Source organism: Brevundimonas aurantiaca, from assembly GCF_014199955.1.
Classification (GTDB): Bacteria; Pseudomonadota; Alphaproteobacteria; order Caulobacterales; family Caulobacteraceae; genus Brevundimonas; species Brevundimonas aurantiaca.
This window is the reverse complement of the sequence record NZ_JACHOQ010000002.1, coordinates 499,089-608,981: the sequence shown is the minus strand read 5'-3', so window position 1 is coordinate 608,981 and position 109,893 is coordinate 499,089. Positions and strand designations below refer to the sequence as shown.

Genomic DNA, 109,893 nt, shown 5'->3' with positions numbered 1-109,893 from the left:
TGGACGCGGCTGCGGACGAAGGCGCGCAGACGCACGGCGTTCTTGGCCAGCAGTCGTCCCGCACCCAAATCCTGAACTGACATCCCATCCCCGTGGGCCCACCCGTTGGGCCGCGCTTTTACGGCTCAACGATGACGTTCCGAAAACAGTCCGGCGAATAATCGCGGCGACGGCCTTCGCCGACCAAGACGGTCAGGCGCTCATTGACGGGGAGGGCCGACGACGACGGATGACGTCTTCTGACGCATCGCCCCAATTGCCGAGATCGCCGCTCTTGCCGAGTCGCGTCGCTTGCTGCCAAGTTTCCCGAAAAACGAGGAAATGTGAGCGTGCGCCAGTTGAAGAAGATCCTGATCGTCGGGGGCGGTTCGGCCGGCTGGATGGCGGCGGCCTTGTTCTCCCGCCTGTTTCGGGGGCTTTACGACATCACCCTGATCGAATCGGAAGCGATCGGCACGGTCGGCGTGGGCGAAGCGACCATTCCAGCCATCAAGACCTTCAACGCGCTGATCGGTTTGGACGAGGCCGACTTCATGCGGCGGACCCAGGCCAGTTTCAAACTGGGCATCCAGTTCATCGACTGGGACCGGATCGGCTCCAGCTACATCCACGGCTTCGGCGTCATCGGGCGCGATCTGGAATGGCTGCGCTGCCACCAATACTGGCTGAAGATGCGCGCTGCGGGTCGCGCGTCGGACTTCGCCGCCTATTCGATCAATACGGCGGCGGCCTTGCAGAACCGTTTCATGCGGGCCGATCCCCAGAGAAATGGTTCGCCGCTGGGCCATATCGCCCACGCCTTCCATTTTGACGCCGGTCTTTACGCTAAATATCTGCGCGGCCTGTCGGAGGCGGCGGGGGTGCGACGGCGCGAGGGCAAGATCGCCTCGGTTCAGTTGCGGCCCGACGACGGCTTCGTCCAGTCAGTGACGATGGAGGACGGGGCGGTGGAGGCGGCCGATCTCTTCATCGACTGCTCGGGCTTTCGCGGCCTGATCATCGAAGAGGCGATGAAGACCGGCTATGAGGACTGGACCCATTGGCTGCCCTGCGACAGGGCCTTGGCCGTGCCCTGCGCCCGCACCGAACCCTTCACCCCCTACACGCGCGCCACCGCCCGGCCGGCCGGATGGCAGTGGCGCATTCCGTTGCAGCACCGCACCGGCAACGGCCACGTCTATTCCAGCCGCTATATGGACGAGGCGGAGGCCGAACGGATTCTGCTGTCCAATCTGGATGGGGAACAGCTGGCCGAACCCAATCGCATCCGTTTCGTCGCGGGCAAGCGACGCCAGGTCTGGAACAAGAACTGCGTCGCGGCCGGTCTGGCCTCCGGCTTTCTGGAGCCTTTGGAATCCACCAGCCTGCACCTGATCCAGTCGGTCCTGACCCGTCTGGTGCGACTGATGCCGGACGGCGGTTTCGACCCGACCACCATCGCCGAGTTCAATCGTCAGATGGACTTTGAATATGAGCGGATCCGCGACTTCGTCATCCTGCATTACAAGGCGACCTATCGGGACGACACGCCCTTCTGGCGGGATTGCCGCGACATGGCCGTTCCCGACACCCTCCAGCGCAAGATGGACCTGTTCCGCGCCAACGGCCGGGTCTTCCGGGAGGACGACGAGCTGTTCACCGAGGAAAGCTGGATCCAGGTCTTCCTGGGCCAGGGTGTGATCCCCGCCGGCTATGATCCGCTGGTCGACGTCACGCCCGAAGCGGAGATCGAGCGGTTCCTGAACGATGTGGAGACGGTGATCGGCAAATGCGTGGCGGTCATGCCGTCCCACGCCGACTATGTGGCCCGGGTCTGTTCCGCGGTCGCCGCCTGACTCGTCCGGCGGATTGCAGGCCTTAGAACCGTCCAGGCCAGGAGGGCGGCGATGGCGGCCAGGGCGCCGTTCATGGCCCAGGCGGCGGAGTCTTCGTAATGGGCGCCGTGGCGAACCAGGTGTGTCAGCACGACCAGCCCCAGGGCGACGGCGGAGACGAGCCGCAGGATGCGCGACAAGCGCGCCGGTTCGACCCAGACTGACAGTCCCAGGGTCGTCCCCGTGACCAGACCCCAGACCAGTAGGGGCGTCGAGGCGGCGGTGGAGGACAAGCCCAGGACAATAAGGGCCGAGGCGGCGAAGGCGAGGGGTTGGCTCCAGACCGCGCCGATCCAGATCCGTTCCCACCGCGGCGCGGGGCGGCCCTTGTCGCGTCGCCGCGCCAGCCAGATGGCGACGCCGCTGGCCGTCACCGCCGTCAAGGCCAGACCCAGCAGTCCATAGGCGATCTTGACGACGATGCCGCCGAACCAGCCGAAATGCAGCGGCCCCAGGGAGGCCAGAATCTTCTGCCCCAGGTTCGGCTCAGCCGTGCGGCTGATGTTGAGCAGGCGACCCTGTCCGTCGAAATAGAGGTTGGAGCCCGCCATCACCCGATTGGGTTTGGCGACGTTGACCACGACCGTCTGCCCCTGTTCCGCAGGGTGTTCGATGCTGATGAAGGTCGGCCGCGCATCGGGCGCCAGCCGCTGGGCCGTCTCGATTGCGGCGGCCAGGTTGGGCGGGGCGACCGCCGGGCGCGGGTCGTCGGGGATGACCGGAACGAAAAGCGCGTAGGCCTTGGAGGTGTCGCCCTGGAACATGGCCAAGGCCAGAATTCCGACGATGAGGGTGCTGAGGCCCAACAAGGCGCCCGTCAGCGAGACGATGACGTGAAAGGGCAGGGCCCACACACCCGCCCGATTGTGCAGATCGGCTTCCTGCAGCCGCTTGGCGCCGCCCCAGCGTAGATGAAAGGCGTCCTTGAACACGCGCGGATGGGCTAGGACGCCAGAGATCAGCGAGGACAGAAGGGCGACCCCCGTCAGGCCCACGACGAAGCCGCCCCAGGCGCGGGGCAGATGCAGGGCGGTGTGCAGCAGGACCATGAACTCAGTCCAGACGGCCTCGCCTTCATCCCCCAGTCGCCCGGCCGCATCCGCGGCGTAGGTATGCTCCACGCCGTCGGCGTCCGTGCTCACCGTCAAGCGAGGCAGGTCCGGGGTGGGGGGCAGGATGCGGACATGCTCCACCGTCGTCGAGGAACGAGCGATGGCCTGTTCCATGGCGGTCTGCAGGGCGGCCGGCGTCACTGCGGCGATGGGCGTCGCATTCGGCTGTTCCCAACGCTGGAACTCCCGCGCGAAGACGGCGACCGATCCTGAGAAGCAGACCAGATAGATCAAGGCTGCGAAGGCCAAGCCGAGGGCGGAGTGGCCTGCCAGGACGGACCGGACGAATCCAGCCGGGACCTTGGGCCAGATCGGCCTGCCGGCCTTTTTGGGCGCGGGATCGAGGCGGTTGTCCTTCATCGTCAGAACCCCTTGAGCATGGCGGCGGCGAAGGTCGCCAGGCTGACGCCGACCAGGACGGCGGTGGCGCGCAGGATCTTGTCGTCGGCCAGGGTCCAGGCCATGGCGGCGCCCCACAGCAAGGGCGCCAGAAGTCCGCCCAGCACCAGCCGGGTCTCGGCCGCGCCGGGACAGAAGGCGACGAAGGCGATGGCGGTGCCCATGGCGGCGATCATGCCGATCGGTCCGGCCAAAAGGGCGCGAAGCCAGCCGCGCCAGGCCTTGGCGCCCCGGTTGGACGGTTCGGGCGCCAGGCTGCGTTCGGCCCGTCCGCGCGCGGTGCGCCGTTCCATGCCCCAGGACACCACCAGAAGGACACAGACCGAGATCAGCGTCACGGCGATGAAGGGACCACGCGCCGGCCCCAGCCAGAAGGCGGAAGCGAAGACGAGTGCGGCCAGGACCGCCCAGCCGCCGATGATCCACAACGGACGTCGCGCGGTGCGATCCCCCCAGGCGCGGCGCAGCAACCGCGCCCCGCCGACCCCGCCGGCGATCAGCGGGATCGACGCGAGAACGGTGATCGTCTCCGGGCTCACCAGCGCGCCTGAAGCATCAGGCCCACGACCCGCGGATCGCCCAGGACGGCCTGGTTCGTCTGGGCGCGGTCGTAGCTCATATAGTGTTCGTCGAAGAGGTTCTTGGCGTAGACATAGGCGCCCCAGGGGCCGGTCTCATAGCCGATCTTTCCATTGACCAGGGTGCGGCCGCTGACGCGGCTGTCGCCCTGGCTGAATCCCGTGCTGGTGAACACCTCGGATCGATAGTTGGCGTTCAGATTGGCGACGAAGCCGTCGCCCCAGCGGTAGTTGCCGCCCAGGGCCAGGGTCCAACGGGGGGCGAAGGAAAATTCCGAGCCGGTCAGATCGCTGGTCTGGCCGTTCACCGTCGTCGTGAACTCGTCGAAATGGGTGCGGGTGTAGCCGGCAGAGGCGTACCAGTCGAAGGTGGACGAGAGCCGGTGCGCCGTCTCGATCTCGAACCCGTACAGATGCGACCGACCGGCGTTGACCGTGTGGCTGTCGTACAGGTTGATGCCGAAGTTCACATAGACCTGCTGGTCGGTCCAATCGACATAATAGGCGTTGGCGTTGACGGTCAGGGCGCCGTCCAGCCAGGCGGAGCGCAGGGACGCCTCATAATTCCAAGTGTATTCGGGGTCATAGGCGAACAGCTGGGATCGGGCCGTATTGCTGCTGGATCCGCCGGAACGATAGCCGCGCTGGACGACGAAACCTGCGGTCACGTCCGGCGTCAGGTCGTAGAGTACGCCCAGCTTGGGCAGAAAGGCCTCGAACTCTCGCGTGGCGGGGGGCGTGGCCGATCCCGCCTGGGCCACCATGGCGGCCACCCCGGCATTGATTCCGGTCACAGCCAGATACAGGGGCGAACCCGCCGCGCCGAAGGCCGCCGGATCGGGATAGACGCCGGCGAACCGGGCCGATTGCGTGACCTGGGTGGTGTTTTCCTCATGATCCCAGCGGAAGCCGCCCACGATCGACAGGCGGTCGGTCAGGTTCCACTCGCCGTCGCCGAACAGGGCGTAGGTCGTGACCTGGGCCGGAAAATCGCCCGTATAGTCCACGGGAATGACGGGCAGGACGGCGGCGTATTGGGCGGCGATGGCGGCTGCGGCGGAGGTCGGGAAGCCGCCGGCGCTCAGGAGGCCCGCAATGGTGTTGACCGGCGTCGGCACGTCGGTGCGGCTGGCCGAAATGCGCCTCTGATCGCGATCATAATAGAAGGCGCCGATCAGGCCGTGCAGACGGTCGCCTTGATAGTTGAGGCGCAACTCCTGGGTCAGGGTCTCGAAGTCGTCGCCGTTCTTGCCGTAGCTGACGGCCTGGGCCGTCCCGTCGCCGTCGTACTGAACACGCTGGGCCACATCGCTCCAGGAGGTCACGGCCGAGATCGACAGCCGGTCGGACAGCCTTTGGGTTAGCTCAAGGGTCGCCAGATCGGCCTCGACATGGCTCAGGTTGGCCGTGTCCGAGAAAGCCCGCCGGTTCTCGTAGAAGTCCGGCGCATTGGTGTTGGTGTAGACGAACAGGTAGCCGCCGTCGCTTTCGAACCGGGTGTAGCCCAGGCGCGCCTCGAATCCCGGCAGAGCCTTGGGCGTCCACAGCAGCCGTCCCCGCACCGTCAGACTGTCGACCGGGTCTTCAGGCTGGTCCAGGGTCACATTGTGCGTGAAGCCGTCGCCGTCCCGCTTTTCAGCCGACAGGCGGAACGCCAGCTCGTCCGCGATAAGAGGCCCGCCTCCGGCGACCGCCAATGTGGTTTCGTCAGGCGAGGCGATGGTGGCGCGGGTGCGAAGGTCCCAGTCGAAGGTCGGGTCCACGGTCCGCATCACCACGGCGCCGGCCAGGGCGTTCAGACCTTGCAGCGTCGATTGCGGTCCGCGGAAGACCTCCACCTGACGCATGTCCCAGACGTCGGTCGGACCGTTGAACGTGATGGCGGCGGGCAGGGGCGCGCCATCGACATAGATGGTCGCCAGGGAAGAGTCGCCGCCGCCCGACACGCCGTTGTTGTTGATGCCCCGAATCGTGAAGCCGTTGTGGCCGTAGGTCTCGGACATGTTGGCGGTGCGCTGGAAGATTTCGGCCAGCGACTGGATGGCTTCTTGGTTGATCCGGCGCGCGGTGACGACGCCGACGCTGGTCGGGGTGTCCTGCAACGAGCGATCCGTCTTTTCGCCGGTGACGACGATCTCATCCAGCGTCGTCGTCTGATCGCCCGTTTGCGCCCTGGCCCCAAGCGGGCTCAGAGCCAGAACGGCGATGGCCGTAGAGGCCAGAAGGTGAAGTCGCGACATGGCATCCCCCGCTCGCTGAGTTCGTGCGGAGCGCCGTAAAAGGGTCAGTAATGCGAGTCAATCGCATTCTCAAAATAATCTGAGCCGTTCCGATGTTTCGGCGGATCGGGTCTCAGTCGGCGGTGAGGATGGCCTTAACCCGCCGGGCCAGTTCGTCCATGGCGAAGGGCTTGGTCAGTATGTGCATTCCCGGGTCGAGGTGGCCGTGGCTGAGGACGGCGTTCTCGGCATAGCCGGTGACGAACAACACCTTCAGATCGGGTCGGACCGCGCGCGCGGCGTCGGCCACCTGGCGGCCGTTCATCCCGCCAGGCAAGCCGACGTCGGTGATCAGGAGATCGATGGGGCGGTCGGTGTTCAGGGTCGCGAGGCCGGCCTTTCCGTCCTCGGCCTCCATGGTCGCGTAACCCAACTGACCCAGGACTTCCGAGGCCAGCATCCGCACCGTCGGTTCGTCGTCCACGATCAGGATCGTCTGGCCCGCCGTCGCCTGGGGCGTGTCGGCCGCGCTCGGCGTCGGCTCGGGCGCTTCGGCCGCGCCCAGGTGGCGGGGCAGGTACAGGCAGACCATCGTCCCTTGGCCCGGTTCCGAATAGATTCGGACCTGTCCGCCTGACTGGCGGGCGAATCCATAGATCATCGACAGGCCCAGACCCGTGCCCTGGCCGATCGGCTTGGTGGTGAAGAAGGGTTCGAAGGCCCTAGCCACGACGTCCGGCGCCATGCCTGCGCCCGTATCGGACACGCACAGCGACACATATTGGCCCGGCGGCAGTTCGCATTCCGCCGCCACCCGCTCGTCCAGCCAGCGATTGCCGCTTTCGATGGTCAGTTTGCCGCCCTCGGGCATGGCGTCTCGGGCGTTGATGCACAGGTTCAGCAAGGCGTTTTCCAACTGACCCGGATCCACCAGCACGGGCCACAGACCGCCCCCGTGCACGGCTTCGACGGTGATGCCCGGCCCCATGGTGCGCTGGATCAGCTCCTCCATCCCCCTCGCCAGCCGGGCCAGATCGGTGGGGCGAGGGGCCAGGGTCTGGCGACGCGAGAAGGCCAGCAGGCGGTGAGTCAGGGACGAGGCGCGGCGCGCGGCGCCCTGGGCGGCGGTGATGAAGCGATCCGCCTCATTGATCCGCCCTTCGGCCAGCCGCTTGGCCAACAGATCCAGGCTTCCGGTTATGCCCGTCAGCAGATTGTTGAAGTCATGGGCGATGCCGCCGGTGAGCTGTCCGACCGCCTCCATCTTCTGGGATTGGCGCAGAGCCTCCTCGCTCTTCATCAAGGCGGCGGTCCGCTCTTCGACTTGACGTTCCAGAGAAGCCGCCAGGTCCGCGAGGTTGCGCTCGACCCGTCGGCGTTCCGTCGCGGCGCGAGTCCGCTCGGCCACGTCGCGGATGAAGGCCATTTCGTCTTCAGGCCATGCACGGGTCGTGGCGTGGTTCAGATAGAGCAGGGCCACCAGACCGCCCTGTTCGGTCAAGGGCATGTTGACGAAGGCGCGCGCACTGATGGCCTCCAGCGCCTGGGCCGTCTGGGACGTGCGGGGGTCCAGCCGCGCGTCGGCGATCACGGCGGTCTCGCCGCGCTTCAGCTCCTCGATGTAGGAGCCGTAGTCGCGGAAGTGCAGCACGCCGGCCAGCGTCTTTATTCCAGGCGCGTTCCAGTCGCGGTCGATGGTGATCGTCTCGGCCTGTCGATCGACCAGGCCGTAACCGGCGCGGCTGACCTCCAGGGTGCGGCCCAGAACCTGGGCCGCTGCGTAGGAGATGTCGGCGGGGTCGTCCAGATCGCGCAGGGCGTCCGACAGCTCCACCAGGGCGGTCCGCATCTTCTGGGACCGCACTTCGCGGGTGATGTCCTGGGTCACGCCCGCGATACGAAGCGGCGCGCCGTCCGCATCGCTGATCAGCACGCCGCGCGCCTTCATCCAGCGGGTTTCGCCCTGGGGCGTCACGATGCGGTGGGTGATGTCGTAGTCCGCGCCGTCGTTAATCGTGGCGTCGCTCTGGGCGCGAACGGCGTCGCGATCCTCAGGGTGGATCAGCGACTGACGATCCTCATAGGTCATCGGCCGATCGCTCGGCCATCCCAGCAAGGCCTTGTAGGCCTCCGAGGCCGCCAAGGATCGGCTGGCGACATCCACGCTCCAGGCGCCCAGCCCCCCGGCGGCCATCGCCAGCTCAAGTTCGCGCTCGCGTTCCTGCGCAAGGGTCAGGCGGTTCGTCAGCTCCGCCGACAGGGCGGCGTTGCGGGATTTCAGCCCCTCGACCTTTTCCCGGTCGCGTGTGACGTCCAACTGACTGGCGAAGAAATAGGCCAGGTCGCCGTAGCCGTCATAGACCGGCGCCAGCAACAGGCGGTTCCAGAAGGCGGACCCGTCCTTGCGATAGTTGCGGATGTCGATCTCGATCGGCGCGGCGTCTTTCACAGCCCTGTGGATGCGCTTGACCGTCTCCGGCTCGGTCTCCGGCCCTTGCAGGAACCGGCAGTTTCGACCGAGAATTTCGGACCGCTCATAGCCGGTCAACCGGCAGAAGGCGTCATTGGCGAAGACGACCGGATTATCCGGCAGACGAGGGTTTGTCACAATCATCGGCATGCGGGTCGCCCGCACGGCGGCGACGAAGGGATCGGTCCCGCGGTCGATGCCAGCGACCTCATCGGCGATTCGCTCGGCGTCCAGGGCCTCCACCTGACCGTCGTTGGCGTTCCGCCTGTCCTTGTCCAAATCTCGCATCCTCAAGTGATCCGCCGAAAGGGCGACGCTTAAAACACCCCCGAGGGCAGTTCGGTTCTAAACAGATTCACAGGTTTAGGTTTGATCCTTTCCCCTCGCGTCGCGCGGAAAGGATCGAAAGCGGCCAGCCGCCGTCGGCGCGCCTCAATGCTGGACGAACGGGGCTGGGGTTTCTATGATCGCGCCAGACCGTCGGGGTTTCGCCCGCGGCGTCTTTTCGCGTGGGTTTGACGACGTGCTGAACAAAATTTTCGCCTGGTGGAATGGGGCCACGATCGGCACCCTGTTTACGATCGCCAAGCGCGGCCGCTTCGTCGGGACCGATGAGTTCGGCAACAAATATTACGAGGCCAAGGACCACTCCAGCTATGACGGCCGCAAGCGTCGCTGGGTCGTCTATGAAGGCTATGCAGACGCCACGAAGGTGTCGCCGGACTGGCACGGCTGGCTGCGTTACACCTTTGACCTGCCGCCGACCGAGGCGCCCCTGTTGCGCCGCCCGTGGGAAAAGGACCATCTGCCCAATCTGACGGGCACGCCCATGGCTTGGCGTCCGCAGGGCTCGCTGGCCGCAGAGGCCAAGCGCCCGGCGGCCACGGGCGATTATCAGGCCTGGACGCCCGAGTGAGACGGAATCGGCTGCTGACGGCTGGGGCGAGCCTCGTGCTGGCGCTCAGCGCCGGGGCGGTCACCGCCAGCGTCCTTCAGGATGCGCCCCGCGACGCGCGTCCGGTTCAACAGGATCCGATCGGCGAAATCCTGAGAAACACGCCGGCGACGCCGGCCGTCCCGACCGAGACGGCCCCCTCTGGCACGCCTGCGCCTCGCGCGCCGATCGCCGTCTCTCCTCCACCGTCGGTTCAAATCGCCGAGGACGCGGCCGTGGCCGAAAAAGCCGAGGAAGAGGTCGAGGCGGAAGCGCCGGTGGCCGAAAAGCCGATCGAACAGCCCGAGACTCCAGCCCGCCGTCAGCGGCGCAAGTTCGCCGTCATCCAGGCCCTGGACAAGACCACGGCCGAGACGATGAAGTTCGAGGTCGAGGTCGGCGGTCGGCCGGTCCGGTTCAACAAGAATCTGATCTTCACCGCCCGCGCCTGCGAAGTCTCCACGCCCGACGAACTGACCGAAGACGCCATCGCCTATCTTCAGGTCGCGGTTCAGAGCCGAGGCGCCGCCTCGGCCGAGCCGCGCCAAGTCTTCCGCGGTTGGATGTTCGCCTCGTCTCCGGCCGTCAGCGGGCTTCAGCACCCGAACTACGACGCCTGGGTCGTAGGCTGTAAGAACTGAGCGGGGCGGGCGGCGACATGGCGCCTCGGCCGCTGAAGAAGACGGAGACCATCGAAATCCGTCTGCCGCACGACACCAAGACGGCCTTCATGGCGCGTTGCCGCGCCGAGGGCCGCACCGCCAGCGACGTGCTTCGCCGTTTCATCGACGCCGAACTGGCCGCGCGTCCACGCCGGTTCGACGGCCGCCTGCTCCTGGCGGCGGTTCTGGCCGCCCTGGCCCTGGGGGGCGTCGCCGCGCCGTCCCTGGCTGAGAGCGTGACGCCGACCCGAACCGCCTTTGATCGCCTGGACCGCGACCATGACGGCCGTCTTAGCTTCGAAGAGTTCCGCGCCCGCTAGAGCATGATCGTTTCGGACGGAACCGCTTCGCGGTTCCTCCTCAACGGATCAGGCTCTAACGGATCGGGACGAAGAACCGGCCTCCGCGCAACTGGGTCCAGGTCCAGGGCTTGACCAGGGCCGCGCCCGGCTTCCAGGACCAGGCGATGAACTCCGCTCTTCCTATGATGTTCTGGGCGGGCAACAGACCGACCCCGACCGAGGCGGGCCAGCGCCCGTCCAGCGAGTTGTCGCGATTGTCGCCCATCATCAGATAACGGCCGGCCGGCACCCGATAGATTTCGGTGTCGTCGCCGGGCAGGTCGGGACCGCCGTCATAGGTGACATAGTGTTTGCCGTTGGGCAGGGTCTCGGCCACCAACCGCACCGTGCGGGCCGGATCGTCATGGTCTTGGGTGATGCCCAGCCGGGTCTGGGGGATAGGCCGGTCATTGACGAAGACGGTTCCGCCCCGCACCTGAACCGCGTCGCCCGGCAGGCCGATCACCCGTTTGATCCAGACCTGTTTCGGATCGCGCGGCAGGCGGAAGACGACGACGTCGCCCCGCCGGGGCTGACGCTGACCCAGCCGACCCTCGCCCTCTGGACGGCCTGCGGGCAGGGAGGCCCTGCTCCAGCCATAGGCGAATTTGGAGACGACGATGTAGTCGCCGACCACCAGTCCCGGCTCCATCGAGGAGCTGGGAATGGTGAAGGGCTGGTAGGCGATGGTGCGAAAGGCCGTGGCCAACACGAGGGCGACGATCACTGTCACAGCAATCTCGAACGCGTCACGCCAGAGGGCGCGTGCGGGGAGGGGCGGGGTGTTTGAAGCGGCTTGGGTCATGCGCCTGAAGAGGCCGCATCCCTTACGCCGTCGCCAGCGCGAACCTGTCCGGACGCCGGAATAGCGTGTCCGGACAGCCGGAAATCAGCCGCCCGCCGTCGCCAGCGCGACGGCCTCGGCGCCGCTCATCGGCCCCCACAGGGCGGTCTCGTCGACGACAGTCCTGAGCGCCGGCTTCAGGCGACGCAGATAGGCCGCCTGGGGCGTCTCGACCGCCCCGAACTGGCTGAGGTGTTCGGTCAGGAACTGGGCGTCCAGCAGGCTCCAGCCACCCTTTCTCAACCGTGCGACCAGATGGACCAGGGCGACTTTTGAGGCGTCCCGCTCGCGGCTGAACATGCTTTCGCCGAAGAAGGCGCCGCCCAGGGAGACGCCGTACAGGCCCCCCACCAGCCGTTCGTCCTTCCAGCATTCGATCGAATGGACATGGCCGTGGGCGAACAGGGCGGCGTACAGGCGGCGGATCGGCGCGTTGATCCAGGTGTCCTGACGCTCGGGCCCTTGCGCCGCAGCACAGCCGTCCAGCACAGCTTCGAAGGCCGTATCCACCCGTACCTCGAAAGGCTCGCCCCGGACGGTTCGGCGCAGGCGGGTGGGGATGTGGAAGCCGTCCAGCGGGATGACGCCTCGCTGCTCGGGCTCGATGATGAAGACACGCGGATCGTCGCGCGACTCGGCCATCGGGAAGACGCCCCGGGCGTAACAGGCCAGCAGGTCCTCGGAGCCGAAGCCGCCGAACGGCCCGCTGGCGCTGTAGTCGGGGTCGGTCAGGCGTCGCCCTTCTGACGGGCGGCCCACTTCTCCAGCCAGTGGATGTCATAGTCGCCGGACAGGATGTCGGGCTCGGCCAACAGGCGCTGGAACAGGGGGATGGTGGTGTCCACGCCGCCGACCACGACCTCATTCAGCGACCGCTTCAGGCGGGCGATGGCCTCCTCGCGGTCGCGGCCGTGGACGATCAGCTTGCCGATCAGGCTGTCGTAATAGGGCGGGATCGAATAGCCGGCGTAGATGGCGCTATCCAGCCGCACGCCCAGGCCGCCCGGCGCGTGGAAGTCGGTGACCTTGCCCGGCGAGGGCGTGAAGGTCTCCGGGTTTTCAGCGTTGATCCGCACCTCGATGGCGTGGCCCTGGAACTTGATGTCCTCCTGGGTGAAGGACAGCGGCAGACCGGCCGCGATCCGCACCTGTTCGCGGACCAGATCGACGCCGGTGATCATTTCCGTAACCGGATGCTCGACTTGCAGGCGGGTGTTCATCTCGATGAAGAAGAACTCGCCGTCCTCCCACAGGAATTCGATCGTGCCGACGCCCAGATAGCCGATGGCGGCTATGGCCTTGTTGACCGTCTCGCCGATCTTCTTTCTGCCTTCAGCAGAGAGTGCGGGCGAGGGGGCCTCTTCCAGCACCTTTTGGTGACGGCGCTGCAGCGAGCAGTCGCGTTCGCCCAGGTGGACGACATTGCCGTGGCTGTCGGCGATGACCTGGATCTCGATGTGGCGCGGCTTCTGGAGGTAGCGCTCCATATAGACGGCGCCGTTGCCGAAGGCGGCCTTGGCCTCGGACTGGGCGGTCTGGACGGCCTCGATCAGGTCGTCAGGCGTCAGGGCCACCTTCATGCCGCGTCCGCCGCCGCCCGCCGCCGCCTTGACGATCAGGGGGAAGCCGATGGACTTGGACGCCTCGATGGCGGCCTCGACCGTCTCCACCTCGCCGTCCGAGCCGGGGACCACGGGAATGCCGGCGTCCTTGACCGTCTGTTTGGCGGTGATCTTGTCGCCCATGACCCGGATATGTTCGGGCTTGGGGCCGATGAAGGTCAGGCCGTGGGCGCCGACGATCTCGGCGAACCGCGCGTTCTCCGACAGAAAGCCGTAGCCGGGGTGGATCGCCTGGGCCCCGGTGATCTCGGCCGCCGCGATGATCGACGGGATGTTCAGATAGGATTTGGCCGCCGAGGCGGGACCGATGCAGACGCTCTCATCGGCCAGCCGCACCCACATGGCGCCGCGGTCGGCTTCGGAGTGCACGGCGACGGTGGAGATGCCCATCTCCTTGCACGCCCGATGAATGCGAAGCGCGATCTCGCCGCGATTGGCGATCAGGACTTTGGTGAACATCAGGGCGCCTTAGGCTTCCAGCAGGACGAGGGCTTCGCCGTACTCGACCGGCTGGGCGTCGCCGACCAGAATCTCAGCCACCACGCCGTCGCGCGGCGCCTGGATCGGGTTCATGGTCTTCATGGCTTCGACGATCAGCAGGGTCTGACCCTTCTTCACCTTGTCGCCCGGCTGGACGAAGGGCGCGGCTTCCGGCGAAGGCTGCAGGTAGGCGGTGCCGACCATCGGCGACTTCACCTCTTCGCCGGCGCGGGCGACGATGGTGGCGGGGTCGGACGGCATAGCGGCCGGCGCGGCGACGGCGGCCGCAGGCGCAGCGGCCGGAGCCGGGGCGGCGGCGTACTGGACGGGGGCTGCGTTGACGGTGACCTCGCGCGCCACGCGGATGCGCAGCTCGCCGCGCTCGACCTCGACCTCGGTCAGGTCGGTCTCGTTCAGGATCTCGGCCAGCTGGCGAACCAGGGACGCGTCGATCTCGGCGTGTTTCTTGTCATCGGCCATTGGATTGCGCCTTTGTCTTTCGTCTTGGATTGCGAACGGGTCGGCCCTCAGGCGCGTTCCCGGATCTGGGTCAGGGCCGCCTGCACGGCCAGTTCATAGCCTGCCGCGCCGAAGCCGGCGATGACGCCGGTCGCCGCGGACGACACATAGGAGTGATGGCGGAACGCCTCGCGCGCCGCCGGATTGGACAGATGAAGCTCAATGACCGGTATGGTCAGGGTCTTCAGCGCGTCGTGCAGGGCGACCGAGGTGTGGCCATAGGCCGCTGGGTTGAGGATCAGGGCCTGCGCCTTCTCACGCGCCTCCTGGATCCAGTCCACCAGCACGCCTTCATGGTTGGTCTGGCGGAACACGATCTGCGCCTCGCCCGCCGCCGTCACGCAGCGCCGCTCGATGTCCGCGAGGGTGTCGCGGCCATAGATCTCCGGCTCCCGCACCCCCAGGAGGTTCAGGTTAGGGCCGTTCAGCACATGGATGACGGACGTGTCGGACATCGGTTCTCGAAACGAGGCTCCGGAATCGGGCGACCTCTGACGGTTCAGGGCCGGCCTTGTAGCTCAGGCGCGGCGCGGGTCAAAGCGCAGCGTGGAAACGGCTTGACCTAACGTCATCCGCGCGGGCGTCAACGGATTTCCCGTCGGAGGGGCGAGAAGGCGGGGAAAAGGGGGAGAACGGATGGGTTTGGTGGGCGCTAGCCTTCCGTCTCCCCATCACCCACCGCCGTCGTCCTCGGGTCAAGCCCGAGGACGACGAATAGGGGTAGGCGACGAATAGGGGTAGGCCATGTGAATGCGGCGGCGCCTCATGCCCTCCGCGCCGAAACGCGCTATGACACGCCGACACACGGGCATCGAGGCAGACGGTTTGCGTATTCAAGTCAACGGCGATCCACGCGAGGTCTATGCGACGACCGTGACGGAGCTGGTCGAGGAACTGGCGCTGGACCCCCGCAAGGTGGCGGTGGAGCGTAATCTGGAGATCGTGCCCCGGTCGCTGCACGCCGTCACCGCCCTGGCCGAGGGGGACCGGATCGAACTGGTCCAGTTCGTCGGCGGCGGTTGATCAGACCTTGAGGATGGGGCCGGGGTAGAAGGCGACCTGCCGGTCGGCCGTCAGCAGTCGCATTCCCTCGGCCATGGCCTGGGCGATAAGCAGCCGGTCGAACGGGTCGCGGTGGATCAGCGGTAATCCTGCCAGTTCCAGCGCGTGCAGGCTGGTCACCGGAATTTCCTCATAACCCGCGTCCAGCAACTGGCGGCGGAACACCAGGGCGTCCAAGTCGAAGTCAGGTCGCTTCAGGCCGTGCTTGACGACGACCTCCCAGATATTGACCGCGCTGAACACCAGTTGATTGTCGGGATCGGCCATCAAGGCTTGCGCCTTGGCGGGAAGCCGTGCGCGATCCTCCGACGCCCAGAGCAGCAGGTGAGTGTCGATCAACAGCCTCATTGGCCCTCGTCGCCCTCGTGAACGCCTTCACCATAGATCATCGCCTCGATTTCGGCCTGACCCATGGTGTCGAAGTCGTCAGGAACTTTAATCTGACCACGCATGAAGCCGAACCGACGCGAGGTGTCGATCGGCGTCTCCTCGATGGGAACCAGTTTGGCGATCGGCTTGCCTGCCTTGGCGATGGTGATGGTTTCACCCTTGGCGGCCCGGTCCAGCAGGCGCGACAGGTGGGTCTTGGCCTCGTGGACGTTAACCGTTTCCATGCGTCGCTCCCGGTGAACTTAGTCCACTTAGTCTAGTTCATCTGGCCCGGTCTCGCAACGCGGCGTGATCGATCCGCCCTTTCGCATCGTCCTCGACAGGACTAGGTCACCACCATGACCGATACAGCTCCCGAAACCTGGTCCGTCGCCGGCCGCACCTTTAACTCGCGCCTGATCGTGGGCACCGGCAAATACGCCGACTACGCTCAGAACGCCGCCGCCGCCGAGGCGGCGGGGGCCGAGATCGTGACCGTGGCCGTGCGCCGGGTGAATCTGACCGATCCGAACCAGCCGATGCTGGTCGACTATGTGAAGCCTGACCGGTTCACCTTCCTGCCCAACACCGCCGGCTGTTTCACCGGCGAGGACGCGGTGCGCACCCTGCGCCTGGCGCGCGAGGCGGGGGGGTGGAGTCTGGTCAAGCTGGAGGTCCTGTCCAACACCGCCCACCTCTATCCCGACATGGTCGAGACCCTGCGGGCCCTGGACATGCTGATCAAGGACGGGTTCGACGTCATGGTCTATTGCACCGACGACGTGGTCATGGCCAAGCGGCTGGAAGACGCCGGCGCCGCCGCCATCATGCCGGCCGCCGCCCCGATCGGCTCTGGGCTCGGCATCCAGAACGAGGTCAATGTCCGGCTGATCGTCGAACAGGCCAAGGTGCCGGTTCTGGTGGACGCCGGAGTGGGCACGGCCTCGGACGCCACCAGGGCGATGGAACTGGGCTGCGACGCCGTCTTGATGAACACCGCCATTGCCGGGGCCAAGGATCCGATCCGCATGGCGCGCGCGATGAAGCACGCCGTGATCGCCGGTCGCGACGCCTATCTGGCGGGGCGGATGCCCAAGCGGATGTACGCCGACCCGTCGTCGCCCCTGGCCGGCCTGATCTGAGGCGCGCCATGACCCACTACACCGACAACCTCAGCCAGCTGGGCGCCCAGACCGCCGCCCCGACCAGTCCCGAGACGGCCGTGCTGGAACGGGTGCCGAACCCGCATGCGGATACGCTGTATCTGGCCCGGTTCACAGCGCCCGAATTCACCAGCCTGTGCCCGGTGACGGGCCAGCCGGACTTCGCCCATATCGTCATCGACTATGCGCCGGGCGACTGGCTGGTCGAGTCCAAGAGCCTGAAACTGTACCTGACCAGTTTCCGCAACCACGGCGCCTTCCACGAGGACTGCACCGTCGCCATCGGCCGGCGGCTGGCGGATCTGCTGGAGCCGAAATGGCTGAGGATCGGGGGGTATTGGTATCCGCGCGGGGGGATACCGATCGACGTCTTCTGGCAGACGGGCCCGGCGCCCGAGGGCCTGTGGCTGCCGGACCAGGGCGTGCCGACCTATCGCGGGCGGGGGTGAGATCGCACCCCGCCCGCGACGTCTGGATCAACCGCCGAAACGGATACGGACCCCGGCGTTGGCGACGAACCCCTCCAACGGGGCCCAGGCGTCGGTTGTCCAGCGGCCGTCCGCCGTGCGGGTCGGCCTGAGCAAGGAATCGCTCCGGGTCTGGCGTTCGTCCAGAAGGTTTTCCAGGTTCAGGAACAGGCGGTAGCGACCCAGAACCACCTCGCCCAACAGCCCCAGCTCCCAGTAGGCCTCGCCGCGATCGCGGTAGGGATCGTCGTCCAGCGGCTGGGCGCCTGTGTAATAGGCCTCGAAGCCGAGGCGGCCGCGATCGTGTTCCTCCCACATGGCCACGAAGCCGGCCGAATGACGCGGCGTCATCGGCGTGTCGCGCCGCGCAGATCCTGCTTCCTCCGGCTCGTCGGCGTCCAGATACATGTAGTTGGCGGTGAGCACGAAAGGCGCCCGGCGCCAGCGGCCCAGCAGCTCGACCCCACGGGTGCGGGTGACGCCGTCCACGTTGATCAGCCGCGCTCGGTCGGCGGAGACAGGCTGAAGCCGCACTGCGTCGTCTATGTCCGACCCGAACAGCGTCAGGCTGGTCTCCCAAGATCCTCTGGCCCAGCCCAGGTCCAGCGAGGCGGTCGAGGCCGTTTCCACCTCCAGATTGGCGATGGGCTCCAGCCGCGACAGGCCCGCAGCCTCGGTCTCCTCCACGAAGGGCGTAGGGGCGAAAAAGCCGCGTCCCCACGAACCCCGCACGGTCCACGGACCCGGTCGCCAAAGCAGGGACAATCGCGGGCTGAACTGACCGCCGTAGCGGCTGTGGTCGTCATAGCGGGCGCTGGCCGAAACCGTCAGATCCTCGGTCCAGTCGCGTTCGACCTGGGCGAAAACGGCCGGGGCCGTGTAGCGATAGTCGAAGGCCGGGAAGGCGTCCGAGGCGTAGTCATCCGCCTGCCATACCAGGCCGCCCATCCAGTCGGCGCCCATAGCCTCGGCCGAGACGGAGGACTCCACCAGGAAGGTCTGGTGGCGGTCTTCTTCGATCAGATCGCCGTACCGGTGGCGGTGGCTCTGTTCGACGGCGGACGCGCGGGCCTGGAGCCAGGCGCTGTCGCCCAGAGGCCGTTCATAGACGGCGCCGGCGTCCAGGCGGTCAGTCTCCTGATCCAGTCGGAAGGGCTGACCGTCGGGGGCCAGGGCGCCGTCGCGCGTGCCGCCCCGCCGCCGCTCGGTCATGCCGCCTGCCGTCAGGAACAGGGTCGCGCCGTCGTCGCCGTTCCAAAACAGCCGCGGCCGGGCCGACCAGCGCGTGTAGCCGGCCATGTCGATCCAGCCGTCGTCGTCCAGGTCCTGGATCGCCTGATGATTGTAGGTCGCCAGGACGGAGCCGCTCCAGTCTGAAGACAGGGGAGCAGCGGCGTAGGCCGAGACGTCCTGACCGTCGCGCGAAGTGGCGTTCAGGATCAACTCGCCTTCGCGGGTTTCGTCCGGTCGGCGGGAGATCAGATTGACCACGCCGCCCAAAGCCTGTCCGCCGTATAGAGCCGAGGCGGCGCCCTTGATCACCTCGACCTGCCCCAGATCGCTGGGCGGGATCTGCAGCAGGCCCAGGGACGAGGATTGGCCGCCGTAAAGGGGCAGGCCATCGGCCAGCAACTGAGTGTAGCGACCCCTCATGCCTTGAACGCGGACGTTGGCGGATCCCAGTCCGGGGGAGGTGACCTGGACGCGCACCCCGCCGGTTTCGGCCAGGATCATCGAGATGTTGCCTGGACGCATGATGAGCTTTTCGGCGATCTCCTCTTCGTTCAGCACCTCGATCCGGACGGGCTCGTCCTGAACGCGGCGGCGGGAGCGGGTCGAGACGACGAAGATCTCCTCCAGCTCCGCGACTTCTTCGGCGGGCGGTGTTTGGGGCGGGTATGGCGAGGTCTGGCTCTGGTCTTGGGTGAGGGCGGCGGCGGCGGGCAGCAGAGTCGCGAAGGCGACTCCGGCCAGGAGATGATAGGCGATGGTCATGATCTGATCCTCGGCCGGCGCACGGGCCGGCCCTGACGACGATAGGCGCGCTCCACCCAGCAGCGGAACGACGCGGACGAGGCGAAGTGGGCCTGTGCGGCCCTGGCGGGATCAGACGCGCGGGGGGCGGTCGGGGCCGGCGGTATCGACCGGCGTAGGTTCCGGCGACTGACGCCAGGCGTGACGCGCGGCTGTGTGAGCCAGCGTCTGGATCAGGATCGGGTCTGATCTATATGCGGGGTGAGGCGCGTGGCAGCAGCCGTTGGCGCAGGCAGGCCCGCAATCGATGCAGCCCTGGTCCTGATCCGAAACGGCTTCGCCGACGACAGCGACTGCCGCGCAGTTCGCTTCGGCGCAGGCGTGGGCCGACGCCGCCGGCGCAAAGGCGACAAGCGCCAGCACCAGCTGCAAAACCAGCTTCAGACCGGCTGACAGGGAGGGCCCAGGGCGTCGCATCGCGGGCCGAGGCTTAAGTTGATCGACAGCGGATGGCAAGTCCGCCGGCTTGGGCTAAGCCTTGGGCATGTCGCGAAGTTCCTCCTTGCCTCTGGAAGCCTGGGGGCGCCGTCTCCTCACGCGCGCCCAGACCTGGGCCGACCGGTCTCGTCCGCGTCGCTACGCCTACGAGTTCCTTTGGTTCGGGCTGAAACAGGGGTGGGCGTGTCTGTTCGGGGGGCTGATGCTGGGGCTGATCGTCGGCACCTTCCTGTGGTGGCCGGATCAGTCGCCGATCTCGCGGTATGATTTTCTGGCGGTCGGGGCGGTGATGATCCAGGCGGCTATGCTGGCCTTCCGGCTGGAGAGCTGGGAGGAGGCGCGGGTGATCTTCCTGTTCCATGTGGCGGGGACGATCATGGAGCTGTTCAAGACGGCGCACGGGTCGTGGGTCTATCCGGAGGACAGTCTGCTGCGCATCGGCGCCGTGCCCCTGTTCTCGGGCTTCATGTATGCGGCGGTGGGCAGCTATATCGCGCGGGTGCAGCGGATATTCCATATCCGGGTGCGCGGCTATCCGCCGCTGTGGACGACCTGGGTGTTGGCGGCAGCCGTCTATGTGAATTTCTTCGCCCATCACTGGCTGCCGGACGTGCGGATCGTTCTGTTTCTGGCGACAGTCCTGCTGTTCGGGCGGGGCTGGTTCTATTTCACGGCGGACCGGCGTCGGCGGTCGATGCCGCTGCTGCTGGGCTATGGGCTGGTGGCCCTGTTCATCTGGGTCGCCGAGAACCTGGGCACCTTCGCGCGGGCCTGGACCTATCCGGGGCAGGACGGGGGCTGGGAGCCGGTGTCCCTGCACAAGCTGGGGGCCTGGTTCCTGCTGATGATCATCTCGGTGGTGCTGGTGTCTCTGGTGCACCGGCCGGAGAAAGAACCGTCAGGCGGTGCGGGCCAGTGACGCGGCGCGGGGCCAGGCGACCAGCCCCAGGGCCTCAAGCGCCGGTCTTGCCAACAGATAGCCCTGCATCAGATCGACGCCCAAGTCGCGCAGGACGTCCTGTTCGGCCGGGGTCTCTATACCTTCGCAGACCGGTTCAACGCCCAGATCGCGCAGCATGTTCAGGGTGTTGCGCACGATGGTGCGCTTAACCGGATCGGTGTCGATGTCGCGGATCAGGGCCATGTCCAGCTTGACGATGTCCGGCTGGAACAGGGTCAGCAGACCCAGGCCCGCGTAACCGGCGCCGAAGTCGTCGATGGCCGTCTTGAACCCCATGGCGCGATAGGAGCGCAGGATGTTCAGGATGTGGTCGGCGTCCATCGCCTCGCTCTCGGTGAACTCAAAGATGATCTTGTTCACGGGGAAGCCTGTTCGCATCGCCGCCGCCAGGGTGGCGCGGATGCAGGCGCGCGGCTCATAGACCGCATTGGGCAGAAAATTGATCGACAGGTTGGCGCCCGTCGCCGCCATGTCGAGCCCGGCCGCCAGTTCGATCGCGGTGGTGCGACAGACCTGATCGAAGGCGTAGCGGTTGTGGTCAGCTATCTGAGCCAGCACCTGACCGGCGCCGGCGCCGTCCTTGCCCCGCACAAGCGCCTCGTAGGCGAAGACTGTCTGTGTTGAGACGTTGACGATGGGCTGGAAAGCCATGGTGATGGGCAGGTCGAACCCCGCCCCATCTTTGCAACCCACACAGGACATCGGACCACTCGCTACAGCTAAGGGTCTGACGCTTAGAGGGAAAAGATTAACGACAAGGCCTGTCCAGATCTAGGGCAGGCGGGTGACCTTGGCCGCCATGTCGGGGCGGGGGCGTTCCAGGGCCGGTTCGTTCAGGGTTCCGATATGGATGAAGCCGGCGACCGCCTCGCCGTCGGTCAGGCCGAACAGGGCTGTGGCCTGGGCGTCATAGCTGTACCAGTCCGTGATCCAGCTGGAAGCATAGCCGAAGGCGCCGGCCGCATGCTCCAGATTCATACAGACCGCGCCGGCCGACATCTGCTGCTCCCAGAGCGGCTTGGCGTCGGGCACGGGCGCCGAGATGACCAGGACGGTGACGGGGGCGGCGGTCAGCTTGGCCAGGACCGCCTGCTCCTTGGCGGGACGGCCCTGGGTCTGCGCAAGGCCGGACAGTTTTTCGGCGATTTCCCCGCGGCTCTGCGGCCCCAGGACCACGAACCGCCAGGGAAACAGCTTGCCGTGATCGGGCGTGCGGGCGCCCAGGGTCAGGATCTGATCCAGTTCGGCCTCGGTCGGGCCGGGGCTGGTCAGGGCCTGGGCCGGGGCGGAGCGGCGTGAGGCCAGCCGATCGCGCAACTCCTGCGACGGGACCGGGGCGGGCAGGGGGGCGTTCAACGGAAAGAGAGGCGAAGGGGTCATGCGGTCTAGCTAGGCTTTCCCCCCGCCGTCCGCCATAGCTGAGGTATGAGCGATTTCGACGAACCGAAATGGGCCGCCGGCCTGGCCAAGCCGCCGGCCTGGCGCAGCAAGACCGAGGAGACGGTGTTCGAAAATCCGTGGATGCGGTTGACGCGGCACCGGGTGATCGCCCCGACGGGCCAGTTGGCGGACTATGCGGTGATGCGGCCCAAGAATGTCGCGACCGGGGTGCTGCCGGTGCATGACGACGGCACGGTGGTTCTGGTCGGGCAGCAGAGGTTCGCCTTCGCCAACTATTCCTGGGAGATGCCCGAGGGCGGGGCGTCCCTCGACGAGGATCCGTTCGACGGCGTCCGGCGGGAGCTGGCCGAGGAGGCGGGGCTGGAGGCCGCCCACTGGACGCCGGCCCTGACGATGGAGCTGTCGAACTCTGTCACGACCGAGATGGCGCACACCTGGATCGCCTGGGGCCTGAGGCCTGTGCCGGTGGCGCCGGACCCGACCGAGGTGATCGCCGTCGTGCGCGTGCCGTTCCTGGATCTGCTCGACGAAGTCGGGCGCGGGACGGTGCGGGACAGCCTGACGGTGGCGACGGCGTATAAGGCCTATCATATGGGCTTGAATGGAGCCCTGCCTCCGGCGCTGGCTAAGGCCATGCTGGGGCGGGTATGATGTCGCCGAAGGAGTCCGGCATGCCCAAGCTTGAAGTCGTCGCGGAAACTGACAGCGTGTGGCGCCAGCTGCGCGCCTCCGCCGAGGCCGCCTCGCGCGAGGAGCCCCAGCTGGGTTCGCAGATGAACGCCGTCATCCTGTCGCACGATGATCTGGCCGGCGCCCTCAGCTTCCAGATCGCGCGTAAACTGGCCGATCCGGAAATGAGCGCCATGTCGGTGCGCGAGGTCTGCCTGTCGGCCTTCGCCGCCGATCCGGCCATGGTCGCGGCGGCCGAGGCGGATCTGCGCGCAGTGGCCGAGCGCGATCCGGCCATCCGCAATCTGTTGCAGCCCTTCCTCTATTTCAAAGGCTTCCAGGCCTTGCAGGGCTGGCGCGTGGCCCATTGGCTGTGGGGCCAGGGCCGTGAGACCCTGGCCTTCCACTTCCAGAGCCGGATTTCCGAGCTGTTCCAGCTGGACATCCATCCGGCGGCGCGGCTGGGCCAGGGGCTGTTCCTCGACCACGGCACCGGCATCGTCATCGGCGAGACGGCGGTGGTCGGCGACGACGTCTCCATGCTGCACAGCGTCACCTTGGGCGGCACGGGGGCCGAGCGCGGCGACCGCCACCCCAAGATCGGCAAGGGCGTCCTGCTGGGCGCCGGCGCCAAGGTGCTGGGCAATATCCATATCGGCGACTACGCCAAGGTGGCCTCGGGCTCGGTGGTGCTGAAGCCTGTGCCGTCCGGCTGCACCGTGGCCGGGGTGCCGGCGCGCCTGGTCAACTGCCCCACCGGCGCCGAACCGGCCCGGACCATGGACCATACGTTGGCCGAGGTCGTGTACGACTTCGTGATCTGAGGAGGAGCCGAGCGGACCTTCACGCTCCTGATCCCTGACGTCAGCGGCGAACCATTCGGACATCGCCGATGCGGCCGCCGACCGGCAAGAGGCGCACCCGCATCGCTGCCGAGCCTCTGAAGCCGTCACGCGCTCGGTCCGTCAGCGTATAGATCAGCCTTACGCCGCCGCCGGAATAACCGACGATCAGGTCCCCGTTTCGAATCCGACAATCTGCGGATTCGCCGTCCAGCACGCAGGCGAGACGGCCTCTGGGCTGGGCTGTGATCCTGAGTGGAAAGTTCAGCCGTTCGTTTCCATCCTTGCCCTTGAATGTGATCCTGTTTTCGCTGTCGGGAGCGGGCGTGACCAACAGCGACCATTCGCCGACCACGTCTGCGGCGCCTATGGGGCCGGACGCCTGAGCAATAGCCGCGTCGCCCAGGGCAAGGCTTGCGAGGACGGACGAGAGAACCAATAGTCGGTTCATACTGGAATTCCTGAATTCAGCCTCTGATCAATATTGGCGGAAACTCGGGATGGTCACGTGAATCTTTGGACATCTCGTCGAAAGGGCCGGCGCTCGCGCACGTGCGGAGCGAAAGGCGAGGGCCGGATGTGATGGACCTGCGGCGGATTGGGGAAAATGCGCGTCGCCGGTTCCCCTGAAGCCCCGATGTCTCTAGGGTCCGCGGCCAACCCAAGACCATGAGGCCCCCGTGAAAGACACTGACCTGAAGCGCATCGAGGCCCACCTCAAGCGCACCTTCAACACCGGCGGCATCATCGTGAAGGCCCGTCCCAAGCAGAATGACTCGGCCGAGGTCTATGTCGGAGACGAGTTCATCGGCGTCGTCTTCGAGGACGAGGATGAGGAAGGCTCCTTCATGTTCGAAATGGCCATCCTGGCCGAAGACCTGCCGGCCTAAGTCGCGCGCGCCGACCGCCCTGCGACATCGCGCGCAGGGCGGTTGTGAGAACGTTCTCAAAAATGGCTTGACGGGTTGCGCCGGCCCGGCCCTAATCGCGCCGAAGGGCGGCGGATCGATCGCTCGGGAGCAGACGCGCTGAGGGGCAAGGATCGGGACGTCGCCGTTCCGTCGCGCCCATCCGCCTGTTTTCCGATCCGTCAGACGCACGTCCTCCTGGTTCATCCCGAGAGGAAATCCAATGCGCGCGACTGTGTCCCTGATGGTGCTGGCCCTGGCCGTGAGCGGGGGCGCGCCGGCCCTGGCGCAGACGGCGACGGTTCCCGAAGCGTCGCGAGCTCATCCCGAGCGCTGGCCCCATGCCGCGACCCCGGCGGCCATCAGCGACGCCCGCACCGAGGCATTCGTCTCCGAACTGATGGCCAGGATGACGCTGGAGGAGAAGGTGGGCCAGCTGATCCAGGCCGACATCTCCTCAATCACCCCCGACGATCTGAAGACCTATCCGCTGGGCTCGATCCTGGCTGGCGGCAGCTCCGGTCCCTGGGGCGACGACAAGGCGCCCCCGCAGAAATGGCTGGACCTGGCCCGCGCCTTCCGCGCCGCCAACGAGAGCCGGGGCGGGACGGTGATCCCGCTGATCTACGGCATCGACGCCGTGCACGGGCACAACAACGTCCCCGGCGCGACCATCTTTCCCCACAACATCGGCCTGGGCGCCGCGCGCGATCCGGACCTGATCCGGCGCATCGGCGAGGCGACGGCCCTGGAGGTGGCGGTGACGGGGGCGGAGTGGACCTTCGGCCCAACCCTGGCCGTGCCGCGCGACGATCGTTGGGGCCGGTCCTATGAGGGCTATGCCGAGGATCCGGAGGTTCAGCGGTCCTACGCCGGGCCGATGACCCTGGGCCTTCAGGGCGAGCTGCAGCCGGGGCGGCCGCTGGCGCCCGGCCATATCGCCGGATCGGCCAAACATTTCCTGGCCGACGGGGGCACCTTCGAGGGCGAGGATCAGGGCGATTTCCGGGGCACGGAGCAGGAGCTGATCGACGTCCACCTGGGCGGATACGTCCAGGCCATCGACGCGGGCGTGCTGTCGATCATGGCCAGTTTCTCGGGCTGGAACGGTTACAAGCACTCAGGCAATCCGACCCTGCTGACCGATGTCCTGCGCGGGCCGCTGGGGTTCAAGGGATTCGTCGTCTCCGACTGGAACGCGCACGGCCAACTGCCGGGCTGCACCAATGAGAGCTGCGCCCTGGCGGTCAACGCGGGCATCGACATGCTGATGGCGCCCGACAGCTGGAAGCCGCTGTACGCCTCGACCCTGGCCCAGGCCCGGTCGGGCGAGATCCCTATGGCGCGGGTGGACGAGGCGGTGCGTCGCATTCTGGTGGCCAAGGTCAAGACCGGCCTGTTCGAACCGGCGCGGCCGATGGAAGGCCGGTTCGAGGAGCTGGCTTCACCCGCGCACCGCGCCCTGGCGCGCGAAGCGGTGCGCAAGTCGCTGGTGCTGTTGAAGAATGACGGCGTCCTGCCGGTTCGGGCCAATGCGCGGGTGCTTGTGGCGGGGACGGCGGCTGACGACATCGGCCAGGCCTCGGGCGGCTGGACCCTGAGCTGGCAGGGGACGGGCAATACGAATGCCGACTTCCCCCAGGGCCAGTCGATCTGGAGCGGGATCGAAGAGGCGGTGAAGGCCGGCGGCGGGACCGCAACCTTGAGCGCGGACGGGTCCTTCACCCAAAAACCGGATGTGGCGATCGTCGTCTTCGGCGAGACCCCCTATGCCGAGTTCCAAGGCGACGTGGACAATCTAGACTATGTCCCGACCGCGCCGCTGGAGACGCTGAAGCGGCTGAAGGCGGCGGGGATTCCGACCGTGTCGGTCTTCCTGTCCGGGCGGCCGATGTGGACCAATCCGGAGATCAACGCCTCGGACGCCTTTGTGGCCGCCTGGCTGCCGGGGACCGAAGGCGGGGGGATCGCCGACGTCCTGGTGGGCCGAGCCGACGGCAAACCGCGCCACGACTTCCACGGCAAACTGTCCTTCAGCTGGCCCAAGGATGCGACGGGAACGCCGCTGAACCACGGCCAGCCCGGCTATGATCCGCAGTTCGCCTATGGCTACGGCCTGACCTACGCCGCGCCGGCGCGAGTCGGAATGCTGTCGGAGGAGAGCGGGGTCTCGGCCCAGGCGACCAATCTGGATCGCTATTTCGTCGACGGCCGGTTCGTCTCGCCCTGGAGCTTGTTGCTGAACGACGCAGGAGGTCAGACCCGACCCGGCACGGCCAAGACGACGACCAGCCCGCGCGCCGGCGTCGCCTCACGCCCGGTCGACGACCTGGCCCAGGAGAGCGGTCAGCAGTTCGCCTTTGCGGGAACCGGGCCGGCCAGCGTCGAGATCTGGGGCACGCCCGTTGATCTGACGCGCCAAGCCAACGGCGCCGTCGCCCTGGGCTTCCGCTATCGTGTTGACGTCGCGCCGTCCGCCCCGGTGGCGTTCAAACTGGGCGGCGGAGCGGTGGACCTGACCGGCCTGTTGCGCTCTGCCCCCGTCGGCCAGTGGCGCGAAGCCCGCATTCCCCTGACCTGTTTCCGCACCGACGGCGGGGACCTGTCGCGCGTCGAGGTTCCGTTCCACATGGCGACCAGCGGTGCGATGACCGTCTCGGTCTCCGAGATCAAGCTGGACGCCAGCCAGACCGAAACGCGCTGCCCGGCCTAAAGGGCGCGACATGGACGGTCCCCTCCGCCTTCACCCCGCGTCGGCGGTGAAGGTCAGGGTGTGGGTGTAGCTGCGGTAGGGGGTGGGGCTGCCTGCCGGGGCGGCAGTGCGGTAGCGGACCTGGGTCATATAGGCGCCGGGCGCCGAGACCCGCAGGGTCAGGACGCCGGAGGCGTCGGTGGCGGTTTCGGTCTCGATCGTCTTGCCGTCGTACTGGCCGGCTTCGCGAAAGACGGTGACAGGCGCGTCGGCCAGGGGCTGGCCGTCGAACAGCAGGCGGAAGGTCGCGTCCTCGCCGGCGACGATCTGGTTCGGCTGGATCAGAGGCTGAAGCTCCAGCCCTTGGCCGGTGGGCTTCAGCGCCGCCTCGTCGGGGACGCCCCGCATAACATAGGCCTCGGCGACGGTGATGCTCTGGACATCGACCAGTTCGGCGCCGGGCGGGGGCGGCGCATCCTCTTCGCCGACCATCTTCCAGCCGGAGGGGGTGTGGTACATCTTGGCCGTGCGGCCGGCGCGTGGGCCGGATGACAGACGATAGAGGCCGTCCACCGGCGTCGGCGCCTCGAACACCGCCAGATCGCGCAGATTAGGTGACGGCGCTGATCGGCGTGTCGCCGTTTGGCCCGACCACATGGAAGCCGTCGGACCGCATGGCGACCTCGGCGTTGAACACCTCCTCGGTAAAGGCCGCCTCGACGGTCACATGATCGCGCCGCCCCGCGTCGAACAGATTGGGCCGAAGATAGGGGGAGTGGGCCTGGGCCACGCCCGCGCCCCAGACGGACAGAAGGGAGGCCAAAAGGCCGGCGTGGAGGGGATGTCGGGTCATGGTCGTCCTCATAGGCCGAGGCAGAGTATGCAAGTGAGAACGAATTGCAACAAAGGGTTCGGGATAGGGGCGTCTGGGACCGGACGCCGACGACGGGATGGGCTAGAGTCGCGCCGAATCTGATCTGGAGTTCGATCATGAGTTTTTCCGCCACCGACGCCGCATTCGAGGGGTTTCGCGTGACGCGCCAGAACCCGGCGGCGGTTCTCCTCTGGTCGATGGTCTGGCTGATCGGGCTCATATTGAGCAGTCTGCTCGCGGCGCCCGCAATCATGCCCCATATGGCCGAGTTGCAGGCCGCCAACGGCGATATCAACGCCTTGTCGCCAGAAGCGCTACAAGCCTTCGGCTTGGCCATGGCTGGATTCATGCCGCCGTTGCTGTTGGCCCAGGCCCTCGTCGCGCCGGCCGTCTACCGCGCAGTGCTTGAGCCTGAGAAACGACGGTTCGGCTTCCTGCGACTGGGCAAGACCGAGGCTCGGATGTTGGGGGTTCTGATTATTCTGGTCGTCGTTCAGCTCGTATTGAACGTTGGAGCGGACCTCGCCACTCGGGGCGCCGGCGCGGCGATCGGTCTGGCGGGAGGCGTCATCGTGAATCTCATCGCCTTTGCATTGGGTCTCTGGGTAGCGGCTCGACTCAGCTTGGTCGCGCCTCTCACGGTACTGCGGAGCGGCCTTCCTCTCGTGGAAGGATGGAAGCGCAGCGGACCCATCGTCTGGCCTCTGATCGGCGTGAATGTGCTCGCCGTCGCCATGGCCTTGTTGGTGGGTCTGCTGCTGGCCCTCGTCGCCTGGCCTATGACGGCGGCCATGTCCGGCTCCGGCGCAGGCGCGGGTTTGGCGGCCCTGCTGCTGATGACGCTGATGGCGCTCGGTTTCGCACTGATCACCGTCCTGCTTTGGAGTCCGTTCGCGGCGATCTTGAAGCAGCTGGAGGGCTGACGGAGACGTTTCAGCGTCTGGAGTAAAACCTCAGGCCGAGGCCTTGACCCGCTTCCGCTTCGCCGGCGGGGGCGTCGCCGCCTGCCCCAGGGCCGCGACCCGCGCCTTGCGCCGGGTCTCGTGACGATCCAGCACCTCCTTGAGGTATTTTCCGGTCCAGCTGGCCTTGTTCTCCGCCACCTGTTCCGGTGTGCCGACCGCGACGATCTCGCCGCCGCCGTCGCCGCCTTCCGGCCCGAAGTCGAGCAGATAGTCCGCCACTTTGATGACGTCGAGATTGTGCTCGATCACCACGATGGTGTTGCCAGCCTCGACCAGTTCCTGAAGCACTTCCAGAAGTTTGCGCGTATCTTCGAAATGCAGGCCGGTGGTCGGCTCGTCGAGGATGTAGAGGGTCCGGCCGGTCGCGCGTTTCGACAGTTCCTTGGACAGCTTGACCCGCTGGGCCTCGCCGCCGGACAGGGTGGTCGCGGGCTGGCCGACCTTGACGTAGCCGAGGCCCACCCGCTCCAGCGTCAGCATCTTGTCGCGGATCGGCGGCACGGCCTTGAAGAACTGGGCGGCCTCCTCGACCGTCATGTCCAGGACGTCCGAGATCGACTTGCCCTTGAACACAATCTCCAGCGTCTCGCGGTTGTAGCGCTTGCCCTTGCAGACGTCGCAGGTGACGTAGACGTCGGGCAGGAAGTGCATCTCGATCTTGATGACGCCGTCGCCCTGGCAGGCCTCGCAGCGGCCGCCCTTGACGTTGAAGCTGAACCGGCCGGGGCCGTAGCCGCGCGCCTTGGATTCCGGCAGGCCGGCGTACCAGTCGCGGATGGGGCCGAAGGCGCCGGTGTAGGTGGCGGGATTGGAGCGCGGGGTGCGGCCGATCGGCGACTGGTCGATGTCGATGACCTTGTCGAAATGCTCCAGCCCCTCGATGCGGTCGAAGGGGGCGGGGGCGTCCGACGCATTGTTCAGACGGCGCGCGGCGGCCTTATACAGGGTCTCGATGGTGAAGGTGGACTTGCCGCCGCCGGACACGCCGGTGATGCAGGTGAAGACGCCGACGGGGATTTCGCCGGTGACGCTCTTCAGATTGTTGCCGCTGGCGCCGCTGATCTTCAGCATCCGCTTGCGGTCGATGGGGCGGCGGCCGTCGGCGGGGATTTCGATCTCCCGCTCGCCGGTCAGATATTTGCCGGTCAGGGAGTTCGGGTTGGCCATGACCTGTTGCGGCGTACCCTCGGCGCAGACCGTGCCGCCATGCACCCCCGCAGCGGGCCCCATGTCGATGACATAGTCGGCGGTCAGGATGGCTTCCTCGTCGTGCTCGACCACAAGGACCGAATTGCCGAGGTCGCGCAGCCCTTTCAGGCTTTCCAGCAGGCGGGTGTTGTCGCGCTGGTGCAGGCCGATGGAGGGCTCGTCCAGCACATAGAGGACGCCGGTCAGGCCCGAACCGATCTGCGAAGCCAGACGGATGCGCTGGCTCTCCCCGCCCGACAAGGTGCCGGATGAGCGGGACAGGTTCAGATAGTCCAGGCCGACGTTGTTCAGGAACCGCAGCCGGTCGCAGATCTCCTTCAGGATGCGCCGGGCGATCTCCATCTGCTTCTCTGTCAGGCTCTCCTCCAGGGTCGAGAACCAGAGGTAGGCCTTGGAGATCGACAGCATGGAGATGTCGGCGATGTCCTCGCCGCCGACCTTGACGGCCAGGGCCTCGGGCTTCAGCCGCTTGCCGCCGCAGGCCTCACAGGGGGTCTCGGACTGATAGCGTGCCAGCTCCTCGCGAACCCAGGCGCTGTCGGTCTCGCGCCAGCGCCGCTCCAGGTTCGGCAGGACGCCCTCGAACGGCTTAGAGACCTCGTATTTGCGGGCGTTGTCGTCATAGGTGAATTTGATCTTCTCAGCGCCCGTGCCGTGCAGGATCGCCTTATGCGCCTGGGCCGGCAGATCGCGCCAAGCCACATCCATCGAGAAGCCGTAGTGGCGGCTGAGCGACTGAAGCGTCTGGGTATAGAGAGGTGAGGGGCCGCGCGCCCACGGCGCTACCGCCCCCTTGTGCAGGCTCTTGTCGCGATCGGGGATCACCAGGTCGGCGTCGAAGGCGAGCTTGACCCCTAGGCCGTCGCACACCGGACAGGCGCCGAAGGGATTGTTGAACGAGAACAGCCGCGGCTCGATCTCCGAGATGGTGAAGCCGGACACCGGGCAGGCGAATCGTTCGGAGAAGACGAGGGTGCGCGGCGCTGTCTCGCCCTCGGCGACGCTGGCCCATTCCGCCGTGGCGATACCGTCGGCGAGGCTCAGCGCCGTCTGCAGGCTGTCGGCGTAGCGACCTTCCTGATCCGGCTTGGTCACGATCCGGTCCACGACGATGTCGATGTCGTGCTTGAACTTCTTGTCCAGGGTCGGGGCTTCGTCGATCGGATAGAATTGCCCGTCGATCTTCAGCCGCTGGAAGCCCTGACGCTGCCACTCGGCGATTTCCTTGCGGTACTCGCCCTTGCGGCCGCGAACGACCGGAGCCAGCAGCAGGATGCGTTCGCCGTCGGGCAGGGCCGTCAGCTTATCGACCATCTGGCTGATGGTCTGGCTCTCGATCGGCAGGCCGGTGGCCGGCGAATAGGGCACCCCCACCCGCGCCCACAGCAGGCGCATATAGTCGTGGATCTCCGTCACCGTGCCGACGGTAGAGCGAGGGTTTTTGGACGTCGTCTTCTGTTCGATCGAAATGGCCGGCGACAGACCCTCGATCAGGTCCACGTCCGGCTTGCCCATCAGTTCCAGAAACTGGCGCGCATAGGCCGACAGGCTCTCGACATAGCGCCGCTGGCCCTCGGCGTAGATGGTGTCGAACGCAAGGGACGACTTGCCCGAGCCCGACAGGCCGGTCATCACCACCAGCTGTTCGCGCGGAATATCCAGGTCCACGCCCTTGAGATTATGCTCGCGGGCGCCGCGAACGCGGATGAAGTTGTGCTTTTCGGTCATGCGGTCCGGGAAACGCGGAGAGGAGCCGGAGGGCTCCGGCGCGACATCGCTATATGGGGATGATTTGCCCGGTTTAAGCAAGAACAATGTGGGAACATTGCGCACTGGGCGCGTCCAGCCCGGTTGACCTACTCCGGCGTCCAGGCCTGTGTCGGGCGCAAGAAACGCTCCCCCTTGGCCAGCATCACTCCGTTTGCGGTCGCGACGCCGAGCTCCAGGCTCTCGGCGATGCGGCGGGCGCGTTCGATGAAATGGGCCGCGGCGACGGGCGGGCACAGGTCGCGGGCGGTCTCGGCGAACAACTCAAGCCAGCGGTCGAAGTGGCGCGCGTCGATCGGCAGGGGCAGATGTTTCGGCATAGGCCGACCCTGGTAGACGCCAGACGAAAGGGCGACCGACGACCAGAACAGCTTCATCTGCGCCAGATGCGGGCCCCAGTCGGCGATCCGATCCGCGAAGATCGGCCCGATCAGCCGGTCGTCGCGGACGCGGGCGTAGAAGCCCTCGACCAGGGCGTCGATCATCGCCTCGTCGATGCCGGTTTCGTCGCGCAGCCGCTGAACAGCCGCGTCGCGGCGCGCGGCGGCTCCGGCAGGGTCTTCTATGCGGAAGCGGCTCTCCATTCCGACGTCCTAGCGGCTTGGTGGGCGGGGCGCCATCGGACCATCGGTCCACCCCGGAGCCACCCCCTCTTCACGCGGGCGTGTTCATATCAGGGGCTCCCCGGACTTGCGGATTGCATAAATACGACCCATCCTCCTGTCTCTGAGGAGTTTTGAGCAGGAGGCTCGAAGATCATGATCATCGCACTGGCAACCGGTTCCGCCCTGTCCGCCATGCTGCTCGTGATCCTCCATGCCAACCAGCCCAAGCCGAAGCGCGTCCCCGTCCGCGCTCGCGACCCTCGACAAGGTCGCCGCTAGAACGCCTGACGGCGTTACGCTTTTCGACAATCTGAGCCTGACGTTCGGGCCTGAGCGCACCGGCGTCGTCGGTCGCAACGGCGCGGGCAAGAGCACGCTGCTGCGTCTGATCGCCGGCGACCTTTCGCCCAGCGAGGGAAGTGTGACGCGCGCCGCCTCCGTCGGCGTGCTGGATCAACGGTCCGATCCGTCGCCGGACGAGACGACGGGGCAAACCCTGGGCGTCGCGCCCGCTCTGGCGGCGATAGACCGGCTGCTGGCTGGCGAGGGCGACGCCCAGGACATGGCCGACGCCGACTGGACGCTGGAGCCCAGGATCGCCTCGGCCTTGGCCGAGGTCGGGCTGGAGGGCTTGCCGATGGACCGGGCGACGAGGAGCCTCAGCGGCGGGGAACAGACCCGGCTACGGCTTGCGGGATTGATCCTGGCGGCGCCCGACCTGATCCTGCTGGACGAACCGACCAATCACCTGGACGTCGAGGCGCGGCGCTGGGTGGCCGAGGTGCTGGGTCGCTGGAAGGGCGGGGCGGTGGTGGTCAGCCATGACCGGGATCTGCTGCGTCGCATGGATCGCATCGTCGAGGTGTCCGGCCTGGGGGTCGCCGTCCACGGCGGGAACTACGACCTCTACGCCGCACGCAAGGCGATTGAGCGCGAAACAGCCGAACGCGACCTGGTCGAGGCTGAACGGACGCTGGCCCGCGTGGCGGCGGACGCCCAGCGTCGCACGGAGATGAAGGCGCGGCGAGACGCGGCCGGACGCCGCAAGGCGGCCAAGGGCGACATGCCCAGGATTCTGATCGACGCCCGGGCCGAGCGGGCCGAAAACAGCGGCGGCGCCGACCGGCTCCTCGCTGTGCGCCAGGCGGCGGAGGCGGAAACCGCCCTGGCCGCCGCGCACCAAGGGGTGGAGCGGGTGCGGACCCTGGCCATCCCCATGCCCGCCACAGGCCTTGCGGCGGGACGGACGGTGGCGACCTTGAGCGGGGCGGTCTGGACGACACAGGGCGGGCGGCGGATCGTCGGCCCCGTGGATCTGACCTTGACCGGCCCGGAGCGGGTCGCCGTCACCGGCCCGAACGGCGCGGGCAAGACGACCCTGCTGCGGCTCATCACCGGCGATCTTGCACCGACTTCGGGCCAGGTGCAGCGACCTGTTCCCGCAGCCTTGCTGGATCAGGAGGCGGCCCTGCTGCGCCCCCAGGAAACCTTGGTCGAGGCCTGGATGCGGCTGAATCCGGACGGTTCGGTCCAAGAAGCCCAGGCGGCCCTGGCTCGCTTCCTGTTTCGAAATACGGCCGCGCATCGGCGGGTCGGCGACCTGTCCGGCGGCGAACGGCTGCGGGCCGCCCTGGCCTGCGTCATGACGGGAACGCGCCCGCCGCAGCTTCTGGTGCTGGATGAGCCGACCAACCACCTGGACCTCGATTCGGTGGCGGCGGTGGAGGCGGCGTTGAGCGCCTATGACGGCGCCCTCGTTGTCGTCAGCCACGATGCGGACTTCCTGGCGGCGGTCGGGATAGATCGGACGGTCAGCCTAGCCCGCCCGTCTGCCTGAGGCCCTCCCAAAGGGCGATGCCCGCCGTGACCGACAGATTCAGCGACCGGGCCTCGGGTCTGAGCGGAATCACCACGCGCGCGTCTGCGGCGGCGTGCACATAGTCCGGGGCGCCGGCGGTCTCCTTGCCGAACAGAAGCGTGTCGGTGAGTTCGAAGACGAAGTCGGGCAGGGGCGTCGCCCCCTTGGTGGTGAAGAGCACCAGCCGTCCGGCGGGTCGCTCGCGCTGGAACGCGTCCCAATCCGCATGGCGGGTCATGTGCGATAGGGGGCCGTAATCCAGGGCCGCCCGCTTCATGGCGCGGTCGTCAAAACGGAAGCCTGTGGGCTCAATGACGTGCAGGGCGACGCCGAAACAGGCCGACAGCCGGATACAGGCGCCGACGTTCTGAGGAATGTCCGGTTGAAAAAGGGCGAGACGCATTCTAAGCCCTAGGTATACGCGACCTGGGGGTTTGTCGCGGTCTGTTTGCGAGCGTTTCGCAAGAAACGTCAGCAGCTTGCGGCGAATGCCGCAAATACAGGCCGAGGGGACCACAGGGCAGCGCTTTTAGGGTTCGTGCCGTAGCAGAGGAGCGCCAACACAGGCGGTCCCGGCGGTCTTCGAGAGGTGAAACGTGGCCGAAACGGGTGTGATTCCGGAAGGCGAGGGCGATCCGAATCGCCGCGACTTCATCCATATCGCGGCGGGCGCCGCTGCGGTGGGCGCCGGGGCGATGATCGCCTGGCCTCTGATCAATCAGATGAACCCTGCGGCCGACACCCTGGCCCTGGCCTCGATCGAGTTCGACCTGACCAAGGTTCAGGAGGGCCAGCAGGTCGTGATCAAATGGCAGGGCAAGCCGGTCTTCGTGCGCTATCGCACCCCGGCCGAGCTGCAGAAGGTCATTACCGAGGGCGCCGTCGGCAGCCCGCCCCAGACGGATGCGGAACGCACCAAGTCCGGGCATGAGAAATATCTGGTCGTGGTCGGCTCCTGCACCCACCTGGGCTGCGTCCCGACCTTCGGCGCCGGCGATTACGGCGGCTGGTTCTGCCCGTGCCACGGCTCGCACTACGATGCGTCCGGTCGGATCAGAAAGGGGCCGGCGCCCCTGAACCTGGTCGTGCCCGACTACGAATACACGTCCGACACCCGCGTTAAGATCGGTTGAGGGCGAAGGGGGAGGAAATGAGCGAACACGAATCCACCTACGTCCCGAAGACGGGCGTCGAAAAATGGCTGGACACCCGGCTGCCCATCATCCGCTTCGGCGCCGACTATATGTCGCTGCCGACGCCCAGGAACCTGAACTACTGGTGGACCTTCGGCGGCATCCTGGCCCTGTGCCTGATGACGCAGATCGTCACCGGCATCGTTCTGGCCATGCACTATACGCCGAACGTCGACCTGGCCTTCGCCTCGGTCGAGCGGATCATGCGTGACGTCAACGGCGGCTGGCTGATCCGCTATGTCCACGCCAACGGCGCCTCGATGTTCTTCATCGCCGTCTATCTGCACATGCTGCGGGGGCTGTACTACGGCTCCTACAAGACGCCGCGCGAGATGATCTGGATCATCGGCTGCGTGATCTTCTTCCTGATGATCGCCACCGCCTTCCTGGGCTATGTCCTGCCCTGGGGTCAGATGTCCTTCTGGGGCGCAGAGGTCATCACCAATCTGATCGGCGCCGTGCCCCTCGTCGGCGAACCGATCCTGATCTGGCTGCGCGGCGGCCCGGCGATCGACAATGCGACGCTGAACCGCTTCTTCTCCCTGCACTATCTGCTGCCCTTCGCCATCCTGGGCTGCGTGGTCCTGCACCTTTGGGCCCTGCATTCGGCCGGTCAGAACAATCCGGTGGGCATCCTCATTCCGAAGGATCGCGCCAAGAAGGACACTCTGCCCTTCCACCCCTATTTCACGGTCAAGGACGGCTTTGCGATCATCCTGTTCCTGATCCTGTTCGCCGTCTTCGTCTTCTATCAGCCGAACGCCCTCGGCCACGCCGACAACTACATCCCGGCCAACCCGCTGCAGACGCCCGCCCACATCGTGCCCGAATGGTACATGCTGCCCTTCTACGCCATTCTGCGCGCGGTGCCGGACAAGTTCGGCGGGGTGGTCGCCATGTTCAGCGCCATCGGCGTCCTGTTCGTCCTGCCCTGGCTGGACACGTCCAAGGTGCGGTCGATGCGCTATCGCCCGACCATGCGGACCTTCTTCTTCATCTTCCTGGTGGTCGGCGTCGGCCTGGGCTGGTGCGGCGGTCAGCTGCCGGACGCCCCGGTCATTCCGGGCATGGCCAGCTTCGTCCTGTTCGACGGAGAGGTGAACTCCTACCTGTGGCTGACGCGGCTGTTCACCCTCTACTATTTCGTCTTCTTCCTGGTGATCCTGCCCTTCGTGGGGCTGAAGGAGACGCCGCTGCCGATCCCGGCGACGATCTCGGAACCGGTCCTGACGGGGGGCGACGCCGTCCCGGCCGCCGCGCCCGCCTCGCCCGAGAAGAAGGGCTGAGCGTCATGAGCTTTGGAAAAATGAGCGTGTCGATGTCCAGACTGGTCGCTTCGGCGGTCGCCGCCCTCGGCCTGATGACGGCGGCGCCCGCCCTGGCGGAGGGCGGGGCGGCCCACCCCCGCTCCGGCGGCTTCAGCTTCGACGGCCCCTTTGGCGTCTATGACCAGGGCCAGCTGCAGCGCGGCTACAAGGTCTATCACGAGGTCTGCGCCGCCTGTCACAGCATGAACCTGATGCACTACCGGAACCTGGGCGATCGCCATGGGCCGTTCTGGAATCCGAAATATCCCAATCCGAACGACAATCCGGTGGTGAAGGCCCTGGCCAAGGAGATCCAGGTTCCCGACATCGATAGCGAGACGGGCGAGCCGATCCAGCGCGACGCCACCCCAGCCGACAAGTTCCGCGCCCCCTATCCCAACGCCACCGCTGCTGCGGCCGGCAACGGGGGGGCGGCGCCGCCGGACCTGTCGGTCATGGCCAAGGCGCGTCACGGCGGCGCCGACTACATCTACTCCCTGCTGTCGGGCTATCGCACCCCGCCCGCGGGCCTGCAGATCCGTCCCGGTCAGCACTATAACCCCTATATGCAGGGCGATCTGACCCCCTTCTGGACCGGCGACCCGGACCATGTGCCCGAGGGCGGCTTCATCGCCATGCCGCCGCCGCTCCAGAACGGCCAAGTCACCTATGACGACGGCTCGCCCCAGACGGTGGATCAGTACGCCAAGGACGTCGCGGCCTTCATCGCCTGGACGTCCGAACCGAAGATGGTCGAGCGCAAACAGGCCGGCTTCGGCGTGATCATCTTCCTGCTGATCTTCGCCGGCCTGACCTACGCCAGCTATCGCCGCATCTGGAAGGGCGTTGCCCACTAGGCGCGCCCGAACTGAGACCGAGACCCAGCCCGTCGAAGCCCCGCTTCGGCGGGCTTTGTTTTGCGACATCCTGGCCGCTGACACGGAATCGACATGATGGCTTTCCCCGCCTAGGGTTCAGCCTCTGTTTGCGGCTGTGGGGCCTTGTGTTCATGCGTATCCGATCTTCCTTGGTCGCCGTGCTGATGGCCGGCGCCGCACTCTCCGCCTGCGCCGCGCCGGCGGCGCTTGAAGGCTCTGGCCCGGTCGCGGCCTTCGACGCCGCACGCATCGCCGAGGACATTCGAACCCTGTCCGACGACAGTTTCGAGGGACGCGGCATCGCCACCCCGGCCGAGCAGAAGGTGATCGACTATCTGAGCCGCCAATACGCCGCCGCCGGCTTTCAACCGGGCGGTCCGAACGGCCAATGGACCCAGGACGTGATCCTGAACCGCTTCACCCAGTCCAACGTCCAAGCGGCGCTGAAGCTGGGCGACTGGACCCTGCCGATGACCCAGGGGCGCGAGGTCGCCCTCTCGACGCGCCGCCCGGCCGAGCACGTCAGCCTGAAGGACGCGCCCCTGGTCTTCGTCGGCTATGGGATCACCGCGCCCGAGCGGAATTGGGACGACTTCAAGGGGCAGGATCTGCGCGGCAAGGTGCTGGTCGTCCTGGTCAATGACGCCGATTTCGAAGAACCGGCCCTGAACACCTTCGGCGGCAAGGCCATGACCTACTACGGCCGCTGGACCTACAAATATGAAGAGGCGGCCCGCCATGGCGCGGCCGGGGTGCTGATCGTCCATGAGACGGCGCTCGCCTCCTATGGCTGGCAGACGGTCGCCAACTCCTGGGGCGTGCCCCAGTTCGACATCCTGCGCCAGAATGCGGCGGCTGAGCGGGTTCCGGTCGAGGGCTGGATCCAGCGCGACGTCGCCGTCGATCTGTTCCGCCGCGCCGGTCTGGATTTCGAGACGCTGAAGGCCCAGGCTCGCCGCCGCGACTTCCAGCCCGTGCCCCTGACCGGCGCCGGCTTCTCGACCGAGTTCGATGTGGCGACCAGTCAGGTCACCACCCATAACGTCATCGCCCGCCTGCCGGGAACCACCCATCCGGACGAGACGGTCCTCTACACCGCCCACTGGGACCACATCGGCATGGGCGAGCCGGACGAGACGGGCGACCGCATCTTCAACGGCGCCGTGGACAACGCCTCGGGCACGGCGGGCCTGTTGGAGCTGGCGCGGATGTACGGTCGGGCTCCTCGGACCGAACGCTCAATCGTCATGATCAGCTTCACCGCCGAGGAGAGCGGCCTTCTGGGCGCTGAATACTACGCTTCCAATCCCGTCTATCCCCTGGCCAGGACGGTGGGCGGCTTCAACATGGATTCGATGAACGTCTATGGCCGTGTCACCGGCCTGGGCGTGACCGGCTACGGCCAGTCCGACTTCGACGAGCGCTTGGCCGCCGCGATCCAGCCCCAGGGCCGCACCCTGATGCCGGATTACGAGAACGCCGCCGGCACCTACTACCGGTCCGACCACTTCCCCCTGGCCAAGCGCGGCGTGCCCATGGCCTATGCCGGCAGTCGGGGCGACTTCCGCGACGAACCGATCGCCGAGCGCCAGGCGGCGCGCAGCGACTACGGCGCCAAACGCTATCACCAGGCCGCCGATGAATGGTCGCCGGACTGGGACTACAGCGGAATGATCGAAGATCTGACGGTCTTCTATGACGTTGGCCGCGCCCTGGCGAACGGTCGCGACTGGCCCGAGTGGAAGTCGGGCTCCGAATTCGGTCCCGTCCGCGCCGTCTCCGCTGCCGAACGCCGCTAAGTCCGCTGCTCCTCCCGTCTTTCCTCATTCGAGAACCTTCATGATCCTGCGTCGTTCTTCCATCATCGCCGCTGCGGCCCTGCTCCTGGCCGCCTGCGCCACGGCGCCGGACGCGCCTGTCGTCCCGCCTTCGGCCGCGACCGACGCCTTCGCCGTGGCCTCGGCCGCCACCCCACAGTTCAGCGCCCAGCGCTTGTCCGACCACATCAAATATCTGGCCGACGATCGGCTGGAGGGGCGTTTCCCCGGCCTGGTCGGCGAGCGGCTGACGCTGGAGTATCTGCAGGCCCAGTATGAGGCCATGGGTCTGGAGCCGGGCGGGCGCGACGGCTCCTGGCTCCAGCCGGTCGATCTGGTGCGGTTCACGCCCGAACGGCCCCCCGTCGCGACCTGGACCGGCGCCGATGGCGTCAGCCATGATCTGACGTCGGGCGCGGACATCACCCTGCGGGCCGGCCCGGCCGATCCGGTGGTCAAGGTCGCCGACGCCCCCCTGGTCTTCGCCGGCTACGGCATTGTGGCGCCCGAGCGGGGCTGGGACGACTATGGTTCGACAGACCTCACCGGCAAGGTCGTGGTCATTCTGCGTGGTCAGCCAGAGTCCATGGGCGCCGATCCCAACTTCTACGGCTCGGGCGAACACAAGACCCAGGAGGCGCTGAAGCGCGGGGCCGTCGGCGTCATCAGTCTTCAGGACGTCGAGGGCCGTTGGCGCCGCGCCGTCGGCGGCGCGAACCGGCCGGTGATGACGGTCAAGGGCGCGCGCGACGCCCGTTTCACCGGCTCGATCAATATGGCGACCGGAGCGGCCATCGGCGGCGACGTCCTGGCCCAGGCCTTGGCGCGTGCCAAGACGGCGGGCCTGGGCGGCGGCGTCGATCTGGGCGCCCGGCTCAGCGTGGACATCGCCGAAAAGACCGAGGTCATCCACTCCAACAATCTGCTGGCCAAGATCACCGGCACGACCCGGCCCGATGAATATGTCTTCTACTCCGCCCACTGGGACCACGTCGGCAAGGCGCGGGAGAAGAACGAGGCGGGGGACGACGTCTTCAACGGCGCCTGGGACAACGCCTCGGGCACGGCCGGCCTGATCGAAATGGCCCGCGCCTTCAAGAACGGCCCGGCGCCGGAGCGGACCGTGGTCTTCCTGCACGTCACGGCCGAGGAACAGGGGCTGCTGGGCTCTGAAGCCTATGCTGCCGACCCGGTCTATCCGCTGGCCAAGACGGCGGCCGACATCAACATCGACATGCTGCCCTTCACCCCGGCGACGCGCGACGTGGCGGTCTTCGGCGTCGGCAAGTCCGAACTGGAAGATGTTCTGGGACGGTTCGCCGCCGTCCAGGGGCGCACCGTCACTGGCGACGGTTATCCGGAAGAGGGTTTCTACTACCGTTCCGACCACTTCAACTTCGCCGCAGGCGGGGTGCCGGCTCTGATGCCGTGGAGCGGCCGTGATTTCGTGGAGGGCGGAATCGAAGCGGGCAAACCCTATTACGAGGCCCAGATGGCTCGCTACTATCACAAGCTGACGGACGAATGGCGGGCGGACTACGACTTCACCGCCGCACTTCAGAACCTGGATCTATTGTACCGGCTGGGTCTGACGGTGGCCGACAGCACCACCTGGCCGGCCTGGAAGCCGACAGCCGAGTTCAACGCCATCCGCGACGCCTCGGCCGCCGAACGGCGCTGAGGCCGTCGGCGGCGGGCGATCCGGACCTCAACGGGCGGCGGCGGGCTGGCTTGATGTGGCCTGGGCAATCAACTCGCGAGCCCGGGCGACGGCCTCGGCCTCAGCGACTTCGCCGTCGGCCAGCGACTGGGCCAGATCCATCAGCGGCGCTCCAGTGACCGCGCCGGTCTCGGCCTCCTGCTGCAGATGGACTCCGTTTCCGGCGACGATGGCTGCATCCCAGGCGTCGCGCACGGCGGCCCAGAAGCCTTGGGTCTTGGCCCAATAGTCGTCCCCCGGCTTGGGGGAATAGCTGTCGTTCCGGTCGTAGGTGTTGATCACATCTTCCTGGACCACGGCGATCGGCGCACCGTCCGGCTGGCCGGCCATCTTCATGTTGTCTTGAATATGCACCCAGCCGGCGGGTGTCAGGATGTGCCGATTGGTCCCCAGATAGCGGTCGTAGATCGGATGCCGCACCGCGTCCCGCCGCGCCAGCGGTCGCCAGGTCGGGTCGGACGTCCAGGCCGTCAGCCCATTGTCATAGGTCCAGCGGCCGACTCCGCCGTAACGAGGTGAATCGTCAGTCTGCCACACGGTCTGAGACCAAGCGCCCTGGCGCTGGGCTTCCGGGACGGGGGTCAGCACCCACCGGTTCGGCCCGGCGTAGGTCAGGACCGTCTGCGGCTGATAGGTCCAGTCCTGGCGCCAGTGTTTGATCACCATGGTCTGACCGTCGTGCTCCATCACCAATATGTGCTGCAGGCTGATCCGGTCGCCCTTGTCGTAGACGACACGCACGATCTCGCTGCCGCCGGACAGCTTCTCCTCCAGCGGATCATAGTCGGCGCGGAAGCTGACGTTCTCGCGCATGTCGAAATGGACGCGGTATTGGCCCGCCTGGGCCAGAATGGCCTGGCGGTCCCGCTCGAAGGCGTCGGTCGCCGCGGCGACGGGCGGCTGAGCGGCGGTCGCCAGCGCCTCGGAGGCGGGGGCGACGGCTAACAGGGCGGCGGCGATCAGAATGGCGCGCATGGGGCGTGTCCTTGAAGTACGTGCGGTCATGGCGGTTACAGGCGCAAGGTCAGGGAAAGGCCGAAGTTGCGGCCAGGCTGGGTGTAGGCGTCCTTGACGGTCGATGCGGCGGACAGGCCCCGCACGTCGCTCCACCAGCCGTAGGTCTCGTCAAAGACGTTGAAGGCGCCCGCGCGCAGGGTGGCGCGTTCGGTCACGTTCCAATAGGCGGTCAGGTCTAGCAGGGTGAAGCTGTCGCCCAGATAGCAGGCTGCGCCGCAAGACAGATTGTATGTGGCCCTATCCTTATTGCCGGACCAGGTAACGGTGGCCGATCCGCCCCAAACGCCAGACGGCGCCGCATAGTGAACGCCGGCCACCACCTTGACCGGATCGATGCTGCTGAGTTCGGTGCGGCGGCCGTCGGTCGTCTGCTCTCCTTCGGCATAGGCGGCCGACCCGATCAGGCTGAAGCCGTTGTCCCAATAGAGGTCCGCACGGGCTTCCAAGCCGCGAATGTCCACCTCGGTCAGGTTGACGTATTGATAGACAAGAGGATCCACGCCCGGCACGCCCGTTCCGCTGACGGCGACCTGGTCGATGAAGTCGTCATAATGTGTGGCGAAGGCGGTGGTGTTCAGACGCATCACGCCCCCGGCCACGCCGATGTCGCGCAGTCGGAAGCCGGCCTCGAAGCTTTCGCTGGTTTCCGGCGACAGGTTCGGATTGGGGATCGAGCGATAGCCGAAGACCGGGTTCTCGAAATAGTTGTTCACCTGCATAGGCGAGGGCGCACGGAAGCCCAGGCCGTAGTTGGCGAAGACGCCCAGATGCGCGCCGGTCCAATAGACGACGCCCAGCTTGGGCGAGATATGGTCGTCGCTCTGTCCTGAGGCGGCGGCGGGGAAACGGGCGTCCACCTTGGGCGACAGCTCGTACCAGTCGTAGCGCACGGCGGGGATGATGCTGAGGGCGCCCCCAAGCGCCTCGATCTCGTCCTGGACGAACAGGCCGGCCAACTGGAAATCGGTCGTCGGGAAGGCGCGGACAGGGAAGGTCTCGCCGACCGGCGGCGTGATGCCGTCGCGCAGACCCTCCTGGGTCGTCTTGGACCAGTCGCCGCCGAAGGTGACGCGGTGCCGGACCGCGCTCGTCTCGCCGAACACCCGCGCCCCTTGGGCGGCCAGGCCATAGACCCTGTTGTCGAAGGTGACGTCCCGCGCCCGGTCCACGGCCGGCGTGCGATCTTCGAAGGTGTACTGCCGCGTCTCGGCGTCCTGCCAGTACAGGCTGATCGAGCCGTCGCTCAGGCCGGCGAAATCACTGAAGCGCCAATCACCGCTTATGCGGTCGCGACGGGTCTCGTCATGGGCGGTGACGGACAGGACGGTCGCGGACCGGCTGCTCAGGGCGTCGCCGGTCATGTCGGAATCCAGATGGTCGTAGGTCAGACGCAGCACATGGTTCGGCGCGGCCTGCCACACCAGCTTGCCCAGATAGGCGTTGGAGGCGAAGTCCTGGGGGTTGGGCTCGGTGCGGGCGGCGCCGACCCCGCCCATCCGGCCCTTGTTCTCCGTCTCCTGATGGTCGCGGCGGGTGTAGGCGATCAGCCCTGACAAGGCGCCCGATCGGCCGGCGAAGGCCAGTCCCTCGGTCCAGCCCTCGTCGGCCGAGCCGTAGCCGACTCGCGCCCGTGCGCCGAAGGCCTGGCCGGCGCTCAGAAAATCGACCGGATCCTTGGTCTTGAACGCCACCGCACCCGCCACGCCGTCCGAGCCGTAAAGGGCCGAAGCCGGGCCGCGCAGGATCTCCACCGACTTGGTCAGGTCCAGGTCGTTATAGCCGCCGCGCCCTACCGCCTGGGCCCCGAAGCTGAAGCCCGCCGGCAGACGAACGCCGTCGTTGATGATCAGCACCCGGTCGCCGCCCATGCCCCGGATGGTGAAGCCCGAATCGCCGTCGCGGCCCGCGCCGGACAGGGCCAGGCTGAAGCGGGCGGGGGAGGTGGGCACGCTGACCCCCGGCTCATACCGGATCAGATCCTTCATGTCTGTCGCCAACATGGTCTCGATCTCGGCGTCAGTGATGACGCTGATCGTGCCGGGCGTCCGGGACGCCTGCCGCTCCGATCGCGTGCCGATCACGACGATTGGATCAATCTGGGTCGCTGCGACCTGCGGCGTTTCGGCCCGCGCGGACGCGGTGGAATGGGCGGTGGCGGCCGCAGTGACGGCGACGGTGCAGAGGAGAAGGTGATTGCGCATAATAGCCCCGGCTGATGAAGGCGGCTTCATTAATGCGAACGATTATCAGAATCAACCGCACTTGTCGCGCGCGTTTGAACCGGAGCTGGGTCTTGACGTTGCGGTGTCATGAGACTCGCCCTGTTTCCGCTGCTCGCCCTGGGTTCCCTGCTGGGCGCTTGCGGCGAGAATGACGTCAACCCTCCCGACCAGCCCGCCGCGCCGCTCAGGACCGCCGAAGCCATGCAGGCGGTTGAACCGCCCGGCCCCTCGTCCCTGGCGTCGCGGGGGCCGCGCAGCTTCGTCGGGGTCTGGGCCGGCGACCTCGCCTGGTGCGCCCGCCCGCAGGGCGACCGACGGCCCCTGACCATCACCCCTCAGCGGTTCGAGGGGTATGAGAACCGTTGCGACATCGCCCATATCGACGAGACGCCCCACGGCTATGTGGCGACGTTAAACTGCACGGCGGAAGGGCAGGTCGCGACCGAGCGCGTCCACATGGCGGCGGCCGGCGACGTCATGAACCTGACCTATATTGACCGGGACATGACTACGGTGAAGCTGCTGCGCTGCCCCGGCTCGCCACGGGCGCCCGACCCCGCCAATCCGCTGGAGAAGATGCTGAAGCCCGACAAGGACCAGGACCAGGCCGCAGCGCGGCAGTCCCCCTGATCTGACGCCTCAGTTGAACAGGAAGTTCATCACGTCGCCGTCCTTGACGACGTAAGACTTGCCTTCCGCGCGCAACTTGCCGGCTTCGCGCGCCTTGGCCTCGCCGCGCAGGGCGACGAAGTCTTCGAAGGCGATGGTCTCGGCGCGGATGAAGCCTTTTTCGAAGTCGGTGTGTATGACCCCGGCCGCTTGGGGCGCGGTGTCGCCGACATTGATGGTCCAGGCGCGGGCCTCCTTGGGACCGACCGTGAAATAGGTCTGCAGGCCCAGCAGCTTGTAGGCTTCGCGGATCAGCCGGTTCAGGCCGGGTTCCTCCAGACCCAGGGTCTCCAGGAACTCTTTCTGCTCGGCGTCGTCCAGCACGGCGATCTCGGACTCGATCTGCGCCGAGATGACGACCGAGTTGGCGTTGTCCTGGGCGGCGCGGGCGGCGACCTTGGCCGACAGCTCATTGCCCTGGTCGGCCGAACCCTCTTCGACATTGGCGACATAGAGGGCGGGCAGGGCGGTCAGCAGCTGCAGCATGTGCCAGGCCTTCATATCCTCCTTGGATACCTCGGCGGTGCGGGCGGGCTTGCCGGCGTTCAGCTGGGCCAGGGCCAAATCGACCAGTTTCAGCGTAAGCGCCGAATCCTTGTCGCCGGTCTTGGCCCGCTTCTCCAGCTGGGGCCGGCGGCGCTCCAGGCTTTCCATATCGGCCAGCATCAGCTCGGTCTCGATGATGTCCAGATCGGCGATGGGATCGATGCGGTTTTCGACGTGGGTGATGTCGTCATCGACGAAGCAGCGGGCGACGAAGGCCACGGCGTCGCAGTCGCGGATATTGGCCAGGAACTGGTTGCCCAGGCCCTCGCCCTTGGACGCGCCGCGCACCAGGCCCGCGACGTCCACGAAGGTGATGCGGGCGGGAATGATCTCCTTGGACCCGGCGATCTCGGCCAGGGCGTTCAGACGCGGCTCGGGCACGGCCACGTCGCCGGTGTTCGGCTCGATGGTGCAGAACGGATAGTTGGCCGCCTGGGCCGCCGCCGTCTTGGTCAGGGCGTTGAACAGGGTGGACTTGCCGACATTGGGCAGGCCGACGATCGCGACTTTCAGGGCCATGGGATTCCTCGTGAGGCGCGAGCCTTTAGCCGGTTCGAACCGGTTTGTCAGGCTCGCGCTTCAAAAGGCATCAGTGGGCGGCGTGATCCATCCCCGCCATGGTCGGTTGGCGCACCGCCGCCTGCACCGTCACCTCGGGCGCCGAGGCGAACTTCAGGGTCAGGGGCACGGTCTCGCCCGCGACCAGGGGCGCGGTCAGGCCGATCAGCATCAGATGATTGCCGCCGGGCGCCAGGCCGACCGCCTGACCGGCCGGCAGCGGCAGGCCCTCGGTCAGCTGGGCCATCTTCATCATGCCGTTCTCGGTCTTCATCTCATGGACCTGAAGCTCGGCCGCGCGCGGGGTGGAGCCGCCGGTCAGCCGGTCGTCGGTCGCGGCGGTCAGGGTGACGTAGCAGCCCCCGGCCTTGGCTCCGTTGGGCGAAGGGCGGCACCAGGCGTCGGCGGCGGTCACGGCCGCCGTGGCGTCAGCAGCAGGGGCCGGTTTGTCCGCCGGCGAGTTACAGGCCGTCAGTGCAAGGGCGGCGACGGCGAGGGACAGATGGGTCTTCATGGCGTCGGTTCTTTCAGGAAACGGCGGGACGACGCCGGATCGTCGGCCGCACGGCTCGATCGAGCAATACGGCGAAGATCAGGCTCAGGCCCGTCAGGGGATAGAGAAGGGCGAGGGGCAGGACGATGCCCAGGACAGCCGCGCGGACGCGCGGTCCGGGCGGGGCGGGCGGGGCGCCCAGCCGCAGGCGCGACAGGTTGGGCGGGCGGCGCTTCCACCACATGACCAATCCGCTGATCGCCAGCAGCCAGACGCCGATACAGCCCAGCAGCATGATGATGCGGTTCACCTGTCCAAACTGGGTGCCTTGGTGGGTGTAGACGCCCCACTCGATGGCCTTGGCGCCGACGCCGAACCGGTCGTAGCCGAGGTCGGCCAGCAGGCGCCCCGAGGCGGCGTCGATGTACAGGGACCGGGTGTCCTGAACCCGGCGGGCCTGGGTCGTGATCGTATAGGCCGTGCCGCCGGCGGCGGGGATGTTGACGGCGTAGGGCCGGGCCAGACCGGCGTCGTCGGCGGCCTTCAGTACCCGATCCAGCGCGCCGTGGCCCGCGTGGTCGTGGGTCATGACCATTCCGTCCATGGCCCAACCGGCGCCGATGGGCTGGTCATGGTGTTCGGCGCGCTGCCAGGCCCCCGCGACAGGCGCCGGCGGGCGGCCAAGACCGCTGGACTTGACGGCGTCCATCACCGTGTCTCCCCAGAAGGCCGACCAGGGCATGCCGGTGACCGCCAGGAACAGCACGACACCGCCGACGTAAAAGCCCGCCAGGGCGTGCAGGTCGCGCCAGAAGGGGCGGCGTCGGGCGTCGGTCGTTCGGAGCGAGACGGTCGCGACAGCCCGTCCACGTGGCCACCACAGATAGAGGCCGGTGACGAACAGGATAATGGTCCAGCCCGCCACGATCTCGACCAGGATGTTGAACGGCCGCCCCAGCAGGGTCAGGCTGTGGGTCTTCTTGACCAGTTCCATGACCCCGCCGGCGGGAATGACGCCGGTGACGCGGCCGGTGTGGGGATCGACGAAGACCGTCTTCTGCACCCCGTCGGGCCGATCCACCCTCAGGCGAACCGCCTGGCCCGCCCGTGCGGGCATGACCAGATTGGCGACCCGCCCGCCGCCGGCGGCCTGGGCCGCCGCCACCCAGGTCGTCGGCGCCGCCTGAGCCTGAACCGCCGGCACGCGGATCATGTCGCGATAAAGCGCGGCGTCGATCTCGTCCTTGAACAGATACAGCCCGCCCGTCAGGGCCAGCAGCATCAGCACGGGCATGACGAAGACGCCGGCGTAGAAATGCCAGCGCCAGACGGCGCGGTAGGCGCCGGACAGATCGTCCGGCGCCTGGATTGGGGCCTTGCCGGCCATCAGTAGCTCATCCTGACGCCGACATAGGCCGAGCGGCCTTCGCCGGGGAAGAAGACGGCTGTCGAAGCGGTCCGGGCGTCCGTAACTGCGCTGAAGTTCGAGACATAGGCATCATCGAACAGGTTGCGCACGTCAGCGAAGATCGTCAGGCCGTCCCGCACGGTCCAGCCCATGTTCAGGTTCACCACCGTATAGGCGGGCGACTTCAGGGTGTTGGCGTAGTCGACCCAGGCGTCCGCCATCGACCATTCCACGCCCGGGGCCAAGAACCAGCCCGCCGGGTGGTCATACCGCAGCTCGGCTCGATAGAGGTGCGGCGGCACGACCGGCAGGTGGGCGTCGCCGTAGACCTTGTCCCCGTCAAAGAAGAAGTCCGAGAAGGCGTAGGTCTGACGCAGCCGCCATTGCGGCGCGATCCGCCAATCCAGCCCCGCCTCGATCCCCTGGTGAACGGAGGGCCCGGCGTTGAAGGTGGAGGCGGGAATGCCCAGCGAGGCGTTGACGACGAAGTTCAGCAGTTCGTGGTCCAGGTCGGCGCGATGGGCGGTGACGTCCCAGGTCACCGGCCCTCGGCGACCGCGCGTGCCGATCTCCCAGGTCACGGCCTCCTGCGGGACCAGGGGCTGATAACCGGCGGCGGTCGGCGACAGGGCCGAGAAGTTGGGCGGCTCGACCGAGCGGGTGACATTGGCGAAGACCTGATCGCCTTGCTCGCTTTCCCACAACAGGCCGGCGCGGGGGGCGAACCAGTCGAAGCTCTTGTCGACGGTCAGGTCGATCGTGCCGGAGACGCCGGGGACCACATAGCTCTGATAGTCCCGCTCGGCGCGGCCCCAGGTTCCCCCGGCGACCAGGGTCAGGCGGTCGGTGACGAACAGCCGTCCCTCGCCGAAGACGTCCAGCCCCTTGCCGTTCTGGAAGCTGCGGGCGCGCAGGCCGTTCTGCTGTCCGGCCAGATTGCCCCATTGTTTGGCGTCCAGATCGCCCTGACGATACCAGGCGCCGTAGAAGGCGTCGGCGCGCAGGCCGAAGACCTGTCCCTGCCAGTCGAACCGTCCGAAAGCGCCGTAGTTGCGGCTTTCCTGATCGATCACCTGGAAGATGGGGTGGTCCAGATCCTTCCAGCTTCCATAGATCGCGCCCTCGAACACGGTGGACGGATCCAGCCGCCAGCGCGTCTGCACCGTCGTGCGGACTGATTGCATATTGCGCTGATAATTCAGGTTGATGTTGCCTGGGTTGGCCGCTGTTGGGTCGGTCAGGGCGCCCGACAGGCTGACGCTGCCGGGGATTTCCTGATGGATGTCGCCCCCCGAGACCAGCAGACGAACCTCCCGGTCCTGGCCGAAGCTGCGGCCGATGTTGGCGGACAGGTGCAGGGACTTGCCCTCGCTCTGTTGACGCCAGCCGTCCACGCTCTGGCCCGTAACGGCGGCGAAGCCGTCCCAGTCGCCCCGGACGCCCGCGACCTCGGCATGGGCGCGCACCGTCCCATAGGAGCCGCCGTCCAGACGCAGGCTCAGGTTCGATGCGGCCGTGCGCCCGGTTGGGGTGATCAGATTGACCGCTCCGCCCAGCAGGGCGCCGCCGAAGCGCAGGGCGTTGCCGCCTTTATAGACCTCAGTGTAGCGGGCGATCAGCGGGTCGATCAGCTGGAAGTCGCCGAACCCGTCCGCCTCGTTGAACGGCACCCCGTCCTGGGCCAGCAGGGTTCCGCGATTGTGGCTGGAGTTGCCGATGCCCGAGCCCCGGATCGAAAGCCGGATGTCGCCCCCCCACTTCTTCTGGGCATAGACGCCCGGCGCGTCGCGCAGCACGTCGGCGAGGTTCGGCGCATAGCGGTCGGCGTAGGATTCCGCCGAGACGACGGCGACCGCGCCCGGCGTACGGGCCAGACGTTCCCGCGCCTCGGCGACGACAACGGGGTCGTCGGCGTTGCGACGGGCGGTGACGATGACGGTGTCGAGCATGGCGGGCTCGGGCGTCTGCTGCGCCAGGGCGGGGCTCGCCCCCACAGTCGTGGACAGGGCGGCGAGCAGCAGGGCGCAGGGCGCCGCAGTGGTCTTGAGAGACATGATGATCCTGAAGTCAGAACGGGAAAGGGCGCGCGGGCGTGGGGCCGGCGCGGGCTTCGGGTCTGGTTCAGGCGTGGGGCGGGGCGGTGGACGGCGGACGCGGCGGCGCGCGGGCCGGCGGCGGGGGGCTGACGCGGGCGGGCGTATAGACGACGGTCTCGACCGTGCGGAGGACCGGCGCGGGTTCGGGCGCGGGCGGGACGGGCAGGGCGGCGGCCAGGGGCACGACGCAGGCTGCGCACTTGGCCCCAAGATGTTTGTTGACCGGGCCGTCCATGCCGCCGGACTGGATGGTCTGCGGCCCTTCTGCGGAACAGATGACCAGAGGCTGGCCCGGCTGGGCCGCCGCCAAGGCTCCGAACGGCAGCAGACTTCCGAGCACGATGGCGAAGACCGCCGCCAGGAAGGCGAGCGACTTCGATGTCGACCAATGATCGGCGCCGGAACGGTTCACGCCTCGCATCTACGGCGTTTCGCCAAGGGCGTACAGGCTACAGTTCGCCGCGCGCCGCTTGGCGGGGACTGAACTTGGGCGCCGGGGCCAGGCGCATGACCTCGCCCTGATAGCGTTCGTCGTCGCCGGCGACGGCGAAGGGCAAAGCGTCAGCGCAGGCCTGGAGCAGGGCGTCCAGCCAGGGCTGCTCCGCCTTGTGGAAGTCTCCCAGGACGTGGGGCATGACCATCTCCTTCTCGCCGGGATGGCCGATCCCCATCCGGGCGCGACGGAAGTCCGGTCCCAGATGACTGATCAGCGAGCGGATTCCGTTCTGGCCGGCTGCTCCGCCGCCGGTCTTCATGCGGAACCGACCGGGCGCCAGGTCGATCTCGTCATGGAAGACGATGATCTCGCTGGGCTTGATCTTGTAGAAGCGCGCGGCCTCGCTGACGGCCCGGCCGCTCTCGTTCATATAGGTCTGGGGCTTCATCAGCAGAACCTTGACCGGCCCGTTCGCCGTCTCGACCTGACCCTCGCTGACGATCGACTGAAACTTGGCCCGCTCGGGGCCGAACCGCCAGCGCCGCGCGATCTCGTCGGCGGCCATGAAGCCGATGTTGTGGCGGTTCTTCTCGTATTTGGCGCCTGGGTTGCCCAGACCGGCGATGATGATCATGACGTCCTCATGCCGTGTGCGTCGCCCAAAGAAAAGCCCCGCCGCGGCGAGCCGGGCGGGGCTTGGTTCCGGCGATGCGACGAAGGCTCAGCCTTCGGTCGTCTCGGCCTCGGCGGCTTCGTCGGCGGCGGCCGACAGGGCGGCGGACGAGACCTTGATGGTCGCGATCACGAAGTCGCGGTCGGTGATGGTGGGCTGGGCGCCCTTGGGCAGGGCGATGTCCGAGATGCGGATGGTGTCGCCCATCTGCGCCTTGGCCAGATCGACCACAAGTTCTTCCGGAATGCTGTCGGCCTTGACCAGGATTTCAACGGCGTGACGGACGACTTCCAGCGAACCGCCCTGACGGGCGAACGGCGCTTCGTCAGCGTTCTTGAAGTGCACGGGCACTTCGATCTTGACCGGGGCGTGCTCGTCGACGCGCATCAGGTCGAAGTGCAGGGGACGGTCCGACACCGGGTCGAACTGTACGTCCTTGGCGATGACCGGCTGGGTTTCTTCGCCGTACTTCAGCGTCACCAGATGGCCCAGCAGCTTGCCGGTGTAGAGCGACTTGCGGAAGTCCTTCTCGTTCACCGAAAGGGCGACGGGGGCCTTGTCGCCGCCGTACAGGACGCCCGGCACGAAACCGGCGCGACGGGCGGCGCGGGCGCCACCGGTGCCGACGCCTTCGCGGACGTCCACGTTCAGAATGATCTCGGCCATCTGGCTCGCCTCAACAACAACGGAAACACCGCGCCAACCCTGGGCCCGCGCGGCGGGGGTCATGAACCCTCGAATTCAAGAGCGCGGGCTATTACACGCATCATGACGGATGTGCAACCGCCTGAGACCGGATCGGCGACCGCTCAGCGGAATCACGCCGCCTGAGCGTCGATCTTCGGCAGGGCGGCGGGGTCGATGACGATCGCCAGCAGTTCGGCGGCGTTGAACGGCTTGGCCAGATGGTGGTCCGCTCCGGCCGAGCGACCCGCCGCCACATGTTCAGGCATGGCGTTGGCCGTCAACATGACGATCGGGGTTCGCGCCGACCCGGTCGCGCTTTCATGCAGTCGAATCTCCCGGGTGGCGGTCAGGCCGTCCATCACCGGCATCTGCATGTCCATCAGCACCAGGTCAAAGCTGCGAAGACGGAAGGCGTCAACGGCCTCTGCGCCGTTTTCGACCATGCACAGCTCGACCGAGGTCTGGGCTAGAATCAGCTCGATCACCCGACGGTTGGTGGGATGGTCGTCGGCGACCAGCACCCGCACGGGACGGCGCAGGCGAGCCGGCGTTTCAGGGTCGGCCTGGGGTTCGCTCTGGGCCGGAGCGTCGCAGACCGACAGGGGCAGGGTCAGTATGAAGGCCGAGCCGCCCCCGGGCTCGCTTTCGCAATCCAGGTCGCCGCCCATCATCTCCGCCAACTGGCGGCAGATCGACAGCCCCAGGCCGGAGCCGCCGAACTTGCGCGTAATGCCGCCGTCGGCCTGTTCGAAGCGTCGGAACAGACGCTCTCTCGTCGCTGAGTCGAAACCGATGCCGGTGTCTTCGACGGTGAAGCGCAGGGTCGGCCCACGCGCATGGTCCGCTCCACGCTGGACGGTCAGGCCGACAAAGCCCTGGCTGGTGAATTTGACGGCGTTGGAGATCAGATTGGTCAGGATCTGCTTCAGGCGCACGACGTCGCCCCTGACCCAAAGCCCGTCTTCGACATCGATGTCCACATGGAAGCCGAGGTGCTTCTCGCGGGCGTTCTCGGCATAGAGCTGGGCCGCCTCGCGCACCGCGCCAGCCAGTTCGAAGGCGTCCTCAGTCAATTCCAGCCTGCCCGATTCGACCCGCGCCAGATCCAGAATGTCGCTCAGCAGGGTCCGAAGCGTCTGGCCGGAGGCTTGCATCAGATCCAGGATTTCGCGCTGCTCGGCCGTCAGTTCCGTCTTGGCTAGAGCCTGGGACAGGCCGATGACGCCGTTCAGCGGGGTGCGAATCTCGTGGCTCATATTGGCCAGGAACAGGCTCTTGGCCACATTGGCCGCCTCGGCCGCGTCGCGCGCCTCGCCCAGGGCGCGGGCGTCGTGCTTCAGGTCGGTGATGTCGTTGCAGACGGTGACGGTCCCACCCTCCGCCGTCCGGCGGTCCTGGATCCGCAGCCAGCGGTCGCCAGCCACCTGCTGCTCAATGAAGGAGGATGCGGCGCGGCGCGCCCTCAGCCGCTCGGCGATCCACTCGTCCTCGCGCCCGATGGCGTCGTCATACCGCCCTTCGTCCATGCCGATCCGAATCAGGTCCAGGAAGGGGGTCCCGACCTTTAGAAGCGGCCCCAGTTCCGGGTTCACCTGGGCATAGCGGGCGTTCCACAGCACCAGTCGATCGTCGGCGTCGAAGAAGGCCAGGCCGTCCGGCATGGCTTCGACCGCCTCGCGGATGCGCGCCAGGGCTCCCGCCCGCGTCATATAGGCCATGACCCCGATCACCCCGCCCGTTCCGCCGACGGCCAGAAAGACGAGGATGATCAGGGGGCGCATCGCCTCTGGAGACAAGGCGGCCTGCCGTCCCGCCGCCGGATCGGGCGTCACGCTCAGCGCCGCCGTACCCATGACATGGAGGAACATGATGGCGGCGACCGCCCCGCCGGCGCTCAACAACAGGCGAGGAAGGCTGCCCCGACGATGCAGGAAGGCGGTTGCGCCCGCGATGGCCATGCCGCCGACGATAGACAGAACCACCAGATCGGACCGCCACTCCATCCGACCGGACGCCTGGAAACCCACCATGCCCAGATAGTGCATGGCCGCCACGCCGGACAAGGCGATCAGCCCCGCAAACGTCCGCCACAGCCGTCCTCGCGCCAGGGCCACGACGACGGCCAAGCCGATCATCGCCATAGCCAGTATGCTGGACCCCAGGGCCAGGCCGACGTCATAGGTCCCGCCCAGGCGGGCGGCCAGCGCCTTCATGGCCAGGACATGGGCCAGCCAGGTCGTGAGCGAGGCGACGATGCCGGCGGCGACGGCGAGCCGCCAGCGCGTCTTGACGTCCCGCCGGCGTGTCAGCTCGATCAACTGCAGGGTCGACGCCATTCCCGCAAAGCAGAAGGCGACGGCGAGCAGACTGAGCCGCCAGTCGTGACCGTACAGGACCGCGTCCATCGTCCGAACCAAGGAAGTTCCCCCTTTGGCGACAGCCTGCCTAAAACTCCTAAACAAACCGTGCGGTCAGGCTTGGAAAAATCGCCGGTCCTGTCGGCGCGGCGTCACAAAATCCGTGCAAGGATGGGATTTCCCCAACCGTTCGAGCGAGTCTCGCGCCGCCCATGTCCTATGATTCCTCGCCTTCGCCGGTGGCGCCGACCTCGACGTCTCGACTCTGGACGGTCGGCATCAGCATCGCGATCGCGGTGGGCGTTCTACTGGGTCTCGCCTTCGTCCATCCTCAAATCGCCGGATGGCTGGTCGGCGGGGCGGTGGTGGTGGCCGGATCGGCCTGGCTGCTGAACGCCCAGTCGCCGGCGCCGGCGCCGACGCCGACGCCGGAGGGCGCGCCGGCGGACGGGCCGACCGATCCCGTCACCGCCGACCTGCTCGACAGGGTGTTCGAAAGCCTGGACGATCCTGTTCTGATCGTCAGCGGCGGCGAGCCGGACGACATCGCCGGTCGGCGCATCGTGATGGCGAACAAGGCCGCGCGCGACCTGTTGCGGATCCATCGTCAGGGCGCGCTGCTGGTCCAGGTGATCCGTGAGCCGGGGGTGCTGGAAGCTGTGGACGAAGCCCTCTTCGGCGACGTCTCGCGCACGACAGACTACACCACCGGCGGGCAGCGGGACCGGCGTTGGCGCGCCTGGACCCGGCCATTGTCCACCGAGGCGGGGGAGGGGCGCGATCCCCTGGCCCTGGTCGTCCTGCGCGATGAGACCGCCGCGCGCCGCACCGAGATGATGCGCGTCGACTTCCTGGCCAACGCCAGCCACGAACTGCGCACGCCGCTCGCCTCGCTCAGCGGCTTCATTGAAACCCTGAAAGGTCACGCGCGCGACGACGCCGCAGCGCGCGACCGATTCCTGGACATCATGTCGGCCCAGGCGGATCGCATGGGACGTCTGGTCGCCGACCTTCTGTCGCTCAGCCGGATCGAGCTGAATGAACACATCCCGCCGTCAGGCCGGGTCGATCTGGATCGCGCAGCGGCCGACGTGGTCGACGCCGTCAGCATTCTGACCCAGGCCAAACAGATCGTCGTGGCCCTGGACCGCGGGGAGACACGCGCCTCCATAAACGGCGACCGCGACGAAATCCTCCAGGTCGTCCAGAATCTGCTGGACAACGCCGTCAAATATTCACCCGCCGGGGGCACAGTGGAGATTTCGGTGCGCTCGGACCTGTCGTTCGATGAGGCCTGGTCGTCCCGCATGCCGGGCGCGACGCGGTTGCCGCTGGTCACGCCGGACCGGGCTGCGGGCGTCCTCTATGCAGCCGTCACCGTGCGCGATCATGGGCCGGGCATGGCGCGCGAGCACCTGCCGCGACTGACCGAGCGATTCTATCGGGTCGAAGGTCAAAAGAGCGGCGAGCGCCAGGGCACCGGACTGGGTCTGGCCATCGTCAAACACATCGTCAATCGCCACGAGGGCGGTCTGGTGGTGGAGAGCGCACCGGGTCTGGGCGCCGCCTTTACCGCCTGGTTCCCCATGGTGGTCGAACGGCGGGATGTTCGCGCCGCCTCCTGATCGCCGCGCCGCGCCGCCTGCGCTGTTATGGAACTGTCATCAAGTCGTCTTATTCCGCTGACCATTCGCGGGCAGTAGTCGCGCCGCGTAGCCGCCGGATCGCCGGCCTTCTTTCGATTCGCGCCTGACCGCCTCGGACCCGGAATGATCTGGATTTACCTACTGATCCTCGTCGCGCTCAGCGTCGCCGCCTATCTGGGCGGTCGCGCCCTGGCCGTCCGCCGCGCCGTCGGGGCCAAGCCGCATTCGCGACCCGGACAGCATGGCGCCTACGCCCTGATCTGGGTCGCCGCGCCGGCCCTGCTGGTTCTGGTGCTGATGAGTCTGTTCTCGGCGCCCCTGGAGCGGCAGCTGACCGCAGTGGACACGCCGCCGGAGGTGGCCGCCCTGGATCCGTTCCGTCGCGACGCTTTCTTCGCCGACGCCCATCGCCTCGGTCGCGGCGAGCCCGCCCTTCAGATCTGGGAACGGCCCCTGGCCGAGCAGCTCCCGGTCGAAGCGCGCCGCATGGTCAGTATCGAGCGCACCTTGAAGTGGGGCGGGGGACTGGCCGCCGTCCTGGCCGCCGTCCTGGGCGGTCTGTTCGCCATGACCCAAATCCGTCCCCAGATACGCGCCCGCAACCGGGTGGAAGGCTGGGTGTACGGCGCCCTGTTCGTCTGTTCCGCCATCGCCGTTCTGACGACGATCGGCATCATCGCCTCCCTGGCCTTCGACTCCTTCCGCTTTTTCCAGCGGGTCCCGATCTTCGACTTCCTGTTCGGAACCCAGTGGAGCCCCCAGATCGCCATCCGCGCCGACCAGGTGGGATCGACCGGGGCCTTCGGCGCCGTGCCCCTGTTCGCGGGCACCCTGCTGATCATGGCGATCGCCATGTGCGTGGCCGCGCCGATCGGACTTCTGTCGGCGATCTATCTGTCGGAATACGCCGGGCGCGGCACGCGGGCGGTGGTCAAGCCGCTGCTGGAGATTCTGGCCGGGGTGCCGACGGTGGTCTACGGCTTCTTCGCCGCCCTGACCGTGGGGCCGCTCCTGCGGGTCTTCTTCAATGAAATCGGGCTGTTTCTGATCGGCGGACCGCTGGACGGCCTCGGTCATTATCTGGCCCTGGTGCAGAACCAGATGGCCCTGACGGCCGGCGCTGTGATGGGGATCATGCTGATCCCCTTCGTCTCCTCCCTGTCGGACGACATTCTGAACGCCGTGCCCCAGACCCTGCGCGACGGCTCCTTCGCCATGGGCGCCACCAAGTCGGAGACGGTGAAGCGGGTTCTTCTGCCGGCCGCCCTGCCGGGCATCGCCGGCGCCCTGCTGCTGGCCATGTCGCGCGCGATCGGCGAGACCATGATCGTGACCATGGCGGCGGGCCTTGCGGCCAACCTGACCTTCAATCCGCTGGACACGGTGACCACCGTCACGGTCCAGATCGTCACGCTGCTGACCGGCGACCAGGAGTTCAACAGCGCCAAGACCCTGTCGGCCTTCGGCCTGGGGTTGACCCTGTTCATGGCGACCCTGGTGCTCAACATCGTCGCCCACCGCATCGTGCAGACCTATCGGGAACAATATGACTGACGCGACCTCCGATCGCCTCGCCGGCGCGACCGACAGGACGCGGCTGGACCGACTGCGCGCCGGGCTGAAACGACGCCACGCCAAGGAGGCGCGGTTCAAATGGTATGGCCGTCTGGCCATCGCCGCCGCCGTCCTGTTCCTGGCCATCCTTCTGGTGCGGATCGTGGAGCAGGGGCACACCGCCTTCTACTCCCATACGGTGACCGTCCCGGTCTATATGGACCCGGCCCGCGTGGATCGGGCCTATCCTCAAGGGTCCAACTTCGAGCAATTGGCCGCCGAGCAGCAGCTGGCGCGCTGGGGCGTTCAGGACGACGCTGCCGGTCGCGCCTCGGCCGAAATGCGCGGCCTGTTCTCGTCCGAGCTGAAGTTCGTCGCCGCCGACCTAGTCGCCAAACGCCCGGACGTCATCGGCGAGACCGTGCCCCTGGCCGCGCCCCTATCGGACGATGCGGACCTGTATCTGAAAGGCGAGATTTCGAAATCGACCCCTGAAGACCAGCGCCGTCTGACGGATCGGCAGATCGCCTGGTTGGAGCGGATGCAGGCCGAGGGGGTGGTGGGGGCGCACTTCAACACCGCCCTGTTCACCAACGGCGACTCGACCCAGCCGGAACTGGCGGGCGTGCTGGGCGCGGTGGTGGGTTCGGCCCTGATGCTGATGGTCACCGCCCTGATCGCCATTCCGCTGGGCGTCGGCGCAGCGGTCTGGTTGGAGGAGTTCGCGCCCAAGAACAGGCTGACCGACATCATCGAGGTCAATATCAACAACCTCGCAGCCGTGCCCTCGATCGTCTACGGCCTGTTGGGCCTGGCGCTGTTCATCAACTGGATGCACCTGCCGCGCGCCAGTCCCCTGGTCGGCGGCCTGGTCCTGGCTCTGATGGCCCTGCCGACCCTGGTCATCGCCACCCGGTCCTCGCTGAAGGCGGTGCCGCCCTCGATCCGGGAGGCGGCCCTGGCCATGGGCGCCTCGCGCACCCAGACGGTGTTCAGCCACGTTCTGCCCCTGGCCATGCCGGGCGTGATGACCGGCGCCATCATCTCCATGGCCCACGCCCTGGGCGAAACCGCGCCCCTGCTGCTGATCGGCATGGTCAGCTTCGTGCCGGGCGTGCCGCACGCCATCGACCAGCCGGTCGGCGCCCTGCCGTCGCTGATCTACATTTGGGAAAACGCCTCTGAACGCGCCTTCCACGAACGCACGGCTGCGGCGATCATCGTTCTGCTCGTCTTCATGATCATCATGAACGCGGCGGCTATCATCTTGAGGCGGCGCTTCGAGCGCCGGTGGTAAGAGCATGAAAACTCGCATCTTCCGTTCTGCTGAAGACCAGACCGGCGCCGGGACGGCCGATCCGACCCACGCCGTGCGCATGGGCGGTCAGGTTCTGCCTGCGGCCGTGAGCGAAGCGTCCGAAACGGCTGGCGACGCGGACCGGATCGAGGCCGCCGCCGAATCTTCGCGCCAAGCGGACCAGACGGTCGTGGCTACGCCGCCCACCGGCCCGATCAAGATCGCCGCGCGCGACGTTTCGGTCTTCTACGAGGGCAAACAGGCCCTCTTTGAGGTGTCGCTGGACATACCGGACAAGACGGTCACGGCCCTGATCGGTCCTTCTGGCTGCGGCAAGTCGACCTTCCTGCGGACCATGAACCGCATGAACGACACCATCTCCGGGGCCAAGGTCACGGGGCGGATCGCCATGGACGGCGAAGACATCAACGACCGCTCCATCGACCCGGTCCTGCTGCGCGCGCGGGTCGGCATGGTGTTCCAGCGTCCGAACCCCTTCCCCAAATCGATCTACGAAAACGTCGCCTACGGCCCCAAGATCCACGGCCTGGTCTCGGCGAAGTCCGAGATGGACGGCGTGGTCGAAAGCGCCCTGAAACGCGCGGGCCTTTGGGATGAAGTCGCCGATCGCCTTCAGTCCTCGGCCATGGGCCTGTCGGGCGGCCAGCAGCAGCGTCTGGTGATCGCCCGCGCCATCGCCGTGAACCCCGAAGTGATCCTGATGGACGAGCCCTGCTCGGCGCTTGATCCCATCGCCACCGCCCGGATCGAAGAGCTGATCGACGAACTGCGCGAGCGGTTCTGCATCGTCATCGTCACCCACTCCATGGCCCAGGCTGCCCGGGTGTCGCAACGCACGGCCTTCTTCCACATGGGGCGTTTGGTCGAGACCGGCGACACCGAAGACATCTTCCAGAATCCGCGCGAGCGGCGCACCCTGGACTACATCACGGGACGCTTCGGCTAATGAACCAGCACACGGTCAAGGCTTACGGCGACGAGCTGAATCAGATCACGGCCGAGATCGCCCGCATGGGCGGTCTCGCCGAGGCCCAGGTCGCAGACGCGATCGACTCTGTCGCCCGGCGCGACATCGCCCTGGCCCGCGCCGTGGTCGAGCGGGACCTCAAGCTCGATGCCCTCCACCGTGATATCGAAAAGAAGGCCATTCGCCTGATCGCCCTGCGCCAGCCGGTCGCCAGCGACCTGCGCCGCACCCTGGGCGCCATGAAGATCGCCACCGACCTGGAACGCACCGGCGACCTAGCCAAGAACATCGCCAAGCGCGCCCTGATCCTGGCCGAGGGGGAGCCCATGCAACCCCTGACCCGGTCGATCGAGCGGATGGGGCGGCTGGTCTCGACCCGGCTGCGGGACGTGCTGGACGCCTATACGGCCTCGGAGCTGGATCGCGCCGTCGCCGTCTGGCAGACCGACGACGAGGTCGATGAGCATTACAACGCCCTGTTCCGCGAACTGCTCACCTATATGATGGGCGACCCGCGCACGATCGGGGCCTGCACCCATCTGCTCTTCATGGCCAAAAACCTGGAGCGGATCGGCGACCACGCGACCAATATCGCCGAGACCGTGCACTACGAAATCACCGGCGAAGACATCGTGGGCGAACGCCCGCGCGCCCAACCCACGGCCGAAGATTCCGATCCGACGCCGAACCTTTCGACGCACTGACCCGAGACCGGAGACCCGACGTGCAGCCCTATATCCTTGTGATGGAAGACGAGGACGCGCTGGCGACCCTGCTTCAGTACAACCTTGAAAAGGAAGGCTACGACGTCACCGTCGCCGCCGACGGCGAGGAGGGGATGCTCCAGATCGACGAGCGCCAGCCCGATCTCGTTCTGCTGGACTGGATGCTGCCCAAGCTGTCGGGCATCGAGGTCTGCCGTCGCATCCGGGGCAAGGCCGAGACGCGCAACCTGCCCATCATCATGCTGACGGCTCGCGGCGAGGAAAGCGATAGGGTGCGGGGGCTGGATACCGGCGCCGACGACTATCTGACCAAGCCCTTCTCGATGGTCGAGCTGATCGCCCGCATCCGCGCCGTCTTGCGCCGCATCCGTCCGGGTCTTGCCGACGACCGCCTGAACCACGGCGACATCATCATCGACCGCGTCTCCCATCGGGTGAAGCGGTCTGGGCAGGAAGTCCATCTGGGGCCGACCGAGTTCCGCCTGCTGGATCACTTCATGCAGCATCCGGGCCGGGTCTTCAGCCGCGAGCAGCTGCTGGACGCCGTGTGGGGGTCGGACGTCTATGTCGAGGCGCGCACAGTGGACGTCCACGTGGGCCGTCTGCGCAAGGCCCTGGCCATCGGCGACGACAGCGCCAATCCGATCCGCACGGTCCGCTCAGCCGGCTATTCGCTGGATCTGGAAGGCTGATCAGCCCTCAGCGCCGGACGCGCCAGGCGCCGGGCTCGATCACCGGCCCCGGATGGGCTTGAACCGATCGATTTGACGCCGTCTGGACGGGGAGGGGAATGGGCGTCGCCGCCTCAAGGCGTCGCTCGATTTCAGGCTCTACCGCACGGGCGATCCGGGGCGCCGCGTCTTCGGCCATGAGGAAGTGATGCGGACCCAGGGGAAGCAGAGGAGTGACCCCGTCTTCGCTCTCCAGTCCGTCGGGCAGGCAGGCGGACCGGTCCAATCCATAGAGGTGGCTGGCCAGGTCGAATACGCCGCGTTCCACCAGGGTGCGGATCCCCAGCTGCATCGGCTCCAACTGGCTGGCGCCCCCCGATATGTCGAAGACGTTGCCGTCCAGAAAGTCGAAGACGCCGGCCTTGATCTCTCGGCCGATCAACTGCTTCTGATAGGAGGCGACGGCCGCGACCTGTTGGCTGACGGAATCCACCAGGCGCAGGTCGATGGCGATATTCATCACAAAGGCGCTGTTGCGGAAACTGCCCTTGGCGCCCTGGCTGTCCACCTCGCCCCCGGCGGCGTCGACGCCCGAAGATCGGATGTTGTAGTTCAGCTCGGTGACGCCGCCGACGATATAGTAGCGCGAACCCGCGATCTGACCGGCCAGGACCGGTCGGGGGGCAAGAGCCGTCGCATCGGCCGGAACGACGGTCGAGACCACCTCGGGGTCCGGTTCCGACGGCGTCCGGGGCGCGATCGTCGCGGCAGGCGGCGTTTCGCCGATCAGGGCCCCGGACAGAGCCCCCGTCTGGGCGTAGGCCAGCTCGATGTCGGACACGGAGCGGTCATAGCGTTCGACCACCGGCAGTCCGGCCCTGCCCAAGGCGGTCATGGCGAAAAGCGCGGCGCCCTGGCTGACTTTTCGTCCAGTGTCCCAGTCGTTCTTGCCGGTCAGGTCCGAAATGGCCCCCACGGCCAAGGTCGGCCCGCGCAGGCTCTGGGCGCGCGCCGCCCGTGCAAGGCACTCCAGCGATTGAGTGTAGGGCGTCGGGTTCGGTGTCGCCGGCGCGCCCCCCAGGGTGCGGGCGTAAAGCCCGGTCGCCGGATCGTAATGGGCGCCGACACAGCCGGACATTCCAACGGCCGCGACGCACAGGGCGGCGGTCATTTGTATCGACAGGCGCTGCATGGCGCCTTGAATGCCCCAAATCCGTGAAGATTCAGGAAAGCGTCAGGAGCCGGGCAGGGCGGCGTAGGTCGGCAGCGTCGGACCGGACGGATTGGCGGCCGGGTTCAGACAGTCGGCGGTCGCGTTCCCGCCCTGAAGATTGGCGATCAGCTGAAATACGCCCCGCTCGACGAGCGTGCGCACCGCCGCTTGCAAAGGCTCCATGGCGCCGCGTCCGCCGTTCAGATTGGCGCCGTAGTCTCCGACCGTCCCGACCACCCCCAGGCTGGCGTCGCGCCCAGTCACCTGTTTCTGGAAAGAGGCCATGTCGATCACCTGCTGTGTGCGGGTGTCCACCAGGCGCAAATCGACGGCGACGTTCATCACATAGCCGGTCGTGGACGCCGTGCCCCGCACCCCGGCTGCGGCCGCCTCTCCGACCGTGGCCTTCAGACCGGAGGAGGCGATATTGTAGTTCAGCTCGGTGACGCCGCCGACGATGTAGTACTGCGACCCGGCGATCTGGCCCGCATAGATGGGGCGGAAGTTCTGTGGATCGGAGCCCGCCCGTTCGGGGGTGTCCGACAACAGATGTTGGCGGGCGTAGTTCAGCTCGATCTCCGCGACGGAATTGTCCAGCCGTTCGACAACGGGAACGCCCGCCTTACCCAGGGCGGTGATGGCGAACAGGGCCGCGCCCTGGGGGATTTTGGCGCCAGTGTCGAAATCCACGCGCCCCGTCAGGTCGGAAATCCGGCCGACCGAGATGCGCGGGGCCGGGCGCCCCGCCGCACGTTCCGCCAGGCAGGTCAAGGCAGGTGTATAAGGAGTCGGATTGGAGGTGACAGGGGCGTCGCCGATCGGCGGGACATAGTTCTGGCGCGTCTCAGCCGACGCCAGGGCGGGCGTCAGTCCCAGACCAGCGGCGATAACGAGCGCGGCGGCGCGAAGGGCGATCGGCGACATGTGTCGTTCCTGAACAGTCTTAGGTCTCTCGACGGTTGAAACGCACCGTTCGGGCCAGCGAGAAATTCGCCCGGAAAACGAAAACGCCCGTCGGCGAACCGACGGGCGTCCAGCCTTCCCTGATCGAAGACCTATTGTCCGGTCGTGTTGCGTCCGGTCACTGTGGTGGTCGCATTGATCGGGGCGTTGTTGATCTGTGTCGAATCCAGCACCACCGTGTTCCAGGAACCGTTGACGTTGACGTTGATCTGATTGCCGATCGCCGTCGAACTGGCGGTCAGGGCCCCCGCCGTGAAGCTGTCTGCGCCGGAGCGGAAGAAGTCCGCCCCGGAGGTCTGGCCGTTGGCGTTGACGTTGATCTGGCTTCCGCCCTGACCGTCCTGGATCACCCCGTTCATGATGACGCGGTTGTTGTTCGCATCACGGGTGGACGGATTGAAGGCGGTGGACAGGGTGCGGCGGGCCCCACCGTATCCGGCCTCCATCTGGGCGACGCTGGACTGGGCCTGAACCGCGCTTGCAGCGGCGAGAAGGCTCAGAACGGAGAGCGCAAGCAGCCGGTGTCTCATTTAAGTCTCCTCGCCTGATCTGTGGCGGGACGCGACCGCGGCCGCGTCCCGCCGTAGGATCAGAAGCCCTTGACGGTCAGGCTGTTGCCGATCGACGTGGCGGCGGCGTCGATCTTGCCGGAGACGGCGCCGACCGACAGGTTCGTCACGGCGTTCAGAGGCGCGGCGTGGGCGAACTGGTTGGAGGACAGGTTGGCCACGTCGGCGGTCACATTGGCGATGTTGCCGCCGGCGATGGCGCTGACGGTCAGATCGCCGCCGACCGAACCCAGCTCGGCGTTGACCACGGCCGACGGATCGCGGTTCAGGATTTGCTGGTTCAGATCGATGCGGCCCGCCTGCGCCACGTCCACCGACGTGTTGTTGGCGATGGCGCTGGAGTTCAGGGTGACGTCCGAGGCCGCGTCGCCGATCTTGGCGTTCAGCGTAGCGTAGGCCTCGCCTTGGAAGACTTGGTTCGAAGACAGGGATTCGACCGACCGGCCCTCGGCCTTGAAGTTGTTGCCGATGGAGGTGGCGGCGGCGGTCACGGTGTCCGCGGCGTGACCGATTGTGGTGTTGACCGTGGCGTTCAAGATCGAGTTCGTGCCGTCGATGCGCTGGGTGTTGGCGATCGACTTGCTCCAGACTGCGTCATAGCAGGGGTCGGTGGGGCGGCAGGTGTTGCTGGTGGTGGTCGTGGTGGCGGTCTGGGCGAAGGCGACAGGCGCGACGCTCAGAGCGGCCAGTGCGGCGGCGGCGGCGATGGCGGTTTTCATGGCGATGTCTCGAATTCGGTCAGAGGGACGGTCCTCCGTCCCCCAGGTCGCAAACACCATGCCTGAATGCCCGATCAGATCTGGGCCGCCACCACCTCGTCCGGTTCCAAGGCGTAGACCGTGGCGCAATATTCGCAGGTGACGTGGATACGCCCGTCGTCCTCGATCATTTCGGCCCGTTCGGCCGGGTCGAAGGAGGCCAGGACCGAGGCGATGCGGTCCTTGGAACACCGACAGACGGCCGTCAGCGGTCGCGCACCCTCCAGCCGGACCCCGTCCTCGTGGAACAGGCGGAACAGCAGGGTTTCGGGCGTGATGGTGGGGTCGATCAGTTCGTCGTCGGCCAGGGTGCCGAACAGGGCGCGGGTGCGGTCCCAGACTTCCTCGGTCGAGCCGCGCGTCTCGTCGCCGGCGATGATCTGGATCATCGCCCCGCCGGCGCGCCACTGGACCCCGGCGCCGGTCTGGACCGAGCCGACGGCTAGGCGCACCTTGGTCGGCACCTGTTCTGACTGCTGGAAATAGTGTTCGGCGCACAGGGACAGGCTCTCGCCCTCGATCGGGGTGATGCCTTGCGTTCGTTCGAAATCAGGACCGCGGTCCAGGGTCATGATGAAAACACCCTGACCCAGCAGGGTCCGGGCGCCCGGCCGCGCGAAGCCCTGAGAGGCCGCCGCCACCTCGTCCTCGTCATAGCGGCAATAGCCCCGCAGCGAGCCGTCCGTGCCATAGTCGGCGACGACATAGCGCACCGGCCCGTCGCCCTGGGCCTGGACCAGGAGCCGGCCTTCGAACTTCAGGCTGGAGCCGATCAGGGCCGCCAGGGCGCAGGCTTCGCCCAGCAGGGCGGCGACCGGCTCAGGATAGGCATGGGCGGCCAGTATGGTGTCGATCGCCGCGCCCAGCCGAACCAGGCGACCGCGCACGGGCCAGCCCTCGATCTGGAAGGCGGCGGCCAGGTCGTCGGAAACAGCGGATTGGGGCGCGTGATCGGTCACGGCAAGGTCCTTGGAAGGCGTCATTTCGGGATCGGGGCTATTTAGGCGCCCGAGACCGGCTTGGTAAGAGGCGCCCTCAACATCCCGCCGGCCGCGCCTCAAGGGCTTGCGCCTGCGCCCAAGCCAGGCATCTTTCTATCTAACCCGGTCGGGTGGGCGGAACCGTTTTTGGCGCGGTTCGCTCCTTCGCTGATGCGGAACCGCCGTTCCGCCTATCGGCCGAACGACGACGGGCGCCGTGACCCGACCGCGAACGGTCTGGATGAAGAGGTTCACTATCCTATGGTCCGTAACTTCAACGCCTTGGACGAAGTCCGCAAACATCCGGGCGTCAGCGCCGGGACCCTGGCCGCCCTTCTGGTCGGCGCCGGTCTGGCCATCTATCTGTCGCAGCGCAGCGGCCCGACCCGCTATGAGCGGATCAAGATGCGGATGAATCCCCGCGGCTGGGTCGATACGGCCGATCTCCGCGACCGGTTGCATGACGCCGTGGACGCTTTCCGCCACCGGGCCGAAGACGCCGGGGAATGGGCTGGCGAGCGCGCCGGCGAATGGTCGCGTGAAGCGCGTCACCGGGCCGCCGACGGCGCCCGTTACGCCCGCGCCCGCGCCGACGGCTGGTTCCACGCAACTCGCAAGGGCTCCAAGAAGGCGCTGAAGAAACAGGGCAAGAAGGCGCGTCACTACGCCGATGAAGCCGGCGCCTACGCCCGGGATCATGCGCGGGAGGGCGGGGCCTTGCTCGCCGTCGCGACCCTTGCGGCTGCGATCGGCGCCGTCGTTCTGGAAAGCCGCAGGCCGGACAGCCGCGTGCGCCGTATCGCCCGGTTCTGAGATTTCTTGCCGCCCGCAGCTCGGAATATCGCGGCGGGCGGCAAGGATTAAGCGCAACTGATCGCCTTCTTCAGCACGCCTCGGCTTTGCCGCAGGCGCGAAGGCGTCTAAGACGCGCTCCATGACTGCGCGCCCCACCCTGATCTTCGACTTTGATTCGACCCTGGTCGATTTCGAGACACTGGAAGCCTTGGCCGACCTCGCCTTGGCGGACTCGCCTCAGGCTGAGGCGACGCGGGCCGAGATCGCCGCCCTGACCGATCAGGCCATGGCGGGCGACCTCGCTTTTGGGGAGGCGCTGCGTCGGCGTCTGGCCCTGCTGCCCCTGACCCGCGACCATGTGCAGTCCCTGGCGGAGCGCGCGTCCGACCGGCTGACCGCCTCTGTGCGGCGCAATCTGACCTTCTTCCAGCAGCACAAGGGCAGGGTGGTCATTCTGTCCGGCGGCTTCCGCGAAGTGATCGCGCCGGTGGCCGAACTGCTGGGCGTTTCGCCCGACCGGGTGCTGTGCAACGACCTGATCTATGACGCGGACGGGCGGGTGACGGGCGTCGACGACGCCAATCCCCTGTCCCACGCCGACGGCAAGCCGGCGGTGATCCACGCCCTGAACCTGTCGGGTCGCGTCGTCATGGTCGGCGACGGCTGGAACGACGCCGAGGTCAAGCTGGCCGGAGCGGCCGACGCCTTCTACGCCTTCACCGAGGTCGCGCGCCGTCCGTCGGTGATCGAGGTCGCCGACGCCGAAGCTGCTTCTCTGGATGAGGTGCTGCACGCCGAGGGCCTGTCGGGCCGCTGGTCCTTTCCGCGCAGCCGGATGAAGATGTTGCTGCTGGAGAACATCCACCCCGTAGCCGTCGAGCGGCTGGAGGAGGCCGGTTATTCCGTCGAGACCATGAAGGGCGCCTTGGACGAGGACGATCTGATCGCCGCCATCAAGGGCGTGCATGTGTTGGGCATCCGCTCGAAGACCACCGTCAGTCGCCGTGTGCTGGAGGAGGCCGATCGGTTGATGGCGGTGGCCGCCTTCTGCATCGGCACCAACCAGATCGACTTAGAGGCCGCCGCCGATCACGGGGTGGCGGTGTTCAACGCCCCCTATTCGAACACCCGCTCGGTCGTGGAACTGGCCATCGGACTGATGATCGTCCTGATGCGCGACGTGCCCGACAAGTCCGCCGCCATGCACGTCGGAAAATGGAACAAGTCGGCGACCGGGTCCAAGGAGCTGCGCGGCAAGACCCTGGGAATCGTCGGTTACGGCGCCATCGGCAGCCAGCTGTCGGTGCTGGCCGAAAACCTGGGCATGCGGGTGCTGTTCTACGACCTGTCGGAACGGCTCGCCCTGGGCAACGCCCGGCGTATGCGGTCGCTGGACGCCCTCTTGGCCGAGAGCGACGTGGTGACCCTGCACGTCGACGGGCGGCGCGAAAACGCCAACATCTTCGGCGCGACCCAGTTCGCCCGGATGAAGGAGGGGGCGCTGTTTCTGAACCTGTCGCGCGGCCATGTGGTGGACGTCGGCGCCCTGGCCCAGGCCATGGGGTCCGGCCGGATCGCCGGGGCGGCGGTCGACGTCTTCCCGGAAGAACCGCGCACCAATTCCGACCCATTCGAAAGCCCGCTTCAGGGGCTGAAGAACATGATCCTGACGCCGCACATCGGCGGATCGACTGAGGAGGCCCAGGAAGCCATCGCCGAGTTCGCGGCCGAGCGCCTGCTGGGCTATCTGAACCGGGGCGACACCACCTTCAGCGTCAATCTGCCGAATGTGCAACTGGCCGAGGTCTCCGGCGCGCACCGCATCCTGCACATCCACAAGAACCAGCCGGGGGTCTTGGCCGACCTTAACCGGGCGCTCGCGGCGGCGGGTCTGAACATCCTGGGTCAGCATCTGAAGACCGACGAACGCACCGGCTATGTCATCACCGATGTGGACAAGGACTACGATCCGGAGGCGCTGCGCACGCTGAAGACGGTGATCGGCACCCTGAAGTTCCGCACCCTGCATTAAGCGTCTGCGACATATTCTTTCCGAAGACTGACGTAACGGCATCTTGCGCTCTTCGCAGAGTGGCGCATCCTCCCGACCTAACGGCCGCGACACAGACGGCTGTGGGAGGAACATATGTCACGCTATCTCAACGGCGCCGCCGCCGCGGCCCTGGCGCTCGCCGCCTGCGCCTTCGCGGGTTCGGCCTCGGCCCAGACCTATAATCGCCTGGTCGTCTTCGGCGACAGTCTGAGCGACAACGGCAACCTCTATCTGGCCTCGGCGGGCACGCAGCCGCCGTCGCCGCCCTATTATCAAGGCCGGTTCTCTACCGGCCCGGTCTTTACGGAGTTGCTGGGCTTCAACGCCGTCAACTTCAACGGGTCGGTCAGCGGCAGCATCAACTACGCCTTCGGCGGCGCCCGTACCGATTCGTCGGCCGGCCCGCCGCCAGGCATGCTGACCCAGTTGGCCGCCTACACCAGCCGCGGCGGAACCTTCGGGGCCAATGACCTGGTCAGCGTCCTGGGCGGCGCCAATGACATCTTCCAGGGTCTGCCTGCCGCCGGCGCCTCCTCCAGCCCGGTCGCCGCCATCACCCCGGTCGCGACCGGCGCGGCGGCCAACGTCAACAGCCTGGTCAACAGCGTGGCCGGAGCAGGCGCGGGGACCATACTGGTCACCAACCTGCCCAAACTCAGCCTGACGCCCCAGTTCCGAGGCACGACAGCGGCGCCCTTGGCGGATTATGCGGTGACCACCTTCAACACCGCCCTGCAAACGGGCCTGACCGCAACGGCGGCCGCCCGTCCAGGCAGCAACATCATCATGATGGACCTGTTCAAGATCGGCGACACCTTGGCGGCCAATCCCGGCCAATTCGGTGTGACCAACGTCACCCAGGCCTGTTTCAACGGGGTGACGGTCTGTTCGAACCCCGCCAGCTACTTCTACTTCGACGGGGTGCATCCGACCGCGACGGGGCACCAGATCATCGCCCGGCTGGCGACCGACTACCTCTATTATGGCGACATCGGCGCCCAGGCGGCCTTGCAGGGGGAGACCGCCTTCCGGCACCGTGAAGACGCGCTGGACGCCGCCAGCGAGGCCCTGTCCGGCCGCGAGGCCTGGGAGGCGGGCGTGGCGATCACCGCCTCGGCCATGGTCGACAGCGTCGAGACGGATGCGCGCGGCTCGGTCACCGATTCGTCCAGCGACGGCTGGGGCGCTCGCATCGCCCTGGAAGCCGGTCCGTCGGAACATTGGCGTTTCGGCATGGCCGGGACGGCCCGCACCAGCGAGGTCGAAAGCCAGGCCTTGACCTTCAGCGTCGAAAGTTTCGGCCTGGACCTGTACGGCGGCTGGCGCTCGGGCGACCTGTTCGTCAATGCGGCGGTCGGGGTGGCGCGCGACAATATCGACGACATCCAACGCACCACCAGCCTGGCGCCGATCGTCCATACGGCCGAGACACGCGCCCTCAGCACCGGCGCGCGTTTGCAGGGCGGGATGTGGTTCGAGATGGGGGGCCTGGCCCTGTCGCCTCGCGCCGCCGTCACCTGGGCGACCAGCGACGTCGACGGCTATTGGGAGCAGGGCGTCGCCGCCCAGTACCAGTACGAAGACCGCGAGATGAAGGCGATCAGCGGCGAGGTCGCTTTGCGGGCCGAGGCGGAGATGGGCCGTTTCGCCCTGTTCGCCGAGGGCGGCTATCGCGACGCCCTGGACGACAGTTCGGATCCGGTCCGCGTCGGCCTGTACAATAATCCGGCCCAGGTGCTGGAGCGTGAGGTGGAGGAACCCTTCGGCGGCCAGTTCCTGGCCTCGGCGGGGGTCGAGGGCTCGGTCGGCCCTGTGAAGGTGTCGGTGGCCTATCGTGGTCGCTACGGCGAACACGCCGACAGCCATATGGGCGGCGTCCAGCTGCGCCTGCCCCTGTAGGACGGAAGGCGGGGAAGGGGCCTCAGCGCCCCTTCTTGCGCACCCACATGGCGGCGTCGGCCTCGGTCAGCCAGACCTCGGCGTCCGTATGGCCGTCCCAGGCGCGGACCCCGAAAGAGCCCCCCAGGGGGGTGCGTTCGCCGTTCCAGACGAAGCCTTCGGTCTCCAGAGCCTCGGCCAGCTGTCGCGCCTTGGCCCGCCCGTCTTCCTGGCCGGCGTTCAGCATCAAGAGGGCGAATTCGTCACCGCCCAGGCGGCCCACGGCGTCGGATTCCCGCAGATGGCCGATCATGATCCGCGCAACGGCCACCAGGGCCGCATCCCCGGCGGCGTGACCCAGGCGGTCGTTCACCCCCTTGAACCCATCCATATCCAGATAAAGCAGAACTGCCGGCACCTCATGCCGCTGGCAATAGGCCATGGCCCTTTGTAGGGCGGCGACGAAGCCTCGACGGTTCAGGGCCGGGGTCAGGACGTCGTGATCGGCCGCCGCCTCGGCCGCCGCCGCGCGCTGTTTCCAGGCGTCCAGCTCGGCGCGCAGGCGCGCGATCTCGGCGGTCAGGTCGTGTTCGGCCACGTCGGTCACGGCGCAGGCAGGCTCCGGCGGCGCGACTCAGACGGACGCGCGATAGGTCGATGTTAGAGGCTGGACGGCAGAGATTGAAGGCGGCGCGGCGCGGATTCCCGCGATGAACCGGCGCTGTTCGGTTGCGGCGGCGCCCCGTGTGCTGTAACGGGCGCCTTTCCGTGAGGGGCCTTGAACTATGGCGACTTCCGCAACGCCGGTGGCGATCATCATGGGCAGCCGTTCGGACTGGCCGACGATGAAGCTGGCCGCCGACAAGCTGGATCAGCTGGGCGTCGCCTGGACGGCCAAGGTCGTCAGCGCCCACCGCACCCCGCAGCGACTGGTCGAGTTCTCCACCGGCGCCAAGGCGGCAGGCTTCAAGGTCATTATCGCCGGAGCCGGGGGCGCCGCCCATCTGCCGGGCATGGCCGCCTCGATGACGGACCTGCCGGTGCTGGGCGTGCCGGTTCAGTCCAAGGCGCTGAAGGGCATGGATAGTCTGCTGTCGATCGTGCAGATGCCGGCCGGCGTGCCGGTCGCCACACTGGCCATCGGCGAGGCGGGCGCCGCCAACGCCGGCATCCTCGCTGCCCAGATCCTGGCCCTGTCGGATGAAGCCCTGGCCCAGCGCCTCGCCGCCTTCCGCGCCGCCCTGACCGATTCCGTCGCCGAAACCGTCGAGGACTGAGTGCCCCAGCTTCCGCTTCCCCCAGGCTCCACCCTCGGCATCCTCGGCGGAGGACAGCTGGGTCGGATGCTGAGCCAGGCCGCCTCGCGCCTTGGCTTCGACGTCGTGATCCTGGATCCGGAACCGAACAGCCCTGCGGGCCGCGTGTCCCATAGCCAGATCGTCGCCGCCTATGACGATCCCGAGGCCCTCACGGCGCTCGGCCGCGCCGCCGACGTCGTGACCTTCGAGTTCGAGAATGTGCCGGCCGCCTCCATCGAGCGGCTGGCCGAGGCCGGCGCCCTGGTCGCGCCGGGGCCGACCGCGCTTCGCGTGTCGCAGGATCGGGTGGACGAAAAGACCTTCCTGAACGCCGTCGGCGCCCCGACGGTGGATTTCGCCGTGGTCGATACGCTGGACGACCTGGTCGTCGGCCTGACGGAGCTGGGCCTGCCCGCCCTGCTGAAGACCCGGCGCGAAGGCTATGACGGCAAGGGCCAGGTCTGGATCCACGCCATCGAGGACGCGCCCGCCGCCCTGGAAAGCCTGGGCGGCCGTCCGGCGATCCTGGAGGCCAGGGCGACCTTCGTGCGCGAACTGTCGGTCATCGCCGCCCGCGACTGGGACGGTCATATGGCGGTCTATCCGCTGGGCGAGAACCGGCACGAGGGCGGGGTGCTGCGCACGACCCTGGCCCCCGCGGCCGTCGACGAAAAGACCCAGGTGCGCGCCCGCGCCATCGCCGAGGCGATCCTGGACGGTCTGGACTATGTGGGCGTGATCGGGGTCGAGCTGTTCGACCTCGGAGACGACGTTCTGCTGGTCAATGAGATCGCCCCGCGCGTCCACAATACCGGCCACTGGACTCAGGACGGCTGCGTCTGTGACCAGTTCGAACAGCATATCCGCGCGGTGGCCGGCTGGCCCCTCGGCCCCACGGCGGCCCATGCCCGGATCGAGATGAAGAATCTGCTGGGCGACGAGGTCGATCAATGGCGCGCCCTGTCCGCCAAGGCCGACGAACGGCTGCACCTCTACGGCAAGGCCGAGGCTCGACCGGGCCGCAAGATGGCCCATGTGAACCGGGTGTTGGGGACGGTCTGAGGCCGTCTGTGGCGATCGCTTCGGTCAGCGACCCGATTCGTCGACGATGTGAGCCAGCGCCAGTCGCCCGACGAAGGCTCGTCCCGGATTGTCGCCGGCGCACCATTCGTGCGGGCTGAACAGGTCGAACAGGCCGATCTTGGCCAGTGTGGGCACGGCCAGTTCCAACTGGCGCTCCACATCGCCCCGTGCGCCCTGATTATAATGTTCGATGTTGAGCAACATGGTGGCGACCGTGCCGGTCTGGACCGTGCTGCCGTCCTTCAACTTCACAGCGGGCAGGCGTTCCCCATCCGCCACAAGCTTCTGGTTGATCGCGTTCAAGGCGGTCGTGTGAAGAATCTCGTCGGCCATGCGCATCGCTCCTGGGACTGAAGCTTAGCTGGCGCTCACCCGTCTCGAATGCAACGCTGCGCAGCGACACTCGAATGCAACGCTGCGCAGCGACAAAGGAGCGAAAGCGGCGAGACGAGCGCCTAACCTCGCGCCCCATAACGGATGCGACTCAGCACATCCGTCACCTTGCGGAACGGCGCCTCGAAATCCTTGCCAGCCTTCCACTTTTCGAAGGCCATGACGTTTTCGATGCGGCGAGCGACAAAGGCTTCCGCCGCCTCGCTGCCGTCGAACCAGCGCATCGTCAGGGCGGGAATCAGTATGCCCGACAGGATGGTCCGCTTCGAATAGTGGTTCCAGTCGGTCGATTCATCCCCAGCCCAGCGCCACAGATGGTCGGCCGTCTCCCACGCCAGCTTCAGCCCCAGATCGGTGTTGGTCGGCAGGGCCAGGAAGGCGGCGCAGCGGCGCGTCGCCTCCAGATCGGCGGCGCCGGCCTCCATCCGTTCGGACACGGCGCGGGCGATTCGCTCGCGAATCTTCAGCGACTTGGGATCGACGGCGCCCAGGGCCTCCAGGGCGCGCGCGTCGTGGCGGCGCGACAGCAGGGCCGCCAGATCCCGCGCGCCGTTGGGCAGCAGCAGTTCCTCATCCCCCACCGAGAGGCCGCAGGCTTCGCACGCCTCCCGGACCAATCGGGCGTTCCAGCCCAGGGCGGGGGCGCGGGCGACGGCGGCGTCCAGCACGGTCTGTTCGGTCTGATCGGCCCAATCGTCGGTCTGTGTCATTGGCGGATCATACGCCCGTCTTTTCGGGGTTTCGAGCCTGGAAGAATGGTTGCGACGAACTGGACAGACGCGGCGGGCTCGTGTATCAGCCCGCCTTCATCCGAGAGCCTCGCTCCCGGGAGAGGATTTTATTTGTCTGCCCGTCTCCCTTCGAAAGGACGCGGCGGGCGGCCAAAGGAGAGATACCCCTGGTTCAGATTTTCGTCCGCGACAACAACGTCGATCAAGCGCAGAAAGCCCTCAAGAAGAAGATGCAGCGCGAAGGCAGCTTCCGTGAAATGAAGCGCCACGTGCACTACGAAAAGCCTTCGGAAAAGCGCGCCCGCCAAAAGGCCGAGGCCGTCCGTCGCGCCCGCAAGCTGGCCCGCAAGCGCGCCCAACGCGAAGGCCTGCTGCCTGCGCCCAAGCCGCGCGTCCCCGGCGGCCGCTAAGGCTCAGCCCGAAAGGGCTCAGGCGTAGGCCGAAAGATCAAAGGCCGCTTCCCTCGGGAAGCGGCCTTTTTCTTGTCGCCTCCGTGGTGCGAGGCGGAGAGGAGGCGGCGCCTCATCCCCGTCCCGTCACCGCCCGTCCGAACGTCTTCCAGCTCAGCTTCACGTCTGACAGGGCGCCGGCGCGGAAGGCGCGGCCAGCGATCCAGACCATCAGGGCGGCGGTGGCGAACATGCCGATCAAGGTCAGAACGACCTCGATCAGGGGCGGATCGCTGGGCGCCCGCGCGCTCATCAGGAAGGGGGTGAAGAAGGGTATCCACGACAGGACCTTCACCACCGGCGCATCAGGGCTGGTCAGGGCCATCTGCATGACCAGGATCGGCACGACCAGGATCATCATGATCGGCCCCATCAGGGTCTGGGCGTCGCGCGGCGTCTCGCAGAAGGCGCCGATGGCCGCGAACAGCACGGCGTACATCAGATAGCCGCCGACCATATAGGCGATGAAATAGAAGACCAGGCCGCCGTCCAACAGCACCTGGCCGATCGTCGCCGCCGTATCGGGCGAGGCCGACGTCAGCACCGAGGTTCCGATTCCCGCCCAGACCGCCAGCACCGTCAAGGTCAGCATCGCCACCCCCAGAACCTTGCCCGTCAGGATTTCCGAGGCGGAGGCCGAGGACAGCAGCACCTCCAGAATCTTGTTCGACTTCTCCTCCATCACGCTGTTCAGCAGGATGGAGGCGCCGGTGATCACCAGCGACCACAGCAGGAAGCCGGCGCCCAGGCCGATGAAGGCCGGAATTCGATCACGCATCGACACCTCGCCCCCGCTGGCGGCGTTTGGCGAAAAGGCCTTCACCTCGGGCTTGAAGGATTCGATCTGCTCGACCAGGGACGGGGCGACGCCTGCAGCGGTCAGGGCCTGGTCCCGGTAGCCGGTCCGCAGGGCGTTGCGGACGAAGTCGGCGACGTCATTGTCCATGGCCCGCGCGGTCCAGACCTGGGCCTGGGGCTTGCCGTCGACGCGGCTCAAGAAGACCACGGCGTCCACGCGCCGGTCCTTGGACGCATCCTTGTCCAGCACCTCGCGCAAGGCCGCCTCACGTGCGGCGCCGGGCGCCGCGACGGTGAGGGCGGGCGGGGCGTCGATCAGCCGCATCTTCGGACCGCTGATGGAGGCGGCGGCGCGGCCGGCCGCGGCCTGGCCCTTCTGGGCTGCTTCCTGCACCCGCTCCGCCAGACGGTCCTTCTCTTCCTGAAGGGCGGCGCGCACCTCGGCGGCCAGGCCGGTCGCCGCCGGACCGTCCTCGATCACCGTCACTACCTTGATCGGTTCCGCCGAGCGGATCAGCAGGGGGATGCCCCCGCCCAGGACGGCGAACATCGGAAAGGCCAGAAGCGACAGCCAAAAGCCCACGGTCTTGGCGTAGGCGACATATTCGCGGCGGGCGATCAGCAGGGTGCGTTTCATTGGACCGCCTCCGCGCGGACGGCGGGTTGATCGGGATTGTCGCCGGTCAGGCCGATGAAGGCGTCATGCAGGGTCGGTTCCTTCAGGGCGAAGCCCCGGACGTCCAGCCCGCTCAGGAAGGCGGCCTTCAGCGTGTCTTGGCCCCCCGCGCCGGCCGCCAGCACGATCTTCAGTCGGCGCACCCCGTCCTGATCGGACAGGGTCTCGACCCCCGCCACGCCGGGCAGGGCGCCGGCCGCCTCGGGCGAGATGGCGCCTTCCAGGTCCAGGACGCGGGGGGAGGTGGCCTTGGCCTCCTCGACCGTGCCTTCGAACGCCTTACGCCCCTTGGCCAGCAGCACCACCTTGTCGCACAGCCGTTCGGCATGCTGCATCACATGGGTCGAGAACAGGACCGTCGCCCCGTCCGCCGCCAGGCCGCGGATCATCTCCTCCAGCCCCTGCTGGTTCATCGGATCGAGGCCTGAGAAGGGCTCGTCCAGGATGACGAACTCGGGCCGGTGCACCACGGCGGCGATCAACTGAACCTTCTGAGCCATCCCCTTGGACAACTCCTTCATCTTCTTCTTCTGCGCCGCGCCCAGGCCCTGCTGCTCCAGCAACTGCCTCGCGCGCTTCTTGCCTTCGTGGGAGGGGAGGCCCTTCAGGGCGCCGAAGAAGGCGATGGCCTCCACCGGGGTCATCTTCTTGTAGAGACCGCGCTCCTCAGGCAGGAAGCCGATCCGGTCGCGGACCAGCCGCCCGTCCGGCGCGCCCAGGATGTCGATCCGGCCCGAGGTCGCCGGTTGCAGCCCCAGGATCATCCGCAGGGTTGAGGTCTTGCCCGCCCCGTTCGGCCCCAGAAAGCCGCAGATCGAGCCCTTGGGCACTTCGAAGCTCAGGTCGCGCACGGCGTCGAAACCGCCGTACCGCTTGCTCACGCTTTCCAGCGTCAACGCAGCCGTCATTCCGTCTCCCCTTATGATTGCAGCCAGCCTAGCAAGGCGGAAGCGGTTCAGGCCAGCCGCTTCCGCCCCGTCGCCCTATTTCAGGACGGGCAGGTCGATGTAGGAGGCGTCGTCTCCGGCGTGATGCAGGGCGTTGTCGGCGACCCGGCCCTGGGTCTCGCTTTCGTTCGGCCCGCCGGTGTTCAGATTGCGGACGAATTTCGGGAAGTTGGAGCTGGTCACCTCGACCCGGATGCGGTGGCCCGGCTGGAAGGTGTTGCTGATGGTGATCGGCGTGGGCTGCACCGTCGCGATCTGGCCGGGCGTCAGGGGCGTGGGCCGGTCGTAGCCGGTGCGATAGCGGGCCCGCATGATGGTGTCGCCCAGGATATAGGCCGTCCCGTCCGGCGCCACATCCACCAGCTTGACCGCGAAGTCGGTGTCGGGCGCCGATGACGACACCTTCAGCACCGCATCGACGAAGCCCGTCACCTGCATCGGCTCGGTCAGCGGGTCCGAGGTATAGACCAGCACGTCGTCGCGCGCCTCGATCTGACGCTGGTCAAAGGCGCCGGCCGTGACCAGCCCGCCGTTGCAGCAGTCGCCGCCGCCGATGGTCTGGACCGGGTTCATCGGATCATAGCGATAGCGGTCGGCCTGTTCGCCCGCCGGCGGCGCCTCGGGGCTCAGCCGGCCGTCGCCGTTCAGACTGTTGGCCGCCCCGCCGGATCGCAGATACATCCGCACGGTCTGGACGCCGGCCGGCGGCCACTGGGCGGCGGTGCGCCATTCGTTCTGGCCCATGTTGAAATATTGGACGTGCGGCGTGCTGTCGGGGAAGGCGCGGCGCTCGCCCTTCAGCCAACGGTCGAACCAGGCCAGGACCAGGCCGTCCGCGTCGAAACTGGCGTCGCCCAGGTCGCGATCGCCCGAGCGGAAACCGGCCTTCAGCCCGGCGAAGGCGCAGTGAGTGTTCGGCCCCACCACCACATACTGGTTCTCGGCCGCCTCGCGGTCCTGGGTGGTCGAGCGAGCGTGATTGAACAGCTCCATGTTCGGCCCGATGGAGACGTCGTACCAGCTGTTGAACCACAGGGCCGGCACGCCCCAGCCCATGTCGTCGTGATAGAGGCCGCCCTCGCGCCAGGCCGGATCGGCGGGCGTGCGGGCGATCAGTTCCTCGAAGGTCGCGGGGGGCTCGCCCAGGTCCTTCAGCATCTCGTTGACCGGCAGATGGCGGATCTGGCTGGGCCAGTTCACCTCGGGCTTCTTGGCGTCCAAGTCGTTGTAGCGGACGATGCGGGCGCGGGTCTCCTGGTCCGTCTCCGCCGGGATCTGGGCGCGAAGCGGATTGTCGACACCGTACAGCCAGACGAAGAAAAGATTGCGCGGCACGCCGCCGGTGTACCAGTTGCCCTGTTCCTGGAACCGCCCGACCTTGCCGATTCCCGCGCCCGACGCCTGGGGGACCATGGCCGCATGGGCGGGATGGTTCTGGGCCGCCAGCGCCAGCTGCCATTCGGCCGAAGACGAGCAGCCCAGGGTGCCGACCTTGCCGTTCGACCAGGGCTGAGCCGCGATCCAGCTCAGGGCGTCATAGCCGTCGGTCTGGGGATAGCCCAGGATCTGATAGTCCCCGCCCGAGAAATAGCGCCCCCGCTCGTTCTGAATGACCAGGGCATAGCCGCGGCTGACCCAGGTCAGGGCGCTGCGGGTGGTGCGGGGGTTATAGGCCAGCTCATTATAGGGAGTGCGGATGAAGACGGTCGGCAGGGGTCCCTGGGCGTTCTTGGGCCGATAGATGTTGGTGGCCAGTCCGACTCCGTCGCGCATCGGCATCATGACCGCCATCTGCACATCGGCGATGCGGGACAGTTCGGTCTGGGCGGCCGCATCGCTGTACCGGCCATAGTCCTGGGCGGCGACCGCGGCGGGCGTAGCCGCCAGTACGGCCGCGACGACGGCGGCGACGATTCTGTTCATGATGATGCCCCTCCAAAAAGCTTGCAGAAGGTTAGGCTGCAAAGAAGGGCGCGGCAATCTTTCGCCGGGATCAGTCCTTCGCCTTGACCGCCACCTTGAAATGGCGGCCCACGATCTTGGCCGGGTTCACCTGGGCGCCGCTGCGGCGCACTTCGAAATGCAGATGGGGGCCTGTCGAATAGCCGGTCGAGCCGACCAGGCCGATTCGCTGTCCGCTCGTCACCAGATCGCCGCTGGCCACATCAATGCGGCTGAGGTGGCCGTAAAGGGTGCTGAGGCCGTTCGGATGGCGCACCTCGATAAAGGCGCCGTAGCCCCCGGCCTCATAGCCGGTGCGGACGATCCGGCCCTCTGCAGCGGTGAAGACCGACGTTCCCTTGGGCGCGGCGATGTCCACGCCCTTGTGCGCGCGGGCGCGGGCCTCGATCGCCAGCTTGCGCAGGCCGAAGGGGGAGTTGATCGCATAGCCGCGCACGGGGGCGGAAAACCCGATCTCCCGCATCACCGGACCGGCCTTTTCGACCTGAGCCTTCACCGGCGGGGCCACGGGCTCGGCCGCAACTGTCGGCGCCGCTTCGCGCGTCACGCCGGGGGCGGCGGCGGCGGCCAGCAGGGCCACGGTCGCAAAGGCGGCGGTCTGGCCGCCGTGGATCAATAGGCTTTTGCAACGCGCCAGGGGCGCGTCGGTCAGCAGGCGTCGCATTCGGCGGCGTCTCCAGCTTGGACAGGCTCTGGATTGAGCCGGAGCATGGAGCGACACGCGCGGGCGCGTTCGAAACCGTCATGCTCCTGGAAGCGGCGCTTATGCTCCTAGGCTGGGGCGACTTTTGGACCCTGATCGGGCCGGGATGGGGCTGGGCCTAATCCAGCGGGCGTCGCGCGACCAGGTCGATCAGGGCCGAACGGCCCCTGTGGCCGGCGCCTTCGTCCAGATCAGCCTCATAGGCGTGTAAGTGCTCGATCCCGAAATCGCCGAACGCCGCCTCCAGCAGTTCAGGGGTGTAGAGCTGTTCGACCTGGGAGGGACCCCCGGTGCCGTAGTCCAGCTGGCGCGGCGTATAGCCGTGCAACAGGATCAGGCCGCCCGGCTTCACCGACCGCTTCATGCCCTCAAAGATCGCCGCACGGAAGTCGGGTGGCGCGAACTGGATGAAGACCGCCGCCACGGCGTCATAGGCCGCTTCCGGCCAGGTCCAGCCCTCGAGGTCCTGGATCTGAAAATCCACCTCGACCCCCTCGCGGGCGGCCAGGCGTTTTGCCTTGTCCTGCGCGGCCGGCGAGATGTCGGTGGCGGTCACCTGGTGGCCAAGTCGGGCCAGATAGACGGCGTTCCTGCCCTCGCCGTCGGCGGGCGTCAGAATCCGACTGCGGGGCTTCAGCCGGTCGGCGTGCGTCACCACGAACTGGCTGGGCGCCGTGCCGAAAACATAGTCGGCAGTCGCCGCATAGCGCGCGTCCCAGCCGTCACTCAAGGTCGCCATGATCGGTCTCCATTCCTGCGAATGGGTATCATTTGCGACCATTCGGCGCAACCCAAGCCGCTGGACCTCAGGCGATGATGTCCGGCAGGATCTGATCCTCGATTTTGACGATCTCGTCCTTCAGCGCCAGCTTCTTGCGCTTCAGCCTGGCGATCAGCAGTTGATCAGGCACGGCCGCCTCGGACAGGGCGTCGATCGAGGCCGAGAGGTCGGCGTGCTCCTGGCGCAGCAATTTGACGCGGGCGTGAAGCGCCGCTTCTTCCTCGGTGATGTCCGGCACATCGTCGTTCATCGTGCAGTCCATCTTGCAGTCGGTAGAGCCAACATAATCGGACGACCTTCAGGCGGAAAGGGTTTCGGCCAGCCGCTGCAAGGCCGGGCGCGGCGTCACCGGCGCCCAGAGGCGCGCCGTCGCGACCAGGGCCGCCAGGGCGGGGCGCGGGGAGGGGCGGGGCGCGTGGTCGTCCGCTTCGTGGATCAGGGCTTCCAGGGCGGCGAGCAGATGGCGTTCCGCCTCCAGCTCCAGCCCCTTGATCTTCTCGCGGACCGCCAGGCGCGGCGCGTCCTCGATGTCGGCGACCGGCGCCTTCAGGGTGCGGCGAACGGCGCGCAGCGGCGCAACCACGACCCGGTCCCAGGCGCGGGCGATGTCGCAGGCCGCCTCGATCGTCTCGGCGTCGGGTTCATGGCCGGCCGCAGCGGCCCAGGCCGACCACAGCAGCAGGGGAACATTCTGGTCGTGGCTGTCCTGCAAGGCCAGGCAGGCCTCGCTGACGCCGGGTCGCCCATAGGCGGCGACGGCCCAGTCCCACAGGCTGCGCGTTTCGACGGCGGTCACTTCAGCCCGTCCCAGCGCCGCACGGCGCTCCAGTCCAGCCCGAACAGATCCAGGGTCCGCCCCACCGACTGGTCCACCATCTCCAGGATCGATTCCGGCCGCGAATAGAGGGCGGGCAGGGGCGGGGCGATGGTCGCGCCCATTTCGGCCAGGGCCGTCATCGTCCGCAGATGGCCCAGATGGAAGGGCGTCTCACGCACCATCAGCACCAGCGGCCGCCGTTCCTTCAACGTCACGTCGGCGGCGCGGGTCAGAAGCGAGGAGGTCACGCCCGTGGCGATCTCGCTCATCGTCTTGATGGAGCAGGGGGCCACGATCATGCCCAAGGTCTTGAAGGAGCCCGAGGCGATGGTCGCCCCGACGTCGGCCAGTTTGTGAACGACCGAGGCCTTGGCGGTCAGGTCGTCGGGCGACAGATCGGTCTCCTGCGACAATGTGAGCAGGGCGGCCTTGGTCACCACCAGATGGGTCTCGACGCCTAAATCCTTCAGCGCGTCCAGCGTCCGCGCGCCGTAGATCGCGCCGGACGCCCCTGAAATTCCGACCACCATCCGATAAGGAGCAGTCCGTATGGCTCCGTTCACATCATCGACCATTTTTGGGGCCAGCCTCCGTCGTGCCCGGACGAAAAGCAGTCACTGGAATGTGATTCCACAGCCTGCCGAACCGGGCGCTCACTCTACTGGTCCCTAACCAACGGAGGCGCAAGCCATGACCATCGAGGCTCGTATTCGCGAACTGGGTAATCGGCATCGCATGCTGGATCAGACGATCCAGCGAGAACTCAACCATCCGTCCGTGGACACGCTGCAGGTCAAGGAATTGAAGCAGAAGAAGCTTCGCTTGAAGGAAGAGATCACCATTCTGGAGCAGCGGGCCCACTGAGGGTCGCGCACGCTCAGACGACGACGGCCCCGGAGACCGCTCTCCGGGGCCGTTTTTATTCCCGTCATCCTCGGGCTTGACCCGAGGATCGGATGATCCGCCGCTGGTGCGAAGACGTCAGCGCACGGCGCCGGGCCCTCAGGCCAAGCCCGAGCGCGACGGACGGATCAATCCTTGGCGCCGAACACCGATTCCGCCGTCGGCTCGGCGCCGGGACGCTGGCGGGCTTCGGGAACGAATTCCGGCTCTTCCTCGACCTCTTCGGCCACGGGCAGGATGGTGCCGCCGCCGTTCTTCAGATCGTCCTTGGCCTTCTTGTCGGCGGCCTTCTTGACGATCTCGTCCAGGGCCAGCTGACCGACCAGGCCCAGGGTCACCGGATCGACCGGCTTGATGTTGGCGCTGTTCCAGTGGGTGCGGTTGCGCACGCTCTCGATCGTGGACTTGGTCGTGCCCAGCAGTTTGGCGATCTGGGCGTCGGTCACTTCCGGGTGGTTGCGCACGAACCAGGCGATGGCGTCGGGCCGATCCTGACGACGCGACACAGGGGTGTATTTCGGCGCAGGCTTGGCCGACTTCAGCAGTTCGGCATGGCGGCTGACGATCGCCTTCATGCGATAGTTTTCGTCGGCCTGAGCCTTATCCAGCTCTTCGCGAGTCAGTTGGCCGCCGGTGACGGGATCGACGCCGCGGATGTCGCGGGCCACGTCGCCGTCGGCGATGCCGCGGACTTCCAGCGGATGCAGACCGCAGAAGTCGGCGATCTGCTCGAAGCTGAGGGAGGTGTTGTCGACCAGCCAGACCGCAGTGGCCTTGGGCATCAGAATGTCGCTCATGGGGCGTTCGTTCCGGTAGGGTGGGGGCCGCCGAATGAGGGTTCGGCAGACGTTGGATACGACGGCGCCCGGCCTTTCGACCGGGCGCTTATGGTTTCGATATAGGCCTATTCGCCTGAAAAGAAAACGTCGCCCGACATTCTCGTACAGCCACGGTTCATCCGAGGTGCGGCAACCTTCGCCTTAATCGAGGCTTTCGCCTTTGGGAGAGGAGAACCACCATGCCCATTCTGCTCGGCGCCGCCATGGCCGCCGCCCTGGCTTCCGGCCAGGACATCACCACCCAGCGGGTCGCCCCGCGCGGCAGCTACAGCCGGTCCTGCACCGAGGCCTACACCCACCGCGGACGGCTTTACGCCGACTGTCGCGACATGCGGGGCCGCATTCGCGGCACCTCGATCGAACTGGCCCGGTGCGGAGACGCAGAGATCGCCAATATGGACGGCCTTCTGGTCTGCGGCCGCGAGCGGGGGGACTATGAAGATCGTCGTCCGGACTATCCCGGTGGGAACGGCGGATGGAACGGCGAAGACAATGGCGGGGGTTGGGGCGGCGGCTCGGGCGGCGGCTGGAACGGAGGATGGGGCCGGACCTCCATCACCGTCTATGAAAACGCCAACTTCCGCGGCGCCTCGCGCGAGTTCGTCGATGAGGACCGCAACCTGGGCCGCACCCCCTTCAACGACCGGATCAGCTCCATGCGCGTTCGCGGCCGATGGGAGGTCTGCACCGACGCCGAGTTCCGGGGGCGCTGCCGCATCGTCGAAGGCGACGTCCGCTTCCTGAGCGACGGCTTCAACGACCGCATCTCCTCGATGCGGCCGGTGCGGGGCGGGGGGCGTTGGGATCGCTGAGGGCGGTCAAGGCGTCAGCACGAACTTGCCGATGTGATCGCCGGCCTCCAGCGCGCCATGCGCCTCGGCGGCCTTGTCCAACGGATAGACAGCCTGCACCGGCGGTCGCACCGCGCCGGAGGCGACCCAGGGCCAGACCGTCGCCTTAACGGCGGCGGTCAGCCGGGCCTTCTCATCGGCCGATCGGCTCCGAAGGGTCGATCCCGTCAGGACCAGCCGCTTCAGCATGATCCGCATCAGGTCGATTTCGACCACCGATCCGGACAGGGATGCGATGACCACCCAGCGACCGCCGGGCTTCAACGCCTTCAGGTTCAGTTCGGCGTAGTCGCGGCCCACCATGTCCAGCAGCACGTCGACGCCGCCCGCTTCGGCGATTGCGGCCGCCAGGTCGTCGGATCGGGCGTCCAGGCTGACATCGGCGCCCAAAGCCTGGGCCGCCTTCGCCTTGTCCGCCCCGCGCGAGGTGGCGATCACCGCAGCGCCCGCCGCCTTGGCCATTTGGATCGCCGTCACCCCGATCCCGCTCGTCGCCCCGTGGATCAGCAGCGTCTGGCCCGCCTTCAGCCCGCCCGCCTCGAACACATTGGCGAAGACGGTGGAGACGGTCTCGGGCAGGGCGGCCGCCTGAACGAAGGACAGGCCCTCCGGGATCGGCAGAACGTGGCGGGCGTCCACCACCGCCTGTTCGGCATAGCCTCCGCCGCCCAGCAGGGCGCAGACCCGGTCGCCCCGGCGCCACTGGCTTACCCCTTCGCCCAGGGCCGCGATTTCGCCCGCGACCTCCAGTCCCAGGATAGGCGAGGCGCCGGGCGGGGGCGGATAGCCGCCCCGCCGCTGCAGCAGGTCGGGCCGGTTGATTCCGGCCGCGCGCACCTGGATCACCACCTCGCCGGGGCCGGGCGTCGGATCAGCCTGTTCGGCGATCTTCAGCGCCTCAGCCGGACCCGAACCGCCCTCGATCTGGATAAGCCGCATGTCGCCTCCGCTTGCATTCGTCGCAGTCCGCGCGTTCAGATAGGGGTTCCGGCCGACTTCGGCCATACAGGCGCAGAAAGGCGACGACCATGTTCGACGATTTCGAGCCTCGCCCGCGGCGTGGAGAGGCCCTGACCACTCTTGAGCGCGAGGATCTGGACTCCTATTCGATTGAAGATCTGCAGGAGCGGATCGGCGCCCTGACGGCCGAAATCACTCGCGCCCAGACAGCGATCGAGAAGAAACAGGCCAAGAAAAGCGCCGCCGACGCCCTGTTCAGTTTTAGACCCTGATCGCCCGCGTCTCAAATCCGTGGCATGACGGTTGCAAACCCTTCGGCCCAGGCCGTTTGTGGCCCCAAGTCGGAACAAGCCTAACCTTCATGATGATGTCCCCCATGACCCTGAGCGACGATCAAGACATGGCCGCCCGGGCCGAACGCGCTCGCAAGGTGCAGGATTTCACCCGTTCCGAACTGTTCGACCGCACCTTCCGCGAAGGCATGGAACTGGTGGAGGAGACGGCGGCCTATCTGGACGGAGAGGGACGTCGCGATTCCAAGATGCTGTCCCGCTCGGCCGCCCTGGCCTATGCGGCCGAAAGCATGAAGCTGACCACGCGCCTGATGCAGATCGCCTCCTGGCTTCTGGTGCAGCGGGCCGTACGCGAGAACGACATGACGGCCGAGACCGCCTGCGAGCCGCGCTATCGTCTGAACGACCGCAAGATCGAGAGCCAGCCCAGCCACGCGGAACTGCCGATCGCCCTGGTCGAATATCTGGTCCGGTCGGAAAAACTGTTCGACCGCGCCCTCTATCTCGACCGCCGCATGTATCTGGAGGCGCCTGAGGAACAGCCGCAGAATCCGGTCCTCAGCCAGCTGGGCCTGCTGGAAGCCGCCTTCAAGGGCTGACGCCTCTAAAGCCCGACCTTACGGCCCGACGTCGTCAGCGTCGCGACGCCCGTCGTCGATCGGTCGAGGCAGGCTGACGGCGATCCCCAGCGCCTGGGCCAGCTTGCCGTCGCGGCCATAGACGTCCTCGCGGAAGGCGACCCGCCCCTGACCGTCCACGAAGGCGGTCCAGTACAGCAGCCGCACCGTGATTTCGCGCCCGGTGGTCACCCGAGTGGTCTCACGCGTCTGCTGGGCCGTGTCGAACTCCGCCAGCTTGGCGGGATCGGGCGACAGCAGCAGCCGGGCGAATTCCACGGCGTTCTGCACCCGCACGCAGCCATGGCTGCGCTGACGCATGGAAAGGTTGAAGGCGGCCTTGGACGGGGTGTCGTGCAGGAAGATGGCGTAGCTGTCGCGCAGCTCGAACTTCACATAGCCCAGGGCCGACTTCGGCCCGGCGCGCTGGATCACCGTTCCGTTGGCCACATACATGTCGTTGGCCGCCAGATAGCCGGGACCCTTGGGCAGGATTTCGCGCCGTGCGATGCCGGCCGGCACATACCAGGGCGGATTGGCGACCACCGAGGCGAAGGGTTTCTCCAGGCTGGGCGTCTGGTTCTCGGCGGAGCCGACCACCACGCGGTTGGAATGCACCGGCTTTGCATCCTTCCAATAGACCATGATGGCGGCGGCGGTGTTGACCTCGATCCGCTCGGGCGCAACGTCGCGCTTCAGCCAGCGGCGGCGTTCCAGGTTCAGGGCGATCTGACGCGCCCGATCCTCGGCCGAAGCTGAGAGAGAGCGCTGGGTGCCCGTTCCGATGCGGCCGTCGGCGTCCAGGCCGTGCCGCGTCTGGAAGCCCTGGACCGCCTGTTGCAGCTCGGCGCCGTAAGTCAGGCCCTGGGCCTTCAGCCGCGCGCCCTGCGCCGCCGTCAGATCACCCTCGGCCGTCAGCCGGTCGATCAGGGCGGGGATGCGGCGGTCGCTCATGTTGGGTTCGATCGTCGGGCCGGCCGGGAAGGCGGGCCAGCCGCCGCCGGCGGCCAGTCGGCGATAGCGCACATAGCCCGCCGACAGGTTCTGATAGCCGATGTCGGTCGGCGCCAGACCCTCGAACCAGTCCAGCAGGATGTTGCGGGCCAAGGCGTCGCTGAGGCCGCGCGGCAGGTCCACGCGGTTTTTCTGCATTTCCCACAGATCCTCGACCGTCTCGGGCCGCACCTTGCCCTCGGCCAGGACGCGGCCATAGGCCAGGGCCGCCGCCGTCGTGCGCAGATCGGCTGAAGCAGGATCGGCGGCTAGGCCCACGAAGTCGAAATAGTCGCCCGCCGACAGGCCGTGGCGTTCGGCCCGGGCGGCGACGGCGTTCAGGGCGCGCATCCGCTCGCCGGTCCATACCGCCCGCCAGCCGTTCATCTCATAAAAGGCGCGAACGTCCGGTTGCTGGGTTTCCGGCAGGCGCGAAATCTGATCGTTGAAACTGTTGTAGAAGGCGGTGGCCGCCGCAGGGCGCTGGATGGAAACCTGTTGCGCCCGCGCAGCGGAGGCGAGGGCGATCGTCGCCGTTGCGACGCCCAAACCCAGTTCCCGTCTATTCATAACCCGTCCGCTTCTCGATGGCCCGATCCCCGTGAACCGACGCCCTTGTTCTTGCTGATTTGAACGCCGTCCATGTTATCGACGTTCCAGGCAAACAAAAAGCGCCGGCCATCGGACCGGCGCTCTTCGTGACGTGATTGCCGCGATGTGTCGCAGCAAGGACGCGCTTACTTCTTGATGAAGCCGGCGAACTTGTTGTTGAAGCGCGACACGCGGCCGCCGCGGTCCATCAGCTGGGCGTTGCCGCCGGTCCAGGCCGGGTGCGTCGTCGGGTCGATGTCGAGGGCCAGCTTGTCGCCTTCCTTCCCGTAGGTCGAACGGGTCTGATAGGTCGTGCCGTCGGTCATCACCACGGTGATGAAGTGGTAGTCGGGGTGGGTGTCCGCCTTCATGGGTCGTCGTCCGGTCTCTGGGCGCGATGACGATGCCGACCGTCGCTGCGCATGAAATGAGAAACCCGCCAGAAAATCCGGCGGGAATGAGGGGCGGCGTTTACACCGGGGGGCGTTCCGGGGCAAGAGGCGGTCGCAATGACTGATCAATCCGCCGCCTCCGCCCGTTCCGCCAGTCTTCCTGCGGGGCGCGCCGCCGGCGCGGCCAGCCTGGACGGTCGGCCCAGCGCCGGCGCCGTCCTGGCCGAACAGATGTCGGAAGCGGGCGAGAAGCGCGCGAAACGCCGGGACATCCGACCCCTGGCGCGGCTGATTCCCTATGCGCTTCGGCACAAGGGCCACGCCCTCATGGCGGTGTTCTGGCTGCTCTTGTCCACCACCGCCTCCCTGGGGCTGACGGCCCTGGCCCGAGGGGCCATCGACCACGGATTTGAAGACGGCGGCGCGCGCCTGAACCTTTGGTTCCTGCTGCTGGGGGCCAACGCCCTGTTCCTGGGTCTCGCGACCGCCGCCCGCTATTTCTACGTCACACGGACGGGCGAGCGGGTCATCGCCGACCTCCGAAAGGGGCTGTTCGGCCGCATCCTGACGCTGGACCCTTCCTTCTACGCCCATATGCGGACCGGCGAGGTGCTGTCGCGCCTGACGACCGACATCGCCCTGGTCGAGACCCTGATGACGACCTCGGTCTCCTATGCGCTGCGGAACTTCCTGACCCTGATCGGCGGGGTGGTGCTGCTGTTCTTCGTCAGTCCGAAACTGACCGGCCTGGTCCTGTTGATCGTGCCGTTCCTGCTGGGGCCGATCTTCATTTTCGGCCGCCGGGTCCGCAAGCTGACCGTCGCCTCCCAGGACCGGTTCGCCGGCGCCGTCGGCTTCGCCGGTGAAAGCGTGGACGCCGTCGAGACGGTCCAGGCCTTCGGGCGCGAACACAGCGCCATCGCCCGTTTCGGCGCGGCGGTGGAAGACGCCTTTGACGCCTCTCTGAAGCGGATGCGGGCGCGGGCCTGGATGACGGCCCTGATCATCGTCGTCATGTTCGGCGGCGTGACCCTGGTCCTGTGGCTGGGCGCGCGCGATGTGGTGGCCGGTCAGATGACGCCCGGCGCCCTTCTTCAGTTCGTCCTCCTGTCCGTCTTCGCCGCCGGGGCCGTGGGCGCTCTGGGCGAAAGCTGGGGCGATGTGCAGAAGGCCGCCGGCGCCATGGAGCGGATCGAGGAGCTGATGCGGGCCACGCCCGACATCGCGGCCCCCGCCCGGCCCGTCGCCCTGCCCACCCCGCCGCGCGGCGAGGTCTCCATGTCGGCCGTCGATTTCGCCTATCCCGGCCGACCCGATCTTCCGGCCCTGAAGGGGTTCAGCCTGACCGTCCGTCCGGGCGAGACCGTGGCCCTGGTCGGTCCTTCCGGCGCGGGCAAGTCCACCGTCTTCCGCCTTCTGCTCCGCTTCTACGACCCCCAGACCGGTCTGGTCTCGGTCGACGGGGTGGACGTGCGCCAGGCCGATCCCGTCGAGGTTCGCAATCGCTTCGCCTGGGTGTCGCAGGAGACGCCGCTGTTTTCAGGCTCGGCCTTGGAGAACATCCGCTTCGGCCGCGAGACCGCCACCCTGGAAGAGGCCCGCGCCGTCGCCGAAAAGGCCCAGGCCCTGGGCTTCATCGACGCCCTGCCGGAAGGCTTCGACACCCCATTGGGCGAACGCGGCAAGAGCCTGTCGGGCGGTCAGCGCCAGCGTCTGGCCATCGCCCGCGCCCTGGTCCGCGACGCCCCCATCCTGCTGCTGGACGAGGCGACGAGCGCCCTCGACGCCGAAAGCGAACGGCTGGTCCAGGCGGCCCTGGATCAGGCCATGACCGAACGCACCACCCTGGTCATCGCCCACCGCCTCGCCACCGTCCTGCGCGCCGACCGCATCGTCGTCATGGACGACGGCCGTGTGGTGGAGGAGGGGACCCACGCCCAGCTGGTCGCCCAGGGTGGCCTCTACGCCCGCTTGGCCCAGCTTCAGTTTCGGGCGGATTGAGCCGAAGGGCCTTCATTGAATCAAGGATTCGCAGAGCGTCCTGATCGCGCTAGGGCCGGAAAGTCGGTGAAGACGGCGTCCACTCCGGCCTCGGCGAAGGCGGCGGCGTAGCCGGCCATGTCGCCGTGCTCGGCAAAGCCTTCGCCCCGGCGCCGCTCGGCCGGCAGGAAGGCGTTCTCGGCTCTCAGAGTCCAGATCACCACCTTCAGCCCTGCGGCGTGGGCGTCGGCGACCAGGGCGTTCGGCCCGATCGTCCGCCCGTCCGCATCCCTCGGCAGGACCAGGGTCATGTCCGGCGCCGCCCAGTCGGCATAGGCGGCCATGACCTTCAGCCCTTCCGGCGTGATCATCTGGGCATAGGTCAGGTCCGGCCGATCCACGGGCCCGCCCTCGGACGCGATCAACTGGGCCAGGGGCGCGCCGATCCGCCTCGACAGTCGCTCCAGCGGCCCGACCTCGAAACACTGGACGATGATTGGGACGTCGGCGCCGGTCAGGTCCAGTCGTCTCAGCTCGGCCACAAAAGCGTCCTCCATCGGCAGGCCAATGCCGGCGAAATAGGTCGGGTGTTTCAACTCGGGCGCCACCGCTATGGTCCGGCCCGTCCGGGCCGAGGCCTCGCGCGCAATGGCGACCACCTCGTCGAAGGTCAGGATCGGCTCGCGCCCATCATAGGCGGCGCTGCCGGGCCGAAAGGCGGGCAGCCGTTCCTTGGCCCGCAGCGTCTTCAGCTCGGCCAGGGTGAAGTCCTCGGTGAACCAGCCCGTGACCTCGGTCCCGTCGATGGTCTTGGTGGTCTTGCGATCCGCAAACTCCGGCCGTTCGGCGACATCGGTCGTTCCGCTGATCTCGTTCTCGTGCCGGTCGATGAAGACCCCGTCCTTGGATAGCACCAGATCCGGCTCGATCACGTCCGCGCCCTGCTGGATCGCCAGTTCATAGGCCGCCCGCGTATGCTCGGGGCGTTCGCCGGAGGCGCCGCGGTGGGCGATGATCAGCGGCTGGGCCATGGCCGGCGTTCCGACAAGGAGGGCGAGGGCGGTGACGATGGCGCGGATCATGCCCCCTGGATAGGGGCGCCGCGCGACAAGGATATGAACGTCTCCTCCCCACGCAGTGGGGAGGGAGACCGCCCCCGGGTCTCGCCGAAGGCGAGCCCGAGGACAAGCTACGCCGGTGGAGGGGTTCTTGACGCCCACCGGCCGCTTGTGATGCGACAAGAGCCCCTTCGTCACGGCGCTGAAGAAGCGCCGCGCCACTTCCCCGCAAGCGGGGAAGAGACAGAAGCGAGCCTCAGGACGCCTGCAACACCTTGCGCAGTTGCGGATGAAGCTCGGTGTTCGACGCCAGGATCGACGCGCCCGTCTTGGGATCGCCGTCGTTGTCGATGGTCGTGACCCGGCCCCCGGCCTCGGTGACGAACAGTATGCCGGCCGCCACGTCCCAGGGCTTCAGATTGCGCTCATAGTAGGCGTCATATCGGCCGGCGGCGACCCAGGCGAAGTCCAAGGCCGCCGAACCCAGACGTCGGATGCCGGCGACGCGCTGGCCCACGGCGTGGATGTCCTTGATCGCCTGGGCGTGACCCGACTTGCCGATGAAGGGCAGGCCGGTGGCGATCAGGCTTTCCGACAGGTCGCGACGCCCGGAGACGCGGATCCGCTGATCGTTCAGATAGCAGCCCTTGCCCTTCTCGGCCCAGAACAGCTCGTTCATGACGGGATTGTAGGTCACCCCGGCGACGATCTCGCTGGACCCGTCCGGGGCGCGCCGCTCCAGGCCCACCGTTATGGCGAAATGGGGCAGGGCGTGCATGAAGTTGGTCGTGCCGTCGATCGGATCGACGATCCAGGTGTGGGACTTGTCGGTCCCCTCGACCATGCCCCGCTCCTCGCCCAGGAAGCCGTAGCCGGGGCGGGCCTTGGTCAGCAGTTCGAACAGGGTCTCTTCCGCCTTCAGGTCGGCGGCGGTGACGAAGTCCCCCGGCCCCTTGCGCGACACCTGCAACTGCGACACCTCGCCGAAGTCGCGAAGCATAGGACGGGCGGTCTTGCGGACCGCGTCGGTCATGACCTGAAGCAGGGCGGAGGCGAGGGCCATTGTGGAATCTCCTGGTCCGCATGTCCTCTAAAGCCGCTCAGGGCCGGAAATGCGGAGAAGTTCAAGGGGGACGTGGAAGGCGTAGGGAAGTGTTAGTAAATACTGCTGGTGAGCAGAAGGTGAGCAGAAGGTGAGCGGAAGCCGTGCGGAGCGCCTTGGCCCGCCGGCCCCTCTGCTCACTAACACTATTCACCAGCACCTGTCGGAGTTCAGTCCGCGCGGCGGACGTATTCGCCGCTGGTCGTGTCGACGACGATCTTCTCGCCGGCCGACATATAGGGCGGGATCATGATCCGCACGCCGTTCGAGGCGATCGCGGGCTTGTAGGAGGACGAGGCCGTCTGACCCTTCACGGTCGGCTCGGTCTCGGCGACTTCCAGCACGACCTGATCGGGCAGTTCCAGGCCGATCGGACGCTCTTCGTGCATCTCGATGACGACCTTCATGCCCTCTTGCAGATAGGGGATGCGCTCGTCGCCGACCCAGTCCTTCTGCAACTCGATCTGCTCATAGGTGGCGTCATCCATGAAGACCAGGCTGTCGCCGTTGTCGAACAGATAGGAGAAGTCCTTCTGTTCCAGGGTCACGCGCTCGACCTTGTCTTCCGAGCGGAAGCGTTCGTTCAGCTTATTGCCGGTCTCGAGGTTCTTGGCTTCGACGTTGGCGAAGGCGCCGCCCTTGCCGGGCTTGACGTGGCTGGCCCTGGTGACGACCCACAGGCCGCCGTTGTGTTGCAGGACCATGCCGGGCTTGATGGCGTTGCCGTTGATCTTCATGGGGTCACATCGGGAATGGAGTTGCGCCCGCGCGCCCAGGTTGGAGCGTGGCGAATAGGGCGCGATCCCTAGAGGAAGCCCCCGAAAAGGGCAAGGCGGACCTAGTGGAGGGTCCGCTCGTTCATCTGATCGGCTTTCCGATGAAGGAAGTTGCCCACCCGAACGCCGCCGCCTGTCGGGGCGGCCATCTTGCCGGCGCCCTCGTCCAGTTTGCGGGCCTCATGGGCGAAGGCCGCCGCGAGACCGGCCGACGACATGGCGGCCGCCACCTGTTTCCACATCGACGAGGGGCGCAATCCCAGCCAGACGGCGTTGACCGTCTGGGCCGCGACCCAAAGCCCCATGGCGCGCGTCCTTTCGGGCCGGTGCGGCGCATTCCAGACCCGCACCGCCGACAGGGTCGTGGCCGAAAACACCGCCGGCAGGATCAGGCTGAAGGCGCCGCGCGGCTTCTCCGTAATGGGCAGATCGCCGTCGCGCACATGTTTCAGCTTTCGTTTGGGGGTGAATGCGCCTGACGCTATGCCCGTCGCCAGCAGAGCAAACCCCACCGTCAGCGCCACCCCAACCGCGACATGCGCCGCGCTCCGCCCCTCGCTGTTCAACAGATCCACGGCCGCGTCGCGCACGTCGTCGATGGCGTCGTCGATATCCGTCATGGTCCGCTCCCGCTTGTCAGGAAAATCTAATGGGCGGACGGGGCGCCGGTTCCGTCAGACCTCGTCCGGTTCGACCGGTTCCGTCTCGCGCGGATCGAAATCATAGTCCAGCAGGTCGCCGGGGCGGCACTCCAGCACCGCGCACAGCCGCGCCAGTGTGCTGAACCTTATGCCCTTCACCTTGCCGGATCGAAACAGCGAGAACTGGGTCTCGCTGAGGCCCACCTGGGCGGCGACGTCGCGCGCCTTCAGGCCCTTGCGAACCATCAGATCGTTCAGGGTCACGCGAACCGGCATTCAGATCATCTCGTCCATCTCGGCCTGTATTCTGCCGGCGTGGTCGATGACGCGCCCCAACAGGAACAGGGCGCCGCCGATCATGCCCAGAGTCATGCCGGCGATGTCGAAATAGGCGAAGCCGCCCTGGGTAAGACCCAACAGCCGCATCAGGTTGGTGACGCCAAAGACGCTGAGCACTCCGCCAAGGCCAAGCGCCAACCCCACGCGACGCAGGGCGGACGATAAGGTCGGCTGGATCAAACGCCCCTTCGCCAACTGCCCCATCGCCGACCCGATCGACCAGACGGCGAAAAGGTAGAATAGGGCGGGCAGGGCCCAAAGGACTTGTTCAACCAGCAGCCGGACCGGGCGATCTCCCTGCGCCAGGAAGAAGGCGACCGGCGCCAGGGCCAGCAAGCCACCGACGCTGACGACCATGAAGATCGCAAGCGCGCGGAACTGCCGGCACATCAGCCGAAAGCGGGCGAGGTTGTCAGCGGTCATGGGCCTTGTTCCGAGTTGAAACCTGTCTTGTTTTTAATCTTGACTTAAAAATCCGAGGGCCGCAACTTTATCTAAGAGTTAAAGATCGGGCGGAGCATGGCGGCTATAGAGACTGAGGGACTGACCCGTCTTTTCGGGGATCGTCGGGCGGTGGACGGCGTGTCCATGACCGTGCCGGATCATTCGGTCTATGGCGTCCTGGGCCGCAACGGCGCTGGCAAGACCACGACGATGAAGATGCTGACCGGCCTGCTGCGGCCCTCATCGGGCGTGGCTCGGGTTTGCGGCGTCGATGTCGTCAAGGACCGCAGAGGCGCGGCCCGCAAGATCGGGGCCCTGCTGGAGGCGCACGGCTTCTATGGCCATCTGTCGGGACGAGAGAATCTGGACCTGACCCGGCGACTTCTGGGCCTGGCGACGACTGAGGTCGATCGCGTGCTGGACGTCGTCGATATGACGCGCGACGGCGGACGGCGCGTCGGCGACTATTCCCTGGGCATGCGCCAGAGGCTCGGCATCGCCCGCGCCCTGCTGGGTTCCCCGCCGGTGCTCATGCTGGACGAACCGACGAACGGGTTGGACCCCGACGGCATCGCCGACATGCGTCATTTCCTGCGGGAACTGCCGATCCGCGCGGGGGCGACGGTCCTGCTGTCCAGCCACCTGCTCGGCGAGATCGAACAGACCGCCACCCATGTCGGCGTAATCCATCAGGGTCGGCTGGTGGTCGAGGGCGAACTGGCCCGGCTTAAGGCCGAACTGGCGCCAGAGATCGGGCTGCGTGTCGATGACCCGGCACGCGCCCGCGCCGTCTTGCGTTCGCGCGACCTTACTCTGAGCGACGACGCCGATGGGCTGGTGGCGCAGCTGCGTCCCGGCGACAATCATGACCAGGTCTGCGCTGCTTTGAACCGCGATCTGGTTGCGGCCGGCGTAGCCGTCTTCTCTATCGGCGCGCGCGCGCCCTCGCTCGAGGGCGTCTATCGCGCCGCCTCCGCCGTCTCCCGAAGACCCGTCTCGGAGCCCGTCTGATGTTGACCGTTCTGTCTGTAGAAGTCCGGAAGCTGAACCGTTCTTTGGCTCTGGTGCTTGCGGCGACAGCGCCCGCCCTGATCGCCGTCTTCGTCTTCTCGATGCTGCTTCGGTCCAAGACGCCGTCGGAGTGGGACATGTGGATCGGCAGCGGCATGGCGATCTGGGCCTATTTCATGATGCCGCTTTGCGTCGCGGCCCTGACCGCTCTGGTCGCGCACATGGAGCACGGCCCGCGAAGCTGGGATCATTTGCGCGCCCTGCCTGTTCCCCGCTGGACCCTCTACGCGGCAAAGGCGGTCTGCGTGATCGCTCTCGTGCTGATCATGAGCGCGGCGGTGCTGGGCGCGACCATAGGGGCGGTGGCGCTGGGCGGCCTGATCAAGCCGGAGGCCGCGGCTATGGGCGTGCTCGATTTGACGGGCTACGCCTGGTCGATGGCGCGGATGGCGGCGGCCGCCCTGCTGATGATCGCCATACAGTTCTGGACCGCCATCCGCTTCGCCAGCTTTGTGCCGGGCTTGGCCTTGGGCATAGGGGGAACCTTCTTCGCCGTCGTGGCCACATCCGCCAGGCAAGGGGTGTTCATGCCGTGGCAGATGCCCGTCAACATCCTGGCGACCGAGGCCTGGCGGGTGCAGACCGCATTGACGCTGGGCGGTGGTCTGGGCCTTGTCGTGCTCGCGGCGGCGGTGCTGCACCTGGCCCGCCGCGAGGGACGCTAGAGCATGATCGTTTCGGACGGAACCGCTTCGCGGTTCCGACAGAAGCGTGAATCATGCTCTCGCTTTAATCTGGAGCCTGATTCACGGCTTCAGCGGAATCGCGAAGCGATTCCACTTCAACCGATCAGGCTCTAAGAGCCTCAGCCGCCCGTCGCGGCGCTGTCGGTGACGATCTCCTTCATGGCCGACTGCAGATAGTTCTGTGCGCCCATCAGTTCGATCAGCTTGTGCTGGTTTTCGAGGAAGTCGATGTGCTCCTCGGTGTCGGACAAAATCTTCATCAGCAGGTCACGGCTGACGTAGTCGCGGGCCTCTTCGCACTGGGTAACGGCGGCGGCGGTGGCGACACGGCTGTCCAGCTCCAGCTGCAGGTCGGCGCCTAGGCATTCGATCGGATCCTCGCCGACCTTGAGCTTGTGCAGATCCTGCAGATTCGGCAGGCCGTCCAGGAAGAGGATGCGTTTGATCAGCATGTCGGCGTGCTTCATCTCGCCGATCGATTCTTCGTAGATCACGTGGCCGAGGTGGGCCAAGCCCCAGCTCTCGAACATGCGCGCGTGAAGGAAATACTGATTGACCGCCGTCAGTTCGTTAGTCAGCACAGCGTTCAGTGTGCGGAGGATTGCGGGGTCGCCCTTCATGGTCCTGTCCTTGCTCTGGAGACGACCTCTGCGCCGTCTGTCAGGCCGTGCCGTACCACAGTAAAAGGCAGTTTGTTTATTTGCGAGTTTTTATCACTACATTGATAGTGCGAGTGATTTTCGCCCGCGAAGGCTTCGGCGACTATTCGGCGGCGAGGGCGAAGGCTTCGCGGCTGTCCTGGATCATCTGCCGCATCTCACAGACGCATTTGGCGCACTGGGCCTGACACTGGTGGCGCTCGAAAATGTCGCGCGGACGGCTGGCGCCAGCCTCGATGGCTTGAGCGACGTCTCTTTGACGCAGACCGTTGCAGTTGCAGACGTACACGAGGATCCATGCGGTCGAGGCTGATAATGGTTCGCTATAGCATCCGTTAAGGCGATTGCAAGTCGTTCGCACGCATTGCGCCGTCTGATACCGTTGACGAATGGTCGCAGGAGAGGGAAGCAGCGCCATGGCCAAGTCCCCCACCGTTCCCGCCCGTCCGCCCTGCCGCCTCTATCTGATCACCCCTCCGGTGATTCCGGATCTGGACGCCTTTGCGAACCTGCTGGGTCAGGCGTTGGAGGCCGGCGACGTGGCGGCGCTGCAAATCCGGCTCAAGCCGGCCGACGACGCCGCGGTCCGGGCGGCGGTCGCGGCGCTGGCGCCCGTCGCGCGTCGCCACGGCGTGGCCGTTCTGCTGAACGACCGCCCGGATTTGGCCAAGGAGACCGGATGCGATGGCGTGCACATCGGCCAGCAGGACGCCACTCTGGCCGAGGCTCGGCGCATCATGGGGCCAGACGCCATGATCGGCGTCACTTGTCACGACGACCGTGAACTGGCCTGGGACGCCGCAGAGGGCGGAGCCGACTATGTCGCCTTCGGCGCCTTCTATCCGACCGACACCAAGACCACGACGCACCGGCCGGAGTTGGAGCTTCTGACCGTCTGGCAGGAAACGGTCGAGGCGCCCTGCGTCGCCATCGGCGGGATCACGGTGGACACGGCCCAGGACCTCGCCCGCGCGGGGGCCGATTTCATCGCTGTCAGCAGCGGCGTCTGGTCCTATGCCCAGGGGCCGGCGGCGGCGGTCAAGGCTTTCAACGAAAGGTTGAAGTTCTGAACCGCGCCCTGCTTCAGGGTATTTTAGCATGATCGGCGTCTAATCTTCGGCGGATCCATTCGCCGAGACCCTTTACATGACGATGAGCCGCGCGCTCGACATCGCAACCGCAGCCCCTGCGTCGGCAGCCGGCGTAGGCCGCAGCAAGGCGGGCAGTGATTTGTTCGCCCACCCCGTCGTGCCCGTCTTGACCGGCGTGGCGGTGGCCTTGCTGGTCGCCGTGGCGGTCAATTTTGCGCGCAGCTCCGGCCTGGTGGTCGGCCTGTGGGCCGCCAGCGGCGTGGCGGTTGCGGTCTGGCTGAGGACCGGCAGCGGACGCCGTCACGACATGGTCTTCGCCCTGGTTCTGACCGTCAGCCTCATGATCGGCGAGTTGATCTCGGGAAACAGTCCGGCGCTGTCGTTGCTCTTCACTGCCGGCAATCTGATCGAGATCGGGGCGGCTGTGTTTCTGGTGCGTCGAGTTTTGCCGAGCCTGCACATTCTCAGTCTGGGCAGCACCGTCCGCTTTCTGCTCTGCGCCCTGATCGCCCCTGTCCCCGCAGGCCTGGCGGTGGCCTTTGCCCTGCCGCATCTGGGTCAGGAGGCGTCGCTGGAGAGTTTCAAGACCTGGTGGTTCGGCCATGCCCTGGGCATAGCGGTGATCGGGGCTCTGGGACTTTCATTGACCCGTTCCACTCTGACCCGCCTGAACCGCTCTCAGACGCGATTTGAGGCGGCGGGCCTGATAACCGCCATTCTGGCCTTCTACTACATCGGCTTCACCGGACAGATGTCCATAGGCTTCATCATGACGCCGCTGCTGCTGGCGGTGGCGGTGCGTCTGGGTGTGGCGGGCTCGGCCTTCAGCCTTCTGATCGTCTCGATCCTGGCGGTGGGCAGCGCTATGGCCGGCGCCGGCCCCTATGTCGCCGGAATGGCGCGCGCCGAACAGGTGCTGATAGCGCAGCTGCTGGTTCTCATCGGCTATATGCCGACCCTTCTGGTGGCCGCCCTTCTGGAAGAACGAGATCGGCTCGCCGAGCGAGCGCGTCTGGGACAGGTCCGGGCGGAAATGACCTCCGAAGCCAAGTCTCGCCTGCTGGCCAATGTCGCGCACGAGATCAAAAGCCCAGTGGCGGGCGTCATCGGCATCGGCCAACTCTGGTCAAGCGGGCAACTGGGGCCGGTGACGCCGAAACAGGCGGAGATGGCGGACATGCTGGTCAAGACGGCCCGACAGGTCGAGGCCCTGGCGCACGATCTGCTGGACGTGGCGCGCGCCGAATCCGGCTCGGTCAAGGTCGAACTGCGCCCGACCGACGTGGTGGGCGTGCTCGATGACGTCCGGCGCAGTGCGGTGCTGTTGCCCGAGGCTCAGGGCGTGGAGATCACCGTCGTCTGCGAGGACGGCCACGCGGTGGCTGTGGCGGACTCCCAACGACTGGTTCAGGTCGTGACCAACCTGGCGGTCAATGCGCTCAAATACGGCGGTGCGGGCGGCGGCGTGATCCTGCGAGCGATCCAGCAGGAGGATTGCGTTCGCATCGAGGTGTCCGACTTCGGCCCCGGCCTGTCCGAGGAGAAGCAGGCGCAGCTGTTTGAGCCCTTCAACCGTCTGGGGCTGGAACGATCCAGCGTGGAAGGCCACGGCGTCGGCCTGGCCCTGGCCAAGCGGCTGGTTGAGCTTCAAGGCGGCGCCATAGGCGTGGTGTCGGCGCCGGGCGAGGGCGCGACCTTCTGGATCGAGCTGCCGCGCGCCTGACGGGGCCTTGCGGTTCAGCCTGCGGCGGGTAAAGGTCGCGCCATGTTCGCTCTCGCTCTCGCCGCCACGCTTCTGTCCGGTCAAGAAGCGTCGTCCGCACCGCGCTCGCCGTCGGATCTGACGCGGGATTTGAACAGCGGTCCGCCCTTCAAACCGACGACCGCATCTCAACCCCAGCCGCCGGCGACCTCTTCTCAAACCGGGGCGGCGCCGATTCAGTCGGGGGCGTCGTCTGTGACGCGCGACCTCAACAGCCTGTCGGCGGGGCGTGCGCCGGCCGCCGCGCCCGCGCCCGCGACGCCCTCCGCAACGTCCGCTGCGATCGGGGCCGAGCCCTCGGCTGCGGCGCCGACCTCTCCGGCGGTGCGACCGGCGATCACGCCGCCACCACGGCCGACGCCCGCGACGACGCCCGCCGTCACGTCGCCGGCCGCGCCGACCTCTTCGGCGACCAGCGCTGCGCCGTCGGCGAACCCTGTCGGCTTGTCAGGCCTGGACGCCGCCGCTATCGCCGCCTTGCCCTTCACCCTTGAGCTGCCGCAGAGCCTGATCCTGACCCGCGCCCCGGCGGGCGCCGACGCCGCCGTCTATTCGGTTCGGGCCGCCGGGGGGCTTCCCCTCGTCATGATCTATGTGGGTCCGGCGTCGCAATTCCCCATTTACGACGGCGAGGTGGTGCGGGCCGGAGGGCGCGCCTCGGTCGTGGTCAGCGAAGGCGGGCGACGTCAGGCGCTGGAGCACCTGTTCCAGCGGCCGTCCGCGCCCCAGGAAATCCATATCTGGGTGGCGAGTGTGGACGACGCCGCCCGCGACTTGGCCGAGAGGATTGCGCAGTCGGTGGACGCCCGCTGACGTCCTGGGGTCAGTTTTCCGACCAGACCGCCATCTCCGTCCCGGCAGGATCGGCGAAGTGGAAGCGACGACCGCCCGGAAAGGCGTAGATTGGCTTCAGGATCACGCCGCCGGCCGTCTCGACCTTGGCCTGCATGGCCTCCAGGTCGTCCGCGTAAAGAACGGGTAGAGGCGTCCTGGTTCGTTCCGCCTCGTCGGCGTCGAAACCGCCGTCCAGCCCCTGATCGAAGGCAGCGTAGGTCGGGCCGTAATCGACAAAGGTCCAGCCGAAGGCCTGACTGTAGAATTCCTTGGTCCTGGGCAGGTCTGCAGCGGGCAGTTCGAGGTAGTCCAGCTTTCCGTCTTCACGCACGGTTGATCTCCTGTAGTGCGGCGCCACCGACGAACCCGTCTTGCACACCGCTCAGATGCGCGCAAACCTGCAAACGGTTCGCAGTTGCAGGAGTCGGCTATGATCGTGATGACGACGGGTCTAACCGGCCTGATGGCGCTTATGCGGCAGGACGAGAAGCCGAAGGACAGAGCGAACGGCGACGCCGGTCAGCCGTCCAGCCTGCGGCCGAGTACGATCACCTCCTGCCGCTCCAGACCCAGTCGCTGATAAAAGCCCACAGCCGCCTCGTTATCGCTGCGGACCATGAGCTGAAGTTTGGGGGCGCCTCTGACCATCAGCCAGTCTTCCGCCGCCGCCATCAGGCTGCGCCCCAAGCCGCGGCGACGACGCCCGGGGTCAACCGCCAGATAATAGACCCAGCCGCGATGGCCGTCGAAGCCCACCATGATGGTGCCGCCTATTCCCGCGTCGTCCGCCGCGACCAGAACGGCGGAGGTCGCGCCGCCCTTCGCCAGAGTCAGGTCCGCAACCGGGTCGTTCCATGGGCGCGTCAGGCCGCAGGCTGTCCAAAGTGCGATGACAGCCTCGTCTTCCCCATCGCGGATGGGGCGGATGTCCATTACCCGACCTGGGCGCGGTGCCGCAGGTAGGCGTCGGCCAGCACGCAGGCGGCCATAGCCTCCACCACCGGAACGGCGCGCAGGGCGACGCAAGGATCGTGGCGGCCCTTGGTGCGCAGATCCGTCTCTTCGCCGTCGCGCGTGATGGTCTGGCGCGGCGTCAGGATCGATGAGGTGGGTTTGAACGCCACCCGCGCCGTGACCGGCTGTCCTGTGGAGATGCCGCCCAGCACTCCGCCCGCATGGTTCGACAGGAAGACCGGCTGCTTGTTCAGGTCCAGCCTCATCTGGTCGGCGTTGTCCTCGCCCGACAATTCCGCCGCTCCGAAGCCGGCGCCGATCTCCACGCCCTTGGCGGCGTTGATCGACATCAGGGCGGCGGCCAGTTCGGAATCCAGCTTGCCGTAGAGCGGCGCGCCCCAGCCGGCAGGCACGCCCGTCACCTCCAGGGCGACGACGGCGCCGATCGACGAGCCGGCCTTGCGGACCTCGTCCAGATAGGCCTCCCATTCCGCTACGACCGCGCTGGAGGCGGCGAACAGCGGGTTGCCATGCACGGCGTCGAAATCAATGGCGTCCGGCGCGATGCGATGCGGGCCGATCTGGACGACGCCGGCGCGGATCTTGACGCCGTCGCCCAGCACCTTGCGCGCCACGGCGCCCGCCGCCACCCGGCTGGCCGTCTCGCGCGCCGACGAGCGCCCGCCGCCGCGCGGATCGCGGACGCCGTATTTGGTCTGATAGGTGAAGTCGGCATGGCCGGGACGATAGGCCCGCGCGATCTCGCCATAGTCCTTGGATCTCTGGTCCTCGTTTTTGATCAGGATCGAGATGGGCGTGCCGGTCGTGACCGGGCCCTCGCCGTCGTCGAACACCCCCGACAGGATCTGCGCGGTGTCGCTTTCGCGCCTCTGGGTCACGAAGCGCGAACCGCCGGGCTTTCTCTGGTCAAGCCAGGGCTGAAGATCGGCCTCGGTCAGAGGGATCAGCGGCGGGCAGCCGTCCACGACGCAGCCGATGGCTGGGCCGTGGCTTTCGCCCCAGGTGGTCACGCGGAACAGATGGCCGAAGGTGTTGTGCGACATAGGGCGACGCTTAGAGCATGACGGCGCCCGGCGAAACCGTCACGCCGGGTTCGCGAAGTGCTTTGCGCCCTCAGGCCGCCAGCCGTTCCGGCGTCCAGGCTCGGGTGAACTGCGCCAGCAGGTCTTCGGCCGGGGACCGCGTTTCGGACGACGGGGTCAAGGTCACGAACAGATGGCCCGCAGGGCGGGATCCGCGCGCCGGCAGTCCCAGGTTTTTCAGCCGAATGCGGACCGGCGCCGCACGGTCGGGCGTGATCCAGGCGGAGCGTGTCCCGGCGTGGGTGTCGATCTCGACCCGGCCGCCTTCCTGCAACAGGCGCTGAGGCGTCGGCCAACTCATGAACAGATCGTCGCCCAGGACCGACAGGCCGTCCTGGGGGCGGATCAGCACCGCCAGGCGAAGGTCCGCCCCGTCGGCCGCCCCGCCGCGCAGTCGCAACGTCTCTCCGGTTCGAAGGCCCGGCGGCGCCGCGACCCGGATCGTGCGTGCACCCAGCCGCAAATCAATCTTGGCGCCCGCGACCGCCTGCAAGGGGCTGAGGCTGAGCACAGGCGGGGCGGCGGGCCGGTCCGGCGTCCCCGGCGCGACGTCGCCCGGCCTGTAGGCCTGGACCAGGCGATAGGCGGCGATGACTCTGCGAAACCGATCGGCGTCTCCGCCAGGCTGGTCCGGGCGCGCCGCCTTGACCGCCGCGCGGAAGGCCGCCTTCAGCGATTCAGCGTCGGCGGCGTCCTGAAGCCCCAAGGTGGAAAGGGCGTCTCGAACCGCATCGGCGTCTGATCGGAAATGAGAAGGGCTCATTTCGCTACCGTTCGCGCCTTAGGGTCAACGCCGGGTTAACCAGCTTGATCTGGACGGCGGGGAGGGGGGATTTGATCCCGATCATTTTCATCGGCTCCTTCACAGTCTAAATCCTGCGCATGACCGCACCAGTGATCCCGCCCAGTCCGTCGCGAGAGGAATACGCTCGCGACTACGCCGCCGCCCTGGCCGCCAACGGCGACGAAAGCCTGTTCGACCGCACCGAACCGATCGGTCCCTTCATCGAGTGGCTCGCTGAGGCGCGCGCGCATGAGGTCAATGATTCCAACGCCATGACCCTGTCCACCGTGGACGCCGACGGCATGCCGGACGCGCGGATCGTGTTGTTGAAGGACGTCGATGCGCGCGGCTTCACCTTCTATTCGAACCGCGAAAGCGCCAAGGGCGTCGAACTGGCGGCGCGGCCGGTCGCCGCCTTGACCTTTCACTGGAAGTCGCTGCGCCGTCAGGTGCGGGTGCGAGGCTCAGTCGAACCGGTGACGCCTCAGGAGGCCGACGACTATTTCGCCAGCCGGGCCCGCGAGAGCCGCATCGGCGCCTGGGCCTCGGACCAGTCGCGACCGCTGGACGATCGCCAGACCCTGGAGGCGGCCGTCGCCCGCGAGACTGCGCGTTTTGAGGACCTGGATGTGCCGCGTCCTGAGCGGTGGAGCGGCTGGCGGGTGACGCCCCATGTCGTCGAATTCTGGCGCGACCGGCCGTTCCGCCTGCATGACCGGCTGCGCTTCACCCGCGACGGCGACGCCTGGCTGCGACAGCGCCTTTGGCCCTAGGTCGTTCTGCGGGACTGAATCGGTTCGCACAGGGATATTTGCACGGGCGCGCGCGTTAAAGTCGCTTCGTCACGGCCAAGGTTCTCTATGCGTCTGCTGTCGCTGCTGTTCGCGTCCCTCGTTCTGGCGGCCTGCGCCGTCCATCCGGGCAAGGTCCTCTCCATTAAGTTTGCGCCGGACGCTCGCCCGGTTCTCGCCGCCACCGAGGCCGGGACGGTTCGGGGCGTAGAGGGCGCGGGCGCGCGGGCGTTTCTGGGCGTGCCCTTCGCGCGCCCGCCCGTCGGCGAACTGCGCTGGCGGGCGCCTCAGCCCGTTGAAGGCTGGAGCGGGGTGCGCGACGCCACCCGCATAGGGTCCGACTGCACCCAGGCTATAGGGCGCAAGGCGATATTGGGCGGCGGGGGCGGTCTGGTGGTCGGGTCAGAGGATTGCCTCTACCTCAACATCTACGCCCCGGCCGGCGAACCGCAGCGGCGCCGGCCTGTCATGGTCTATATACCGGGCGGCGCCTTCACCGTGGGCTCGGGCGCCAACTACGATCCGTCGCGGCTGGCGGTGGATCAGGACCGGGTGGTCGTCACTTTGAACTACCGGCTGGGGGCCCTCGGCTGGCTGGCGCATCCTCAGTTCCAGGCTGAGGGTGAGGGGTTCGGCGGCAACTTCGGCCTGATGGATCAGTTGGCGGCGCTGAAATGGGTGAACCGCAACGTCGCCGCCTTCGGCGGAGACCCGGCCAATGTCACCCTGTTCACGGAAAGCGCCGGCGCCTGGGCCGCCTGTTATCTGATGACCTCGCCCCAGGCCGAGGGTCTCTATCAGAGGATGATCCTGCAAAGCGGCGGCTGTCTGGAGCCCTCGTCTCTGATCAGCGCTGAAGACGCCGCCGCCTCTGGCCCGCTCTTCGCCCGGCGTTTGGGCTGCACCGGCGCCGATCAGATCGCCTGCCTGAAGGCCTTGCCTGCCTGGCGTCTGTCGCGGGCGCCGTCAGTTCGGGCGGGCATCAACGGCCCAGGGTCGTGGGGACCGGTGCACGCCGATGCGACCGTGCCTGAAAATCCCGCCCTGGCCATCGACCAGGGGCGGTTCACCCGCGTGCCCGTCATCGTCGGGACCAATCTGGACGAGGGGCGGCTGTTCGCCAATGAGGTCAAGGACATGGACCGTTACCAGAAGGAGACGCTGTGGATGTACGGCGATGTCGGCCCCCGCGTGCTGGACCGTTATCCGGTCGGGCCGGACGGCCCGGCCTACGCCATCGCCGCCAACTTCACCGACCAGAGGTTCGCCTGTCCGTCCCAGGCCCTGCGGCGTCAGCTGTCGCGCTATACGCCAGTCTGGGGATATGAGTTCGCCGATCGCGACGCCCCATTCGTCCTGCCCGACGGGATCGTGGGCCTGGACCTGGGCGCCTATCACGCCGGCGAACTGGCCTATATCTTCGGGACCAGCTGGATCTTCGCCGACGTCAACCGGTTCACGCCCGAGCAGAAGGCGTTGTCGCACCGCATGCAGGGCCTGTGGGCCGGGTTCGGACAGCAGGATTTCGGCGCCGAATGGCCCCGCGTGGCGGGCGCGGGGCCGGTTCGGGTGTTCACGGCCCAGGGCGATCGACTGGATGACGCCTTCTTCGCCCGTCACAACTGCGACTTCTGGGACGGGACGCCCTTCGGCGCCGTCCACTAGGTCCAGCACCTAGACGAAGCGGACAGTCACGCCCGGCTTGACCTTGTCGGCCAGGGTCCAGGCGTCCCAATTGGTCAGGCGAACGCAGCCGTGCGACGCGGTCTTGCCGACCAGATGTGGATCCGGCGTGCCGTGGATGCCGTAGCTGGGCTTGTTCAGATCGATCCAGACCACGCCCACAGGATTGTTGGGCCCGGGGGCCACGACCACCTTGCGATCCAGATCGCCATAGCTGAGCTTTGACGGGTCGTAGACATAGTCGGGATTGCGGGCGACGCCGTTGACCTTGACCGTGCCCGTCGGGGTGGGATTGTCCCGACTGCCGATCGTCGCCGGGAAATAGGCGAGCAGCGTCCCGTCCGCGCCATAGGCCCGCACCGCGCCTTGGGCCTTGTCCACCTCAATTCTTTCGACATCCGCAGCCAAGGGCGTCGTATTGATCGCGGGAACCAGCAACTTCTGGCCTGGGCGGTTGAAGTCTGCCGCAGGATTCAGGGCCCTCAGCAGGTCCTCGGTCACATGAAAGCGCTCGGCCAGCGCTTCGACGATATTGGCGTAGCCCATAGACGGCGCCCGGCCCTGGGCCTCCAGCTCGGTCGGGACTATGCCGAGATAGGAAGCCGAAACGTCCTGTTGGGTTATCTCATAGGTAGAGGTCACGGCGCCCTGGCTGGCGGCGCGCAACCGCCCCATGACCTCGGCGTCGAGGCGGCCGTTGACGGGCAGACCCTGGACCTTCTGAAAGGCGGAGACGGCCTGACGCATGTTGGACCCTTCCAAACCGTCGATGGCGCCTGGCGAGAAGCGGGCGCGTTGCAACAGCACTTGGGCGCGGATCAGGGCGGGGTCCGGTTGCGGTCGAGCCGCAGGGCTCGCACCTTCACCCTCGGTCGACGGCGGGGAATAGGCGGTGTTCTCGATGGCGTCGCGCGACAGACGGCCCTGCGCCCCGACTTGGGCGGTCTGCTCTGCGGGGGCGGCGGGCGGCCGGTCGTCGTTGGGATCGCAGGCGGCGACAGCCAGGCCCGCGACGGTCAGGGCGGCGACGGTTGGCGCCAGGACAATGAAACGAGGGGGCATGAATAATCCTGGAAGGTCGGGGGACGATGGCTGCGGGGTCAGTTCGCTTCCCCTGTCGCCGGGTCCGTCGCCGTCTTTCCTGAATTGCTGGAGCCTTCGGCGCCCTTTGGCTCCGTCGCCGGGCGCGGCGGCTCGCCGTCGGAGTCCGGGCGCAGGTTTTCATTCTCGACTTTGCGGTCATTGGGGCGGGTGTCGGTCATCGGCTTCATTTCCAAGGAGACGCGGGGCGTCCGAGACGGAGCCAACGCATCCGGAGCGCCACGGCTCCCTCCTCATGCGTCAACAGACGTTCACCATGCCGGTGAACCCTAACGAAACAGGAGATTGGTTAGGAGGCGTGATGGAACGGACCTCGCCTGTCGAGGTCGCACGAGGGCGTCATGGCGGAAACGCTGCAGGTCGAGATCATGAAGGCGGAGGCGATGGATCCCGCCGCGGTCGACCTGTGGCGGCGGTGGACCTTAACCAACCCCGCCCTGGCCAGCCCCTATTTCCGGTGGGAATTCACTGAGATCGCCGCCCGCGTCTGCCCGGGCGCCGCCGTCGCCGTGTTTCGGCGGGGCGAGCGGATTGTGGGTTTCTTTCCCCACCAGAGGCGCGGCGGCGCGGTGCAGCCGCTGGGCGCCCCGATGAACGACTACCACGGCGTCATCGCCGCCGAGGACGAGATGCTCAGTCTGGAGGCGGTCGCCGGCGTGCTGAACCCGCGAAGGCTTAATGTGCCGAGCTGGGTGGGGCCCGCCCAAGCGGGGCAGGCGCGAGGAACGGTCCAGGTCGCCATGTCGGAGCCCGGTTACGAGGCCTGGTACGCCGAGCGGCGATCGACCTACGGCAAGTATTTCAAGGACAAGGAGCGCGCCCGTCGCAGTCTCGAGGCCGAGCTTGGGCCGATCCGCGTCGAAGCGGGCCTGCGCGACCCAGTTCTCGTGGACCGTCTGATCGCCCTGAAGGCGGCCCAGTACCGTCGATCCGGTCTGCACGACATCTTCGCCTGCGGATGGACACGCGACCTGCTGCACGCCCTGATGCTGGCGCGGCACGAAGACTTCGGCGCCTCGATGGCCGTCATGCACGCCGGCGACAGCCTGGTGGCGCTGGAGTTTTCGCTCCACGCCGGCCGTCATTACCACTTCTGGTTCCCGGCCTATGAGCCGCGGCTGGCGCGGTGTTCGCCCGGCATTCTGTTGAGCATGGACACAATGCGGTTGGCGGCGGCGGACGGCTTCCGCGTCTTCGACTTCGGTTTCGAAGGCGAGGGGTACAAGAAGTATTTCGTCAATGCGCGCCAGACGGTGCGGGAGGCGGTGGTGATCCGGCCCGGCCTGGGCCGGAGCCTAGGCGAGGCGGCCGTGGCCGCCCTGGGCGGAGCCGGAGGACGGGGGCAGGCCCTGCGCAACTCTCTGCGTCGCCGCTGGTCCACCATCGAGGCCTGCGAAGCCTCCTCCCTTGGCCAGTTGCGCGGCGCCGCCTTCGCCCTTCGGTCCGCCGTGAGCAAGGCGGCGGCCAAGCGCAACGGCCCGACCCGCGTGGCCCACGTCTAAGCGAAGCCGAGGAAAGCCGATGAACGAACGACGCACCCGCTATCCCGGTCCGATCTCAGAGGCGGCGGACCACCCGCACACCCTGGTCGATCAGGGGTTCGCCGAGGATGCGGTCCTGGCGACGGTGCTGGATCGCTATCCCGCCGAACTGTTCGACATCAACCTGTATGACTATGACGAGGCGGGGCAGGTCAGTCTGCGGACCGGCGCGCGAGGGCGGCTGTCCGGCGAGGCCCTGCTGGAGGCCATCAAACAGGGCCGGCTGTGGGTCAATTTGCGGAGCGTGGAGACCGGCTGGCCAGAGCTTTGGGCCGCCGCCATGGACGAATTTCGCAAGATCCAGGCGACCTACCCCGGTCTTAGAGCCGTTCGGAACGCCGGTCAGCTGATCCTGTCGTCGCCCAAGGCGCGGGTGCCCTATCATTTCGACGCGGCAGGGGTGGTCCTGTTCCACATGCGGGGGCGCAAGCGGATCTACGTCTATCCCGGCGACGAGCGGCGATTGCCGGAACGGAACATGGAACAGGTGGTCGCCCGCCAGACGACCGAGGAACTGCCCTATGACCTGGCCTTCGAGCGAGAGGCGCAGATCATCGATCTGGAGCCGGGCCGGGCGCTGACCTGGCCTCTGTATGCGCCGCACAGGGTGGAGAATCTGGATCGGTTCTGCGTCAGCCTGTCGATGGACTTCCAGACCTGGCCGTCGCGTTTCCGGAACGGAGCCCTGTTCACCAACGCCGTCCTTCGCAGCTGCGGCGGACGCCCGCGATGCACCGACGCCATGGGGACGCCCGAGCTGGCGGCCCGCTGGGCGGCCTCTCTGGCCCTGAAGCGCACCGGATTGTTGAAGAGCCGGATCGCCCAGTTCGAACGCGACTTCGAACCGCAGATCGGCGCCGCCGACGGAGCGGGAGAGATCAGGCCATGAGGCGGGGGCCAGGTTAATTCGGGTTCATGACCTGAAGTTAAAATGACTTGGGTCGCCCGGGCGATCACCCTTCTCCCGTAGTCAGGGAAAGGGAGCTCTCATGAAGACCGTTCTGATCGCCGCCGCCGCATTGGCCGCCTGCGCCGCAGCCGCGCCGGCGTCGGCCGCCGAAGTCGAAATCCGCAACGCCGTCGCGCGCGTCGTCGTCATCGTCGAAGACCGCCAGGACGTCGCCGTGGAGGTGACGCAGGGACGCTCCCGGTTGCCCGCGCTCCAGGTGCGTCGTCAGGGACGGGACGTCCGCATCGACGGCGGCCTGCGTTCCAACCGGATGTGGAGCGGCGACGTCCGCAACTGCAACGCCGGACGTGCGGGCGCCGCCCAGCCGGGCGAAGGCGCCAGTGTTGAGGTGCGCAACCTGGGCCGCGTCCGTCTGGAAGAGGCGCCGCTGATCGTGTTGCGCACCCCGCGTGATGTGGACGTCAGCGCGGAGGGCGCCGTCTTCGGGGCCGTAGGGCGCGGCGCGCACGACGTGAGATTAGAGAACGCCGGTTGTGGATTGTGGAATATAGCAAACATCTCCGGAGCGTTATTGCTAAAATCTCTTGGCACAGGCGCGCTGCGTGCAGGGATTTCACAATCGGCGACGGTGGCGTTGTCTGGAAGTTCAGATATAAGTGTCGGATCGAACAGGCGATTTACTGGGGCAGTCAGTGGATCTGGTAGTATCCAGGTTTCTGAAGTGATTGGAAATGTAAATGCCGTAATAGGTGGTTCTGGAAATATTACGATAAGGTCGGGCACCGTAGATAATCTTGTCGCTATGATCGGCGGAAGCGGCAATATAACCGTGCATGCTACAGTGCTGAATGCTGATGCTGCGATTTCTGGCTCGGGAGACGTCCGCATTAGATGTCTATCAGGTGCTCGTACTCAGGCCGTTCGAGGATCTGGTCGATTAGTTATCGGAAATCAAGAAAACGAGGAAATTGGGCGCTGCAACTAAGGGTGATGGCAATTTC

114 protein-coding genes (1 of these 114 cut by a window edge) are annotated in these 109,893 nt (G+C 67.1%); 48 read left to right on the top strand and 66 right to left on the bottom strand.

Annotated features, from left to right (window positions below; genetic code table 11):
• Positions 1–83 carry the beginning of a sigma-70 family RNA polymerase sigma factor gene (locus GGQ93_RS07155; protein WP_183215978.1) on the bottom strand. Its footprint begins 421 nt before the window's first position, so only the first 83 of its 504 coding nucleotides appear in the window; its start codon is at positions 81–83; the stop codon falls past the left edge of the window.
• 246 nt (positions 84–329) lie between these two features.
• On the opposite strand from GGQ93_RS07155, the gene GGQ93_RS07150 reads away from it, so the two are divergent.
• Positions 330–1,835 (top strand): tryptophan halogenase family protein, encoded by a 1,506-nt coding sequence (locus tag GGQ93_RS07150; protein ID WP_183215976.1) that lies wholly within the window; start codon positions 330–332, stop codon positions 1,833–1,835.
• Here GGQ93_RS07150 and GGQ93_RS07145 read toward each other — a convergent pair.
• From GGQ93_RS07145 to GGQ93_RS07130, 4 genes are all read right to left on the bottom strand, one after another.
• Positions 1,799–3,346, bottom strand: coding sequence for a PepSY-associated TM helix domain-containing protein (locus tag GGQ93_RS07145; protein ID WP_183215974.1), 1,548 nt, complete (start codon positions 3,344–3,346; stop codon positions 1,799–1,801). The genes GGQ93_RS07150 and GGQ93_RS07145 overlap by 37 nt on opposite strands.
• A gap of 2 nt (positions 3,347–3,348) precedes the next feature.
• Positions 3,349–3,924 (bottom strand): DUF2207 domain-containing protein, encoded by a 576-nt coding sequence (locus tag GGQ93_RS07140; RefSeq protein WP_224764289.1) that lies wholly within the window; start codon positions 3,922–3,924, stop codon positions 3,349–3,351.
• A complete protein-coding gene (locus tag GGQ93_RS07135; RefSeq protein ID WP_183215972.1) occupies positions 3,921–6,203 on the bottom strand; it encodes a TonB-dependent receptor in 2,283 nt (760 codons plus the stop codon). Before GGQ93_RS07135 ends, GGQ93_RS07140 begins: the two co-directional genes overlap by 4 nt.
• A 112-nt stretch (positions 6,204–6,315) precedes the next feature.
• Entirely contained in the window at positions 6,316–8,931 is a 2,616-nt protein-coding gene (locus GGQ93_RS07130; protein ID WP_224764288.1) for a PAS domain-containing protein, read from the bottom strand.
• A 244-nt stretch (positions 8,932–9,175) separates the two neighbouring features.
• On the opposite strand from GGQ93_RS07130, the gene GGQ93_RS07125 reads away from it, so the two are divergent.
• From GGQ93_RS07125 to GGQ93_RS07115, 3 genes are read left to right on the top strand one after another with little or no spacing between them, the layout of a single operon-like run.
• Positions 9,176–9,568 carry an NADH:ubiquinone oxidoreductase subunit NDUFA12 gene (locus GGQ93_RS07125; protein WP_054766897.1) on the top strand — a complete coding sequence of 131 codons (393 nt, stop codon included), beginning with the start codon at positions 9,176–9,178 and terminating at the stop codon, positions 9,566–9,568.
• Positions 9,565–10,227: a DUF2155 domain-containing protein gene (locus GGQ93_RS07120; RefSeq protein WP_054765361.1), complete on the top strand. Its 663-nt coding sequence runs from the start codon at positions 9,565–9,567 to the stop codon at positions 10,225–10,227. Before GGQ93_RS07125 ends, GGQ93_RS07120 begins: the two co-directional genes overlap by 4 nt.
• A gap of 17 nt (positions 10,228–10,244) precedes the next feature.
• A complete protein-coding gene (locus GGQ93_RS07115; protein ID WP_054765362.1) occupies positions 10,245–10,568 on the top strand; it encodes an EF-hand domain-containing protein in 324 nt (107 codons plus the stop codon).
• Positions 10,569–10,623: 55 nt separating this feature from the next.
• Here the strand turns inward: GGQ93_RS07115 and lepB are convergent, their stop codons facing one another.
• The 5 genes from lepB to aroQ form a co-directional block, all read right to left on the bottom strand.
• Positions 10,624–11,394 carry a signal peptidase I gene (gene lepB / locus GGQ93_RS07110; RefSeq protein WP_182713681.1) on the bottom strand — a complete coding sequence of 257 codons (771 nt, stop codon included), beginning with the start codon at positions 11,392–11,394 and terminating at the stop codon, positions 10,624–10,626.
• An 84-nt stretch (positions 11,395–11,478) separates the two neighbouring features.
• Entirely contained in the window at positions 11,479–12,165 is a 687-nt protein-coding gene (gene aat, locus GGQ93_RS07105) for a leucyl/phenylalanyl-tRNA--protein transferase (RefSeq protein ID WP_183216111.1), read from the bottom strand.
• Positions 12,162–13,514, bottom strand: a complete 1,353-nt coding sequence (gene accC / locus GGQ93_RS07100) for an acetyl-CoA carboxylase biotin carboxylase subunit (protein ID WP_183215968.1) — start codon at positions 13,512–13,514, stop codon at positions 12,162–12,164. The genes aat and accC overlap by 4 nt, the downstream gene beginning before the upstream one ends.
• 9 nt (positions 13,515–13,523) lie before the next feature.
• Positions 13,524–14,015, bottom strand: a complete 492-nt coding sequence (gene accB / locus GGQ93_RS07095) for an acetyl-CoA carboxylase biotin carboxyl carrier protein (RefSeq protein WP_054765365.1) — start codon at positions 14,013–14,015, stop codon at positions 13,524–13,526.
• Positions 14,016–14,062: 47 nt separating this feature from the next.
• The gene (gene aroQ / locus GGQ93_RS07090) at positions 14,063–14,509 is read right to left on the bottom strand and encodes a type II 3-dehydroquinate dehydratase (protein ID WP_183215966.1); all 447 of its coding nucleotides are present in this window, start codon (positions 14,507–14,509) and stop codon (positions 14,063–14,065) included.
• A gap of 370 nt (positions 14,510–14,879) precedes the next feature.
• Between aroQ and thiS the strand changes: the two genes are divergently transcribed.
• Complete coding sequence (gene thiS, locus GGQ93_RS07085) at positions 14,880–15,077, top strand: sulfur carrier protein ThiS (protein WP_054766899.1); 198 nt, start codon at positions 14,880–14,882, stop codon at positions 15,075–15,077.
• On the opposite strand, the gene GGQ93_RS07080 is transcribed toward thiS, so the two are convergent.
• Positions 15,078–15,455, bottom strand: a complete 378-nt coding sequence (locus GGQ93_RS07080; RefSeq protein ID WP_224764287.1) for a type II toxin-antitoxin system VapC family toxin — start codon at positions 15,453–15,455, stop codon at positions 15,078–15,080.
• A gap of 5 nt (positions 15,456–15,460) precedes the next feature.
• Positions 15,461–15,730: a type II toxin-antitoxin system Phd/YefM family antitoxin gene (locus GGQ93_RS07075; protein ID WP_183215962.1), complete on the bottom strand. Its 270-nt coding sequence runs from the start codon at positions 15,728–15,730 to the stop codon at positions 15,461–15,463.
• A 114-nt stretch (positions 15,731–15,844) separates the two neighbouring features.
• Between GGQ93_RS07075 and GGQ93_RS07070 the strand changes: the two genes are divergently transcribed.
• A complete protein-coding gene (locus tag GGQ93_RS07070; protein WP_183215960.1) occupies positions 15,845–16,627 on the top strand; it encodes a HisA/HisF-related TIM barrel protein in 783 nt (260 codons plus the stop codon).
• Positions 16,628–16,635: 8 nt separating this feature from the next.
• Positions 16,636–17,097, top strand: coding sequence for a preQ(1) synthase (gene queF / locus GGQ93_RS07065; RefSeq protein WP_054765370.1), 462 nt, complete (start codon positions 16,636–16,638; stop codon positions 17,095–17,097).
• A 27-nt stretch (positions 17,098–17,124) separates the two neighbouring features.
• On the opposite strand, the gene GGQ93_RS07060 is transcribed toward queF, so the two are convergent.
• A complete protein-coding gene (locus GGQ93_RS07060; protein ID WP_183215959.1) occupies positions 17,125–19,110 on the bottom strand; it encodes a TonB-dependent receptor plug domain-containing protein in 1,986 nt (661 codons plus the stop codon).
• 249 nt (positions 19,111–19,359) lie between these two features.
• On the opposite strand from GGQ93_RS07060, the gene GGQ93_RS07055 reads away from it, so the two are divergent.
• Together GGQ93_RS07055 and GGQ93_RS07050 are read left to right on the top strand one after the other, a co-directional pair.
• On the top strand, positions 19,360–19,542 hold the full coding sequence (locus GGQ93_RS07055; RefSeq protein ID WP_152949872.1) for a hypothetical protein: 183 nt from the start codon (positions 19,360–19,362) through the stop codon (positions 19,540–19,542).
• 91 nt (positions 19,543–19,633) lie between these two features.
• Positions 19,634–20,506 carry a DUF817 domain-containing protein gene (locus GGQ93_RS07050; RefSeq protein WP_152949873.1) on the top strand — a complete coding sequence of 291 codons (873 nt, stop codon included), beginning with the start codon at positions 19,634–19,636 and terminating at the stop codon, positions 20,504–20,506.
• Here GGQ93_RS07050 and GGQ93_RS07045 read toward each other — a convergent pair.
• Together GGQ93_RS07045 and GGQ93_RS07040 are read right to left on the bottom strand one after the other, a co-directional pair.
• Positions 20,486–21,250, bottom strand: coding sequence for an EAL domain-containing protein (locus GGQ93_RS07045; RefSeq protein WP_152949874.1), 765 nt, complete (start codon positions 21,248–21,250; stop codon positions 20,486–20,488). The genes GGQ93_RS07050 and GGQ93_RS07045 overlap by 21 nt on opposite strands.
• 69 nt (positions 21,251–21,319) lie before the next feature.
• Positions 21,320–21,928 carry a nitroreductase family protein gene (locus GGQ93_RS07040; RefSeq protein WP_054765374.1) on the bottom strand — a complete coding sequence of 203 codons (609 nt, stop codon included), beginning with the start codon at positions 21,926–21,928 and terminating at the stop codon, positions 21,320–21,322.
• Positions 21,929–21,973: 45 nt separating this feature from the next.
• Here GGQ93_RS07040 and GGQ93_RS07035 point away from each other — a divergent pair, with 45 nt between their 5' ends.
• Together GGQ93_RS07035 and cysE are read left to right on the top strand one after the other, a co-directional pair.
• Positions 21,974–22,600 (top strand): NUDIX domain-containing protein, encoded by a 627-nt coding sequence (locus GGQ93_RS07035; RefSeq protein ID WP_152949875.1) that lies wholly within the window; start codon positions 21,974–21,976, stop codon positions 22,598–22,600.
• Positions 22,601–22,620: 20 nt separating this feature from the next.
• The gene (gene cysE, locus GGQ93_RS07030; RefSeq protein ID WP_054766901.1) at positions 22,621–23,442 is read left to right on the top strand and encodes a serine O-acetyltransferase; all 822 of its coding nucleotides are present in this window, start codon (positions 22,621–22,623) and stop codon (positions 23,440–23,442) included.
• Positions 23,443–23,482: 40 nt separating this feature from the next.
• On the opposite strand, the gene GGQ93_RS07025 is transcribed toward cysE, so the two are convergent.
• Positions 23,483–23,815 (bottom strand): hypothetical protein, encoded by a 333-nt coding sequence (locus tag GGQ93_RS07025; protein ID WP_183215957.1) that lies wholly within the window; start codon positions 23,813–23,815, stop codon positions 23,483–23,485.
• A gap of 325 nt (positions 23,816–24,140) precedes the next feature.
• Between GGQ93_RS07025 and GGQ93_RS07020 the strand changes: the two genes are divergently transcribed.
• Positions 24,141–24,350: a DUF3126 family protein gene (locus GGQ93_RS07020; RefSeq protein ID WP_182713675.1), complete on the top strand. Its 210-nt coding sequence runs from the start codon at positions 24,141–24,143 to the stop codon at positions 24,348–24,350.
• A 241-nt stretch (positions 24,351–24,591) separates the two neighbouring features.
• On the top strand, positions 24,592–27,081 hold the full coding sequence (locus tag GGQ93_RS07015) for a glycoside hydrolase family 3 protein (RefSeq protein ID WP_183215955.1): 2,490 nt from the start codon (positions 24,592–24,594) through the stop codon (positions 27,079–27,081).
• Between the two features lie 30 nt (positions 27,082–27,111).
• On the opposite strand, the gene GGQ93_RS07010 is transcribed toward GGQ93_RS07015, so the two are convergent.
• Positions 27,112–27,717, bottom strand: a complete 606-nt coding sequence (locus GGQ93_RS07010; RefSeq protein ID WP_221233580.1) for a DUF4198 domain-containing protein — start codon at positions 27,715–27,717, stop codon at positions 27,112–27,114.
• Complete coding sequence (locus tag GGQ93_RS16130) at positions 27,671–27,913, bottom strand: DUF4198 domain-containing protein (protein ID WP_221233579.1); 243 nt, start codon at positions 27,911–27,913, stop codon at positions 27,671–27,673. The genes GGQ93_RS07010 and GGQ93_RS16130 overlap by 47 nt, the downstream gene beginning before the upstream one ends.
• A 137-nt stretch (positions 27,914–28,050) precedes the next feature.
• On the opposite strand from GGQ93_RS16130, the gene GGQ93_RS07005 reads away from it, so the two are divergent.
• A complete protein-coding gene (locus GGQ93_RS07005) occupies positions 28,051–28,857 on the top strand; it encodes a hypothetical protein (RefSeq protein ID WP_054765379.1) in 807 nt (268 codons plus the stop codon).
• 30 nt (positions 28,858–28,887) lie between these two features.
• Here GGQ93_RS07005 and uvrA read toward each other — a convergent pair whose 3' ends face one another.
• Entirely contained in the window at positions 28,888–31,836 is a 2,949-nt protein-coding gene (gene uvrA / locus GGQ93_RS07000) for an excinuclease ABC subunit UvrA (protein ID WP_183215953.1), read from the bottom strand.
• A gap of 128 nt (positions 31,837–31,964) precedes the next feature.
• Positions 31,965–32,459 (bottom strand): group III truncated hemoglobin, encoded by a 495-nt coding sequence (locus GGQ93_RS06995; protein WP_054765380.1) that lies wholly within the window; start codon positions 32,457–32,459, stop codon positions 31,965–31,967.
• Between the two features lie 232 nt (positions 32,460–32,691).
• Here GGQ93_RS06995 and GGQ93_RS06990 point away from each other — a divergent pair, with 232 nt between their 5' ends.
• A complete protein-coding gene (locus tag GGQ93_RS06990; protein WP_183215951.1) occupies positions 32,692–34,317 on the top strand; it encodes an ABC-F family ATP-binding cassette domain-containing protein in 1,626 nt (541 codons plus the stop codon).
• On the opposite strand, the gene GGQ93_RS06985 is transcribed toward GGQ93_RS06990, so the two are convergent.
• Complete coding sequence (locus GGQ93_RS06985) at positions 34,292–34,741, bottom strand: tRNA (cytidine(34)-2'-O)-methyltransferase (RefSeq protein ID WP_183215948.1); 450 nt, start codon at positions 34,739–34,741, stop codon at positions 34,292–34,294. The genes GGQ93_RS06990 and GGQ93_RS06985 overlap by 26 nt on opposite strands.
• Positions 34,742–34,934: 193 nt before the next feature.
• Here GGQ93_RS06985 and petA point away from each other — a divergent pair, with 193 nt between their 5' ends.
• From petA to GGQ93_RS06960, 5 genes are all read left to right on the top strand, one after another.
• Entirely contained in the window at positions 34,935–35,471 is a 537-nt protein-coding gene (petA, locus tag GGQ93_RS06980; RefSeq protein ID WP_054765383.1) for a ubiquinol-cytochrome c reductase iron-sulfur subunit, read from the top strand.
• 17 nt (positions 35,472–35,488) lie between these two features.
• On the top strand, positions 35,489–36,817 hold the full coding sequence (locus tag GGQ93_RS06975; RefSeq protein WP_183215946.1) for a cytochrome b: 1,329 nt from the start codon (positions 35,489–35,491) through the stop codon (positions 36,815–36,817).
• 32 nt (positions 36,818–36,849) lie between these two features.
• Positions 36,850–37,695 (top strand): cytochrome c1, encoded by an 846-nt coding sequence (locus GGQ93_RS06970; RefSeq protein WP_054766902.1) that lies wholly within the window; start codon positions 36,850–36,852, stop codon positions 37,693–37,695.
• Between the two features lie 152 nt (positions 37,696–37,847).
• Positions 37,848–39,515 (top strand): M28 family metallopeptidase, encoded by a 1,668-nt coding sequence (locus tag GGQ93_RS06965; protein WP_183215944.1) that lies wholly within the window; start codon positions 37,848–37,850, stop codon positions 39,513–39,515.
• A 40-nt stretch (positions 39,516–39,555) separates the two neighbouring features.
• On the top strand, positions 39,556–41,214 hold the full coding sequence (locus GGQ93_RS06960; RefSeq protein ID WP_183215942.1) for a M28 family peptidase: 1,659 nt from the start codon (positions 39,556–39,558) through the stop codon (positions 41,212–41,214).
• 27 nt (positions 41,215–41,241) lie between these two features.
• Here the strand turns inward: GGQ93_RS06960 and GGQ93_RS06955 are convergent, their stop codons facing one another.
• Complete coding sequence (locus tag GGQ93_RS06955; protein WP_183215940.1) at positions 41,242–42,228, bottom strand: DUF6607 family protein; 987 nt, start codon at positions 42,226–42,228, stop codon at positions 41,242–41,244.
• A 35-nt stretch (positions 42,229–42,263) separates the two neighbouring features.
• A complete protein-coding gene (locus GGQ93_RS06950) occupies positions 42,264–44,471 on the bottom strand; it encodes a TonB-dependent hemoglobin/transferrin/lactoferrin family receptor (RefSeq protein ID WP_183215938.1) in 2,208 nt (735 codons plus the stop codon).
• A gap of 108 nt (positions 44,472–44,579) precedes the next feature.
• On the opposite strand from GGQ93_RS06950, the gene GGQ93_RS06945 reads away from it, so the two are divergent.
• Positions 44,580–45,122 carry a hypothetical protein gene (locus tag GGQ93_RS06945; RefSeq protein ID WP_183215936.1) on the top strand — a complete coding sequence of 181 codons (543 nt, stop codon included), beginning with the start codon at positions 44,580–44,582 and terminating at the stop codon, positions 45,120–45,122.
• A 9-nt stretch (positions 45,123–45,131) separates the two neighbouring features.
• On the opposite strand, the gene ychF is transcribed toward GGQ93_RS06945, so the two are convergent.
• The 8 genes from ychF to GGQ93_RS06905 all read right to left on the bottom strand — a co-directional run bounded on the left by ychF (position 45,132) and on the right by GGQ93_RS06905 (position 54,475).
• A complete protein-coding gene (gene ychF / locus GGQ93_RS06940) occupies positions 45,132–46,226 on the bottom strand; it encodes a redox-regulated ATPase YchF (RefSeq protein ID WP_152949891.1) in 1,095 nt (364 codons plus the stop codon).
• Positions 46,227–46,296: 70 nt separating this feature from the next.
• On the bottom strand, positions 46,297–46,779 hold the full coding sequence (locus GGQ93_RS06935; RefSeq protein WP_183215934.1) for a copper chaperone PCu(A)C: 483 nt from the start codon (positions 46,777–46,779) through the stop codon (positions 46,297–46,299).
• 13 nt (positions 46,780–46,792) lie between these two features.
• On the bottom strand, positions 46,793–48,145 hold the full coding sequence (locus tag GGQ93_RS06930) for a PepSY-associated TM helix domain-containing protein (RefSeq protein WP_183215932.1): 1,353 nt from the start codon (positions 48,143–48,145) through the stop codon (positions 46,793–46,795).
• Positions 48,145–50,220 carry a TonB-dependent receptor family protein gene (locus tag GGQ93_RS06925; protein WP_183215930.1) on the bottom strand — a complete coding sequence of 692 codons (2,076 nt, stop codon included), beginning with the start codon at positions 50,218–50,220 and terminating at the stop codon, positions 48,145–48,147. The genes GGQ93_RS06930 and GGQ93_RS06925 overlap by 1 nt, the downstream gene beginning before the upstream one ends.
• Positions 50,221–50,287: 67 nt before the next feature.
• Positions 50,288–50,683 (bottom strand): DUF2946 family protein, encoded by a 396-nt coding sequence (locus tag GGQ93_RS06920; protein WP_221233578.1) that lies wholly within the window; start codon positions 50,681–50,683, stop codon positions 50,288–50,290.
• Between the two features lie 28 nt (positions 50,684–50,711).
• Positions 50,712–51,332 (bottom strand): aminoacyl-tRNA hydrolase, encoded by a 621-nt coding sequence (gene pth, locus GGQ93_RS06915; RefSeq protein WP_183215926.1) that lies wholly within the window; start codon positions 51,330–51,332, stop codon positions 50,712–50,714.
• Positions 51,333–51,419: 87 nt separating this feature from the next.
• Complete coding sequence (locus GGQ93_RS06910) at positions 51,420–52,037, bottom strand: 50S ribosomal protein L25/general stress protein Ctc (RefSeq protein ID WP_054765396.1); 618 nt, start codon at positions 52,035–52,037, stop codon at positions 51,420–51,422.
• A gap of 152 nt (positions 52,038–52,189) precedes the next feature.
• Positions 52,190–54,475 carry a hybrid sensor histidine kinase/response regulator gene (locus tag GGQ93_RS06905; RefSeq protein WP_224764309.1) on the bottom strand — a complete coding sequence of 762 codons (2,286 nt, stop codon included), beginning with the start codon at positions 54,473–54,475 and terminating at the stop codon, positions 52,190–52,192.
• A 152-nt stretch (positions 54,476–54,627) separates the two neighbouring features.
• Here GGQ93_RS06905 and GGQ93_RS06900 point away from each other — a divergent pair, with 152 nt between their 5' ends.
• From GGQ93_RS06900 to phoB, 6 genes are all read left to right on the top strand, one after another.
• Positions 54,628–56,040, top strand: coding sequence for a sensor histidine kinase (locus tag GGQ93_RS06900; protein ID WP_054765398.1), 1,413 nt, complete (start codon positions 54,628–54,630; stop codon positions 56,038–56,040).
• Positions 56,041–56,184: 144 nt separating this feature from the next.
• Positions 56,185–57,615, top strand: a complete 1,431-nt coding sequence (gene pstC / locus GGQ93_RS06895; protein ID WP_183215924.1) for a phosphate ABC transporter permease subunit PstC — start codon at positions 56,185–56,187, stop codon at positions 57,613–57,615.
• A complete protein-coding gene (pstA, locus tag GGQ93_RS06890; RefSeq protein WP_183215922.1) occupies positions 57,608–58,912 on the top strand; it encodes a phosphate ABC transporter permease PstA in 1,305 nt (434 codons plus the stop codon). Before pstC ends, pstA begins: the two co-directional genes overlap by 8 nt.
• 4 nt (positions 58,913–58,916) lie before the next feature.
• Positions 58,917–59,879: a phosphate ABC transporter ATP-binding protein PstB gene (pstB, locus tag GGQ93_RS06885; protein ID WP_183215920.1), complete on the top strand. Its 963-nt coding sequence runs from the start codon at positions 58,917–58,919 to the stop codon at positions 59,877–59,879.
• On the top strand, positions 59,879–60,604 hold the full coding sequence (gene phoU / locus GGQ93_RS06880) for a phosphate signaling complex protein PhoU (protein ID WP_054765402.1): 726 nt from the start codon (positions 59,879–59,881) through the stop codon (positions 60,602–60,604). The genes pstB and phoU overlap by 1 nt, the downstream gene beginning before the upstream one ends.
• Before the next feature lie 20 nt (positions 60,605–60,624).
• Positions 60,625–61,317, top strand: coding sequence for a phosphate regulon transcriptional regulator PhoB (gene phoB, locus GGQ93_RS06875; protein ID WP_152949895.1), 693 nt, complete (start codon positions 60,625–60,627; stop codon positions 61,315–61,317).
• A 7-nt stretch (positions 61,318–61,324) separates the two neighbouring features.
• Here phoB and GGQ93_RS06870 read toward each other — a convergent pair whose 3' ends face one another.
• The 5 genes from GGQ93_RS06870 to GGQ93_RS06850 form a co-directional block, all read right to left on the bottom strand.
• Positions 61,325–62,488 (bottom strand): CsgG/HfaB family protein, encoded by a 1,164-nt coding sequence (locus GGQ93_RS06870; protein WP_183215918.1) that lies wholly within the window; start codon positions 62,486–62,488, stop codon positions 61,325–61,327.
• Positions 62,489–62,530: 42 nt separating this feature from the next.
• The gene (hfaB, locus tag GGQ93_RS06865; protein ID WP_183215916.1) at positions 62,531–63,433 is read right to left on the bottom strand and encodes a holdfast anchoring protein HfaB; all 903 of its coding nucleotides are present in this window, start codon (positions 63,431–63,433) and stop codon (positions 62,531–62,533) included.
• Positions 63,434–63,564: 131 nt separating this feature from the next.
• Positions 63,565–64,002: a holdfast anchoring protein HfaA gene (gene hfaA, locus GGQ93_RS06860; RefSeq protein WP_182713917.1), complete on the bottom strand. Its 438-nt coding sequence runs from the start codon at positions 64,000–64,002 to the stop codon at positions 63,565–63,567.
• A gap of 59 nt (positions 64,003–64,061) precedes the next feature.
• Positions 64,062–64,760, bottom strand: coding sequence for a hypothetical protein (locus tag GGQ93_RS06855; protein WP_054765407.1), 699 nt, complete (start codon positions 64,758–64,760; stop codon positions 64,062–64,064).
• 74 nt (positions 64,761–64,834) lie between these two features.
• Complete coding sequence (locus GGQ93_RS06850; protein WP_054766903.1) at positions 64,835–65,758, bottom strand: Hsp33 family molecular chaperone; 924 nt, start codon at positions 65,756–65,758, stop codon at positions 64,835–64,837.
• A gap of 282 nt (positions 65,759–66,040) precedes the next feature.
• Here GGQ93_RS06850 and GGQ93_RS06845 point away from each other — a divergent pair, with 282 nt between their 5' ends.
• From GGQ93_RS06845 to GGQ93_RS06835, 3 genes are all read left to right on the top strand, one after another.
• Positions 66,041–66,592, top strand: a complete 552-nt coding sequence (locus GGQ93_RS06845; protein ID WP_152951095.1) for a YtxH domain-containing protein — start codon at positions 66,041–66,043, stop codon at positions 66,590–66,592.
• 121 nt (positions 66,593–66,713) lie between these two features.
• The gene (serA, locus tag GGQ93_RS16510) at positions 66,714–68,606 is read left to right on the top strand and encodes a phosphoglycerate dehydrogenase (RefSeq protein WP_183215914.1); all 1,893 of its coding nucleotides are present in this window, start codon (positions 66,714–66,716) and stop codon (positions 68,604–68,606) included.
• 114 nt (positions 68,607–68,720) lie between these two features.
• The gene (locus tag GGQ93_RS06835; protein WP_183215912.1) at positions 68,721–70,526 is read left to right on the top strand and encodes an autotransporter domain-containing protein; all 1,806 of its coding nucleotides are present in this window, start codon (positions 68,721–68,723) and stop codon (positions 70,524–70,526) included.
• Positions 70,527–70,548: 22 nt separating this feature from the next.
• On the opposite strand, the gene GGQ93_RS06830 is transcribed toward GGQ93_RS06835, so the two are convergent.
• On the bottom strand, positions 70,549–71,112 hold the full coding sequence (locus GGQ93_RS06830) for a GGDEF domain-containing protein (protein ID WP_183215910.1): 564 nt from the start codon (positions 71,110–71,112) through the stop codon (positions 70,549–70,551).
• A 178-nt stretch (positions 71,113–71,290) separates the two neighbouring features.
• Between GGQ93_RS06830 and purE the strand changes: the two genes are divergently transcribed.
• Positions 71,291–71,782, top strand: coding sequence for a 5-(carboxyamino)imidazole ribonucleotide mutase (purE, locus tag GGQ93_RS06825; RefSeq protein ID WP_152949906.1), 492 nt, complete (start codon positions 71,291–71,293; stop codon positions 71,780–71,782).
• Entirely contained in the window at positions 71,783–72,865 is a 1,083-nt protein-coding gene (locus GGQ93_RS06820) for a 5-(carboxyamino)imidazole ribonucleotide synthase (RefSeq protein WP_054765412.1), read from the top strand.
• A 24-nt stretch (positions 72,866–72,889) separates the two neighbouring features.
• On the opposite strand, the gene GGQ93_RS06815 is transcribed toward GGQ93_RS06820, so the two are convergent.
• Positions 72,890–73,219, bottom strand: a complete 330-nt coding sequence (locus GGQ93_RS06815; protein ID WP_182713922.1) for a DUF7709 family protein — start codon at positions 73,217–73,219, stop codon at positions 72,890–72,892.
• Between the two features lie 122 nt (positions 73,220–73,341).
• Entirely contained in the window at positions 73,342–73,989 is a 648-nt protein-coding gene (locus tag GGQ93_RS06810) for a COQ9 family protein (protein WP_152949918.1), read from the bottom strand.
• A 188-nt stretch (positions 73,990–74,177) separates the two neighbouring features.
• On the opposite strand from GGQ93_RS06810, the gene rpsU reads away from it, so the two are divergent.
• A complete protein-coding gene (rpsU, locus tag GGQ93_RS06805) occupies positions 74,178–74,420 on the top strand; it encodes a 30S ribosomal protein S21 (protein ID WP_183216107.1) in 243 nt (80 codons plus the stop codon).
• 112 nt (positions 74,421–74,532) lie between these two features.
• Here the strand turns inward: rpsU and GGQ93_RS06800 are convergent, their stop codons facing one another.
• From GGQ93_RS06800 to GGQ93_RS06765, 8 genes are all read right to left on the bottom strand, one after another.
• Positions 74,533–75,894 (bottom strand): ABC transporter permease, encoded by a 1,362-nt coding sequence (locus tag GGQ93_RS06800; protein ID WP_182713923.1) that lies wholly within the window; start codon positions 75,892–75,894, stop codon positions 74,533–74,535.
• Positions 75,891–76,841: an ABC transporter ATP-binding protein gene (locus GGQ93_RS06795; RefSeq protein WP_054765416.1), complete on the bottom strand. Its 951-nt coding sequence runs from the start codon at positions 76,839–76,841 to the stop codon at positions 75,891–75,893. The genes GGQ93_RS06800 and GGQ93_RS06795 overlap by 4 nt, the downstream gene beginning before the upstream one ends.
• A gap of 75 nt (positions 76,842–76,916) precedes the next feature.
• A complete protein-coding gene (locus GGQ93_RS06790; protein ID WP_183215908.1) occupies positions 76,917–78,803 on the bottom strand; it encodes a CocE/NonD family hydrolase in 1,887 nt (628 codons plus the stop codon).
• A gap of 70 nt (positions 78,804–78,873) precedes the next feature.
• On the bottom strand, positions 78,874–79,506 hold the full coding sequence (locus tag GGQ93_RS06785; protein WP_054765418.1) for a M23 family metallopeptidase: 633 nt from the start codon (positions 79,504–79,506) through the stop codon (positions 78,874–78,876).
• A gap of 157 nt (positions 79,507–79,663) precedes the next feature.
• The gene (locus tag GGQ93_RS06780; RefSeq protein WP_183215906.1) at positions 79,664–80,284 is read right to left on the bottom strand and encodes an SAM-dependent methyltransferase; all 621 of its coding nucleotides are present in this window, start codon (positions 80,282–80,284) and stop codon (positions 79,664–79,666) included.
• Positions 80,285–80,351: 67 nt separating this feature from the next.
• Positions 80,352–80,576, bottom strand: a complete 225-nt coding sequence (locus tag GGQ93_RS06775) for a YdcH family protein (protein ID WP_054765420.1) — start codon at positions 80,574–80,576, stop codon at positions 80,352–80,354.
• 48 nt (positions 80,577–80,624) lie between these two features.
• The gene (locus GGQ93_RS06770; protein ID WP_183215904.1) at positions 80,625–81,122 is read right to left on the bottom strand and encodes a TIGR02444 family protein; all 498 of its coding nucleotides are present in this window, start codon (positions 81,120–81,122) and stop codon (positions 80,625–80,627) included.
• Positions 81,119–81,718 (bottom strand): UbiX family flavin prenyltransferase, encoded by a 600-nt coding sequence (locus GGQ93_RS06765; RefSeq protein ID WP_183215903.1) that lies wholly within the window; start codon positions 81,716–81,718, stop codon positions 81,119–81,121. Before GGQ93_RS06765 ends, GGQ93_RS06770 begins: the two co-directional genes overlap by 4 nt.
• Before the next feature lie 115 nt (positions 81,719–81,833).
• Here GGQ93_RS06765 and GGQ93_RS06760 point away from each other — a divergent pair, with 115 nt between their 5' ends.
• Positions 81,834–82,007 (top strand): YdcH family protein, encoded by a 174-nt coding sequence (locus tag GGQ93_RS06760; RefSeq protein ID WP_054765422.1) that lies wholly within the window; start codon positions 81,834–81,836, stop codon positions 82,005–82,007.
• A 167-nt stretch (positions 82,008–82,174) separates the two neighbouring features.
• Here the strand turns inward: GGQ93_RS06760 and GGQ93_RS06755 are convergent, their stop codons facing one another.
• Positions 82,175–82,843 carry a DUF1013 domain-containing protein gene (locus GGQ93_RS06755; RefSeq protein ID WP_054765423.1) on the bottom strand — a complete coding sequence of 223 codons (669 nt, stop codon included), beginning with the start codon at positions 82,841–82,843 and terminating at the stop codon, positions 82,175–82,177.
• A 221-nt stretch (positions 82,844–83,064) separates the two neighbouring features.
• Between GGQ93_RS06755 and GGQ93_RS06750 the strand changes: the two genes are divergently transcribed.
• On the top strand, positions 83,065–83,697 hold the full coding sequence (locus GGQ93_RS06750; RefSeq protein ID WP_183215901.1) for a beta/gamma crystallin-related protein: 633 nt from the start codon (positions 83,065–83,067) through the stop codon (positions 83,695–83,697).
• A 6-nt stretch (positions 83,698–83,703) separates the two neighbouring features.
• On the opposite strand, the gene GGQ93_RS06745 is transcribed toward GGQ93_RS06750, so the two are convergent.
• Positions 83,704–84,675 carry an NAD(P)H-quinone oxidoreductase gene (locus GGQ93_RS06745; protein WP_183215899.1) on the bottom strand — a complete coding sequence of 324 codons (972 nt, stop codon included), beginning with the start codon at positions 84,673–84,675 and terminating at the stop codon, positions 83,704–83,706.
• Between the two features lie 89 nt (positions 84,676–84,764).
• On the opposite strand from GGQ93_RS06745, the gene GGQ93_RS06740 reads away from it, so the two are divergent.
• Together GGQ93_RS06740 and rcdA are read left to right on the top strand one after the other, a co-directional pair.
• Positions 84,765–84,968: a DUF1192 domain-containing protein gene (locus GGQ93_RS06740; RefSeq protein ID WP_054765426.1), complete on the top strand. Its 204-nt coding sequence runs from the start codon at positions 84,765–84,767 to the stop codon at positions 84,966–84,968.
• A 104-nt stretch (positions 84,969–85,072) separates the two neighbouring features.
• The gene (gene rcdA, locus GGQ93_RS06735) at positions 85,073–85,588 is read left to right on the top strand and encodes a protease adaptor protein RcdA (RefSeq protein WP_224761396.1); all 516 of its coding nucleotides are present in this window, start codon (positions 85,073–85,075) and stop codon (positions 85,586–85,588) included.
• 18 nt (positions 85,589–85,606) lie between these two features.
• Here the strand turns inward: rcdA and GGQ93_RS06730 are convergent, their stop codons facing one another.
• Both GGQ93_RS06730 and rpmE read right to left on the bottom strand, forming a co-directional pair.
• On the bottom strand, positions 85,607–87,169 hold the full coding sequence (locus tag GGQ93_RS06730; protein WP_183215897.1) for a L,D-transpeptidase family protein: 1,563 nt from the start codon (positions 87,167–87,169) through the stop codon (positions 85,607–85,609).
• Between the two features lie 167 nt (positions 87,170–87,336).
• Positions 87,337–87,561: a 50S ribosomal protein L31 gene (rpmE, locus tag GGQ93_RS06725; protein WP_054765428.1), complete on the bottom strand. Its 225-nt coding sequence runs from the start codon at positions 87,559–87,561 to the stop codon at positions 87,337–87,339.
• A 138-nt stretch (positions 87,562–87,699) separates the two neighbouring features.
• Here rpmE and GGQ93_RS06720 point away from each other — a divergent pair, with 138 nt between their 5' ends.
• Positions 87,700–89,583, top strand: coding sequence for an ABC transporter transmembrane domain-containing protein (locus GGQ93_RS06720; protein WP_183215895.1), 1,884 nt, complete (start codon positions 87,700–87,702; stop codon positions 89,581–89,583).
• A 20-nt stretch (positions 89,584–89,603) separates the two neighbouring features.
• Here the strand turns inward: GGQ93_RS06720 and GGQ93_RS06715 are convergent, their stop codons facing one another.
• The 6 genes from GGQ93_RS06715 to GGQ93_RS06690 all read right to left on the bottom strand — a co-directional run bounded on the left by GGQ93_RS06715 (position 89,604) and on the right by GGQ93_RS06690 (position 93,901).
• Complete coding sequence (locus tag GGQ93_RS06715) at positions 89,604–90,644, bottom strand: glycerophosphodiester phosphodiesterase (RefSeq protein WP_183215893.1); 1,041 nt, start codon at positions 90,642–90,644, stop codon at positions 89,604–89,606.
• Between the two features lie 232 nt (positions 90,645–90,876).
• On the bottom strand, positions 90,877–91,683 hold the full coding sequence (locus tag GGQ93_RS06710; RefSeq protein ID WP_183215891.1) for an inositol monophosphatase family protein: 807 nt from the start codon (positions 91,681–91,683) through the stop codon (positions 90,877–90,879).
• A 209-nt stretch (positions 91,684–91,892) separates the two neighbouring features.
• Entirely contained in the window at positions 91,893–92,459 is a 567-nt protein-coding gene (gene efp / locus GGQ93_RS06705; RefSeq protein WP_183215889.1) for an elongation factor P, read from the bottom strand.
• Positions 92,460–92,560: 101 nt separating this feature from the next.
• Positions 92,561–93,118: a tryptophan-rich sensory protein gene (locus GGQ93_RS06700; RefSeq protein ID WP_183215887.1), complete on the bottom strand. Its 558-nt coding sequence runs from the start codon at positions 93,116–93,118 to the stop codon at positions 92,561–92,563.
• Between the two features lie 54 nt (positions 93,119–93,172).
• Positions 93,173–93,415: a helix-turn-helix domain-containing protein gene (locus tag GGQ93_RS06695; protein ID WP_054765434.1), complete on the bottom strand. Its 243-nt coding sequence runs from the start codon at positions 93,413–93,415 to the stop codon at positions 93,173–93,175.
• Positions 93,416–93,901, bottom strand: a complete 486-nt coding sequence (locus GGQ93_RS06690; protein WP_054765435.1) for a hypothetical protein — start codon at positions 93,899–93,901, stop codon at positions 93,416–93,418.
• 96 nt (positions 93,902–93,997) lie between these two features.
• On the opposite strand from GGQ93_RS06690, the gene GGQ93_RS06685 reads away from it, so the two are divergent.
• Entirely contained in the window at positions 93,998–94,933 is a 936-nt protein-coding gene (locus GGQ93_RS06685; protein ID WP_183215885.1) for an ABC transporter ATP-binding protein, read from the top strand.
• Positions 94,933–95,658: an ABC transporter permease gene (locus tag GGQ93_RS06680; RefSeq protein ID WP_183215883.1), complete on the top strand. Its 726-nt coding sequence runs from the start codon at positions 94,933–94,935 to the stop codon at positions 95,656–95,658. The genes GGQ93_RS06685 and GGQ93_RS06680 overlap by 1 nt, the downstream gene beginning before the upstream one ends.
• A gap of 140 nt (positions 95,659–95,798) precedes the next feature.
• Here the strand turns inward: GGQ93_RS06680 and bfr are convergent, their stop codons facing one another.
• Both bfr and GGQ93_RS06670 read right to left on the bottom strand, forming a co-directional pair.
• A complete protein-coding gene (gene bfr, locus GGQ93_RS06675; RefSeq protein ID WP_054765438.1) occupies positions 95,799–96,299 on the bottom strand; it encodes a bacterioferritin in 501 nt (166 codons plus the stop codon).
• 142 nt (positions 96,300–96,441) lie between these two features.
• Complete coding sequence (locus GGQ93_RS06670; protein WP_054765439.1) at positions 96,442–96,627, bottom strand: (2Fe-2S)-binding protein; 186 nt, start codon at positions 96,625–96,627, stop codon at positions 96,442–96,444.
• A gap of 127 nt (positions 96,628–96,754) precedes the next feature.
• On the opposite strand from GGQ93_RS06670, the gene thiE reads away from it, so the two are divergent.
• Both thiE and GGQ93_RS06660 read left to right on the top strand, forming a co-directional pair.
• Positions 96,755–97,408: a thiamine phosphate synthase gene (gene thiE, locus GGQ93_RS06665; RefSeq protein WP_183215881.1), complete on the top strand. Its 654-nt coding sequence runs from the start codon at positions 96,755–96,757 to the stop codon at positions 97,406–97,408.
• A 160-nt stretch (positions 97,409–97,568) separates the two neighbouring features.
• Positions 97,569–99,152, top strand: coding sequence for a sensor histidine kinase (locus GGQ93_RS06660; protein ID WP_224764310.1), 1,584 nt, complete (start codon positions 97,569–97,571; stop codon positions 99,150–99,152).
• Between the two features lie 215 nt (positions 99,153–99,367).
• On the opposite strand, the gene GGQ93_RS06655 is transcribed toward GGQ93_RS06660, so the two are convergent.
• Positions 99,368–99,679, bottom strand: a complete 312-nt coding sequence (locus tag GGQ93_RS06655; protein WP_152949935.1) for a hypothetical protein — start codon at positions 99,677–99,679, stop codon at positions 99,368–99,370.
• Between GGQ93_RS06655 and GGQ93_RS06650 the strand changes: the two genes are divergently transcribed.
• Positions 99,669–100,004, top strand: coding sequence for a hypothetical protein (locus GGQ93_RS06650; RefSeq protein WP_152949937.1), 336 nt, complete (start codon positions 99,669–99,671; stop codon positions 100,002–100,004). The two genes, GGQ93_RS06655 and GGQ93_RS06650, sit on opposite strands and share 11 nt — an antisense overlap.
• Positions 100,005–100,014: 10 nt before the next feature.
• Here GGQ93_RS06650 and GGQ93_RS06645 read toward each other — a convergent pair whose 3' ends face one another.
• From GGQ93_RS06645 to GGQ93_RS06630, 4 genes are all read right to left on the bottom strand, one after another.
• Positions 100,015–100,356, bottom strand: a complete 342-nt coding sequence (locus tag GGQ93_RS06645; protein ID WP_183215878.1) for a VOC family protein — start codon at positions 100,354–100,356, stop codon at positions 100,015–100,017.
• A gap of 188 nt (positions 100,357–100,544) precedes the next feature.
• Positions 100,545–100,958: a GNAT family acetyltransferase gene (locus GGQ93_RS06640; RefSeq protein ID WP_183215876.1), complete on the bottom strand. Its 414-nt coding sequence runs from the start codon at positions 100,956–100,958 to the stop codon at positions 100,545–100,547.
• The gene (aroC, locus tag GGQ93_RS06635) at positions 100,958–102,043 is read right to left on the bottom strand and encodes a chorismate synthase (protein WP_183215874.1); all 1,086 of its coding nucleotides are present in this window, start codon (positions 102,041–102,043) and stop codon (positions 100,958–100,960) included. Before aroC ends, GGQ93_RS06640 begins: the two co-directional genes overlap by 1 nt.
• A gap of 70 nt (positions 102,044–102,113) precedes the next feature.
• Entirely contained in the window at positions 102,114–102,845 is a 732-nt protein-coding gene (locus GGQ93_RS06630) for a DnaJ C-terminal domain-containing protein (RefSeq protein ID WP_183215871.1), read from the bottom strand.
• 119 nt (positions 102,846–102,964) lie between these two features.
• Between GGQ93_RS06630 and pdxH the strand changes: the two genes are divergently transcribed.
• Entirely contained in the window at positions 102,965–103,639 is a 675-nt protein-coding gene (gene pdxH, locus GGQ93_RS06625; RefSeq protein WP_054765448.1) for a pyridoxamine 5'-phosphate oxidase, read from the top strand.
• Positions 103,640–103,726: 87 nt separating this feature from the next.
• Positions 103,727–105,322: a carboxylesterase/lipase family protein gene (locus GGQ93_RS06620; protein ID WP_183215869.1), complete on the top strand. Its 1,596-nt coding sequence runs from the start codon at positions 103,727–103,729 to the stop codon at positions 105,320–105,322.
• A gap of 9 nt (positions 105,323–105,331) precedes the next feature.
• Here the strand turns inward: GGQ93_RS06620 and GGQ93_RS06615 are convergent, their stop codons facing one another.
• Together GGQ93_RS06615 and GGQ93_RS06610 are read right to left on the bottom strand one after the other, a co-directional pair.
• Positions 105,332–106,402, bottom strand: a complete 1,071-nt coding sequence (locus GGQ93_RS06615; RefSeq protein WP_183215868.1) for a L,D-transpeptidase family protein — start codon at positions 106,400–106,402, stop codon at positions 105,332–105,334.
• Positions 106,403–106,440: 38 nt separating this feature from the next.
• Positions 106,441–106,602 (bottom strand): hypothetical protein, encoded by a 162-nt coding sequence (locus GGQ93_RS06610; RefSeq protein WP_182713944.1) that lies wholly within the window; start codon positions 106,600–106,602, stop codon positions 106,441–106,443.
• A 180-nt stretch (positions 106,603–106,782) separates the two neighbouring features.
• Here GGQ93_RS06610 and GGQ93_RS06605 point away from each other — a divergent pair, with 180 nt between their 5' ends.
• From GGQ93_RS06605 to GGQ93_RS06595, 3 genes are all read left to right on the top strand, one after another.
• On the top strand, positions 106,783–107,943 hold the full coding sequence (locus GGQ93_RS06605; protein ID WP_183215865.1) for a GNAT family N-acetyltransferase: 1,161 nt from the start codon (positions 106,783–106,785) through the stop codon (positions 107,941–107,943).
• A gap of 19 nt (positions 107,944–107,962) precedes the next feature.
• Positions 107,963–108,871, top strand: a complete 909-nt coding sequence (locus tag GGQ93_RS06600) for a cupin domain-containing protein (RefSeq protein WP_183215863.1) — start codon at positions 107,963–107,965, stop codon at positions 108,869–108,871.
• Positions 108,872–108,971: 100 nt separating this feature from the next.
• Complete coding sequence (locus tag GGQ93_RS06595; protein WP_183215861.1) at positions 108,972–109,877, top strand: GIN domain-containing protein; 906 nt, start codon at positions 108,972–108,974, stop codon at positions 109,875–109,877.
• Positions 109,878–109,893 lie beyond the last annotated feature (16 nt).

Excerpts from the sequence above, each read along its gene's own strand:
- GGQ93_RS07145 (WP_183215974.1), bottom strand. The coding sequence starts at position 3,346 with ATGAAGGACAACCGCCTCGATCCCGCGCCCAAAAAGGCCGGCAGGCCG.
- GGQ93_RS07135 (WP_183215972.1), bottom strand. The coding sequence starts at position 6,203 with ATGTCGCGACTTCACCTTCTGGCCTCTACGGCCATCGCCGTTCTGGCT.
- GGQ93_RS07115 (WP_054765362.1), top strand. The coding sequence starts at position 10,245 with ATGGCGCCTCGGCCGCTGAAGAAGACGGAGACCATCGAAATCCGTCTG.
- lepB (WP_182713681.1), bottom strand. The coding sequence starts at position 11,394 with ATGACCCAAGCCGCTTCAAACACCCCGCCCCTCCCCGCACGCGCCCTC.
- accC (WP_183215968.1), bottom strand. The coding sequence starts at position 13,514 with ATGTTCACCAAAGTCCTGATCGCCAATCGCGGCGAGATCGCGCTTCGC.
- accB (WP_054765365.1), bottom strand. The coding sequence starts at position 14,015 with ATGGCCGATGACAAGAAACACGCCGAGATCGACGCGTCCCTGGTTCGC.
- aroQ (WP_183215966.1), bottom strand. The coding sequence starts at position 14,509 with ATGTCCGACACGTCCGTCATCCATGTGCTGAACGGCCCTAACCTGAAC.
- GGQ93_RS07075 (WP_183215962.1), bottom strand. The coding sequence starts at position 15,730 with ATGGAAACGGTTAACGTCCACGAGGCCAAGACCCACCTGTCGCGCCTG.
- GGQ93_RS07070 (WP_183215960.1), top strand. The coding sequence starts at position 15,845 with ATGACCGATACAGCTCCCGAAACCTGGTCCGTCGCCGGCCGCACCTTT.
- queF (WP_054765370.1), top strand. The coding sequence starts at position 16,636 with ATGACCCACTACACCGACAACCTCAGCCAGCTGGGCGCCCAGACCGCC.
- GGQ93_RS07060 (WP_183215959.1), bottom strand. The coding sequence starts at position 19,110 with ATGACCATCGCCTATCATCTCCTGGCCGGAGTCGCCTTCGCGACTCTG.
- GGQ93_RS07050 (WP_152949873.1), top strand. The coding sequence starts at position 19,634 with ATGTCGCGAAGTTCCTCCTTGCCTCTGGAAGCCTGGGGGCGCCGTCTC.
- GGQ93_RS07045 (WP_152949874.1), bottom strand. The coding sequence starts at position 21,250 with ATGTCCTGTGTGGGTTGCAAAGATGGGGCGGGGTTCGACCTGCCCATC.
- GGQ93_RS07040 (WP_054765374.1), bottom strand. The coding sequence starts at position 21,928 with ATGACCCCTTCGCCTCTCTTTCCGTTGAACGCCCCCCTGCCCGCCCCG.
- GGQ93_RS07035 (WP_152949875.1), top strand. The coding sequence starts at position 21,974 with ATGAGCGATTTCGACGAACCGAAATGGGCCGCCGGCCTGGCCAAGCCG.
- cysE (WP_054766901.1), top strand. The coding sequence starts at position 22,621 with ATGCCCAAGCTTGAAGTCGTCGCGGAAACTGACAGCGTGTGGCGCCAG.
- GGQ93_RS07015 (WP_183215955.1), top strand. The coding sequence starts at position 24,592 with ATGCGCGCGACTGTGTCCCTGATGGTGCTGGCCCTGGCCGTGAGCGGG.
- GGQ93_RS07010 (WP_221233580.1), bottom strand. The coding sequence starts at position 27,717 with ATGTGGTCGGGCCAAACGGCGACACGCCGATCAGCGCCGTCACCTAAT.
- GGQ93_RS16130 (WP_221233579.1), bottom strand. The coding sequence starts at position 27,913 with ATGACCCGACATCCCCTCCACGCCGGCCTTTTGGCCTCCCTTCTGTCC.
- GGQ93_RS07005 (WP_054765379.1), top strand. The coding sequence starts at position 28,051 with ATGAGTTTTTCCGCCACCGACGCCGCATTCGAGGGGTTTCGCGTGACG.
- uvrA (WP_183215953.1), bottom strand. The coding sequence starts at position 31,836 with ATGACCGAAAAGCACAACTTCATCCGCGTTCGCGGCGCCCGCGAGCAT.
- GGQ93_RS06995 (WP_054765380.1), bottom strand. The coding sequence starts at position 32,459 with ATGGAGAGCCGCTTCCGCATAGAAGACCCTGCCGGAGCCGCCGCGCGC.
- GGQ93_RS06990 (WP_183215951.1), top strand. The coding sequence starts at position 32,692 with ATGCCAACCAGCCCAAGCCGAAGCGCGTCCCCGTCCGCGCTCGCGACC.
- GGQ93_RS06985 (WP_183215948.1), bottom strand. The coding sequence starts at position 34,741 with ATGCGTCTCGCCCTTTTTCAACCGGACATTCCTCAGAACGTCGGCGCC.
- GGQ93_RS06975 (WP_183215946.1), top strand. The coding sequence starts at position 35,489 with ATGAGCGAACACGAATCCACCTACGTCCCGAAGACGGGCGTCGAAAAA.
- GGQ93_RS06970 (WP_054766902.1), top strand. The coding sequence starts at position 36,850 with ATGTCCAGACTGGTCGCTTCGGCGGTCGCCGCCCTCGGCCTGATGACG.
- GGQ93_RS06965 (WP_183215944.1), top strand. The coding sequence starts at position 37,848 with ATGCGTATCCGATCTTCCTTGGTCGCCGTGCTGATGGCCGGCGCCGCA.
- GGQ93_RS06960 (WP_183215942.1), top strand. The coding sequence starts at position 39,556 with ATGATCCTGCGTCGTTCTTCCATCATCGCCGCTGCGGCCCTGCTCCTG.
- GGQ93_RS06955 (WP_183215940.1), bottom strand. The coding sequence starts at position 42,228 with ATGCGCGCCATTCTGATCGCCGCCGCCCTGTTAGCCGTCGCCCCCGCC.
- GGQ93_RS06950 (WP_183215938.1), bottom strand. The coding sequence starts at position 44,471 with ATGCGCAATCACCTTCTCCTCTGCACCGTCGCCGTCACTGCGGCCGCC.
- GGQ93_RS06945 (WP_183215936.1), top strand. The coding sequence starts at position 44,580 with ATGAGACTCGCCCTGTTTCCGCTGCTCGCCCTGGGTTCCCTGCTGGGC.
- ychF (WP_152949891.1), bottom strand. The coding sequence starts at position 46,226 with ATGGCCCTGAAAGTCGCGATCGTCGGCCTGCCCAATGTCGGCAAGTCC.
- GGQ93_RS06935 (WP_183215934.1), bottom strand. The coding sequence starts at position 46,779 with ATGAAGACCCATCTGTCCCTCGCCGTCGCCGCCCTTGCACTGACGGCC.
- GGQ93_RS06930 (WP_183215932.1), bottom strand. The coding sequence starts at position 48,145 with ATGGCCGGCAAGGCCCCAATCCAGGCGCCGGACGATCTGTCCGGCGCC.
- GGQ93_RS06925 (WP_183215930.1), bottom strand. The coding sequence starts at position 50,220 with ATGTCTCTCAAGACCACTGCGGCGCCCTGCGCCCTGCTGCTCGCCGCC.
- GGQ93_RS06920 (WP_221233578.1), bottom strand. The coding sequence starts at position 50,683 with ATGCGAGGCGTGAACCGTTCCGGCGCCGATCATTGGTCGACATCGAAG.
- pth (WP_183215926.1), bottom strand. The coding sequence starts at position 51,332 with ATGATCATCATCGCCGGTCTGGGCAACCCAGGCGCCAAATACGAGAAG.
- GGQ93_RS06910 (WP_054765396.1), bottom strand. The coding sequence starts at position 52,037 with ATGGCCGAGATCATTCTGAACGTGGACGTCCGCGAAGGCGTCGGCACC.
- GGQ93_RS06900 (WP_054765398.1), top strand. The coding sequence starts at position 54,628 with ATGTCCTATGATTCCTCGCCTTCGCCGGTGGCGCCGACCTCGACGTCT.
- pstC (WP_183215924.1), top strand. The coding sequence starts at position 56,185 with ATGATCTGGATTTACCTACTGATCCTCGTCGCGCTCAGCGTCGCCGCC.
- pstA (WP_183215922.1), top strand. The coding sequence starts at position 57,608 with ATGACTGACGCGACCTCCGATCGCCTCGCCGGCGCGACCGACAGGACG.
- pstB (WP_183215920.1), top strand. The coding sequence starts at position 58,917 with ATGAAAACTCGCATCTTCCGTTCTGCTGAAGACCAGACCGGCGCCGGG.
- phoU (WP_054765402.1), top strand. The coding sequence starts at position 59,879 with ATGAACCAGCACACGGTCAAGGCTTACGGCGACGAGCTGAATCAGATC.
- GGQ93_RS06870 (WP_183215918.1), bottom strand. The coding sequence starts at position 62,488 with ATGCAGCGCCTGTCGATACAAATGACCGCCGCCCTGTGCGTCGCGGCC.
- hfaB (WP_183215916.1), bottom strand. The coding sequence starts at position 63,433 with ATGTCGCCGATCGCCCTTCGCGCCGCCGCGCTCGTTATCGCCGCTGGT.
- hfaA (WP_182713917.1), bottom strand. The coding sequence starts at position 64,002 with ATGAGACACCGGCTGCTTGCGCTCTCCGTTCTGAGCCTTCTCGCCGCT.
- GGQ93_RS06855 (WP_054765407.1), bottom strand. The coding sequence starts at position 64,760 with ATGAAAACCGCCATCGCCGCCGCCGCCGCACTGGCCGCTCTGAGCGTC.
- GGQ93_RS06845 (WP_152951095.1), top strand. The coding sequence starts at position 66,041 with ATGGTCCGTAACTTCAACGCCTTGGACGAAGTCCGCAAACATCCGGGC.
- serA (WP_183215914.1), top strand. The coding sequence starts at position 66,714 with ATGACTGCGCGCCCCACCCTGATCTTCGACTTTGATTCGACCCTGGTC.
- GGQ93_RS06835 (WP_183215912.1), top strand. The coding sequence starts at position 68,721 with ATGTCACGCTATCTCAACGGCGCCGCCGCCGCGGCCCTGGCGCTCGCC.
- purE (WP_152949906.1), top strand. The coding sequence starts at position 71,291 with ATGGCGACTTCCGCAACGCCGGTGGCGATCATCATGGGCAGCCGTTCG.
- GGQ93_RS06815 (WP_182713922.1), bottom strand. The coding sequence starts at position 73,219 with ATGGCCGACGAGATTCTTCACACGACCGCCTTGAACGCGATCAACCAG.
- GGQ93_RS06810 (WP_152949918.1), bottom strand. The coding sequence starts at position 73,989 with ATGACACAGACCGACGATTGGGCCGATCAGACCGAACAGACCGTGCTG.
- GGQ93_RS06800 (WP_182713923.1), bottom strand. The coding sequence starts at position 75,894 with ATGAAACGCACCCTGCTGATCGCCCGCCGCGAATATGTCGCCTACGCC.
- GGQ93_RS06795 (WP_054765416.1), bottom strand. The coding sequence starts at position 76,841 with ATGACGGCTGCGTTGACGCTGGAAAGCGTGAGCAAGCGGTACGGCGGT.
- GGQ93_RS06790 (WP_183215908.1), bottom strand. The coding sequence starts at position 78,803 with ATGAACAGAATCGTCGCCGCCGTCGTCGCGGCCGTACTGGCGGCTACG.
- GGQ93_RS06785 (WP_054765418.1), bottom strand. The coding sequence starts at position 79,506 with ATGCGACGCCTGCTGACCGACGCGCCCCTGGCGCGTTGCAAAAGCCTA.
- GGQ93_RS06780 (WP_183215906.1), bottom strand. The coding sequence starts at position 80,284 with ATGGCGACCTTGAGTGACGGCTGGGACGCGCGCTATGCGGCGACTGCC.
- GGQ93_RS06775 (WP_054765420.1), bottom strand. The coding sequence starts at position 80,576 with ATGAACGACGATGTGCCGGACATCACCGAGGAAGAAGCGGCGCTTCAC.
- GGQ93_RS06765 (WP_183215903.1), bottom strand. The coding sequence starts at position 81,718 with ATGGTCGATGATGTGAACGGAGCCATACGGACTGCTCCTTATCGGATG.
- GGQ93_RS06760 (WP_054765422.1), top strand. The coding sequence starts at position 81,834 with ATGACCATCGAGGCTCGTATTCGCGAACTGGGTAATCGGCATCGCATG.
- GGQ93_RS06755 (WP_054765423.1), bottom strand. The coding sequence starts at position 82,843 with ATGAGCGACATTCTGATGCCCAAGGCCACTGCGGTCTGGCTGGTCGAC.
- GGQ93_RS06750 (WP_183215901.1), top strand. The coding sequence starts at position 83,065 with ATGCCCATTCTGCTCGGCGCCGCCATGGCCGCCGCCCTGGCTTCCGGC.
- GGQ93_RS06745 (WP_183215899.1), bottom strand. The coding sequence starts at position 84,675 with ATGCGGCTTATCCAGATCGAGGGCGGTTCGGGTCCGGCTGAGGCGCTG.
- GGQ93_RS06740 (WP_054765426.1), top strand. The coding sequence starts at position 84,765 with ATGTTCGACGATTTCGAGCCTCGCCCGCGGCGTGGAGAGGCCCTGACC.
- rcdA (WP_224761396.1), top strand. The coding sequence starts at position 85,073 with ATGACCCTGAGCGACGATCAAGACATGGCCGCCCGGGCCGAACGCGCT.
- GGQ93_RS06730 (WP_183215897.1), bottom strand. The coding sequence starts at position 87,169 with ATGAATAGACGGGAACTGGGTTTGGGCGTCGCAACGGCGACGATCGCC.
- rpmE (WP_054765428.1), bottom strand. The coding sequence starts at position 87,561 with ATGAAGGCGGACACCCACCCCGACTACCACTTCATCACCGTGGTGATG.
- GGQ93_RS06720 (WP_183215895.1), top strand. The coding sequence starts at position 87,700 with ATGACTGATCAATCCGCCGCCTCCGCCCGTTCCGCCAGTCTTCCTGCG.
- GGQ93_RS06715 (WP_183215893.1), bottom strand. The coding sequence starts at position 90,644 with ATGATCCGCGCCATCGTCACCGCCCTCGCCCTCCTTGTCGGAACGCCG.
- GGQ93_RS06710 (WP_183215891.1), bottom strand. The coding sequence starts at position 91,683 with ATGGCCCTCGCCTCCGCCCTGCTTCAGGTCATGACCGACGCGGTCCGC.
- efp (WP_183215889.1), bottom strand. The coding sequence starts at position 92,459 with ATGAAGATCAACGGCAACGCCATCAAGCCCGGCATGGTCCTGCAACAC.
- GGQ93_RS06700 (WP_183215887.1), bottom strand. The coding sequence starts at position 93,118 with ATGACGGATATCGACGACGCCATCGACGACGTGCGCGACGCGGCCGTG.
- GGQ93_RS06695 (WP_054765434.1), bottom strand. The coding sequence starts at position 93,415 with ATGCCGGTTCGCGTGACCCTGAACGATCTGATGGTTCGCAAGGGCCTG.
- GGQ93_RS06690 (WP_054765435.1), bottom strand. The coding sequence starts at position 93,901 with ATGACCGCTGACAACCTCGCCCGCTTTCGGCTGATGTGCCGGCAGTTC.
- GGQ93_RS06685 (WP_183215885.1), top strand. The coding sequence starts at position 93,998 with ATGGCGGCTATAGAGACTGAGGGACTGACCCGTCTTTTCGGGGATCGT.
- GGQ93_RS06680 (WP_183215883.1), top strand. The coding sequence starts at position 94,933 with ATGTTGACCGTTCTGTCTGTAGAAGTCCGGAAGCTGAACCGTTCTTTG.
- bfr (WP_054765438.1), bottom strand. The coding sequence starts at position 96,299 with ATGAAGGGCGACCCCGCAATCCTCCGCACACTGAACGCTGTGCTGACT.
- thiE (WP_183215881.1), top strand. The coding sequence starts at position 96,755 with ATGGCCAAGTCCCCCACCGTTCCCGCCCGTCCGCCCTGCCGCCTCTAT.
- GGQ93_RS06640 (WP_183215876.1), bottom strand. The coding sequence starts at position 100,958 with ATGGACATCCGCCCCATCCGCGATGGGGAAGACGAGGCTGTCATCGCA.
- aroC (WP_183215874.1), bottom strand. The coding sequence starts at position 102,043 with ATGTCGCACAACACCTTCGGCCATCTGTTCCGCGTGACCACCTGGGGC.
- GGQ93_RS06630 (WP_183215871.1), bottom strand. The coding sequence starts at position 102,845 with ATGAGCCCTTCTCATTTCCGATCAGACGCCGATGCGGTTCGAGACGCC.
- pdxH (WP_054765448.1), top strand. The coding sequence starts at position 102,965 with ATGACCGCACCAGTGATCCCGCCCAGTCCGTCGCGAGAGGAATACGCT.
- GGQ93_RS06620 (WP_183215869.1), top strand. The coding sequence starts at position 103,727 with ATGCGTCTGCTGTCGCTGCTGTTCGCGTCCCTCGTTCTGGCGGCCTGC.
- GGQ93_RS06615 (WP_183215868.1), bottom strand. The coding sequence starts at position 106,402 with ATGCCCCCTCGTTTCATTGTCCTGGCGCCAACCGTCGCCGCCCTGACC.
- GGQ93_RS06610 (WP_182713944.1), bottom strand. The coding sequence starts at position 106,602 with ATGACCGACACCCGCCCCAATGACCGCAAAGTCGAGAATGAAAACCTG.
- GGQ93_RS06605 (WP_183215865.1), top strand. The coding sequence starts at position 106,783 with ATGGCGGAAACGCTGCAGGTCGAGATCATGAAGGCGGAGGCGATGGAT.
- GGQ93_RS06600 (WP_183215863.1), top strand. The coding sequence starts at position 107,963 with ATGAACGAACGACGCACCCGCTATCCCGGTCCGATCTCAGAGGCGGCG.
- GGQ93_RS06595 (WP_183215861.1), top strand. The coding sequence starts at position 108,972 with ATGAAGACCGTTCTGATCGCCGCCGCCGCATTGGCCGCCTGCGCCGCA.